95 protein-coding genes and 2 pseudogenes (1 of these 97 cut by a window edge) are annotated in these 103,429 nt (G+C 34.2%); 78 read left to right on the forward strand and 19 right to left on the reverse strand.

The genetic code is table 11. From position 1 onward, the window contains the following. The 15 genes from BR72_RS21475 to BR72_RS21540 form a co-directional block, all read left to right on the forward strand. Positions 1–1,052 carry the 3' portion of a phage major capsid protein gene (locus BR72_RS21475; RefSeq protein ID WP_035436798.1) on the forward strand. 106 nt of this gene lie to the left of the window's left edge, so the window shows 1,052 of its 1,158 coding nt (coding positions 107–1,158); its start codon lies beyond the left edge, outside the window; it ends in the stop codon at positions 1,050–1,052. Between the two features lie 11 nt (positions 1,053–1,063). Then, on the forward strand, positions 1,064–1,357 hold the full coding sequence (locus BR72_RS21480; protein ID WP_035436800.1) for a hypothetical protein: 294 nt from the start codon (positions 1,064–1,066) through the stop codon (positions 1,355–1,357). A gap of 1 nt (position 1,358) precedes the next feature. After that, entirely contained in the window at positions 1,359–1,712 is a 354-nt protein-coding gene (locus BR72_RS21485; RefSeq protein ID WP_035436802.1) for a phage head closure protein, read from the forward strand. Between the two features lie 6 nt (positions 1,713–1,718). Further along, entirely contained in the window at positions 1,719–2,081 is a 363-nt protein-coding gene (locus BR72_RS21490; protein WP_035436804.1) for a hypothetical protein, read from the forward strand. Continuing rightward, positions 2,078–2,395 (forward strand): hypothetical protein, encoded by a 318-nt coding sequence (locus tag BR72_RS21495; RefSeq protein ID WP_035436806.1) that lies wholly within the window; start codon positions 2,078–2,080, stop codon positions 2,393–2,395. Before BR72_RS21490 ends, BR72_RS21495 begins: the two co-directional genes overlap by 4 nt. Then, the gene (locus tag BR72_RS21500; protein ID WP_035436810.1) at positions 2,396–2,974 is read left to right on the forward strand and encodes a major tail protein; all 579 of its coding nucleotides are present in this window, start codon (positions 2,396–2,398) and stop codon (positions 2,972–2,974) included. A 4-nt stretch (positions 2,975–2,978) separates the two neighbouring features. Then, a complete protein-coding gene (locus BR72_RS21505) occupies positions 2,979–3,323 on the forward strand; it encodes a hypothetical protein (protein WP_035436812.1) in 345 nt (114 codons plus the stop codon). Positions 3,324–3,589: 266 nt separating this feature from the next. Further along, complete coding sequence (locus tag BR72_RS21510) at positions 3,590–6,961, forward strand: membrane protein (RefSeq protein ID WP_035436815.1); 3,372 nt, start codon at positions 3,590–3,592, stop codon at positions 6,959–6,961. A gap of 3 nt (positions 6,962–6,964) precedes the next feature. Continuing rightward, entirely contained in the window at positions 6,965–7,792 is an 828-nt protein-coding gene (locus tag BR72_RS21515; RefSeq protein ID WP_035436818.1) for a phage tail domain-containing protein, read from the forward strand. A gap of 15 nt (positions 7,793–7,807) precedes the next feature. Further along, on the forward strand, positions 7,808–9,757 hold the full coding sequence (locus BR72_RS21520) for a hypothetical protein (protein WP_035436821.1): 1,950 nt from the start codon (positions 7,808–7,810) through the stop codon (positions 9,755–9,757). 1 nt (position 9,758) lies between these two features. Continuing rightward, positions 9,759–13,409, forward strand: a complete 3,651-nt coding sequence (locus tag BR72_RS25085; protein ID WP_051957382.1) for a phage tail protein — start codon at positions 9,759–9,761, stop codon at positions 13,407–13,409. Beyond that, complete coding sequence (locus tag BR72_RS26545; protein ID WP_156107970.1) at positions 13,393–13,563, forward strand: hypothetical protein; 171 nt, start codon at positions 13,393–13,395, stop codon at positions 13,561–13,563. Before BR72_RS25085 ends, BR72_RS26545 begins: the two co-directional genes overlap by 17 nt. A 37-nt stretch (positions 13,564–13,600) precedes the next feature. Continuing rightward, complete coding sequence (locus BR72_RS21530) at positions 13,601–14,089, forward strand: phage holin family protein (RefSeq protein ID WP_035436824.1); 489 nt, start codon at positions 13,601–13,603, stop codon at positions 14,087–14,089. 78 nt (positions 14,090–14,167) lie between these two features. Continuing rightward, positions 14,168–14,569 carry a hypothetical protein gene (locus BR72_RS21535; protein WP_035436827.1) on the forward strand — a complete coding sequence of 134 codons (402 nt, stop codon included), beginning with the start codon at positions 14,168–14,170 and terminating at the stop codon, positions 14,567–14,569. A gap of 86 nt (positions 14,570–14,655) precedes the next feature. Beyond that, the gene (locus BR72_RS21540; RefSeq protein ID WP_035436830.1) at positions 14,656–15,675 is read left to right on the forward strand and encodes a GH25 family lysozyme; all 1,020 of its coding nucleotides are present in this window, start codon (positions 14,656–14,658) and stop codon (positions 15,673–15,675) included. 93 nt (positions 15,676–15,768) lie between these two features. On the opposite strand, the gene BR72_RS21545 is transcribed toward BR72_RS21540, so the two are convergent. From BR72_RS21545 to BR72_RS21570, 5 genes are all read right to left on the reverse strand, one after another. Continuing rightward, entirely contained in the window at positions 15,769–16,017 is a 249-nt protein-coding gene (locus tag BR72_RS21545) for a DUF4176 domain-containing protein (protein ID WP_035436833.1), read from the reverse strand. Then, entirely contained in the window at positions 16,018–16,209 is a 192-nt protein-coding gene (locus BR72_RS21550; protein ID WP_035436836.1) for a hypothetical protein, read from the reverse strand. It abuts the gene before it with no gap. Between the two features lie 222 nt (positions 16,210–16,431). Further along, positions 16,432–17,715, reverse strand: a complete 1,284-nt coding sequence (locus tag BR72_RS21560; protein WP_035436844.1) for a T7SS effector LXG polymorphic toxin — start codon at positions 17,713–17,715, stop codon at positions 16,432–16,434. Then, entirely contained in the window at positions 17,712–18,074 is a 363-nt protein-coding gene (locus tag BR72_RS21565; protein WP_035436847.1) for a DUF3958 family protein, read from the reverse strand. The genes BR72_RS21560 and BR72_RS21565 overlap by 4 nt, the downstream gene beginning before the upstream one ends. A gap of 41 nt (positions 18,075–18,115) precedes the next feature. Beyond that, positions 18,116–18,391 carry a TIGR04197 family type VII secretion effector gene (locus BR72_RS21570; RefSeq protein ID WP_035436849.1) on the reverse strand — a complete coding sequence of 92 codons (276 nt, stop codon included), beginning with the start codon at positions 18,389–18,391 and terminating at the stop codon, positions 18,116–18,118. Between the two features lie 559 nt (positions 18,392–18,950). Here BR72_RS21570 and BR72_RS21575 point away from each other — a divergent pair. Further along, positions 18,951–19,325 carry a hypothetical protein gene (locus BR72_RS21575; RefSeq protein ID WP_035436851.1) on the forward strand — a complete coding sequence of 125 codons (375 nt, stop codon included), beginning with the start codon at positions 18,951–18,953 and terminating at the stop codon, positions 19,323–19,325. A gap of 372 nt (positions 19,326–19,697) precedes the next feature. Here BR72_RS21575 and BR72_RS21580 read toward each other — a convergent pair whose 3' ends face one another. The 3 genes from BR72_RS21580 to BR72_RS21590 all read right to left on the reverse strand — a co-directional run bounded on the left by BR72_RS21580 (position 19,698) and on the right by BR72_RS21590 (position 21,779). Further along, positions 19,698–20,099: a hypothetical protein gene (locus tag BR72_RS21580; RefSeq protein ID WP_051957383.1), complete on the reverse strand. Its 402-nt coding sequence runs from the start codon at positions 20,097–20,099 to the stop codon at positions 19,698–19,700. Positions 20,100–20,721: 622 nt separating this feature from the next. Next, entirely contained in the window at positions 20,722–21,168 is a 447-nt protein-coding gene (locus BR72_RS21585) for a hypothetical protein (protein ID WP_035436853.1), read from the reverse strand. 56 nt (positions 21,169–21,224) lie between these two features. Continuing rightward, complete coding sequence (locus BR72_RS21590) at positions 21,225–21,779, reverse strand: hypothetical protein (protein ID WP_035436857.1); 555 nt, start codon at positions 21,777–21,779, stop codon at positions 21,225–21,227. A gap of 608 nt (positions 21,780–22,387) precedes the next feature. On the opposite strand from BR72_RS21590, the gene BR72_RS21600 reads away from it, so the two are divergent. Beyond that, positions 22,388–24,358, forward strand: a complete 1,971-nt coding sequence (locus BR72_RS21600) for a M6 family metalloprotease domain-containing protein (RefSeq protein ID WP_035436863.1) — start codon at positions 22,388–22,390, stop codon at positions 24,356–24,358. A gap of 266 nt (positions 24,359–24,624) precedes the next feature. Here the strand turns inward: BR72_RS21600 and BR72_RS21605 are convergent. Then, a pseudogene (locus BR72_RS21605) lies at positions 24,625–25,438 on the reverse strand (helix-turn-helix domain-containing protein). A 789-nt stretch (positions 25,439–26,227) separates the two neighbouring features. Then, positions 26,228–26,578, reverse strand: a pseudogene (locus tag BR72_RS26005) (DUF4352 domain-containing protein); the annotation flags it as partial. A 712-nt stretch (positions 26,579–27,290) separates the two neighbouring features. On the opposite strand from BR72_RS26005, the gene BR72_RS21610 reads away from it, so the two are divergent. From BR72_RS21610 to BR72_RS21775, 36 genes are all read left to right on the forward strand, one after another. Further along, positions 27,291–27,707, forward strand: coding sequence for a transposase (locus tag BR72_RS21610; RefSeq protein WP_231559742.1), 417 nt, complete (start codon positions 27,291–27,293; stop codon positions 27,705–27,707). Between the two features lie 17 nt (positions 27,708–27,724). After that, positions 27,725–28,099, forward strand: a complete 375-nt coding sequence (locus BR72_RS21615; protein WP_156107971.1) for a 2OG-Fe(II) oxygenase family protein — start codon at positions 27,725–27,727, stop codon at positions 28,097–28,099. A gap of 703 nt (positions 28,100–28,802) precedes the next feature. Further along, positions 28,803–29,543, forward strand: a complete 741-nt coding sequence (locus BR72_RS21620) for a YveK family protein (RefSeq protein WP_035436866.1) — start codon at positions 28,803–28,805, stop codon at positions 29,541–29,543. After that, on the forward strand, positions 29,492–30,154 hold the full coding sequence (locus BR72_RS21625; RefSeq protein WP_035436870.1) for a CpsD/CapB family tyrosine-protein kinase: 663 nt from the start codon (positions 29,492–29,494) through the stop codon (positions 30,152–30,154). Before BR72_RS21620 ends, BR72_RS21625 begins: the two co-directional genes overlap by 52 nt. A gap of 622 nt (positions 30,155–30,776) precedes the next feature. Further along, entirely contained in the window at positions 30,777–32,603 is a 1,827-nt protein-coding gene (locus BR72_RS21630; RefSeq protein WP_035436873.1) for a polysaccharide biosynthesis protein, read from the forward strand. A 57-nt stretch (positions 32,604–32,660) separates the two neighbouring features. Then, entirely contained in the window at positions 32,661–33,806 is a 1,146-nt protein-coding gene (locus BR72_RS21635) for a glycosyltransferase family 4 protein (RefSeq protein WP_035436875.1), read from the forward strand. Then, on the forward strand, positions 33,790–34,857 hold the full coding sequence (locus BR72_RS21640; protein WP_035436877.1) for a glycosyltransferase family 2 protein: 1,068 nt from the start codon (positions 33,790–33,792) through the stop codon (positions 34,855–34,857). The genes BR72_RS21635 and BR72_RS21640 overlap by 17 nt, the downstream gene beginning before the upstream one ends. A 10-nt stretch (positions 34,858–34,867) precedes the next feature. Beyond that, positions 34,868–35,977: a glycosyltransferase family 1 protein gene (locus BR72_RS21645; protein WP_035436880.1), complete on the forward strand. Its 1,110-nt coding sequence runs from the start codon at positions 34,868–34,870 to the stop codon at positions 35,975–35,977. Positions 35,978–36,006: 29 nt separating this feature from the next. Further along, positions 36,007–36,909, forward strand: a complete 903-nt coding sequence (locus BR72_RS21650) for a glycosyltransferase family 2 protein (RefSeq protein ID WP_035436882.1) — start codon at positions 36,007–36,009, stop codon at positions 36,907–36,909. Positions 36,910–36,980: 71 nt separating this feature from the next. Next, positions 36,981–38,051, forward strand: a complete 1,071-nt coding sequence (locus BR72_RS21655) for an EpsG family protein (protein WP_035436885.1) — start codon at positions 36,981–36,983, stop codon at positions 38,049–38,051. A 72-nt stretch (positions 38,052–38,123) separates the two neighbouring features. Beyond that, positions 38,124–38,891: a glycosyltransferase family 32 protein gene (locus BR72_RS21660; RefSeq protein ID WP_035436888.1), complete on the forward strand. Its 768-nt coding sequence runs from the start codon at positions 38,124–38,126 to the stop codon at positions 38,889–38,891. Beyond that, entirely contained in the window at positions 38,884–39,492 is a 609-nt protein-coding gene (locus tag BR72_RS21665; RefSeq protein ID WP_035436891.1) for an acyltransferase, read from the forward strand. Before BR72_RS21660 ends, BR72_RS21665 begins: the two co-directional genes overlap by 8 nt. 91 nt (positions 39,493–39,583) lie before the next feature. Next, positions 39,584–40,786, forward strand: a complete 1,203-nt coding sequence (locus BR72_RS21670) for a glycosyltransferase (protein WP_035436893.1) — start codon at positions 39,584–39,586, stop codon at positions 40,784–40,786. A 70-nt stretch (positions 40,787–40,856) separates the two neighbouring features. Then, positions 40,857–41,888 (forward strand): glycosyltransferase, encoded by a 1,032-nt coding sequence (locus BR72_RS21675; RefSeq protein ID WP_035436896.1) that lies wholly within the window; start codon positions 40,857–40,859, stop codon positions 41,886–41,888. Positions 41,889–41,905: 17 nt separating this feature from the next. Then, entirely contained in the window at positions 41,906–43,063 is a 1,158-nt protein-coding gene (locus tag BR72_RS21680) for a polysaccharide pyruvyl transferase family protein (RefSeq protein WP_035436898.1), read from the forward strand. A 12-nt stretch (positions 43,064–43,075) separates the two neighbouring features. Beyond that, positions 43,076–44,266 carry a glycosyltransferase gene (locus BR72_RS21685; RefSeq protein WP_035436901.1) on the forward strand — a complete coding sequence of 397 codons (1,191 nt, stop codon included), beginning with the start codon at positions 43,076–43,078 and terminating at the stop codon, positions 44,264–44,266. Positions 44,267–44,278: 12 nt separating this feature from the next. Next, the gene (locus tag BR72_RS21690) at positions 44,279–45,478 is read left to right on the forward strand and encodes a glycosyltransferase (protein WP_035436903.1); all 1,200 of its coding nucleotides are present in this window, start codon (positions 44,279–44,281) and stop codon (positions 45,476–45,478) included. Positions 45,479–45,492: 14 nt separating this feature from the next. Next, positions 45,493–46,053 carry an acyltransferase gene (locus BR72_RS21695; RefSeq protein WP_035436904.1) on the forward strand — a complete coding sequence of 187 codons (561 nt, stop codon included), beginning with the start codon at positions 45,493–45,495 and terminating at the stop codon, positions 46,051–46,053. A gap of 36 nt (positions 46,054–46,089) precedes the next feature. Continuing rightward, the gene (locus tag BR72_RS21700; RefSeq protein WP_035436905.1) at positions 46,090–47,271 is read left to right on the forward strand and encodes a glycoside hydrolase family 88 protein; all 1,182 of its coding nucleotides are present in this window, start codon (positions 46,090–46,092) and stop codon (positions 47,269–47,271) included. A 105-nt stretch (positions 47,272–47,376) separates the two neighbouring features. After that, positions 47,377–48,453, forward strand: a complete 1,077-nt coding sequence (locus BR72_RS21705; protein ID WP_035436907.1) for an acyltransferase family protein — start codon at positions 47,377–47,379, stop codon at positions 48,451–48,453. Between the two features lie 85 nt (positions 48,454–48,538). Then, on the forward strand, positions 48,539–49,420 hold the full coding sequence (locus BR72_RS21710; RefSeq protein WP_035436910.1) for a glycosyltransferase family A protein: 882 nt from the start codon (positions 48,539–48,541) through the stop codon (positions 49,418–49,420). A gap of 3 nt (positions 49,421–49,423) precedes the next feature. Further along, complete coding sequence (locus BR72_RS21715) at positions 49,424–50,971, forward strand: lipopolysaccharide biosynthesis protein (protein WP_035436913.1); 1,548 nt, start codon at positions 49,424–49,426, stop codon at positions 50,969–50,971. 179 nt (positions 50,972–51,150) lie between these two features. Beyond that, positions 51,151–53,574, forward strand: a complete 2,424-nt coding sequence (locus BR72_RS21720) for a right-handed parallel beta-helix repeat-containing protein (RefSeq protein ID WP_035436916.1) — start codon at positions 51,151–51,153, stop codon at positions 53,572–53,574. A 185-nt stretch (positions 53,575–53,759) separates the two neighbouring features. Beyond that, positions 53,760–54,773 carry a UDP-glucose 4-epimerase GalE gene (gene galE, locus BR72_RS21725; RefSeq protein WP_035436918.1) on the forward strand — a complete coding sequence of 338 codons (1,014 nt, stop codon included), beginning with the start codon at positions 53,760–53,762 and terminating at the stop codon, positions 54,771–54,773. Between the two features lie 128 nt (positions 54,774–54,901). After that, a complete protein-coding gene (locus BR72_RS26550) occupies positions 54,902–55,054 on the forward strand; it encodes a YwzD family small protein (RefSeq protein ID WP_156107972.1) in 153 nt (50 codons plus the stop codon). 327 nt (positions 55,055–55,381) lie between these two features. Then, positions 55,382–55,972 (forward strand): sugar transferase, encoded by a 591-nt coding sequence (locus BR72_RS21730; protein ID WP_035436921.1) that lies wholly within the window; start codon positions 55,382–55,384, stop codon positions 55,970–55,972. A gap of 20 nt (positions 55,973–55,992) precedes the next feature. After that, positions 55,993–56,616: an acetyltransferase gene (locus BR72_RS21735; RefSeq protein ID WP_035436924.1), complete on the forward strand. Its 624-nt coding sequence runs from the start codon at positions 55,993–55,995 to the stop codon at positions 56,614–56,616. A 23-nt stretch (positions 56,617–56,639) separates the two neighbouring features. Continuing rightward, entirely contained in the window at positions 56,640–57,791 is a 1,152-nt protein-coding gene (locus BR72_RS21740; RefSeq protein WP_035436926.1) for a DegT/DnrJ/EryC1/StrS family aminotransferase, read from the forward strand. Positions 57,792–58,660: 869 nt separating this feature from the next. Beyond that, the gene (locus BR72_RS21745; protein WP_035436928.1) at positions 58,661–59,002 is read left to right on the forward strand and encodes a helix-turn-helix domain-containing protein; all 342 of its coding nucleotides are present in this window, start codon (positions 58,661–58,663) and stop codon (positions 59,000–59,002) included. Positions 59,003–60,019: 1,017 nt separating this feature from the next. Continuing rightward, a complete protein-coding gene (locus tag BR72_RS21750) occupies positions 60,020–61,960 on the forward strand; it encodes a lasso peptide isopeptide bond-forming cyclase (RefSeq protein ID WP_035436929.1) in 1,941 nt (646 codons plus the stop codon). Positions 61,961–61,974: 14 nt separating this feature from the next. Then, complete coding sequence (locus BR72_RS26555) at positions 61,975–62,130, forward strand: paeninodin family lasso peptide (protein ID WP_141771646.1); 156 nt, start codon at positions 61,975–61,977, stop codon at positions 62,128–62,130. A 158-nt stretch (positions 62,131–62,288) separates the two neighbouring features. Further along, positions 62,289–63,215 (forward strand): phosphoenolpyruvate carboxykinase (ATP), encoded by a 927-nt coding sequence (locus tag BR72_RS21755; protein ID WP_035436932.1) that lies wholly within the window; start codon positions 62,289–62,291, stop codon positions 63,213–63,215. A 3-nt stretch (positions 63,216–63,218) separates the two neighbouring features. Beyond that, a complete protein-coding gene (locus tag BR72_RS21760; protein WP_051957385.1) occupies positions 63,219–63,524 on the forward strand; it encodes a lasso peptide biosynthesis PqqD family chaperone in 306 nt (101 codons plus the stop codon). 39 nt (positions 63,525–63,563) lie between these two features. Then, on the forward strand, positions 63,564–64,016 hold the full coding sequence (locus BR72_RS21765) for a lasso peptide biosynthesis B2 protein (RefSeq protein WP_035436935.1): 453 nt from the start codon (positions 63,564–63,566) through the stop codon (positions 64,014–64,016). Between the two features lie 21 nt (positions 64,017–64,037). Then, positions 64,038–65,225, forward strand: coding sequence for a nucleotidyltransferase domain-containing protein (locus BR72_RS21770; protein WP_035436937.1), 1,188 nt, complete (start codon positions 64,038–64,040; stop codon positions 65,223–65,225). Positions 65,226–65,238: 13 nt separating this feature from the next. Further along, positions 65,239–67,041 (forward strand): ABC transporter ATP-binding protein, encoded by a 1,803-nt coding sequence (locus BR72_RS21775; protein WP_035436939.1) that lies wholly within the window; start codon positions 65,239–65,241, stop codon positions 67,039–67,041. 208 nt (positions 67,042–67,249) lie between these two features. Here BR72_RS21775 and BR72_RS21780 read toward each other — a convergent pair whose 3' ends face one another. After that, the gene (locus tag BR72_RS21780) at positions 67,250–68,074 is read right to left on the reverse strand and encodes a peptidoglycan-N-acetylglucosamine deacetylase (protein ID WP_231559749.1); all 825 of its coding nucleotides are present in this window, start codon (positions 68,072–68,074) and stop codon (positions 67,250–67,252) included. 218 nt (positions 68,075–68,292) lie between these two features. Between BR72_RS21780 and BR72_RS21785 the strand changes: the two genes are divergently transcribed. From BR72_RS21785 to BR72_RS21795, 3 genes are read left to right on the forward strand one after another with little or no spacing between them, the layout of a single operon-like run. Beyond that, positions 68,293–68,604 (forward strand): PadR family transcriptional regulator, encoded by a 312-nt coding sequence (locus BR72_RS21785; protein ID WP_035436942.1) that lies wholly within the window; start codon positions 68,293–68,295, stop codon positions 68,602–68,604. A 3-nt stretch (positions 68,605–68,607) separates the two neighbouring features. Then, a complete protein-coding gene (locus BR72_RS21790) occupies positions 68,608–69,153 on the forward strand; it encodes an HAAS signaling domain-containing protein (protein WP_035436946.1) in 546 nt (181 codons plus the stop codon). Positions 69,154–69,158: 5 nt separating this feature from the next. Further along, the gene (locus tag BR72_RS21795; RefSeq protein WP_035436947.1) at positions 69,159–69,977 is read left to right on the forward strand and encodes a DUF4097 family beta strand repeat-containing protein; all 819 of its coding nucleotides are present in this window, start codon (positions 69,159–69,161) and stop codon (positions 69,975–69,977) included. 26 nt (positions 69,978–70,003) lie between these two features. Here the strand turns inward: BR72_RS21795 and lexA are convergent, their stop codons facing one another. Next, positions 70,004–70,624 (reverse strand): transcriptional repressor LexA, encoded by a 621-nt coding sequence (lexA, locus tag BR72_RS21800; protein ID WP_035436950.1) that lies wholly within the window; start codon positions 70,622–70,624, stop codon positions 70,004–70,006. Positions 70,625–70,764: 140 nt separating this feature from the next. On the opposite strand from lexA, the gene BR72_RS21805 reads away from it, so the two are divergent. Together BR72_RS21805 and BR72_RS21810 are read left to right on the forward strand one after the other, a co-directional pair. Next, on the forward strand, positions 70,765–71,421 hold the full coding sequence (locus tag BR72_RS21805) for a YneB family resolvase-like protein (protein ID WP_035436952.1): 657 nt from the start codon (positions 70,765–70,767) through the stop codon (positions 71,419–71,421). Positions 71,422–71,466: 45 nt separating this feature from the next. Continuing rightward, on the forward strand, positions 71,467–71,706 hold the full coding sequence (locus BR72_RS21810; RefSeq protein WP_035436955.1) for a DUF896 domain-containing protein: 240 nt from the start codon (positions 71,467–71,469) through the stop codon (positions 71,704–71,706). Between the two features lie 45 nt (positions 71,707–71,751). Here BR72_RS21810 and BR72_RS21815 read toward each other — a convergent pair whose 3' ends face one another. Further along, a complete protein-coding gene (locus BR72_RS21815; RefSeq protein WP_035436959.1) occupies positions 71,752–73,335 on the reverse strand; it encodes a bifunctional metallophosphatase/5'-nucleotidase in 1,584 nt (527 codons plus the stop codon). A gap of 331 nt (positions 73,336–73,666) precedes the next feature. Between BR72_RS21815 and BR72_RS21820 the strand changes: the two genes are divergently transcribed. Beyond that, complete coding sequence (locus BR72_RS21820; protein WP_035436961.1) at positions 73,667–74,401, forward strand: MerR family transcriptional regulator; 735 nt, start codon at positions 73,667–73,669, stop codon at positions 74,399–74,401. Between the two features lie 305 nt (positions 74,402–74,706). Further along, positions 74,707–75,030, forward strand: a complete 324-nt coding sequence (locus BR72_RS21825; protein ID WP_051957387.1) for an SH3 domain-containing protein — start codon at positions 74,707–74,709, stop codon at positions 75,028–75,030. A 98-nt stretch (positions 75,031–75,128) separates the two neighbouring features. Here the strand turns inward: BR72_RS21825 and BR72_RS21830 are convergent, their stop codons facing one another. Both BR72_RS21830 and BR72_RS27230 read right to left on the reverse strand, forming a co-directional pair. Continuing rightward, on the reverse strand, positions 75,129–75,596 hold the full coding sequence (locus tag BR72_RS21830; RefSeq protein ID WP_035436963.1) for a hypothetical protein: 468 nt from the start codon (positions 75,594–75,596) through the stop codon (positions 75,129–75,131). A gap of 16 nt (positions 75,597–75,612) precedes the next feature. After that, positions 75,613–76,905, reverse strand: a complete 1,293-nt coding sequence (locus tag BR72_RS27230; RefSeq protein ID WP_231559743.1) for a WXG100 family type VII secretion target — start codon at positions 76,903–76,905, stop codon at positions 75,613–75,615. Between the two features lie 1,019 nt (positions 76,906–77,924). Between BR72_RS27230 and tkt the strand changes: the two genes are divergently transcribed. From tkt to BR72_RS21860, 5 genes are all read left to right on the forward strand, one after another. Continuing rightward, on the forward strand, positions 77,925–79,925 hold the full coding sequence (gene tkt, locus BR72_RS21840) for a transketolase (protein WP_035436965.1): 2,001 nt from the start codon (positions 77,925–77,927) through the stop codon (positions 79,923–79,925). Positions 79,926–80,131: 206 nt separating this feature from the next. Further along, positions 80,132–80,572, forward strand: coding sequence for a sporulation inhibitor of replication protein SirA (sirA, locus tag BR72_RS21845; protein ID WP_035436967.1), 441 nt, complete (start codon positions 80,132–80,134; stop codon positions 80,570–80,572). 78 nt (positions 80,573–80,650) lie between these two features. Beyond that, positions 80,651–80,875 carry a YneF family protein gene (locus BR72_RS21850; RefSeq protein WP_035436970.1) on the forward strand — a complete coding sequence of 75 codons (225 nt, stop codon included), beginning with the start codon at positions 80,651–80,653 and terminating at the stop codon, positions 80,873–80,875. Positions 80,876–81,002: 127 nt separating this feature from the next. Continuing rightward, positions 81,003–82,754 (forward strand): ABC transporter transmembrane domain-containing protein, encoded by a 1,752-nt coding sequence (locus BR72_RS21855; RefSeq protein WP_035436972.1) that lies wholly within the window; start codon positions 81,003–81,005, stop codon positions 82,752–82,754. Further along, positions 82,754–84,517 carry an ABC transporter ATP-binding protein gene (locus tag BR72_RS21860; RefSeq protein WP_035436975.1) on the forward strand — a complete coding sequence of 588 codons (1,764 nt, stop codon included), beginning with the start codon at positions 82,754–82,756 and terminating at the stop codon, positions 84,515–84,517. Before BR72_RS21855 ends, BR72_RS21860 begins: the two co-directional genes overlap by 1 nt. A 596-nt stretch (positions 84,518–85,113) precedes the next feature. On the opposite strand, the gene BR72_RS21865 is transcribed toward BR72_RS21860, so the two are convergent. Next, positions 85,114–85,320: a DUF3903 domain-containing protein gene (locus BR72_RS21865; RefSeq protein ID WP_035436977.1), complete on the reverse strand. Its 207-nt coding sequence runs from the start codon at positions 85,318–85,320 to the stop codon at positions 85,114–85,116. A 139-nt stretch (positions 85,321–85,459) separates the two neighbouring features. Here BR72_RS21865 and BR72_RS21870 point away from each other — a divergent pair, with 139 nt between their 5' ends. The 3 genes from BR72_RS21870 to BR72_RS21880 all read left to right on the forward strand — a co-directional run bounded on the left by BR72_RS21870 (position 85,460) and on the right by BR72_RS21880 (position 89,287). Continuing rightward, entirely contained in the window at positions 85,460–85,882 is a 423-nt protein-coding gene (locus BR72_RS21870) for an NUDIX hydrolase (RefSeq protein WP_035436978.1), read from the forward strand. Between the two features lie 441 nt (positions 85,883–86,323). Then, positions 86,324–87,253 carry an acetoin biosynthesis transcriptional regulator AlsR gene (gene alsR / locus BR72_RS21875; protein WP_035436980.1) on the forward strand — a complete coding sequence of 310 codons (930 nt, stop codon included), beginning with the start codon at positions 86,324–86,326 and terminating at the stop codon, positions 87,251–87,253. A gap of 135 nt (positions 87,254–87,388) precedes the next feature. Continuing rightward, the gene (locus BR72_RS21880) at positions 87,389–89,287 is read left to right on the forward strand and encodes an FtsX-like permease family protein (protein WP_035436982.1); all 1,899 of its coding nucleotides are present in this window, start codon (positions 87,389–87,391) and stop codon (positions 89,285–89,287) included. Between the two features lie 118 nt (positions 89,288–89,405). Here the strand turns inward: BR72_RS21880 and BR72_RS21885 are convergent, their stop codons facing one another. Next, positions 89,406–90,314 (reverse strand): EamA family transporter, encoded by a 909-nt coding sequence (locus tag BR72_RS21885; RefSeq protein ID WP_035436984.1) that lies wholly within the window; start codon positions 90,312–90,314, stop codon positions 89,406–89,408. A gap of 566 nt (positions 90,315–90,880) precedes the next feature. On the opposite strand from BR72_RS21885, the gene BR72_RS21890 reads away from it, so the two are divergent. The 3 genes from BR72_RS21890 to BR72_RS21900 all read left to right on the forward strand — a co-directional run bounded on the left by BR72_RS21890 (position 90,881) and on the right by BR72_RS21900 (position 93,453). Continuing rightward, entirely contained in the window at positions 90,881–91,588 is a 708-nt protein-coding gene (locus BR72_RS21890; RefSeq protein WP_035436985.1) for a cytochrome c biogenesis CcdA family protein, read from the forward strand. A 92-nt stretch (positions 91,589–91,680) separates the two neighbouring features. Further along, positions 91,681–92,187 (forward strand): CcdC family protein, encoded by a 507-nt coding sequence (locus tag BR72_RS21895; protein WP_035436986.1) that lies wholly within the window; start codon positions 91,681–91,683, stop codon positions 92,185–92,187. 351 nt (positions 92,188–92,538) lie between these two features. After that, complete coding sequence (locus tag BR72_RS21900; protein WP_035436988.1) at positions 92,539–93,453, forward strand: GNAT family N-acetyltransferase; 915 nt, start codon at positions 92,539–92,541, stop codon at positions 93,451–93,453. 220 nt (positions 93,454–93,673) lie between these two features. On the opposite strand, the gene BR72_RS21905 is transcribed toward BR72_RS21900, so the two are convergent. Together BR72_RS21905 and BR72_RS21910 are read right to left on the reverse strand one after the other, a co-directional pair. After that, positions 93,674–94,105, reverse strand: coding sequence for a DUF2621 domain-containing protein (locus tag BR72_RS21905; protein WP_035436990.1), 432 nt, complete (start codon positions 94,103–94,105; stop codon positions 93,674–93,676). Positions 94,106–94,406: 301 nt separating this feature from the next. After that, the gene (locus BR72_RS21910; RefSeq protein ID WP_035436993.1) at positions 94,407–94,706 is read right to left on the reverse strand and encodes a hypothetical protein; all 300 of its coding nucleotides are present in this window, start codon (positions 94,704–94,706) and stop codon (positions 94,407–94,409) included. A gap of 256 nt (positions 94,707–94,962) precedes the next feature. Here BR72_RS21910 and BR72_RS21915 point away from each other — a divergent pair, with 256 nt between their 5' ends. The 7 genes from BR72_RS21915 to BR72_RS21950 all read left to right on the forward strand — a co-directional run. Continuing rightward, positions 94,963–95,655 carry an aspartate/glutamate racemase family protein gene (locus tag BR72_RS21915; RefSeq protein WP_035436996.1) on the forward strand — a complete coding sequence of 231 codons (693 nt, stop codon included), beginning with the start codon at positions 94,963–94,965 and terminating at the stop codon, positions 95,653–95,655. Between the two features lie 927 nt (positions 95,656–96,582). After that, the gene (gene hutP / locus BR72_RS21925) at positions 96,583–97,023 is read left to right on the forward strand and encodes a hut operon transcriptional regulator HutP (protein WP_035437001.1); all 441 of its coding nucleotides are present in this window, start codon (positions 96,583–96,585) and stop codon (positions 97,021–97,023) included. Between the two features lie 108 nt (positions 97,024–97,131). Further along, positions 97,132–98,649: a histidine ammonia-lyase gene (gene hutH, locus BR72_RS21930; protein ID WP_035437005.1), complete on the forward strand. Its 1,518-nt coding sequence runs from the start codon at positions 97,132–97,134 to the stop codon at positions 98,647–98,649. A 16-nt stretch (positions 98,650–98,665) separates the two neighbouring features. Further along, the gene (hutU, locus tag BR72_RS21935) at positions 98,666–100,324 is read left to right on the forward strand and encodes a urocanate hydratase (protein ID WP_035437008.1); all 1,659 of its coding nucleotides are present in this window, start codon (positions 98,666–98,668) and stop codon (positions 100,322–100,324) included. A 12-nt stretch (positions 100,325–100,336) separates the two neighbouring features. Then, positions 100,337–101,608 (forward strand): imidazolonepropionase, encoded by a 1,272-nt coding sequence (gene hutI, locus BR72_RS21940; RefSeq protein ID WP_035437010.1) that lies wholly within the window; start codon positions 100,337–100,339, stop codon positions 101,606–101,608. Continuing rightward, positions 101,587–102,558, forward strand: coding sequence for a formimidoylglutamase (gene hutG, locus BR72_RS21945; RefSeq protein WP_035437012.1), 972 nt, complete (start codon positions 101,587–101,589; stop codon positions 102,556–102,558). The genes hutI and hutG overlap by 22 nt, the downstream gene beginning before the upstream one ends. 345 nt (positions 102,559–102,903) lie before the next feature. Then, positions 102,904–103,429 (forward strand): WD40/YVTN/BNR-like repeat-containing protein (locus BR72_RS21950; RefSeq protein WP_035437090.1); only part of this gene is annotated, 526 nt, incomplete at its 3' end.

A 103,429-nucleotide genomic window follows, 5' to 3' on the forward strand; every position in this document is an offset into this window, starting at 1 on the left:
TTGAAAATTTCTTTGATGCAATGCAAACAGATGTGATTAATACAGTTCGTAATCAAGTAAATGATGAAATGTTAGATCGTTCTATTCTTCAACAACGAGGTCAAAACGTATTAACGGCAGCAGAAACAAAATTCTTTAATGCTGTTGTACAAGAAGGAGGATTTAAAGACGGTTCAATTCTTCCAGTAACTACGCAAGAACATGTATTTGAAGACTTAGTTAAAGAACATCCATTGCTTGATGCTTTAGGACTACAAGATTTAGGGGCAGTTACAAAGTTCATTTATTCTGATGCAACAAAAGCGTATGCATGGGGCGAATTGTTCGGTGAAATTAGAGGACAAGTTAACGCAGCGTTTAGAGAAGAGAAAATTGGTCAACTTAAATTAACTGCATTCGCAGCTATTCCAAACGATATGTTAGAACTTGGGCCAGAGTGGGTTGAACGTTATGTTCGAACATTATTAGTTGAGTCTTATTCTGTTGGTTTAGAGTTTGGTTTTGTAAATGGTGGCGGATCAGTAGCGCATCAACCTGTAGGTTTAATGAAGGATGTAAATCCGTCAACGGGCGCAGTTACTGATAAAAAACCATCCGGTACATTAACATTTGCTCCTTCTGAACATGGTGAAGTAATTGCTGGGGAGCTTTATGAAGTGGTAAAAGCTTTATCTGTTGATGGAAAAGGAAAATCTCGCAAAGTATTAAATAAAATTGTGATGGTTGTCAATCCTGTGGATGCTATTGGAGTACAAGCACGAAATACAATTCAAACTGCAAATGGTCAATGGGTGATGGCATTACCTTATAACATTCAAACCGTAGAATCAGAAGAGGTTCCAGTAGGAAAGGCGCTATTTTTTGTACAAGGTCAATACCTTGCAGCAATTGCAGGTGGATACAAGCTTAAAAAGTTCGATCAGACATTAGCGATTGAAGATGCTACACTTTATACAATCAAACAGTTTGCTAATGGTAAACCAAAAGATAATAAAGCAGCTCTTGTTTATGATTTAAAGATTTCTTTCGTTCCTAAAACTCCAGCAAGCTAAGGGTGATGTGAATGAATACAGTAATTTCAACTGAATTATTACAGCAATTCAAAGATAGGATGCGACTAGGTGATGATGAAGACGATAACCTAAGACGTATCCTTTCTACATCTAATAAAGCTTTAATCAAAGTCTGTGGAGATTATGACATTAATGATGACGAGGTGTTCAAGGAGTTAGTCTTTGAACGCTCTCGTTATGTTTATAATGATGCACTAGAGTATTTTGACAAGAATTTTTTAAGTCAGATTAATAGTCTTAGCATTGAAAAAGCGTTAGAAGAAATTAAAGTGGACGGTGAATAATATGCGTCCTTTTCAATATAAACAGCCATTAAACACAGGAGATTTTAGAAATAAAATCATTATTGAACAGCCTGTAACAATAAAAGATGATCTTGACCAAGTTGTTGAAATAGATTGGAAAGAATTTAAAAAAGCTTGGACTATGATAAAAACATTAAAAGGATCAGAATATATTGCCGCTTCGGCTTCACAAGTAACACTAATTTATAGGTTCATTATCCCCTATACTTTGGGAATTACAGAAGAGATGCGGATTAATTTAAAGGGGCGTATCTTTGACATTATTGAACCACCGATAAATGATAATGAGGAGAATAAAACATTAACCATCATAGCTATGGAAAAGATGGGGTGAAGTATTATGGTTAGTGTTGATGACTTAGCTAATGAAATCGCTAGACAAGTAGAGCTATATACAAGAGAAGTAGAAGAAAAAGTAGAACAGGCAGCTGATGATGTAACGAAAGAATCTGTAAATAATTTAAAAACAGCAGGTGGCTTTGATGATAAATCTGGTGATTACCGTAAGGGGTGGACACGTAAGAAAGTAAATGGTGTATGGGTTGTTTATAACAAAAAACATCAACTTACACATTTACTCGAGCGTGGACATGTAATTGCTGGTGGTACTGGCCGATCGCGGACATTTCCGCATATTGGACCAGAAGAACAGAAAGCCATCTCTGAATTTACAGATCGCGTTGAAAGGGCGATACGGGAATGACATTAGCAGAACTATTAAACATTTTGAAAGCTACAGGTTATCCTGTGGCTTATTCGCATTTCACAACAGCACAAATGCCACCGTATATTTGTATCCTTGTGGACGGCTCATCCAACATGATGGCTGACAATAAGGTCTATCACGAAATAAATGATATCAATATTGAGCTTTACACAATTAAAAAAGATTTGGTTGCAGAAGCCAATCTTAAAAACGTCTTAGATGAACATGAGATTCCTTATGAATCCCCATTTGAGACGTTTATTGAATCTGAGAAATTATTTCAAAAATTTTATGAAGTGAGGTTGATTTAAGTGAATGAAAATAAAGTAACATTTGGTTTGAAAAACGTTCATTATGCACTATACGATGTGAAAGATAATGTAGTTACGTTTGGAACGCCAATTGTAATGCCAGGTGCGGTTGAATTAACGTTTGATCCACGAGGCGACTTAATTGAATTTTATGCAGATGACATGCTTTATTATTCTGCAAGTAATAACCAGGGCTATGATGGAACATTATCAATTGCCAGAATGCCAGATCAATTTGCAATTGATGCATTAGGGGAGCAATTAGATGAAGAAGATGGTGTATTAAACGAATTGGCAGATGCAAAAAGTAAGCCTTTCGCATTATTATTTGAATTTGATGGTGATGTGAACGCAACACGTCATGTTATGTATAACTGTTCAGCAAGTCGTCCAACTCTTGCATCTAAATCAAAAACGAATTCTGCAGAGCCTAATACAAATGAGTTGAAATTTGTATCTAGTCCTATTGATCTCAATGGAAAACGCATGGTTAAAACAAAAACAACTTCTAAAACAACGCAAGCGATTTATGAAAATTGGTACAAAAAAGTATATGTAAAAGCACCAAAAGGAGCGTAATTAGATGGAAAAAACGATTGTAGTAGATGGTAAACAAGTTCGATTAAAAAGCACAGGTGGAACTCCTAAGCGATATAAAGCGCAATTTGGAAAGGATTACTTTTCAGAACTAATGAAACTATATCCGCTAATGAATGTAGATATGAATGATTTAGATAATATGGATTTTAGTTTATTAGATATGGATGTTTTCTATAACTTTACTTATGTATTAGCCAAAACAGCAGATCCAACAATTCCTGATCCAATTACTTGGCTCGATACATTTGATGAGTTCCCAATTTATGAAATCATTCCGGAAATTCAAGATATGTTAATGGCTTCTATGCAATCTAAAAAAAAGATGTAAGTGATGAGCAGGGGACTGATGATGGTGAGGGATTTACCACTGAGATGTTCCTTGCTTTGTGTTATAAATGCAAGCTTACAAGTTCAGATTTAGACGAAATGACTATTGGCATGTGCCTTGATTACATTAGTGAATATATTGAATTGCAGAATCCGCAAAAAGAAAAAGTGAGAAAAGCTAATCAAAAAGATTACGATTCATTCTAAAGATGACTACCTATACAAAATGGTGGTCATTTTTATTTTTTATAAAAAGGTGGTGAATATATGGACAAATCCATCCGTGGTATTACGATTTCTCTAGGAGCGGATACAACGAAATTAGGGAATGCCCTTAAAGATGTTACTAAACAATCTGTTGCTTTAACACAGGAACTTAAACAAGTTGAGCGTGGATTAAAATTTAATCCTGGAAATACGGAATTACTAGCACAGAAGCAACAATTGTTAGCGGAACAAGTAACAGTAACAACAGAAAAGTTAAATAAGCTGAAAGAAGCACAAACACAGATCAATCAGAAGTTTGCAGAAGGCAAGATATCACCAGAACAATATAGGGCATTCAATCGTGAAGTAATCGCAACCGAAAACCATCTAAAAAGCTTACAAAACTCCATGAAAGAGATGGAAGCCGAAGAAGGTCGTATAGCTACTTCCACAAGACAACTAGAAACACTATTTCAAGCCACAGGAACAAGCGTAGACAATTTTGCTAGTGTTTTAGGCGGTAGGCTTGTCAATGCTATTAAAAGTGGAACAGCATCATCTAAACAGCTTGATGATGCAATTAATAAAATCGGTGTGGAAGCATTAGGGACAAGAACTGACTTGGAAAAAATGAAGCAGATTCTTGCAACAATTGATGATGGAAATTCTGTAGAAAATGTTAAGAAAGATCTAGCTAAACTTTCTCAAGAAGCTGAACATGCAGGGAAGAAGTTCAAGGAGCTTGATATTGATTTAGAAAATATGCTAGGGGCAGCGGTTGCTGGTGGCGGTTTAGGAAAGGCTATTGAAACAGCACTAGATACATCTAAATTGAAAACAAAAATTGATATATCTTTTGATGTACCTGAGTCATCTAAAAAGTCAGTAGAAGAAGCTGTGAGAGGTATCGAAGCATATGGACTTGATGGGGAAGAAGCGCTTGAAGGTGTTCGTAGACAATGGGCGTTAAATAAAGATGCTTCTGACGAAACGAATGCAGCTGTGGTTAAAGGTGCAGCAACTATTGCTTCAAGTTATGCTGGTATTGATTTTAATGAGTTGATACAGGAAACAAATGAAATTGGTGCAACGTTAGGGATAACTAATGAAGAAGCGCTAGGTCTAGTTAATCACCTTTTAAAAGTTGGATTCCCTCCCGAACAATTAGATATCATTTCTGAATATGGAGACCAGATGATTCAAGCGGGTTTTTCAGCTAAAGAGGTCCAAGCTATTATGGAAGCTGGCATTGATACGAAAAGCTGGAATATCGATAACCTTTTGGACGGAGTTAAAGAAGGTCGTATTCAGATGGCCGATTTTGGTAATGGTCTTGATAAATCCATGCAAGAAATCATATCAAAGACGAATATTTCTGCTGAACAATTTGAAGGTTGGGGTCAAGCAATTGCTGGCGGTGGAGAAAAAGGTCAACAAGCCATGCTTGCTGCAACTAAAGCTTTAGCTGATGTAGAGGATGCAACTGTAAGAAATCAGCTTGGGACAAAAATGTTCGGTACAATGTGGGAAGATCAAGGGAAGAAAGTTATTGATACTATTCTTAAAGCTGAAGGGAAACAAGTTGATTTAAAAAAAGGTGTAGATGATCTACACAATGCAACTTCTAAATTAGATGCTTCTCCAACTGTTAAATTACAACAAGCATTCGCTGATTTAAAGATGGCACTCGAACCAGTTTTAGAAATTATTACGAATGTAATTAGTAAATTAGCTGAATGGATTTCGAAAAATCCTAAATTAGCAGCAACATTAGCAGCTATTGCTACAGTAATTGGCATTATATCTGGGGCCATATTAGCATTAGCACCAATATTTATAACGTTATCTAGCGTAGTCGGTGTGCTTGCTGGTGCATTTGGTGTTGCCACTGGCGTAATGTGGGGGATAGTTGCAATTGTTCCAATTATTATTGCAGCAGTTGTAGCATTGGTCGTTGCAATCGTTAAAAATTGGGATTCTATTAAACAAAAGACAATTGATATATGGAATTCAATTATCGAATTTCTTGCTAACTTGTGGAAAGGAATTGTGGATACAGCTTCGGATATTTGGGGTAAAGTCGTAGAAGTCACGATGAATGTTTGGAATGGAATTAAGGATTTCTTTACTGAACTTTGGAATGGCATTGTAGAAATATTTACATCTGCTGTAAATGGAATTCGCGATTTCTTTATTCAAGCATGGACAACCATATCAGAATTCTTTATGAGCATATGGAATGGTATTGTTGAGTTCTTAACACCAATTCTTCAAGGTATAGCTGATTTCTTTTCAATGATTTGGAACGGAATTTCAACTGTTATACAAACTGTTTGGAATTTCATTGCACAGTATCTACAGGCGATTTGGACAGCGATTTTGTATTTTGCTACTCCTATTTTTGAAAGTGTAAAACAATTTATTGTGGATACTTGGAATACAATCAGTTCTACTACAAGTGCAGTATGGCAAGCCATTACAGATTTCTTATCATCAGTTTGGAATGGACTTGTTGGTTTTGTTACACCAATTTTTGAATCTATAAAGAATTTCATCATATCAGCATGGAACACAATTAGTTCAACAACAAGTGCAGTGTGGAATGAAATCATTGGTTTCTTAACCGGATTATGGAATGGCATTGTTTCTACGGCAACAAGTATTTTCGATGGAATCAAAAATGTTATTTCAACTGTGTGGAATTGGATTAGTAGTACAAGCGATAATATATGGAATGGAATTAAATCAACACTTTCTAGTATTTGGGAAGGTATTAAATCCACAGCATCATCAATTTGGGAAGGCCTAAAAGAAGCAATTATGGGTCCTGTCCGTTGGGTTACTGGTGCGGTCGAAAGTGCATTTAAGGGAATGAAGTCAGTCGTACTTGGCGTATGGGACGGTGTTAAAAGTGGAATTAAGTCTGCAATAAATGGAATTATTAACATGATTAATGTATTTATTGATGGCTTTAATACACCAGCTGATCTATTAAATAAAATACCTGGTGTTGATGCACCGAAAATTCCACATGTTCCAATGTTGGCTACAGGTGGTCATGTTCTTGGAGATGGTCAATTCATAGCTGGTGAAGCTGGCCCAGAGTTATTCACTAAGAAGGGGAACAAGGTATCTGTTACGCCGCTGTCATCAAGAGAGAAATCGCTTGGTATCACGGGCACAATTAAAGAATTAGTTGCTAATATGAATCGGACGATGGCTAGTAATATACAATCACTTAATGAAGGTGCAATGCGTGGAATGAATGTTTCATATGCAGGAATGCCAGGTATGGATTCAACTCCAAAAGAAATAGTTGTACAAGTTACTGTAGATCAGCCTATCGTTGTTGATGGTCGTACAGTACAGCGAGTTGTACGAAAAGAAACTATTCGTGAGGATAATATAAACTTTCTAAAAAGGGGGCAATAGTAAATGCCAGATACAATAATTTTATTTAAGAATGGACAAACTTGCTCCCTTAAAAAAGATTACAATGTAGAAACTTTAGAATTAACAGTAGATCCACCTCAAAAAGAATCAGACAAGATGAAAATAAAAGGACAGTTTGGTGTTCGTCATTACAATAAAAGCTATACAGAGCGAGGGTGTCAATTAAGGGTTCTTGTGGATACAGGAGATATTGAGGGAGTATATGAAAAAAGAAATGAACTATATGCTTTATTTGGTAGATTAGAAGATTTTTATATTATTTATTCAAGGGAACCAGGCATACGACGACGTGTTGAGTATGAAAATATGAAAATTAACCGTCCACCTGGTTCTTTATTATTTGAAATTATTGTTGAGTTTTCTATACCTGATGGTTTCGGAGAAAGTATCTTTACATCACTAGATGCGAAGGAATGGGATACTAATAAATTTGCTTGGGGCATGGGTTTAGAATGGGATGATAAGTACGATTACACATTCAAAGATAAAATATTTTATCTTAAAAACATTGGTTCCATGGAAATTAACCCATCACAGCATGATATAACATGGCGCATTAAATGTGATCCACGCTATTTAAAGATTACTAACTTCACTACAAATGATTCATTGACTATTTACAATCCTGGTGCAGTATCACAGGGAATCATTGTTATAAAAGGGCTCCATATAGAAGATGAATATGGTCGTAATTTGGTACGACATGCTGATGCAGGAGAGATACACCTTGTTCCCGGTATAAACCAAATAAAAATTGAATCATCTACGTTCCATTGGTGTGAAGTAAATACGAGATTCTATTATTTATAGAAAGGAGCGAATGTAATGAGTTTATCAAGAAAGTATTATATAAATACCCTTATATCTGCTGATGAACGGAAAGAATTGAATTTAGAAATAGATAACGTATATTTAGAGCTTTTGAACAACAACAAATTTATTAATACGGTTCAACAAGCTCTTTTAAATTTAACAGAAAAAGAAGCTACTGATGTTACAAACTTACAATCACTAATAGCAAATGGTGATACAAATACTTTAAACGCAGTTAAAAAACTGATCTCTGATTTTTTAGCCGCAAATCCATCAAATTTTGATGAGGTAGTGGCAGCGCGATTAGGCGAAAAAACTTTATATGATTTTAATCAGAAGATAAAAACTAAACTTGATAATACAGATATCTTTCAACAAGTTAAAGTAACTGACAATACAGGTCTTGCTTTATCAGTGACAGATACTAATGAATTAATAGGTAAATCAGGATTTTTCAGATATACAGTAGGAGCAAAAGGAATGCCACCAGGAAGCACTGATGGAGTTGGTTTTTTTGTTTCTAACAGTAAAACGGATGTTTCAGCCCTTGCAATAGACAAGACAATGAAACGTTTATTTTTACGTTTAGGAACAGAGTGGAAGTCATTAGCTTTTGAAGGTGCTTATGATGACATCAAACAAGAAGTATTGAACGTGAAAAGTACTCATTCTTCATTGGATGCCGCAATTAGAGCGATGATTCCATATAACAGTGTCAATTATTACGGAAACGATAATGCAGCATTCCAAAAAGCCTTAAATGAATCAGCTGGAAAAACGTTAGATGTGCCAGCAGGAATATATACAATTGGCGATTTAGAAATCCCAAGTAACATTAGCATTCGTGCAGATCCGAATGCTGTTTTTAATTTAAAGACAGGAAGCACAACGTTCTTTACAAATAAAGATACAGTTAACATAGGCGGATATGATAAAACGAGAAGTATCGTATTCAAAGGTGGAGTATTCGATTTTAAAAAGACAAAAGATGCAAAAGCATTTGTGTTATCTCATTGCCAAGATGTAAAAGTAGATACAAAAATTATGAATGGCGGTGAATCACAATCATACATCGCTCTTAATGCTGTGAAAGATTCAGAAATAGACATAGAAGCCGTGGATTGTACAGCCACAACATCGACAGGTGCAACGGTAGGTATTTATGTATTCAATGATAAAAACACGCTTACGAACCAAAATACAAAGCCTTATGATAATACACCATGCGACAATGTAACTGTGAGTCTTAAATTAAAAAATGTAAAAAAAGGTTTAGTAGAAATTGGTCCCGTTTACAAAGTAATTCATAAAAATATCACTTATAACGCACAAGGTGAAAACGTATTGGAAGAACTTGGATTGTTGAATAATATGTCTTATTTCAAAACAGAAAAGGTAATTGGTAATGATATTGGTCACGGGTTAGTATTCCAAATTCTTAATGATACTTGTGGTGATTTCACAATTGAAGGCGTAAATATTCGCAATGGTAAAAGTAAAGAAACATCGCGTGGCATTTGGTTCAAATCAAAAGAAGGAGATAATGCGCCACAATATCAGAATGTCAGAATTTCCAATCCTGTTATTAGATCATTTTCGAAAGGAATTGCAACAGATTATGGTTTTGGGGTTAAAATTAACAATCCAGATATCCAGGAATGTTGGGAAGATGGAGTGTGGAATTACTTCACCCTTGATTGGGCCCTAAATGGTGGAATGGTCAAATACAACAATAAAAATGGTTGGGATTCCCGTGCTGATATCCACATAGGTGAATTAGCTATTGATAATGGTAATAAAAAAGTATTTAGATCCATTCTTTCAAATGTCCAAGTTAGAACATTACGAGTAGAAAATTTACAAGATAGCATTATTAATAATGTGATTATTAAAGGGGGCGCTTTCTCGCAAGTTGGCTCTAATCACAATAATCAAATCAATGTATTAGAAGTGGGTTGGTAGTATGAGGCGAGTGGAAAGGCCTAAGATTGAACAGTTATCAACGGGTGAACAATTTCATTTAGTTGATATGAAACTTTTTGAGGTAATAGAGGGCAAGAACGAACCGTCCTCTATTCGTTTCGAAGTTCCAGATACAGAGATGAACAAGCGTGTTTATCCATATGTGGAAGATAGAAACCTACTTATCTTTGAAGGGCAGTACTATATTATTTTAGTCAACCAACAAGATGAACTTGGATTTAAAGATTGTGACGCGATACAAGTTGGTGCCGAACTATCTTTACAAACACAAGAAAAAAAGGTTTCCGGTTACTTTTCTATAGAGGAAGCATTATCACATACATTTGAGGGGAGTAACTTCAAATACATCAATCGTTGCTCAAAACAAATTCAATTACAGTTCGATAACTTCGGTGGCGAAGCTAGGATGAAAATGATTCGTAAAGTGCTAGAACGCTTTGATATTGAATGTATATTCGATAATATGATTGTTATCTTCGCGGATAGAATCGGTAAAACGACAGACAAGTTATATAAGTTTGGCTATAACGTTAATGCCATTAAGAAAACAACAGATGATAGAAATTGTTGCTTCTCTGTTTTATTACTTGGACATACACCTTCAGAAGAAGAGGGGGGAGGTCAGCAATTTACGTATTATTATGAATCACCATTGAAATACAAAATGCCGGAACTAATTCGATATAGGCAAGCTGAAAATATTGAAGATGACAAAATTAAAGATAAAGAAACAGCAAAGAAACGTTGTGAAGAGGCTATAAATGATATTCCGGTTGTTTCTATTACTGTGGACCATAAAGAAGCAAACTTTGATGATTCGAATGAGCCAAAGGTTGGAGATAAAGCAATCCTTCAACATCATAAGTACAATATGGATTTTGATGTACGTGTAGTAAAGCGTACCCGCTACCCATATGAGCAGACACCAAATAATTATGAGTTTAGTAATAAACGAGATGAACTTGTGGATAGAACGGAAGAACAAAAGAAATGGACGGCTGATATTCTTTCTGTAGTAAAAGAATTAGATCAAAGGCTATTAGAGGAATCCAATAAGTATACTGACCGAATAAACGCCATAACAGATAAAAAAGCAGAAGAAGCAAAAGAAGAAAGTGAAGCAGCAAAGAAACTTGCTGAGTTAGTAAAAGAGAACCAAAAGAACTTTCAAACTACAATCATCGAAAGCAATACGGAACCAACAGCTAACCTTGAGCCTGGTAAATCGCTGTGGTTAGACACTTCGAAAGGTAAGCCTGGTGTTCTAAAGAAGTGGAACGGAACAACATGGGATGTAATTGTTCCAGATGTAGAAGAAGCAAAAGCAGAGCTTAATGAAAAAGTAGAAGCTGTTCAGAAAGAAGTAAATGGAAAATACAATGAAGTAAAAGAAACTGTTGATCTTGTTAATCGAACGATGACAGACGTACAAAACGAACAAGGTAATGTTAGCAAACGAATGACAACAGTAGAACAAACAACAGAAGGATTTAATCGTTCTATTGAATCGTTAAATAAAACCAATGAAACTATTACAAACAAAATAAACACAGTAGAAGAAACTGTTGATGGCATAAAAGAAAATATAACAAAGATTGAAAGTGATCAAAACACATTTAGCGAGCGTATTACAACTGTAGAAAAAAGTGCTGAGGGAATTTCGCAAAATATTAGTGAAATTAAAGAAGTACAAACATCACAAAGAAAAGCAATAGAACAAGCAAATTCAACAATCGAACAACATTCAAATGCACTAAATCTAACTGTTAAGATAAAAGATGTTGAAAATTATGTAAGTGGAGTTGGAAATGTAAATTTAATTAGAAACTCCAGATTTATACAAGGGACAAAATATTGGGGGCTTGGAGCTAAATTTCCAGCGGTTGTAGATACAAGTACAACATATTTAGGTGATTTCAGTATGAAATTGACTGTTAGCGGTGAAACAAGTCCAGCTTATAACAGTTTTACTTCTAATAGGATTCCTATTCAAGCAGGAGAAGAAGTCGTTGTTTCAGCATATTTTATGACTAAAAATATAGAAGAACACTACAATAAGAAAATCAGAATGGTTGCTGTGTTTTGGAAAAGCGATGGTACTCAATTTTCAGCTGGTACCTATGATTTCACTATAAGTAATGACACTTGGACAAGACAAGAATTTACAAAAGTAGCTCCACCTGAAGCAGCTTCTGTAGGGTTAAGAGCATATGTCCTTCAAAACGGTACATTTTGGTTAGCACATCCAATGCTACAAAAAGGAAATAAAGCAAGTACTTATGTCGAAAATCCAAATGATATTGTTGATAAAGATAAAATCATTTCTGACTTAGCTGAAAAAGTAGCAACCGCTGATTACAACAAGAAAATTACTGAGATAGATAATAGATTTACAGTTAATGAAGAAGGTATCAACCTTTCAGCCAAGAAAACAGAAGTCTATACCCGTACTGAAAGTGATGGTAAGTATGCGACTGATGCATATGTTAAAACAATGGAATCTCGTATCAGTGTAACTGAAAAAGACATTCTGAGCACAGTTAGAGTTGGTAATATCATTTCAAGTATTAACCAAACTGCTGAACAGATTACAATTGAAGCAAAGCGCATTAATTTAAAAGGTGCTGTTACAACAGAAAGTATTGCTGGTAAATTGCTAGAAGGTATCACTATTAGAGCAAAAGATCCAAAAGATAATAATAACTTTACTGAGATGTCGAATGGACGACTATTTACGCAAGGTTTTGTAACTCCAAGTGAGTCTAACACATGGGCGAAAAAAATTGTTACAGGTTTAGAAAAGGGACTTTTTTATAGTAAAGGATACAAGGAAGACGGCAGTGAAGCAAATTCTGTAAGTGTCGCGTCTTGGGGAATGGTTTTTAACAATGGTAATGATGCTGGGTCATATAATGGTAGAATGTTTGTTTTAAATGACAGGGGTCAAAATAAAAACATTACTGCTCAAACATATGACTCAAGTATGGGATGGAGACCAACGATTGTACTCGATAATCCTGAAAAAAATGAATCTTCAATGTTGTCAACTCATGCAATTTATTTTCGTAACTATAATAAAAACTATAAGAACGAATGGATTGCTGAGGATGGCGGTTCACATTTAACCATGTATAAGTCAATGTTATGTAGTGATGATGGGTGGGACGGAGATTTTCAAGTTAAAAATGCAAGTGGTTCTGGCCCAAAAGGTATAGCAGCTGCTGCATTCCGAAACTCTTCACAAAGAAAACTAAAAACAGGAATTAAAGATTTACAATTTAGTGCCTTAGACGTTGTTATGCAAGCTGAAATAAAAGAATACTATTATAAATCTGATATGGAAGAACTTTATAAAAGACGTGCCGAACGTAAAGAAGATGATGAATTACTAACGACAAACGATATCAATATTCACTATGGCGTTATAGCTGATGATGCTCCATCACAATTGACAGATAAAAATCGAACTGGTGTTGATGTATATGGAATGGGCTCCATTAATATGGCTGCATTAAAAGAACACGTTACTGAATATAAAGAATACAGAACAAAAACGGAAGATAGATTAACTAAAATTGAAGAAATATTAAACAAAATAGAAAAGGGGATTAACAGTGAAAATAACAGCTAGTGCAGAAATGTACGCAAAAGTTGTGGAAGAACAACTAAGCATAGCCAACAAAGACAAAAACATTTATCTGGCCCGCGTAATCGAGTTAGAAGCGGAAAACCAAAAGTTAATAGAAGAAAATAATAAGTTGAAACCAAAGTCTACTAATAAGTAAGGCTTTTTTATTTTCACTTGAAAGGAGGTGAGGACCTTTGGAACGACTCAATAGTCTAGCAAGAACATTAAATATTACTGATGTCATTGGTGATCCGCATTTCAAAGTAGCTGCTGCTCTTTCTGGAGGATTAGGAACATTTATTAGCTTTTTATATGGACAAGCTAATTTAATTTGGATTACAGCAATGGTCTGGATTGTTGTGTTAGATTGGATTACTGGCATTAAAGCTGCAAAGAAAGATGGAACATATGCATCAGAATATGGAATTGAGGGCATTACACGAGCTGTAGTGCTTTTTCTTTTGCCTTCATTTGCTCATGTTCTTGATATATGTTTTAAACTACCAGACATATTTTTCTTTGCTGTTACAGGCGGTTTAGTCTATCACATCTTTAATAGTTTTACAGCTAACTGTGCGCGAATCGGCTGGGAAAAATGGATTCCATCGCGTTTATTAAGAAGTGTTTCTTCTGAAATTGAAGCGAAAATTAGACGTTCAGAATCTAGAAAAAACAGAAATTAATATTTTTGGTTACAGTGCTGTTAAATTGACAGTGCTTCTTTTGTAAGTTGGAAAAATAAAAAATTGGAGGAATTTGATATGTCATTAGTAACTTTAGAAACTCAAGTAGTACAAGCTTTAGGCGGTATTTTATGCGCTGCAATCACAACTGGAATCGGTGTGTTAACACCACGAATTAAGTCTTATATCGAAGCTCATACAGACGCTAAAACAGCAATTGTAGTAGTAGATGCGCTGAATACTCTTAATAAAATAACAGAGTCCGTTGTGGCGGATTTTACGCAACGTATGGTTTCAGATGTGAAAACGAAAGGCGGATGGACACCAGAACTAGCTAATCAAGTAAAAGCAAATGCTGTATCAGCGATTAAAGAGCAAGGTGCACAACTTATTCCACTGTTGGAAAAAGAAGTCGGTAATGTAGAAAAATTGATTGAATCTACAATTGAGCAAGCAGTTCTAAAATCAAAAACAAAGTAGATCGATTACTCAACTCATTATGTATGTAGGGCATTCCGATTAGGAGTGCTCTTTTATTTTTAAAATAAAAAAGGAGAGAATGAATAATGACTAAAAAAATTGTAGATATTTCAAAATATAACGATGGTATTGATTGGGACGTAGCTGCTCAAAATCTTGATTTAGCAATCTGCCGTGTACAATATGGTTCAAATAAAGCTGATTATTTATACAAACAACACGTTGAAAATTTAGAAGAACGAGGCATTCCACACGCTGCTTATGCTTATGGCTGCTATGTATCTGTGGAAGATGCAATTGTAGAGGCGAAGGACTTTATGAATCGTGTTAGCCCTAACGCTAAATTTTTAGTATTAGACGTTGAAGATGATACCCTATCAAGCTGTGGAGGCACTAATCTAGCAAAAGCTTCACAAGCGTTTATAGACACGTTAAAAGCAAAAGGATGGAAAGTAGGTTTCTATGTATCTCATCATATGTACGGCTCTTATGGATTACAAAATGTACAAGCTGATTTCTTATGGATTCCTCGTTACGGTAAGAAACCTGCATATGCATGTGATATGTGGCAATATGCAGATAATGCAACTGGTGGGTATGTGGAAGGTATCGGCAACTGTGATGTAAATAAACTTATTGGCGATAAATCACTAGAATGGTTTATAGGAAATGATTCTCAACTTGCTCCTCCACAAGAAGATGTTTTAGGATACCTTACAACGACTGCTGATATAGCTAATATTCGTAAAGAACCTAATGTAAATTCATCTATTATGCGTCAAGCTACAAAAGGTCAAGGGCATACGTATTATGAATGGTCTTATGATGGTTCTCATTTCTGGTATCGAGTAAATCCAGAAAACTGGATGCGTGATGATACAGCAAGTATCAATAAAGACGGTAAAAATCAAGGTGTCGTTTGGGTAAATGGTACTGACATCAATCTACGCAGAGGTGCATCCACTGGTGACCCTGTTATGAATAAAATTACAAAGCGTTCCGCTTATGAAGTGTATTATCGATATGAGAACTGGATTTATGTAACAGGTGAAGGTGTTGAAGGTTGGATGTATTTTGATGAATCTTATGTAAGTTGGTTGAGATAAACAAAGCGTATTTTATTTTTATTGCTCGTATATTTAATAAAGCCTCTGCTAATAATCTAGCGGAGGCTTTAAATACCGTGAACACAATCAAAACTACATTTCTAATAACTTCTCACGTAGAATTAATTCACTTTCAGTCATATAACCTCTATGTAATTCCTCTTCAATCTTATCATGATTAAAGCATAATACTTTTTCATCACCTAGATAACCAACAGGATAAGGAACGCCTGCATAGTCAAAGTCACGTTTGTCTTCTGAAATAACCATTCTTCCAATAATCATAATGATTGGTTCTACTTCTTCTAATTTTACAACGGAGCCTATAGGTAATAGTTTCATTTACTTACTCTCCTTCTTCTTTTTAATGTATTTAAAGATATAATCTAGTGTTATTATTGAAGTAACTCCTACGGATAGTTGAATAACTGTAAAGATAGCCTTTTCTTTTTGAGAAGCAGTATTTATGCTCCATATTAACATAAGAGGAAAGAGTACTCCGATAATAGTAATGACTCTTAATGTTTTATTCATAATTTAATTTCTCCAGTCTTATGTTAAACCTATTTATTTATAAATTTATCATATATCGACCCAAGTAGCTTGTTAGCACCAAGTGAAAACGCTCCTAAAAGAAGTATACAAACAATAAATAAAATCTTTTTAGTTAATCCATAGGGAGAAAAGATAGCAAATACAAGAAATATAGAAATTGCAATACATATAATAATTTTACCTGATTTAAATGGACTCATATTATTTTTTATCCTCCGGTTTTTCAAATTTAAGGAATCCACCCAGACCAAATCCTTCTCCTGGTGCGATATACCCACCTGTTTGTGCTCCAAGACTCAATTTGTATCCAAATGTACCTATACCTAGCTCACCTTTAGCTATCATATCTTTATCTCCTATAATTGGAATGAATTTCGGGAAATGAAAGATATTTAACTCTACTTCGTACTTATTTGTAGTAAGCTCTGCTCCCAGTTTCATCGTATATTGATCTACGCCAGACGCGAAGTTCCCTTCGAAAAATTTTTGTGTGATTGTAATGTCCTTCATAAATACACCGATAGGAGTAGTAATTGGGATTTTTGCCTTATAGGAATTCTCTAATGCGGAAGCTTCTATCTTTCCACCAATAATTTTACCAGCAAGTAAATCATCTTTTATAGCGCCCAAAGAAAATGGCATGTTTATATCCATCTTTCCGGACAGAGCTTTCATCGAAAATTCATCATTTCCCCCAATACGATTCTTTGTTTCTAACACAAAGCCTTCCGCTTCTCCTCCGAGTCGAGTTCCTTCTTTCCATTTTACTGTTCCTTTAAAAGTTTCATAGCTACCTTTAGCCTGCTTCTGATTTGAATCACTCGATTTTGCATTTGCTACCGTAGAATCTAACTTATCAGCTTTCCGAGCTTTATCTTCTGCAATTTTTTGGATAGGGGCTACCCAATCCATATTTAGTTCTTGTGTACTAAATGTCCCTGATGCGGAACTGAAACCTTTCCCGCTTTGAACTTCAGCAAGTCCTCGGGCAATGCTGGCAGCAAGTTGGATCGCTGTATCATAGTTACTACTAGAAGTATAATTAAATCGATGTAGATGGTCTAGTTTTTCCTGTAGTTTTCGCTTCATAGCATCAAACATGTCTACCATAACTTTCATGCTTGGAAGGGTACTACTGATTCCTTCAATACCTGCTTTTGTTCGGTCAATTTGTCGCATTTGCTCTTTTATTTCTTCTTCGATGACATCTGTTGTAGCTACTTGTGATTGAAAATCGTTTGGAAAGGCATTATTTTGACGGATTAATTCTTCACACAAGTAAATGATTCCTTGTGCTAAAGGCCGGAATGTTTGTGCAAAGAATGTTTTTGCACTGTCATAAGTTTGTCCTTGCAAAACTGCATCGAACATAAAAGCATCAATCGAATTGATGGCTTGTTCCATTCCTTGAATCGTTGCATTACACATAGCATTCATACTTTGTGTTTGAGCCTGTACCTCTCCTAGATACATGTTTAAACTCATGATTTAACCTCCAATGTTAATTTTTGACGTTGATGGTGAAGGTCATTTTCTAGGTTGCTAAGGTTTTGTTTTTCTTTTAGTAACGTTTCTTTTTGGTCTTCCAATTCGTATGTAAGTTTTCGTTCAATTTGCTCTGTATCTTGACGCAGATTATGAAAAAATTGTCCTAGTTCTTTATCGTTATGCCAAGTTTCTAATAAACGATCAAACAGTCGATAACTTTGACCTTTCCACTCATAAAAATCTGCTTCCGCCTGTTCTTGCTTTTGAATAGCACGTTGATTTTGATATTGGTCTTCAGATATAATTCTAAATTTATCATTTAGTTGATTGATTTGTTTTTGAATATCTAGACTCATTTTTTCACTCCTACTTTTCTATGTTCGTGTAGGTTGCTATATCACTTGAAAATTTTTTGAAGTTCGTTATCCATACGCTCAAAATCTTGAGCTACAGAATGAATATTGTGAACTGCTTGTTGAAAGGCGCTATACAATTGTGTGGTTACATCTAAAGCTTGTTGATTTGCTTCTTGTACTTTGGAGTTGATAGATAACGTTGTACGTGATGATCTTGTTATGGATCTATTTGTGGCACTTTGAATGGCATCAGCAGCGGTACCCATTTGCGTTGCGATTTGCCTTGCCGTTTGAAAATTACTTTGAAATTTTCCCATCGCTTGCATCCTTTCTCTATATAGTTAACTATGAAAATTATACCATATTAGTAAATCATATATACATACAAATTAAAAAACCGGCATAAAAACCTCTTTCTTTTAGATGGTTGAGAGCATCTGGCCATGCATAGAAGCTGTCATGTTTCATTCGGCATAACAGCAAAGCGGAAGCGGCTCGCTCAGAACAAGAAGGGGATGGAGCATCTGACATAGAGACGCTTTTTGACTCGGCGGAAGACGCGAAGCCACCGACTGTTCTAGCCGCTGGAACTAGACAAAGATGACGGAAAATTAAAATGGATATATATAGATGGATTATATTAAGTAAGAAATTTATACTATTTTTATATTTTATTAGTATCTACTAACTGGAATTTTACATATAGATTTAAAAGAGTAATAAAAGTAAATACAATAAAAAAAGAAGAGAATAATCTCTTCTTTCACATGCTCTTTTTTGAGAAGATTTTATAGATAAATTAACCATAATTTTACACATCCTTAATATTTAATTGTTAAAATTTTACATGGAATAACAATTAAGGGGATGATTTTAGTGGAATTGACAGTAATTGATGAACAAAAGATAACAGCGTACTTAGTGCAAGTATCGCAGCAAGATAAAAATTTCTTGTTTCATATTCGGGAAATCGATGCCAACATAGATATTAATTTTATTGATGAAAATAATAATTTTTTAACACCTGTTTCTGTTGAACTATTTCTTAGTAAACTTCTGAGCGAGGAAGATAAAGTGAACTTTAGAAGAGTATATAGAAATATGTCGGGATTAGTATTAATAGAACCATTGACACGTGAGGAATCAATTTATGTAAGGGAAATGACAAAAGAAGAGGTTGTTGCATTTAGATACTTAGAAGATACTTTTTCACGAGACTTAATGAATAAAGAAAAAAGCCCTCTCATGTGAGAAGGGCTTATTTCATCACACTGTTTTATATATAATAGAAGGAAGTAAAAAAATATATATTGTTATTACCAAGTAGGTGTAAATTTGATGGGTCTTATGTAAATTGGCTTAGATAATGAAGAAAGCCGCTCATTTTTAGGTGGGCGGCTTGTTCTTTAACTCTATTCAAATGTTACGCTTGTGGTGTAGGAAGATCCACTTCACCTTCATTACTTACAATACCGCCAGTGTGTCTATATTTAATACTAATTATTTATAACAGTAGGTACTGCACTTAGGGCTACACCAACAGGTCCTAATTTTTCAATTAATTTTTTTGCCTTACCTATCAAAGTATTTATAAGCATCAACTAATACCTTTCTTGCAATTTTTTAATCAACCCCTGCCTCAATCATTTCCCTATAGCTTACATTAAATTCATAGCGTATATCAGTATCATACCCCTCAATTCTTCTTCGTTTTCGTTGCATAGCAGAAATTTTCGCATGTGGCAAACCAGAACTTGATGGTAAAAGTATTGCTTGAGCCTTCTTTTCGTTATAATCGAAGTCACCATTTTTAGCCCACTCATTTTGTATAGGGTGATGAGACTGTATTCGATTATCAGCAGCTATATTTTTATTTCCTGGAGCCCGATTAACCGCTGGACTTAAATAGCCATGTTCATCTATATCTCCTTTCTGATATCTCCAATAGTCTTTTATCAGTATGAATATAATTTCATGTAGAATTGAAAGGAAAAACAGCCACAAAGTTCCCTTAAAAACAGCCACAAAACAGCCACGGAATTAGAAATTAGTATAAAATAACGTGAAAATCAATTTTATGAAAACACTTATATATTAATGTTTTATAGTATGGTGTGAAAGCATATAAAAGGATAGGATATGTTCAGAACGCAAGTCCATCAATGGGAACGCGATCAATATATGACTCTTTACTAAGAGTGAGAGGCCTTGATACTATTGGTATCGGGGCTTTTTTCTTTTTGTAGGTAAAACATTTTTTGTGAGTTAGAACATAATTCACAAAAAATGAAAAGATAAATATTACCCCAAAACGTCATTCATGTATGCTTCAAATTCAGCCATAGATCTTTTGTCAATTTTATCGCTAATATGGGAATAGCCATTTGATGTGATTTCGATACTTTTATGCCATAAACGTTCTTGGATGTATTTTGATGAGTCATATGTACATTGGATTAGATAAAATAAATGCCGGCTCTTAATTGAGTCGGCTTTTTTACTATGTATTAAGCTTTAGCATTCATAAGTAACTCTTTTAATTCTTCTGTAGATAATTTGCTTTCTAACTCTTTACTTAAGTCAAGTATAGAAGTTTTATAATCTACTGCTAATAATTTGCGTTTCATTGTTATATACCCCTTTCTACTTAATTTGCTTCACCCATTTCCTTTAATTTCTTATGTGCTTCAACTATACGTTTAGATGAGTTAGACATAGTCTGTAACCCTTGATTGAGAAGAACTCGGTCTTGTTTATCTAAACCGTCTTGAGTTTGACTTACAGACTCTTTTACTAAATCCATAGATTCATTTAGAAGAGATTGTACGTCTTTATACTTTTCACCTGGTTCTAACTTCTTAACTTTCTCTGCAGTTTCTAAAAGAGGTTTCGATTTCTCTTTAAACTCTTTTGCTTTTTCTTCTACTGGTTTCTGACTTGTTAAGATGTCATTAATAACTTTTGACTCTTCTGAAATATTTTTCATCTGATAAGCCATTTGCATTTTGTAGTCTTTCTTCTCTGCTTTGTCTGTTGCACAACCACCTAATAACATGATTGGAAGTGCTAACGTTACAAGTTTCTTTGCTTTCATATTTCTATTACCCCTTATTAGTTGAATGATTGTATGTATAATTACAAGTTACTCTATTACTTCGTATGTTCTTCCATTTTCTTATCAAGTGCTTTGGCGTAGGCATCTTTGGTTTCTTGATTTAACTTATAAATTGCTTCTCTCCACTGTTCTCCATCTACACCTGACATATGAGGAGAACTTTTTAATACAGCTTCTTGAATCTTCAGTCCATCGTCTTTATCAGCGTCTTTTATTAACTTTGTTCCTTTTCTTGCATCTGTTATCCCTTCTTGTACGAGTTTATGAATGTCTTTGTATTTATCAGGTACTATTATATTCTCCATACGGTCTAAGGCTTCATCCATATCGTTTGCTGTTTTAAATACATCTTTATATTTCTTATTATCTTTTGAAGCTTCTCCTAGTTTTAACAATATTTCATCCTTCTTGAATTGAAACTCTACCAGTTGCTCACAAATATAATACGGATACTGTTTTTCAGATATTACTGTTTTCGACATTGCTTTACTAGTTTCCTCAGTCTTAGGGATAGAATCTTTATCTCCTACCCCACAACCTACTAATAATAGAATAGGTATTGCTAATGATACGAGTTTCGTTGCTCTCATTATGTATACTCCTTCTTAACAGTGTTGTAATTGACTAACATATGGAACTGTAACATAAAATAAATAAATATAAGAACATTTTTTGTAATTAAAGGAAATCTTAGGAATTTTAATAATATGATAACATGTATTACGGTTGTAGGGAATCCCCTCTCTGCATGCTTTTCTTCCCAATTTACCCTTATTCGACCTCTAACGTTTAGCGTTTGGGGGCTTTTTTTATGCACTTTTTTCATTTTATAGGGGTCACCATATTAAAAAAAAAATTTGTACGTTTAGAAACAATTTAACCGATTCCCTGTATGTTAAGGAATCAGTTATATATTTTACTCCTTTTTAAAGAATTTTTATCTTGTAATTAAGGTTTCTATAGAAGACATATGAAGTGTTCAGCCAATTGCAATTACAAAACAAATTCCTTTATTCATTTATAATTCCAATAATCATATTTCTCAACTTATTTTATAAGATTTAAACCATTTATTTTTTCCACAAAATGGTATTTAAATTATACTATTGAATATTTTTTAAAGGGGGGAGGCGCTTTTCATGAATCTATAGAGGAAACCATTCCCACATGATAACAACTTCTAAAAGGAGGAAGGTTTATGCAAAGAAGTTTTAAATTCCTGTTCACGTCCATTTTTTCTTTGATTTGTGTTTTGTGCTTTCAAACGAACGCCTTTGCCGCACCAGCATACGATGGAGTTGTCAAAATGGAGCAACCGTCAGGCGAATCGTTTCAAGCTACGGTGCATGGAGATGAATGGTTCCATTGGGCAAGCACAAAGGATGGTGACGTACTTTTACAAGATCAGAAGGGGTACTGGAATTACGCTGAACTTACATCAGACGAACTGAAATCGACGGGGAAAAAATATAAAATTGACAAGAAGCCTGCAAAAGCGGTAAATGAGAACAATTTGAACAAATGGATAAAGAAATACAACCCTCAAGCAAAGAAAAAACAGGAGTTCAAGAATGAGCTACCAAAAGAATTTACGGGATCACCAGAAAATGTTGACGGAACTGTCACTCCAATTTCAGGACCCCAAAAATTACTTGTTGTGTTAATTGGGTTTACAGATGTTGATATCGCGTATAACGACAACGATTGGAGCAACAGATTCTTTTCTGCAAATCAAAAGTCAGTAAAGAATTACTATAATGAAGTGAGTAATGGAAAAGCGCAGATCACCCCGGCATCCGAAACATATGGTACGCAAAATGATGGGGTGGTTAAAGTAAAATTAGATTATGCTCATCCGGATACATCGGGAAAAGACATTAGAACGGTTATAACAGATGCACTGGCTAAAGCTGATCCTACGGTGAATTTTGCTAGTTTTGATACCAATAATGATCAAGTCATCAATTCTAAAGATAGCTTCTACATTGTAACTGTTCTTGCTGGCAATGAAGAGGCTAGTGGTGGTGCAGTGCCAAATGTTTGGGCGCATCAGTGGTATGCTCCTAACACAAATCACGATGGTGTTACAGTATCAGGTATGTATACGACGCAGGGTGAAAAACAATATGGTCATATGGCAACGATTGGTATTCCTGCTCATGAATTGGGTCATTCCTTGGGCCTTCCAGATTTATATGGCGTTAATAATCATGTGGGTGGTCTAAGTATAATGGCTAATGGAGCTTGGAATAGTCTTCAAGGAGAAGATTATGGAGCTACACCCGATCATATGGATGCCTGGTCAAAAGTAAAATTAGGATTTGTAACACCAACTGTAGTAAATACCACCAACAATTTTACTCTAAATGCGATCCCAAATAACTATAATGTTTTAAAGGTTCCTTTAAAGGATAATACGTATTTTTTAGTTGAGAATCGCGAAAAAGTTGGGTATGATGCAAGCTTGCCAACAAATTCTGGTGGCGTTGCGGTTTGGCATATTGATGAATCCATGAATAATATTGATAATGACCCTCATCCTTTCATTGATATAGAGCAATCCATCAGTGAATACCAAGACCCATTCTATTACACGAATCAAAATCATGCTGCTTCTTTTGGTCCAGACACCAATCCGAACAGTAATACCTACACTGGAGAAAAATCGGGAGTATCGATTACGACGACAAGCACAAGTGGTTCTGCCATGAATGTAGCGGTCACAACAAAAGAAGCTAATTGGATTCCGCAAACAAATTGGACACTAAAATATGTAGACAGCTATAATTCGTACAATCTGGGTACGTATGCCTTTGATGGAAACAAAAACACGTTTTGGCATACGAACTGGAGCCCCGTAGCTCCAATGCCGCACGAGATTCAAATTGATTTAGGTGCAACCTATAGCCTCTCCAAATTCAACTACCTGCCAAGACAAGACGGCCAAGTGAACGGAACGATTAAGGGCTATGAGTTCTACGTCAGTAGTGATGGAGTGAATTGGGGAACAGCTGTAGCCACAGGTACCTTTACAAATGATACCACTTTGAAAGAAGTCAGCTTTGCAACCAAGACAGGTCGTTATATTAAATTGCGTGCCTTAAGCGAGATAAACAATAATCCATGGACAAGTGCGGCTGAAATCAATGTATTTGGAGTGGCGCAATAATGTATTTGTGAGGGTAGCTATTGAAATCATTGATACACTACCCAAAAAGGTTATCATCTGCTGAGAGTTTCGTTCTGGGGGGCATTATAAAATTTTAAGTTGATGGTGATGTGTATGGTGCCCCCTTCTACAAATATAATTTTACTCATAGAGAAATGAGTTTTCATCTATTTGCGCCGATCTATCCCACACATATACTCAAATTGCATATTTTTCGACTTGATGTAGGAGCTGGCAGATGGCAATAAAAAGCCACTCCTCTTTTTTTACGCACACATGAAATCATCATCAAAGAAATATTTGTCCATTAAGTTATTTACAATCCCGTTGAAATATGCAAACTTACCATTCTTCATCTTCACTCCAGCTTTCACTTTCATAACAAACTCTTTGATTGCACGTACACCGATTTCAAGCTCCTGGTCTTTGCTTAAACGCTTTATCCCCTGCTGTATGGTTAATAACCCTGTTGCACTGTCTTACAACCTTCCACAGTTCTTGAATTGTTTTTGATTTGGTATAAAAACAGCTTACTAAAGAAACAAAACGTTCTGGTACCCAAAGAGCAACAAAATCAGCTTGTTGAATATTATCTTCAGGAGTATTGCTATTATCATTACTATTACGTTTGTTTATATCTTTTATATTTTGTTTTAAGGAAGGAGTAGTTGTTTTATTGGTCGGACACTTTGCAGGACTTTTTACAGGTTCCTTGTCGGACATTTCTTCCACAATAGGTTGAATGATAATAGCATTAGCAGTTTGCAGCATATCAGATTTACGTTTCATGCCCAGGTCAACGAGTTTCTTCATTAAACGTTGTATAGTTTTATAAGAAACTTCCATTATATGTGCAATTGAATTTTTACACAGGAAACTAACACCTACATATTTGCAGCTGTGGCGCTTTAAAATTTCAAGTAGTGCAATAAGTTTAGATTGTACATCGGAACGCTTAATAGACGATTTATTAATGTCTCTGTATTCACGTGCAGTTTTGTTAAGTTCTGCAATTTCTTTAAATGTAAAAAGATTGTGGCAGGAGTCCTCGGTTGCTAAAATATCGATGCGTTTCTTCATTTATATATGTCTCCCCTCAGAAACAAAAAAACGTCACCAATTTGGTAAACGCTCCCTAAAGAATCCCACATAATGTAAAATGGCTCATGAGGGTACGGCAAGTGTTTATCTGGCGTACGATATATACATACTGTGCTCTTTTATTTTTATTTGAAGAAACGCCCGATTTCTCTAAGTGTATTTTGAATTATTTTGAGGTATCTAATTTTCGAAACGGTGATAAATCAATACTTTAAATGTATATTGATTTACATTTATGGTTTAGAGTCTGTTCCGTACGCAAGACTAGCAATAGGAACGCATGACTCTTTACTAAGATTGGGAAGCCTTGATACTACTGGTATCGGAGTTTTTTGTGGATAAAACATTTTTAATTTCGATAAATCATATGAAAGTTAGTTTTGATAACTAACAAAAAGCCCTAGTATACTATATTTAAAAGTATACTAGGGCTTTTTGTTGCTGTTTGAAAAGATAACGGCTTTCTTATCAAACATTTGTTATGACATTACAAATACAAAAGTAGATAAAAGATATTACTATATAAAGATAACATATTATAATGGTTGTGTGTTATGCAATTTTGCATAGCAATAATTTGGTATTGATTTATCGTTATAATTGAATGGATATATCTATATTGAAACTTAGGAGAAAAGGTGAGGGGAAGGGGAAAATCGGTTATTCTAGGAAATTGCATGGCGCTTATGGGTATTAAAGTTTTTGTGGAAGTGCATTTGATGGTCTAGATAATGAAGAGGTGCTGTCCTATAAGTCAGTTACACTGAGTTATAATTTGATTTCCTTACCAGTCATACCTCCGCGCGCTTTTAAAACAAGTTCTTGCGCATCTTTAGGAATATCAAATACGACTTTACCTGTTTGTGATAGATCAGGATTAAATGTTTTTAAAAAGGGGTCTAGCTTTCCACCTTGAGATAGATCGTAGGCTGTCTGTCCTTGGGTAGAGTAAGAGAACTCTCTTCCTTTGTTATTAACTAATTTAAAACTATTTGAATCTACTGTAATAGTATCTTTTTAATTGTTCTCAACAGTAAGTTCTACAATTTTGAAAACACCTTGGGCTGTTTCTTTGGAATATTCATTTCCTACAGAAATTTTAACATTGGAGGATTCGCCTTATTTTTTTAGTTCTTTTTTACTATATAAATACAACTTGATTTTTTAACACATAGATTGCTGCTATGCAGAATACAACATGCCCGCTACTGGTCTGCTCCTTTTGTTTAAAACCTGGCATGTGGCAGGAAAAGGCTCCGACCGCTTTAAAGTGACCCTATAAAGTTAGACGGGTTATTTGGTTATGCAACGGTAGGTGGGGGTAGTTCAATAAGAATGGAAGACCTTGATTCTGCTGGTATCCGGGCATTTTGTAGATCGGGTCAAAAAAAGAAGCCCCGGGGTATACGGGGCTTCTTAGGGCAATTTGTCAAGTAATGGCACACTTGACTAAGTAAATTTAACATAAATTTTCGGAAAATAATATTGGTAAATGTGTCCAAATATAAGTAAATAAAGGGAGTTTATGTTTAATGCAATTTGAATTATATTCAAATTGTTAGCTACAAAGTAATTGAGGGTGGTCTTAGTGAGGAAATAATAGATTCTATATTTCGAATTTTAATTTCTAGATTAAATATTTTCATAATTGGACATGAAACATAATCTTATTCACTTTTATTATTTCTGGCGAGAAGACCCCCACCTCAAGCACGAAACAACGATAGGTGAGGGATGAATCGCTTTTTTTGTTTTTTTAAGTATACGAATAGAAGCATACGTTCTTATTTGGTATACTTTGTGTATACCAAATAAGAACGGAGTGTATCCAATGAAAAAAGCAAATATGATGATGAGCATGTTTGCTTACAAAAAGCTGATTTCAGCTATGAAAAGCCGTGCTGAGAAGATGGGTGTAGCAGTATTTGAGGTAAATTCAGCGTACACTTCTCAAATTGGTAAAATCAAATATATGAAACGTTTTGGTATCAGCATTCATCAAACAGCTTCTTATGTCATTGCTAGAAGAGCAATGGGATTTAAGGAAAAACTTCCACCAATTTTGTATTCCCTATTACCGGAGAAGGTGGTAGGTCTGCATCATTGGGCGCATTGGAAGTGGTTGTCTAGGATCCTGTCTGATAACAAGATTCGTTCTGTGAACAAACTTTTTCATCCAGGGGCTCTTACAGACTTGGAAATAAAAGGTTTGTCTAAGTTTGAAAGCAGAAAACCCATACCTTGTTGAATGGGTATGGGCTGCATATGAAGAATCCTGAAAATCTGTTATATAATGAACCTTTTATAGTTTGTTATGAAAAAGTTGCGACACAAACAGAATGTCGGCAATTAATTGATATAGCCCAAAATAATCTTCAACCATCGAAAATTATAGGACAATCAGGATTAGGAATCTCAACTGTAAGGAAATCAGACACCACTTGGCTTCAACGTCATTTAAACGAACTTATTCTTCAAATATGCGAGCGCATTACGTCTGTCGTTGGATATCTACTAAATTATGCTGAACAATTACAGATAGCAAGGTATCAAGTTGGTGGGAAATTCGATGCTCATTTTGATGCTTTTAATCCTTTGACTTCACTAGGGAAAAGGCAACTTTCAAAAAGTGGATTGTAACATTATGGTTTCGTGAAAAAATCAATATTAGGTATTATATAACAGTGTAAAAGATAGATTTCCTACTAATATGAGAGTATTGATTAGGTGGAATTTATATTTCATTTTATGGAGAGAAGACTGATCTATACTAAAAGCTTTAATCTCTTGATGCGTTCAGTGTTAAGGGGTTTTAATATTTACTTGATATGTAAAATCATTTTAATAAGGGGAATTATGTAAATATAATTGAAGAGATGACATGAAACTATTCATTTTAGGTGGGTAAGAGCAGATAATCATGCATAGAAGCAGTCAGGGATTTTTTCTACCATATGCGTATTGGAAATTGGAGAGAGAAAGCGAGTACGGATTCTTTTTTTGCATAGAAGTAATTTATATGCCTAAAAATCAAAATGGATTTATATAGATAGTTATCTGGAGATTCTGTAAAAGAATTATTAGTATGAAAAGAGGTTTTATTAAATACAGAATATCAATATTGAATAGTGTTGGGATAGAAAAAAATCTGTAAAAGAGGGAATGTCTTGATAGAATATTTATGTTGACTTGTTCTGTATAAAGAACTAAAATTTATTTTAAATAGAACAATTGTGTTTTATTAAGTAGTACTTTTATGCATGATAAACTGTGCATAACAATGATTTATGAGTGAGTTTGGTTTCAAAGATCAGACTCATTTTTAAAAATGTAGGGGGAAACTATGGAAAAGGAAATAAATCTTAAAAATTTATTTGCTGTGATAGGAAGAAGAAAATGGGTAATTATTGCAGTTACACTAACGATTATGTTAGTGGGAGCGATTAATAGTCTCTTCTTAAAAACTCCATTATACACATCTTCTGCTAGAATACTTATTCAAGCAAATAGTGAATCTATGAATACACTTAAAGTATTGGTAAATGAACCTGTTGTAATGGAGAAAGTTGCTGCGGAATTGAAAATTAATAGGCCAGCAAGTGCGTTAAGCGGACAAATAAGTACTGAAAATGTACAAGGTTCGCAAGTTTTGAAGATAAATGTGGTTGATATGGACCCAAAAATGGCTGCTAAAATTGCAAATGTTACAGCTGCTGTTTATAAGAAAGAGGCTGCAAGAATATTAAATTTTAATAGTGTTAGCATTTTAACAGAAGCAACAGCAAATAAATACGCTGTACCAATAAACATAAATCATATCAATGCGATAATGACTGCTTTCATTGTTGGTTTAGTATTAAGTGTTGGTCTTGTTTTTCTACTTGATTCTTTGGATGATAAGATTAAGTCAGAACGAACTATTGAAAAGTTATTAGATATCCCGACTTTAGGAAGTATTTCTAAAGTGAATGAGAGTAGTATGCTAGATATATATAGTGAAAAGAAATTTACATCATTAAGGAGGATAGGCAAGTGGTTTTCAAAATCAGAAGAAAAAGAGACGAAAGTAAAAATGAAAGCCTAGTTACTCATACTGTGCCAAATTCCAAAATTGCTGAAGAATATCGTACAATTCGTACAAATCTCCAATTTTCATCTATCAATGGTAAAGATAAAACCATCGTTATTACATCTCCAAGATTTGGGGAAGGAAAATCGACTATTGCCGCAAATTTGGCTGTTTCCATAGCTCAACAAGGTGAAAAAGTATTAGTAATTGATGCTGATTTACGAAAGCCGGCACTTCATGAAATATTCCAGCTTGAAAATACAATTGGATTATCAAATATTTTGAGTGAGCAAAAAGTAATGGAATCGGCTGTAAAGAAAACGGAAATTGGAGGACTACATGTATTAACAAGTGGTCCAGTCCCACATAATCCCGCTGAGTTGCTTGGTTCGATCGCAATGGAGAATTTAATTCAAAAAGTAATGGATCAGTATGACATCATATTAATTGACTCTCCACCAATTTTAGGGGTAGCAGATACAAGTATTTTAGCTGATCAATGTGATGGTGTATTGCTAGTAGTAAACTATAACCATACTAAGAATGAGGATGCAATTGAAGCTAAAAAAATACTAAATTTTACAAAAGGGAAACTACGGGGAGCTATATTAAACAACAAGGCATAGTGAATTAAAAAAGATATAAAACCATTTTTTAGGTAGGGAAGAGCATCTGGCTATGCATTGAATTGGTTGGGGAGCTTTTTTCTACCAAAACTTAGTGAAAACAAGAGAGAAGATAAGTGCAAGTCACTTTTTTGCATAGAAGAGATTTGTATATTGAAAAATCAAAATGAATTTATATAAGTTGAATAAAATGTCTTTTACAAGTCACTCATCGTCAAAATCAATAAAATTCAGTATCCAATAAAGGGAATTCGAATGATAATTGGCTGCTTAATTGAGAAGTGTAAAAATGAATTTCAACTAATATATAGGAGTATCCTATAAATATAAAGTATATTTATTTAATGAGATAAAAAGATTTTAAACCGACATGTTCTTTATAAAGTACAAAATGGTTCTTTTGAAAGATTAAATATGGTGATGTCTCCTTACCAATATCAATGGAGGTACTCGGCTATACTGTGGGTTGAAATATACCTTAGATGCTAGTCGTCAAGAGTGTGGTGTGAGGGTGGGTTTGATGCCCAAATTTTATTAAAGATTTTAACTATGGGTTTTTGGAAAGATCTCATAGTTAAAAACTTTAATTTTTTTAAGTAATGATTAAAAAGGTGGGAATTATATGACGTACCGGCAAAGGTTGTCGTTATTGCTTTTAACGGATTCACTTATAGTATTAAGTGCGATTTATTTTAGTTATTTTTTTGTAAATGGTAGTTTTCGAGTTATTACATTAACATCTGTAGTTAGTTCTATCACTTTATTATGTAGCCATCATTTTTTTGCTTTTATTTATAAGTTGTATAAAAAAGCATGGGAATATGCAAGTATTGGGGAATTATTAATTATTTTTAAAGCTATTACATTTTCTATTGCAACTACAGCTTTGGTACAACAATTAGTAATACATGAAGTCTATTTTCGGTTACTTGCTATAACTTGGATGATACATGTTTTGTTAATTGGAGGATCCCGTTTTATTTGGCGGATGCTTCGGGATGCATATTTTAAAAGGGATGATACGAAAAAGAGAACTTTAATTATTGGCGCTGGTTCAGCTGGAACAATGGTGACAAGACAATTGTTACAAAATAATGAAACAGAATTATTACCCGTTGCATTTATTGATGATAATGTGAAGAAACATAATCTTGATATTCTTGGAATTCCAGTTATTGGGGGAGTAAACCAAATTGAGTCTGTTGTTCAAGAACTTAATATTGATAGTATCGTAATTGCTATTCCTTCGCTTAGTAAAAAAGGATTGAACGCTATTTTCAAAGAGTGTTCAAAGACAAAAGCTAAGACGCAAATTCTTCCTATGCTAGAAGATTTAGTAACAGGGAAAGTTTCAGTTAATGAATTCCGCGATGTTCAAGTAGAGGACTTGCTAGGACGTAGTCCAATTGAGTTGGATATGAATAGTATTTCTGAATACATAACCGATAAAGTCATTTTAGTGACTGGTGCTGGTGGTTCAATCGGTTCAGAGATTTGTAGACAAGTGGCAAAATTTAATCCAAAGCAGTTAATTTTATTAGGTCATGGTGAAAATAGTATTTACTCCATTGAAATGGAGCTAAGAGAGCTATATGGTAATATGGAGATTACATTTATTCCGGAAATTGCCGATATACAAGATAGTAAGAAAATGATGTTAGTAATGAATAAATACCGTCCAAATGTTGTCTATCATGCTGCTGCACATAAACATGTCCCATTAATGGAATATAACCCTGAAGAAGCTGTAAAAAATAATTTGATGGGAACGATGAATGTTGCACAAGCAGCAAGTTGGCACGATGTCGAGACGTTTGTTATGATTTCCTCTGATAAAGCAGTAAATCCAACGAATGTTATGGGAGCAACGAAAAGATTGGCTGAAATGATTGTTCAACATACAAATAAAATTAGTCAAACAAAGTTTGTTGCCGTTCGTTTTGGAAATGTATTAGGAAGTAGAGGTAGTGTAATTCCGTTATTCAAGAAGCAAATTCAAAAAGGCGGACCAGTTACAGTTACGCATCCTGATATGGTTCGTTACTTTATGACTATTCCAGAAGCATCGAGACTAGTTATACAGGCGGGAGCTTTAGCTGAGGGCGGAGAAATTTTCGTATTAGATATGGGAGAACCAGTAAAAATTGTTGATTTGGCCAAAAATTTAATAAAGTTATCAGGAAATTCTGTTGAAGAGATTGGAATAGAATTTACCGGAATGAGACCAGGAGAAAAGCTTTTTGAAGAGTTATTAAAAGATGATGAAATGATTGAACAACAAATTTATCCGAGAATTTATGTAGGAAAAGAAACTAATATTTATATAGAAGAAATCGAAAAAATTATTTCTACACACTCTGATTTGGATAAAGAAGAATTACGAAACATATTATTAGATTTGGCTAATAGACATAACACTTCGAAAGTGTTAACACCAGCATTGGGTTGACGATTTGTTGAGGCTTTACTTGAATCAAGAATATAGTTAAATGGGTGTGTGATTTAATTGTCTAAGAAAGTGTTGTTTTGTGCAACAGTAGATTACCATTTTAAAGCCTTTCATTTACCATATATGAAATGGTTTACAGAACAAGGGTGGGAGGTACATGTTGCTGCAAGTGGTAATATGGACCTTCCATACGTACATAAAAAATATGATATTCCTATTCAGAGATCACCTTTTAGACTGCAAAATTTTGAGGCCTATAAGAAGCTTTCATCAATTATCAATAACAATAAGTACAGCATTATTCATTGTCATACACCTATGGGAGGAGTTCTTGCTCGCTTAGCTGCAAAAAAAGCAAGAAAACAAGGAACAAAGGTGATTTATACAGCTCATGGATTTCATTTTTGTAAGGGTGCTCCCCTTATAAATTGGCTTGCATATTATCCAATTGAAAGAGGATTAGCTTCTTATACTGATTGTCTCATAACAATCAATTCAGAAGATTATAATCTTGCGGTGAAACATCGCTTTAAAGCAAAGTGCATTGAACATGTTCATGGAATAGGCGTAGATATAGAACAATTTAAATTGGTAGAAGATGAATATAAAAAAGATTTAAAAATAAAGTTTGGTTATAAACCAGATGATTTCCTAATGTTTTATGCTGCTGAGTTTAACAAAAATAAAAATCAGCAATTCTTGATTCAATCATTAGCTTTATTAAAGAATGAAGTTCCGAATGCAAAGCTTTTACTTGCAGGAAACGGTCCATTAATGGACGAGTGTAAGCAGCTGGCTGTTCATCTAGGAGTTGCAGAAATGGTTCATTTTATCGGCTATCGAACTGATATTGCTTCCTTATTATCAATGTGTGATCTCGCTGTTGCATCTAGTCTTCGAGAAGGATTGCCTGTAAATATTATGGAGGCTATGGCTTGTGGTCTTCCAGTTGTAGCTACTGATAATAGAGGGCATAGGGAGCTAATCATAGATACAACAAACGGTTATCTTGTATCACCTGGAGAGGTAGAGCTTTTTGCATCACGAATACTAGAGTGTATTCATTCAAGAACACTACGAGAAAAGATTAAGATTGAAAATGTAAATAGAGTAAAAAAATACTCGGTTGACGAAGTAGGTACTGAATTGAATAATATTTATACACAATATATGTTGAGGGATGTAAATGAAACCAAAAATTAGTGTGATAGTTCCTATATATAATGTTGAACAATACTTAAGTAGATGTTTGGATAGTTTATTATCACAAAATTTTAATGATGTAGAAATTATAGCTGTAAATGATGGTTCAACAGATGGAAGTGCAAAATTACTTTCCGATTATGCAAAAAAAGATAGTCGTATTGTGGTGATAGAAAAGGAAAATGGTGGGGTTTCTTCAGCTAGGAATGAGGGGATACGTGCAGCTAAAGGAGAATATATTGGTTTTGTTGACCCAGATGATTGGGTAGATAAAGATATGTATGAATCAATGTATAAAAGCGCAGTTGAGGAAAAAGCTGATATTGTTATGTGTACGTATATTCGAGAGTTTGGTACTCATTCAAAGATAAAAGAATTCAACCTTCCTGAAAAGGTCTGTTATCGCAATGAAGAAGTCCAATTAAAAGTTATGAGACGTTTGATTGGTCCTTTAAATGAAGAAATAGCAAATCCAGAACTTCTCGATGCATGGGGGACAGTATGGTCAAAGTTATATCGCTTAGATATTCTTAAAGAAAATAATCTTGAATTTGTAGATTTAAGCAAAATAGGGACTAATGAGGATTCCCTGTTTAATATATACGCTTTTTATTATGCAAAAACTTTTGTTTTTATAAATAAACCTTATTATCATTATTGGAGAGTAAACACTACATCAGTTACAACGTCTTATAAGCCTAATTTAATGAATCAATGGTTCAATCTTTACGGTATAATTGAAAACTTCTTAGATAATAAGAAAATGGAAAAAGACTTTTATATAGCCTTAAATAATCGGATATGTCTTGGTACATTAGGGCTCGGCTTAAACACAATAAGCAAAGAAAATAAGGGATCTACTTTGATGAAAATCAGTAGGTTGCATTCCATATTAAAGGATAAACGCATCAAAGAATCCTTTAGGCAATTTGAAATTAAATATTTTTCAATTGCTTGGAGGGTATTTTATTTTTGTGCAAAATTCCGATTCACACTAGGATATTATTTTATTTTGGTAGTAATTGATAAACTTAGAAAAATAGTTAGATAGGGGGAGAATCTTGGAACCTAATCGTATATTGCAAGTAGTGACAATCATGAATCGTGGCGGGCTTGAAACGATGTTAATGAATTATTATCGAAAGCTTGATCGCAATAAGATACAGTTTGACTTCATGGTACATAGAGAAGAAAAAGGGCATTATGATGATGAAATATTAAGTCTTGGCGGAAGAATTTATCGAATGCCGCAAATAAGACCTGGCAATTATCGTTCATATTTCAAATTACTCGATACATTCTTTCTTGATCATCCTGAATATAAAGTAGTACATTCTCATATTAACGAAAATAGCAGTTTTGTACTTGGAGCAGCCAAACGTGCGGGTGTTCCTTGCCGTATTGCGCATAGTCATTTAAGTGATTTGGGTATAGATATAAAGCTACCATTTCGTTTGTATGCGAGATTTTCTATGAAGGATAATCCTAACAAGTATTTTGCATGTTCAAAAAATGCAGGCCAATGGTTATTTGGACGGAAAGTATGTGAATCTAAGGAAGTAACTGTTCTGAACAATGCAGTTAATGTAGAGGAATTTAAATATGATGAAGAAATTAGGAAGCAAATAAGGAAAGAAATAGGTGCAGAAGATAAATTAGTATTAGGACATATCGGAAGATTTAATAAGCAAAAAAATCACGATTTCCTAATTGATGTGTTTAAAGCTGTGCACGATAAGAATCCTAATTCCCTGCTTGTTATGGTAGGAGATGGTCAATTACGACCATTGGTAGAAAAGAAGGTAGCTGCCTTAGGGTTATCGTCTCATGTAAGGTTTTTAGGAGTTAGAGGAGATATATCATTCCTTATGCAAGGGTTCGATTTATTTCTGTTTCCTTCGCTATTTGAAGGATTGCCTGTTGTACTGGTTGAAGCGCAGGCTGCTGGCTTAAAATGTGTTGTATCCGATACGATAACTGATGAAACGGATGTGTCAGGTCGAATAGAATTTGTGGGCTTAAAGGAAACGCCAGAGGTATGGGCAGAAAAAATTCTTACTTCATCATATGACCATGAAGATACGTCCGGTTTATTACGTAAAAACGGATATGACACTGCTACGATGGCGAAATGGCTAACGGATTATTATTTAAATCATAGTTACATGTAAAACAAACTTAGATTTCTGGAGGTTTTGTGATGGGTCATACTTTAACTGTCTTTACACCTACATTTAATCGTGCGTATACACTACATCTATGCTACGACAGTTTGAAAAGACAAACTTCTAAAGACTTTATTTGGTTAATTATTGATGACGGATCTACGGATAACACAAAAGAACTTGTGGAAAAGTGGATTTCAGAGGAATTAGTTCCAATTCGTTATCACTATCAAGAAAATCAGGGAATGCACGGGGCTCACAATGCAGCTTATGAATTAATTGACACAGAACTCAATGTTTGTATAGACTCCGATGATTATATGGCTGATGATGCTGTGGAGAGAATCCTTTCCTTTTGGGAACAAAATGGAAGTGATCGTTATGCTGGTATAGTAGGATTGGATGCTAATCAAAATGGAGAAATTATCGGAACAAAAATGCCGCCAGGTTTAACGGCATCTAAACTTTCAGATTTATATGTGAAACATAAAGTAAAAGGCGATAAAAAACTTGTATACAGATCCGAACTGACACGAAACTCCCCGCCGTATCCAGTTTTTCCAGGGGAAAAGTATTGCCCACTTAGTTATAAGTATATTGTTATTGATCAAGAATGTCCTTTACTTATAATGAATGAAGTGTTGTGCTTTGTAGAATATTTAGATGATGGGTCAAGTATGAACATTATTAAGCAATATAAGAGAAATCCACGTGGGTTTTCTTTTTTTAGAAAAATCGCTATGCAATATGCACCTTCATTTAAAGATAAATTTCGAGAATGTATGCATTATGTGTCTAGTAATTTGATAATAAAAAACTATGGGTTTTTAAAAGAGTCACCATGTAAATGGACTACTTTCCTAGCAACACCATTTGGTTTTTTACTTTATTGCTATATTTTGAACACACATAAAGCTACTGTTTTGAAAAGTAAATAAAACAAAGAGAGGTATAGGTAGAAAGAATAGGTATATAGTTATATACGCTTAAGATGTGGAAGTGATTGGTAATGACTGAATTATGGTTGAATCTTGCTTTAGTTTATTTCTTTTCTTTTTTTGCAAGGTATTTTTCTAAACCGGTTATTATGAGAGGATCTTTTATCAAACCAAATAAATTTTTAACATTTTGTGCCATGACAACTTTAATATTAGTATCTGGCCTCCGTAATAATATTGGAGATACTTTTGCCTATATGCATTCATATGCCACCCTCAATTTTAGCTGGGAAACTATTAAGTCGGAAAAGGATCTTGGATTTAATATTTATCAAATGTTTTTACAAAATTTTTCCCATGATCCGCAACTTCTGATTTTTGTAACAGCATTAATTACAAACTTATTAATCGTGCTTGTTTTATATAAACATGCAAGAATGCTTGAGTTAAGTTTATATGTCTATATAACAGGTGGTATGTTTTTAACTTCAATGAATGGAATAAGGCAATTTTTAGCAGCTGCAATTGTATTTGCTGCAACAAAATATATATTTGAAGGTAATTGGAAAAAGTATATTTTAATTATCCTACTTGCATCAACTGTACATCAGACTGCGCTTATCCTCATTCCTATTTATTTTATAGTTAGGAAAGAAGCCTGGTCAAAGCAAACGTATATTCTTCTCGTTTGTGCGGTACTTATCGTAATAGGATTTAATCAATTTATGGATGCTTTATTTGCGGTTATAGAAAATAGTCAATATAGTGAGTACAAAAACTTTTCTGAGGGCGGTGCAAATATACTTAGGGTTATTGTTTATGCCGTACCAATTATTCTCGCTTACTTAGGAAAAGATAGATTAAGAGAGTTGTTTCCTCAAAGTGATGCTGTTGTAAATATGTCTATATTAGGGCTTGTCTTTATGATTATTTCAACACAAAACTGGATATTTGCTAGATTTTCTATTTATTTTGGATTGTATCAACTTATATTAATTTCTTGGGTTGTAAAATTATTTAGGGAAAAAGATCAAAAGCTTATTTATTATGGTATTTTATTATTCTATATTATGTATTACTACTATGAATGTGTAGTAAGCCTTGCAGGCGTTGGATATGGAAGTGACTTTATAAAACTTTAGAACTATATTCGAATAAGTATAACGAATATAGCATAAAAAGGGGACTTCCTACTTTAAAGAGGAGGCTTTAAAGTGAAAAAACTTGAAAAAATACCCAGGACTATACATTATTGCTGGTTTGGAGGAAATGAAAAACCTGATATTGTCAAAAGATGTATAGAGAGTTGGAAAAAGAATCTCCCAGACTATGAAATAATAGAATGGAATGAAGATAATTTTGATATAAGCTGTAATTCATATGTAACAGAGGCATACAAATCTGGTAAGTTTGCATTTGTAAGTGATTATGTTAGAGTACATGCTTTATATTATTATGGCGGTATTTATTTGGATACTGATGTGGAAGTATTTAAATCTTTTAATAATCTATTGCATCATGATTCATTTTGGGGATTTGAACAAGAAAATTACATAGCTACAAGCACAATAGGAGCGGCTAAAGGAAATAAGCTTATAAAAACATTCCTAGATTCATACGAAGAAAAGGGTTTCATTAAAGAGGATGGTACTTACGATGATTTGACGAATGTGGCTATTGTGACAGAGATATTAAAAAATTTAGGTTTAAAAACAGATGGAGAGTATCAGGAAATAGAAGGGATAGGAACCTTCTATCCACAAACATATTTTTCACCATATGACTATATTAATTGTAGAAAATTTATAACGGAAAATACATATGCCATGCATCATTTTCATAAGAGTTGGTTACCAGCTAAAGCGCGGGTGAAGGGTAAAATAAAATTAATTTTAGCAAAAATTATAGGTGGAGATAATATTGCTAAGTTAAGGCAACGTGCGGGGCGAAAAGAAGTTTTTAAGGAGAAAATGCATGATTAATATATTTAAAAAAATATTCCAGACGCTAGTTACAGAAAGTCGTAACAGAGGGTTATATTTTGCAGTGTTGATGAATATTTCACATTTAATCGGTGTATTAAGAGGCGCTTTCTATAAGTTAATATACTTCCGTAATATAAATTGCTCAATCTTTGCACTTCAAACAAAAAGTAGGATAGAGATTTTTAATAAGCATTCAAAAATCAATATTGGAAAATTTGTGTTTGTCAGAAGAAATACGAGTATTCGTATTGATTTTAATGGGGTACTAAATATAGGCGAGAAAGTATTTATTAATGATAACTGTAACATTAATTGTATCAATAAAATATCAATTGGAAAAAACACAAAGATAGCTCCTAATGTAAGTATTAATGACCATGATCATAATTATAAGAACATTGAAGATAGTCATTTAATAAAGGGTGAAGTAAAGATAGGAGAGAATGTTTGGATTGGTTCTAATGTAGTTATATTGAGAGATACGTTTATTGGCGATAATACTGTGATAGCCGCTGGCAGTGTTGTAAAAGGAGATATTCCTTCAAATACGCTGTTTGTAAATAAACGAGAAAACGTATGTATCAATCGCACTAGTTGAAGCGGTTCATGTGAAAGTGTCGTCTATATACTTTCATAATGTATAATGATTTCACTTAAATCAAGAACAAAATATGAACGCGGGGAATTACATGAAAAAGAATATTTTAATTTCTATTTATGATATGGAAATCGGCGGTGCGGAAAGAAGCCTAATTAATATGTTAGAGACCTTTGACTATGACAAATATAACGTAGATTTACTTATATTAAATCACACAGGAGATTTCATACATTTAATTCCTAATAAGGTTAATGTGTTACCGCAAATAGGTAAATACACTGTATTTAGAAAATCTATTAGACAATGCATACAAGAAGGCTATTTTTTAGCACCATTTATAAGAATAGTAAGCAAGTATATCGCAGGCAGGAAATCAAAACAAAAGCAATTTAAAGAAGGATCAGGATACATTCAGATGCAGCTTGTTTCAAAATATGTATCACATTTCTTGCCTAAACAGAAAAAAAAGTATGACTTTGCAATTAGTTATGCATGGCCACACGATATTTTAGCTGATAATGTAAATGCTGATAAAAAAGTAGCTTGGATCCATACAGATTACAGTACGCTAGAAATTGATAATGAAATAGATCTTGCTATGTGGAATAAGTATGACTATATTGCATCTATATCGGATGAATGTACAAAAACGTTCTTGACTGTATACCCATCACTGAAAGAGAAAATCTTGCTTATAGAAAATATTACTTCACCAGAGTTTATTCGGAAAATGGCTGATAATGTTGTAGATTTTAATAAGGAAGATAATTGCACTTTTAATATCGTATCGGTTGGAAGATTGTCCTACGCAAAAGGGTTTGATCGTGCTATAAAAGCACTTAAAATTTTGCATGACAAAGGATTTAATAATATAAAGTGGTATGTGATAGGATATGGCTCAGATGAAACTACTCTTAAAGAACTTATAGAAAAGAATAATTTAGAAGATAGTTTTATACTATTAGGCAAGCAAGCCAATCCATATCCATATATGAAAGCATGCGATTTATACGTGCAGCCGTCTAGATACGAGGGAAAAGCAGTTACGGTTACAGAGGCTAAAATACTTGAGAAACCTATATTGATTACGAATTATCCTACTGCAGGTAGTCAGTTGGAAGATGGAGTAGAAGGTATAACATGTGATTCAAGTATTGAGGGATTAGTTAAAGGAATTGAAACTCTATATAAAGATGATAAGCTCAGAAATACATTGATTCATCATCTAAAAGGTAGAGATTATAGTAATAGCTATGAGTTAAATAAATTATATAAAATTATAGAAACCTAAAACAAATTATTTAGGAGATAATAATTGGTTATTATAATGCAGGGTTTCCTGGTAGAGGCGGGATTTAGGCATGAGCATAAAAGTAAGTGTAATAATACCGGTTTATAATGCAGGAAAATATATTACACAGTGTGTGGAATCACTTTTAAATCAAACACTAGAGCAATGTGAATTTATATTTATTAATGATGGTTCGACGGACAATAGTAGCGAAGTTATTGAGAGTTATAAAGAACTAGATCGTAGAATAATACTTATAAATCAAGAAAATCAGGGTGTAAGTATTGCAAGGAATAAAGGATTGAGTGTAGCGACTGGGGAATATGTTGGATTTGTTGATGCTGATGATTACATAGAGAGAGATATGTATGAAATATTATATAACTCTGCAAAGCAAGTTGATTGTGACGTAGTTATATCAAATATTAACGGCGAAATGGACGGACATAAGGTAGCAATAAAATATCCATTTCCAGTAGATACTGTTCTTAAAAAAGAATATATAGATCAAGAGCTATTGCCTTATTTTCTTAAGACAGATCATTTAAATACTGCTGTGAATAAAATTTATAAAACCAAAATAATAAATGAAAATGATGTGAAATTTCCAGAGAAAGTTGCGTTAGGAGAAGACGGTATGTTTAATATCGAATTCTTTAGTAATGCAACTAGTATGAAATATATAAATTATGCTGGATACCATTATAGAGAGGTAACTGGTAGTGCTACTAGAAATATAGTAGAAAAAGATTATTTTAAGAGGGCTATGGAAGTGTATAACATGGACTTGCCACAAACATATACTGATAAGGTCGACAAAGTAAGGGCCCATCAGCTAAAATCAATAAAATTTATAAACAGTGTAATGTCTTATATATATATTTATTTTACTCCATCTAAAAAGGTAAGTTTTAGTACGAGGTATAGATATGTAAAAAATATGATTCGAAATAAACATGTACAAGAGGCATTACCTGTTTATTGTAGCGAAAATTACAGTGAATTAGGAAGATATGAAAAAGCTGTAATAAACATGATGAGAAAAAAGTTAACAATCGGACTATATTGTGCAGTTGCTTACAGTAGATTTCGAAGTAAATAATATTGGGAGAGTTTAAAATGAAAATTATGATGTTTGCCCATGGAGGCAGTTTAAATAGAGGATGCGAAGCAATCGTTCGTTCTTCTACGAATATTATAAAAGAAAAAATAGATGATACAAAAGTGTACTTAGTATCAAGTAAACCAGAAACGGACAAGATAATTCCCCAATTGGATGAAATATATGAAGGTTCTAGCAGTAGTATAAAGAAGTATTCTTATGATTGGTGGATGGCTTTACTTAAAGTAAAGTTTTTGAATGATGAATCTTATGCATTAGCTAAAATGGAAAATAACATTATTAAACGTATAAAAGATGTAGATGTATGCTTATCTATAGGTGGGGACAACTATTGTTATGGAGAGCAGCCCGCATTGTATGAGATAGATAGAAGAGTAAAGGCACAAGGGAAAAAATTAGTTTTATGGGGATGTTCTATCGGTGAAGAGGACATGTCTGAGAAAAAATTAGAAGACTTAAAGTTGTTTGATGCAATACTAGCTCGTGAAAGCCTTACTTATAATATGTTAAAAAGTAAGGGGCTCAATAATGTTAAATTATGTGCTGATCCGGCATTTACTATGGCCAAAGAGGAACTAGACCTTCCTAAGGGATGGCAAGAAGGAAATACAGTTGGATTAAACTTTAGCCCACTTGTATGGGAGAGAAATAAAGATTCCCAAGCTGCAGTGAGAGAATTAATAAATCATATATTAAATACTACAGATTCAACAATTGCTCTTACACCTCATGTAATAATGGATGGAAATAACGATTATGAAGTTTTATATAAATATTATGAGGAATTCAAAAATACTGGGCGAGTAATCATACTTCCAAATGATTTAAATGCAATACAATATAAGGGATATATTGCTAGAATGAGATTCTTCATAGGAGCTAGAACACATGCGACTATAGCAGCTTATTCAAATTGTGTTCCGACTATGGTGTTAGGGTATAGCATAAAGTCAAAAGGAATATCGAAAGATATATTTGGAGAAGAAAAATTAGTTTTAGGGTTAGAAGAGATATCAAGCAGTGAGAAATTAAAGGCTAAATTTGATGAAATGGTAAGCGAAGAAATACAATTGAGACAAACATTACAGAAATCTATCCCTAATATAAAGAAGATGTCGTATAAAGCAGTAGAATATTTAACTGAACTAGTTTAGTGAGGTGTATCAATGAAAAAGAATTTGTTATTTGTTATACCTAGCTTAACAGCTGCTGGTGGAGAAAAGAGTTTAGTGAATTTATTATCTCAAATAGATTACAATTTATATAATGTTGATTTGTTTTTATTAAAACATGATGGAATGTTTATGGAATTTGTACCAAAAGAGGTACAAATTCTATCACTTCCAGAAACTTATCACTTATTTACTTTACCATTATTTAAATCTGTTAAGCAGCTTATTGTAAAAGGTAAAATGACACTAGCATATAACCGAGTTATGTTCTCTATAAGAAATAGAAATGCTAGAAATATATCAATAAGAGAACAATATAACTGGAAATATTTTTCTAAATCCTTGGATAATATCCCTAAAACATATGATGTTGCAATCGGATTTTTAGAAAAAACTTCTACATATTTTTGTGTAGATAAAGTATATGCTTTTAAAAAAATAGGATGGGTTCATATTGATTATGACAAATTAGGTATGGATCCAAATTTTGATATTGATTATTTTAAAAAATTAGACCATATCGTTACTGTTTCGGAAGAATGCGCAAATACATTGAAGAATAGGTTCCCAAGCCAAAAGAATAAAGTAGGGGTTATATATAATATCGTTTCACCGACAATGATAAATAAAATGGCAAATCAAAGTAACACTGATGTGTATGATAGGAAGGAAAATGAAATTGTACTTCTTTCTATAGGAAGATTACATTATCAGAAAGGTTTTGAGTTGGCTATAGAATCTTGTAAAAAACTAATAGACAGAGGATATAACATAAAATGGAATATTATCGGTGAAGGAGAAGAGAGGGAGAAACTAACTAATTTAATTAAAGAAAATAAATTAGAAGGAACTTTTCGTTTATTAGGCTTAAAGTCCAATCCATATCCATATATAAAGCAAGCCGATATATATATACAAACATCTAGATTTGAAGGAAAGTCTATCGCAATAGATGAAGCAAAAATATTAAACAAACCTATAATTGTAACTAATTTTAGTACAGCAAAAGATCAGATAAATGATGGCATAGACGGCCTAATTGTAGATATGGATGCAGATGCTGTTGCAAATGGGGTTGAAAAGCTTGTAAAAGATAGAGGCTTAAGAGAACAATTAGAATATAACTTATCCCAATTGAAATTAGGAACAGAAGGAGAAATAAATAAGCTGTATGAGACTTTTTAGTGGGTGGCATTCATGAAAAAAAAATTATTATTTGTAATGAATAATTTAACATGTGGTGGGGCTGAGAAATCGCTAATATCCTTGTTAGAAACGATAGATTATTCTTTATACAATGTCGATTTGTTTTTATTTAAACATGAAGGAATATTTATAAATAAGCTACCAAAAGAAGTTCGTTTACTACAGGGGCCTATGAACTATAAATATTTTGATATGCCTATAAAAAAATCATTAATGGAGTTAATTAAAAAAAGAGATTTTAAAACATCTTTTTATAGAATGGTATTAGGATATTTAGCTAAAACAGAAAATAATGGAGCTATCATCGAACAAAAAGTATGGAAATACATGTCGAGATCGATAGACGAAATTAATAAAGAGTACGATGCAGTTATAGGGTTTCAAGAAAAAAACCCTATATATTTTTGTGTTGATAAGGTAAAAGCAAACAGAAAAATTGGATGGATACATACAGATTATAATAAGTTAGGCATTGATTTTAGAAAAGAGAAAGTTTATTTCGGTCAATTAGATTACATCGTTACTGTATCGGAAGAATTAGTGAATATTCTAAAAAGTAACTTTCCTGAATATGAAGAAAAATTTGTATGTATACACAATATAGTTTCTTCAAAAATGATAAGGAAAATGTCATTAGAGCAGGTAGAGTTTAAAACAGAAGGTGACAAAAGTATATCATTAATTTCTGTAGGCAGATTGGCGAAAGAAAAGGGATTAGATATTTCCTTAGAGGCAGTCGATAGGCTTGTTAAAAAAGGGTACGATATTAAGTGGTATTTAATTGGAGAAGGTAATGTAAGAAAAGAATTGGAAAGAAGTATAAAAGAAAGAAAGTTAGAAGAAAGAATAATACTATTAGGTTTAAAAGAAAATCCATATCCTTATATAAGACAATCAGATATATATATACAAACCTCGAGATATGAAGGCAAATCAATTTCTATAGATGAAGCGAAAATATTGGCAAAACCAATAGTAATTACTAATTTCGAAACAGCTGATAATCATATAAAAAATCATATTGATGGATTGATTGCAGAAATGGATTCTATCTCAGTAGCTGATCATCTTGAAAAATTAATAAATGATGAAATGTTGAGAAGGAAGTTTATTAATAGTCTTACAGAAGAGGAATTAGGAACAGAAGATGAAATTGGTAATTTGTACAAATTAATAAATAGTAAAATATAATTATGGGGGTAACAATGTTTAATCGAATAAAAAAGTCGTTAATGATAAGATTAGGAATGCTATCCCGTGAAGAGCTAACAGTAGAAGCATGTTTGCAACGAGGTATGAAGGTAGGGAAAAATTGTTCCGGGTTAGCTGGGAGCACAATCGATTATGCACATTGCTGGTTAATAGAAATTGGTGATAACGTTACGTTTGCACCACAAGTATATCTTCTTGCACATGACGCTAGTACGAAACGGTATTTAGATTATACAAAAATAGCAAAAATAAAAATAGAAAACAATGCATTTATAGGAGCAAGGGCCTTAATTATGCCCGGAGTGACAATAGGGAAGAATGCTATTGTAGCTGCAGGTAGTATCGTAACTAAATCGGTACCTGAAGGGTCTATAGTTGGCGGTAATCCAGCAAGAATAATCGGGAAAACTGAAGATTATATAAACAAGCACAGATTAAATATGGAAACTGCTCATGTATATGATAATGATTGGACAATAGGTGGTAATATAACGCTAGACATGGGTAATAAGATGGCTGAAGAGTTGAAGAATACTATAGGATATGTTAAGTAAACTAAACTATTTCTATATTGAAAGGGCTTTATAGAGATGATATTTCAAATTTTGTGTTACACGATAATTATTATTCTTTTAATAACGATGGCTATAGACTTAGTACCTTTATTAAAAGACTGGGTACTAAGAATTCATATGGGAAGATACGATGATAAGTCTTTATGGAATAAAGCTATCACGAATAAAGGGTCTAAATTTTTATTACATGTACCAAAAATAAAAGTAACAGATAATACAAGATTAGTCGTAATAGATATGCTAAAGAAAAACTATACAAAAAGTACGATACAACATTGGCAAGAAGCATCATTAGTTTTAGGACTATCTGAGTACTTAAAAAATCATGATGATCAGGAAGTAAAAAAAGCAGTTGTGAAATTTTTGAATGCAAAATTTGATAGTAATGGTCAATGGATAGAAGAACCAAAGTATGTAGATGGGGCTATACTAGCATATTCTATTATGAAGGTAGATTTTATAGAGACCGATAAGTATAAGAAAGCATTGGACTCTGTTTGGGAAATGATAAAAGAGCATATAGGTGAAGATGGATCAGTAGAGTATAGAAAGTATATGAAAAGTTATAGGTATGTAGATACTATCGGCTTTATATGTCCATTTTTAGTGGCTTACGGCATTAAATATAATAAAAAAGAGTGCGTGGATTTAGCAGTAAAGCAAATTAAAGAGTATGAGCAGTATGGAATGTTAGACAAGCATTATATCCCGAGTCATGTATATAAAATAGAGAATAAAGTTCCTCTTGGATTATATGGATGGGGAAGAGGTCTTGGGTGGTTTGCTATAGGCCTTATAGATGCATGGAGTGAATTACCGCAAGATAATCAATATAAAATTGTTTTAGAGGAAAGTGTAAAGAAATTTGCAAAAGCTGCTTTGAACTTTCAACAAGAGAATGGAAGCTGGAATTGGACTGTAACAAGGAATGAATGTAGGCCGGATTCGTCTGCTACAGCTACATTAGGCTGGTTTCTGCTAAACGCTTCAAAAATAGATGAGATTTCGAAAGAATGTTTAAATGGTACAGATAAAGCTATAAATCATTTGATGAAAGTTACAAGGAGAAACGGAGCAGTTGACTTTTCACAAGGAGACACAAAAGACATAGGAGTATATTCGATGTTGTTTAATATACTGCCGTTTACGCAAGGGTTTTGTATGAGATTAATCAATTTATATGTAGGTAAGAGATAAGCTTTTACTTATATTTGTATAAGAAATATCCAATTAACAAAGGTAATGGCTCGTTAGAGAATTCAAATAAATTGTTTTTGGAGAATGAAAAAAGGAGGAATTTATTTGTTAAATTCTTTAACCTCATTTAGATTTATTGCTGCATTAATGGTGTTCTTATTCCATATGCAGGTGTTCAGCCAGTACCAATTAGGTTCAGCGGGTGTTCAGTTTTTCTTTGTTTTATCTGGCTTTATATTAGCCTATAACTACCATTCTAAGTTTATAGAAATCAATAAAAACAATATCAAAAAGTTTTATAAAGCAAGATTTTCAAGAGTATATCCGGTTCATATATTGACGTTTTTGCTCTCTGTGCCGTTGGTTATTTTATACTTTCACCCCAATGGTTTATATTTTGTAAAACTTACTTTTATGTCAATTATCAATTTGCTATTGTTACAAAGTTTTTTTCCAAGTCAAGGTACTTATTTTAATTTTAATGGTGTTTCATGGACGCTATCAGTTGAAGCGTTCTTTTATGTTATGTTTCCTTTTCTGCTATGGATATTTACAAAACTTAAAGTTAACAAAAATATAGTTAAATCTGTATTGATATTTTGGATAGTGTGGGGCGTGTTATTTCTATTAAATAATTATTTAGATGTAGATAATTCATTTTACATTTGGTTACTACATATCTTTCCGGTAGTTAGGTTTTTCGAATTTTCAACAGGGGTGCTTTTAGGATTAATTTATATTGAAAAAGCCAACAAAGTACATTTAAACAAGACTATATTCACCGTTTTAGAACTACTATGTTTATTGTTATTCATAGTCTTATTATTGTATTCGGTAAACTTAGGTGTAGGAATCGTTCGCGGTGTGTATTTTGTTCCATTATGGTGTTTGTTAATTTTCATCTTTGCATTTCAAGGTGGTATGATTTCAAAAATATTATCACAAAGGTTTTTTGTTTATTTGGGTGAAATTAGTTTCTCATTCTATATGATCCATCAATTAGTGATTCGATATTTAAATTTTCTTCATTTAGCAAATACGTATAACTTTTTGATTTGTTTAATAATTTCTTTATTATTCAGTTCAATCATTTATCAATTTTACGAAGAGCCATTACGTAAGAAAATTCGTTTTGGTTTCCGAAAACAAACGCATAAAATACAAGTACCTTTATCAAAATAAGTCCTTAACTAAGGGCTTATTTTTCAATCATTATTGTAAATAGATGAAAAGAAAAAATTATGATCAGTAAAAATGGGAGGGTTAAATGAGAATAACAGTATTCACTCCAGCATACAACAGAGGCTATATTATAGAAAAATTGTACAGATCATTACAAGAACAAACATATACGGAGTTTGAATGGTTAGTTATTGATGATGGCTCAAGTGACAACACGGAAGAGTTATTTAGACTGTGGACAGTAGAGAAAAATCCATTCCCCATAAGGTATTATAAAATTGAAAATGGTGGAAAACATAGAGCGATTAATAAAGCTACTGACTTAGCAGAAGGAGAATTGTTTTTCATTGTAGATTCTGATGATTATCTTACAAAAGATGCATTAGAAAGTATAGACAATTGGGAACGAAACTTGGAAAATAAAGAACTATTTTGTGGTGTATCTGGTAATCGAGGAAAGCAAGCGAATGAGTTTTTAGGAACAACATTTGAAGGTGATTATTTGGATGCAACTTCACTTGAACGTACAAAATATAATATAACCGGTGATAAAGCAGAAGTCTTTTATACGAACATACTTAGAAAATATAAGTTTCATGAATTTGAAGGAGAGAAATTTATATCAGAGGCTACAGTGTGGGAGAAAATGGCCCATGATGGATATAAAATAAGGTGGTTTAATAAAACTATTTATATATGCGATTATCTCGAGGATGGCTTAACGAATAATATGAAAGAGATATTTGCTAAAAGTCCTAAAGGTACAGCGTATTATATAAAACAACAAATTAAGTTTTATGAATGTAACTTAAAAGGCAGATTATCTTATTATAATTTATACTATGATTTTGTAAAATCTAATTTTAAATTGAGGCAGGCTGCAGAATACTTAGAGATTCAACCTGTTACTTTAATCTTTTCTATATTCTTAGTTAAATGTAAGAAAATCATAATGAGTAGGTTTTAAAATATGAGAGTAAAAAGTTCGATAATTAATATATCTGCTGGTCTTGGTAATCAGATCATTATTACGGCATTAAGCTTTATTTCAAGAACTGTGTTCATTAATAGTTTAGGAGTCGAGTACCTAGGAATAAATGGATTACTTACTAATATACTTTCTATGCTGTCTTTAGCAGAGGCAGGAATAGGTTCTAGTATAATGTACAGTCTTTACAAACCAGTAGCCGAGAATGATCAGAAGAAAATAAATATGCTTATGCGCTTGTATCGAAATGCATACTTGGTAATTGCCTTAATAGTATTGTTGCTAGGGCTCGCATTAATGCCTTTTCTAGGTTATTTCGTTAAAAATTCGAATGTTGAAAATATTCATCTCATTTATGCAATATTTTTACTGAATACAGTTGCACCGTATTTGTACTCACATAGAAGTTCGTTTTTAAGTGTTTGTCAGAAAGGGTATGTTGTAACAGGGGTATATTCTGTATCCTCCATTATATCCACTAGTCTTAAGATAGGAGTATTGCATTTTACAAAAAATTACATTCTTTATCTAATTATAGATAGTATTATTACCATAACTACAAGTATCCTTCTAGCAGTTATAGTAAGTAAATTGTATCCATTTCTAAAAGAAAAAGTGACTAGTAAACTAGATAGCGAAACGAAAAATAGTATTGTAAAAAATGTAAAAGCGATTGTTCTACAAAATATAGGGAATTACCTAGTATTAGGAACAGATAATATTATCATTTCATCGTTTGTGAGTGTAGCAGCGGTTGGACTATATTCCAACTACAATATGTTAATTGAGATTTGTAGAACCTTTACCTATCAGGTGTTTAATAATATTTATCATAGTGTAGGAAATTTAGTCGCAAAAGAGAGTGTAGAAAAAATTTATAGTATTTATAAAGTCTATACATTCCTCAATTTTTGGTTATATTCGTTTTTCAGCATACTGTTGTGTATTACTATAGAGCCCTTTATTACTTTATGGATAGGTCCAAAATTCTTAATGAGTGAAGGGATATTATATGTATTAATAGCGATCTTCTATGAAAGAGGAATGAGAAATGCGATAACCACAGTGAAGACTACAGCAGGAATTTTTCAAGAGGATAGATACGCTCCCTTGTTTCAAGCTGCTGTGAACCTTATTATATCTATTATTTTAGTTCAGTATATAGGTATAGTAGGGGTTTTTATAGGAACACTTATTAGTGTATTAACTGTTCCATTCTGGGTTACTCCTTATTTAGTGTATAAAAAAGTGTTTGACAAACCTATTATTAATTATTATAAAACGTACTCGTATTATGTAGTTTTATGTATAGTGACCTATCTAATAACGAAATTTATAAGTAACTTTATAGCGTTAGATGGTTGGTTAGGTTTAGTTTTAAAAGGCATTGTTTGTCTAATAGTGCCCAATATAATGTATGTGCTTATTTTTCGTAAGACAGATGAGTTTAAGTATTTGTCAGGTGTTTTTAAAAGTATTGTGGGCAAGTTATTGAAGCGTTTTAAATTAGGAAAAGGAATCTCATATTAACTATAGTGACAATTACAGGTTAAAATGATGAACATATTCAGAGAGGATTTTTTAGTTTAATAAATTTGTTGAAAAGGGAAAATTCATAAAATGGTTTTTTCCTTTTTTATTATAACTCATACACCCAATCTATTTAGTCTCTAGAAGCATAATATATAAAAGAGAAAGGGTGTAAATATATGACAAGTTATTTAAACGCTAATCTTGGGGATATGAGTGATGTTGATTTAACAAATATGTCTCCTGCCCATGGTGATGTATTAACTTATGATGATGTTAAATCAAAGTGGATTCCTAAAAAGCTTTCAATTTCAAGCGCAGATAATGCCACAAGTGTTGTATATGTAATAGAACTAGATAGATGGAGTATTAAAAATGATGGGACGAATTCTGTTTCTACTACACTAGGTATAAATCAAGCAGTAATTTGGGCAAAGTCTCAAGGGTATAATCATGTTATATTACCATCTGGCACATATAAGTTAAAGATTGATAGTACATCATTTTCGTGTATTGTTATGCAAAGTAATATGCATTTTGAAATGGCTGATGGATGCGTATTACAGCTAGAAGCGAACTCATCCCCCTGGTATAGAATATTTGACGTTAAAGGCAATAAAAATGTTAGGATTTCTGGTGGGAAAATAGTCGGAGACAAAAAGGAGCATATATATCAAATAGGTGTAAAGTTTGTTAGGGGAGGTGTAAACTCTGACGGGTCATTAAATAATAATCCGAACTTTATCCGTAGTGAGATAGTAGATCGGTATGAAAATCCAGGACTACTAAAATCTTTTAGATTATGGTCTATTCCTGAAGTAATTGCAACGGGATATAGTTTTTATCAATATAAAGATACCATTTCAACTAGTACGTTAGTCGGAGTCAGAACAAACGGACAATTTGCTCCAACTTCTCCAACAGGAAGAGGTTGGTTTGCTCCGATAGAAGATGCCAATAAGATGATATTTGTTATTGATATCACATCATCACCTATGAGTGATGCTCAAATTGCAAAAATTAGTGCAAAAGTTGATAGTCAGAACTATACACATGAGTGGGGACAAGGGATAGAAATAAAAGGTTCAAGTCAAGTTGAAATCGATCATGTAGAAATAAGTGATTGTACTGGCGATGCCGTTTCCACAGGCTGGTTAGAATATAAATCGAATCCAGCTGACTATACGCAAGAACAAATGGGATCGCATATTTACATTCATAACTGCGATATCCACAACTGCAGAAGACAAGGTATTACTCTTGGTAGTTCAAATGATACCTACATTTTTGATAACAAAATCTACCTTATTGGTAAGGCTGATGATGGCGTTACAGTGGATGGAACTGCCCCAATGTTTGGCATAGATATTGAGTCTTTGTGGTCTGAAAGTAATATACCAACATGGCGACCTGAACTAAATCAATCAGGACTTGAATTGAACACTAGAATTTATATTTATAATAATTACATTTATAACAATGCGCGTGGGCATTTTGTAAACGTTGATGGTATTCATGTAGTTATAGAAAATAACATATTTGAAGGTTCTAATGTTGGTGGGGTGAGTTCATATCAGAATAACTGGTATATTAAATATCTCAATAACACTTTTATTGGATGTGAACTCACTGTTAAAGGAGATAACTTTGTCGATGGAATAGTTTGTAATAACGGAAATATAAAGTTACAAGATATTAGGGGAGCGGTCGTTACAAATTGTCAAATAAAGAATGGCTCATTTTCCGCTTCGAGTATTTATGGCTACTTTGGAACTCCTGCTATAAATGTCACTACTAGGACATTTACTTATAGTTCACCGCATGGAATGGGAAATGGTGCAAAGATATGTTTCGAACAATGGGTTGGAAAAGTTCCCACTGGGATTAGTGTAGATAAGCTGTATTATACGGTAAATGTAACACCGACGAGTTTTCAAGTGTCTGAAACATTAAATGGACCATCAGTAGCGATAACAGATGCAGGAAAAGTGGGATTCAATATAAGTAGATATGATTATGGCAGATGCTATATCTCAGATATTACTATTGAAAGAGAGTGGCGAAGCGATAATACTGTAGCACAAAACTTCTCAGTACTTTTGACAGGAGGGGTTCTTAAGAACATTATCGTCAAGAACTATGACATTAACATCAAGCCACCTGCTAATTATGCCGGACGACCTATCACAGTAGAAGGATTAACTTTGATAGAAGGTGCTGCAGATATAGAATGTTGTAATTTAAGTAACGGCAAGTTCTTAAGAGCAAAAACTAGTCGAATGGGTGGAGATATATCACTTGGTTCTAATAATGTCCAATATACGAGGAAAATAAATGCCGACAACTGCTTATTTCAAAACGTGGGCATAAATTTTGAAGGAAACGTTGTAAATAATCGCAGTACATTTTTAAACTCAATTATCAAGAAATCAGATAGTTCTACAGTTACCGTTATTGCACATAGTTATTTAGAAGACACAGTAGTTAGCTTGCGGTGGTTAACGAAGGACAAAGCGGTAACGATAGCACGGTGTGTATTTAACAATGTATCTACTGATATAAATACAAGTACTAGGTTGGTAGATAATACGGTTATTAATTAATTGTAGATTTTATGTATTGTTTTAGATCGCTTGTTTAGTCAGTAAGAAACAAAACTAAAAAATCATCTCAATTCGTTATTATACAACAACGAACTGGGATGTTTTTTTATACCTAATGTAAAAGTTAAACACTTTTCAATAAAAAATGTATGGAGAAGGATATTGATAACAAGGAGGAAAAATATATGAAAATTTTAGTAACAGGCGGAGCAGGGTATATCGGAACTCATACGTGTGTAGAATTATTAAATGCGGGGTATGAGATAATTGTAGTTGACAATTTTTCAAATAGTAAACCAGAAGCTTTAAAACGTGTTCGTGAAATTACAGGAAAAGATTTCACATTTTATCAAGCAGATATATTAGATAAAGAGAGGTTAGATCGCATTTTTGGTGAAAATCAGATTGATGCGGTTATTCATTTTGCAGGATTAAAGGCGGTAGGAGAGTCAGTTACGTTACCACTTTGGTATTATCATAATAATATTACAGGCACTCTTGTACTATGTGAAGTCATGAAAAAGCATGGTGTAAAGAATATGGTCTTTAGTTCTTCAGCAACAGTATATGGAATGGTAGAACAAGTACCGATTTCCGAGGATTTTTCACTTAAGGCAACGAATCCTTATGGGCGCACAAAACAAATAATTGAAGAAATATTACATGATCTGTATGTGTCTGATCATGAATGGAGCATTGCTCTTTTACGTTATTTCAATCCAATTGGAGCACATAAAAGCGGGCGAATTGGAGAGGATCCAAAAGGCATTCCAAATAATCTTATTCCGTATATTACGCAAGTGGCCGTTGGAAAGCTAAGTCAATTAAGTGTTTTCGGGAATGACTATTCAACACAAGATGGTACAGCTGTGAGGGATTATATACATGTTGCAGATCTTGCGATGGGACATTTAAAAGCACTTGAAAAGATATCGAAATCTCAAGGGGTAGAAGCATATAATTTGGGAACAGGATGTGGTTATAGTGTATTGGAGATGGCCACTGCGTTTGAAAAAGCATCCGGTAGGAAAATTCCTTATAAAATTGCAGATCGTCGTCCGGGTGATGTAGCTATTTGTTATGCGAATGCAGCAAAAGCTAAATTAGAGTTAGGATGGTGTGCTAATAGAGGGATTGAAGAAATGTGTGAAGATTCATGGAGATGGCAATTTAATAATCCAAATGGTTATGAGGAATAAAATTATATATTAAAAGGGATGTAAGTGAGTAAAAATTTTTTGGTAATAGAGTAGAAAATAATACAAATTTCAATTAAAATAGCAAGAATTTGTATATGGAAACAGATTTATCGAAAGAGGGTTTAAACATGAACATTTCTGAAAGAATAACTGAGCAGCAATTTAAAGAGATACTCATGTATATATACATGAAAGGTGAAGAGTCAAACAATGTGGAAGTAAAACGTTTAATAGAAGAAATTAAACAATACCTTATTTCGATTATGAATACATCAAAATAATTTATAAATCTAAAAAATAAATAGAGATAAAAAATTGATTCTAAGATTTATTGTGAAATGAAATTTATATAAATACGAATTGAAAATTGACATAAAACCGTTCTTTTAAATGAAATAGAATCTGGTCATGTGTAGATGTGATCAGCACTTTTTCTGATACATTCAAATTGAAACAAAAGAGAGAAAATGAGTATAGGTTCTATTTTTCTGCATAGCGGCAATTTATATGTTGAAAAATCAAAAAGGTTTATATATAACGAAAGCCTTTCATACTATTGATCTGTGAAAAGGTGCTCGCAAAAATCTTGGATAGGAGTATGATTATTAATGAAGCGAACTTTTGATTTATTGATTTCTTTGTTTTTGTTATTATGCTTATCCTTTGTCGTTCTTGTAGTAGCCGTTTTGGTTAGATTGAAGTTAGGATCACCTATCATATTTAAACAACAACGTCCAGGACTATATGGCAAACCGTTTCATGTTTACAAATTTCGCACAATGACTGATGAAAGAGATGATAAGGGGAAGCTCTTGTCTGATCAAGTGAGATTAACTACTTTTGGGAAGTTTCTTAGGAAATATAGTTTAGATGAATTGCCACAATTAATAAATGTTGTGAAAGGTGATATAAGTTTAGTAGGACCGAGACCATTGTTAATGGAATACTTACCTTTATATACTAGTGAACAAGCTAAAAGACATGATGTAAAACCTGGAATTACTGGCTGGGCACAAGTGAATGGGAGGAACGCAATTACCTGGGAAGAAAAATTTAAATTAGATGTATGGTATGTAAATAATCAATCTTTTTTATTTGATATGAAAATATTATTTCTTACAATAATAAAAGTGTTTAAATCAGAAGGAATAAATCAGGATGGTCATGTAACAATAGAACGTTTTAGAGGGATGAATTAGACTGTGAGAGAAGATAACAAATGAAAATTATAATGATTGGACAAGGTGGTCACAGTAAAGTTATAAAGGATATTATTTTGTCAAACAAGGGATTTGAAATCGTTGGATATTTAGATGATCAATATAAAGATTTAACTATAGTAGATCATATTTTTTGCGGCCCGATTTCAAGTGCATATGAAATGATTAACAAAATTAATCAAGCAAAATTTGTTATTGCAATAGGAAATAATAAAGTTAGAAAAAAAATTTCCGAAAAATTGGACCTTCCTGACAATTATTATGTCACGTTAATACATAAAACAGCCGTTATAAGTCCGAATGCTAAGATAGGAAACGGTACAGTTGTTATGCCTCAGGCAGTGATTAATGCTGATACCCAAATTGGTAATCATGCTATTATCAATACGGGTTCTGTTGTTGAACATGACAATGTACTAGGTGATTTTGTCCATATTTCTCCACATGCCACACTTACAGGCTCTGTCACTATCGGAGAAGGGACACATATAGGGGCAGCGGCTACTTTAATTCCAAGTGTTAAAATTGGGGAATGGTCGGTTATTGGAGCGGGAGCGGTTGTTATAGAGGACATTCCCTCTAATTGTACAGCCGTTGGAATTCCTGCCAAAGTAATAAAGTAATTGAACTAATAGGAGTGAAAAAAATGGTAATAACACAGCAGAAAAAACGAATCTATCTCTCTACTCCACACATGAGTGGTAACGAACAAAAATATATTCAAGATGCATTTGATACAAACTGGATTGCTCCTCTTGGTCCAAACGTAGACGCTTTTGAAAAAGAACTCGCATCATTTGTTGGAGTGAAAGATGCAGCGGCAGTTAGTTCTGGTACTGCAGCTATTCATTTAGCTCTTCGGTTATTAGGGGTTCAAAAAGGAGATAAAGTATTTTGCTCAAGTCTTACTTTCATAGCAAGTGCTAATCCAATTGTTTACGTAGGGGCAGAACCAATCTTTATCGATTCAGAGCCAGAAACATGGAATATGTCGCCACAGGCCTTAGAACGTGCGTTAATTGATGCTCAAAAAGAAGACAAAATGCCAAAAGCTATTATCACAGTTAACTTATATGGACAGAGTGCAAAAATGGATGAAATCTGTTCTCTAGCAAATCGATATAATGTTCCTATTATTGAGGATGCAGCAGAATCTTTAGGTTCTACATATAAAGGAAAAGCTAGTGGTACATTTGGAAAATTTGGTATTTATTCATTTAATGGAAACAAAATTATTACAACCTCTGGTGGAGGAATGCTTATTTCTGATGACGCCCAGGCGCTAGAGAAAGCGCGATTTTTTGCAACTCAAGCAAGGGATGTAGCACCTCATTATCAGCATAGCGAGATGGGATATAATTATCGAATGAGTAATATATTAGCTGGCATTGGAAGAGCTCAATTAGAGGTGTTAGAAGATAGAGTGAAGGCTAGAAGATTAATATTTGAACGATATTACCAAGAATTATTTAATATACAAGGATTTTCTTTTATGCCTGAATTAGAAAATACTCATTCAAATCGTTGGCTCACAACTTTAACGATTGATGAAAAAGAAACAGGGATATCTATTCAAACGTTATTGGAGGCACTAGCCGAAGAGAATATCGAATCTCGTCCTGTGTGGAAGCCCCTTCATATGCAACCGGTTTTTGAAGGAGTGAAATATTATTCTCATAGTGAAAATCACAATGTGTCTGAACAATTATTTAAAACAGGTATATGCCTTCCTTCTAGTTCAAACATGACAGAGACGGATCAACAAAAGGTTATTCAATGCATTAAAAATATTTTATAAAATGAAAGAGTCTTCTGAATGAAATGTGTAAATTCAGAAGGCTTTTTTTACTTGATAGAAGCTTAAATATGATAAGAAGTAGATGGATTTATCCCGCTATTCGTGGGCAGTAATACTCCCGCCTCAAAATTCAGTAAAAGCGTTGCCCAGCTCTAGCGACTAGAATCTCCGGTCGTTTCGCCCCCTCGGACGAGGCAAAAAGCGCCTCCCTGTCGGGTGCTCCAACGTCCTGCGATTCTGAGCGAGCCGCTTCCGTTTTTCTGAAGAAGTTAGGCGGGAGATAAACTGCTGGCATGCGCCCGATTGGTTCAACTAATAATCAGTGGGGGATGAAGAAAGCCCCCACTGATTAAAGTTTCACTTTATTTTTTATGGTATGTACATTTTTTATAGAACTTTTCTTTTAATTGAATATCAAGGCAATCCCTATAGAGAATATAGTTATAAGTATACATAACTATATGGAAAATTCTCTTTCACTTTTTATATGAACGTATTAAAAGTGAAAACATAGTGCTGAATCGCACCTCCTCATTAAATGGTATAGGTGCAAAGAAATGAATAATATGTAAATTTTTTGTATTACTAACCTTTAAACATTTCGATTATTATGATTTAATGATATTGTAAGGAATATATAAATACTAATTGATAAATGAACATGAAAGTTTCTTTTAAGGGAGAGGTAGCATCTGACCATGTATAAAATCGGAGGGCCTGTTTCTGTCACATACTTAGTTAAAACTAGGAAGAACAACATGATCTGCATGTTATAAAGTCACAATGAATTTCTATCGTTTCCTGTATAGAGAATTATATGATGCAGAAAATAGGGCTAAGAAACATTTATAAAGGGGGACTGTAAACGGATGATTGGGAGAAATATTTATCAAATTCGAAAGAAAAGGGGACTTACTTTATCCGAATTAGCAGAGAAGGCTGGAATTTCAAAATCTTATTTAAGCAATATTGAAAGAAGTATAAATCAGAATCCGTCTATCCAGGTGCTAGAAAAGATAGGATTAGTATTAGAAGCAGATCTTAATACATTACTCGAAATGAATGCAAATACAGAAACAATACAGCAGATTGAAAAAGAGTGGGTTGATTTTGTTTATGAATTAAAAAAGGCAGGGATTAATAAAGAAAAGCTCGGGGATTATAAAATATTAATCGATTTTATTAAATGGCAGAATTCAGGGGTAAATTAGGCAGAGAAAGTATGCAATATGTTAAGTAATGTAGCTTCATTTAGAAATTGTACATACAAAGATTAATGTCTCTTCATTTTCTAATGTGCTGACTTTATAGAGAAATGAAGAATACCCCCATGATTACACAAACTTGTTGTTGGTGTACATATGTTTTGCACAACGTATGTAACGATGTTAACAGTGGCATTCTAATTATCTTTTCACCTCCATCATTCAGATAACTATATATAATATGTTTTATTTCATCTAAAAATGAAAGCGTTTTTATAAAACGTGACAGTAATACCTCACATCTTGAAGATCGACTAAAAATTATGTAAGAGATAAACAACTAAATATTCTGAATAACCAAAAAAATCATAATCGTTTAAATTACAAAGAAAAAGGCGGAAAGAAGGTCGCTTTAACTAAATTTATTTCAAATTTTATAAAAAGATATTTACAAACTGAATATCATTATATAAAATAAAAACAAGTTCGTTATACAGAACAGAAATTAACTTAAATGTTTTCTTTAAAGAAATATAATTATTTAAATAGTAAAATGTATAATCTTAATTCAGCTTGTATATAAACGGTTGAAAAATGGATAAAATATACTTTTTAAATAAATATTCTCTATAAAATAACTTTAAGAAAAAAAACTTTTTAAACTGAAAAATTCTTGTTATTATAATGATATTGTATAATGGGATAATAATTCACATCACCATTTTGTTCTTTTTATAGAACAAAATGGTGATGTAAAAAAATTATATGTATAGAATCAATTCGCAGATCTTATCTGTCATTTTTGTAAAATAATATAGGATTGTTCTTTAAAGAGAATGAATGGAATTAATGATATAAAGATTCATTATAAACTGGCGGAAATTTATCCTGTATTAACGGTCGGAAACCTTTACCTTCAGATTCTGAGAAATTCAGAGAAAATAGGTGAAGAAAACCTCTTTGATAACCGTGTCACTTTATCCGATTGGATTTTACTTATTTGTTGCATAACGGGAGGAAAAAATGAGTGCTATAACTGGAATTTTACATTTTAACAATGAGTCTATACCAATTGAATATGGTATTAGATTAATGAAGGATTTGCAAAAATATCCTGCTAATGATATTCAAATATGGCACAAAGAAAACGTTTTCCTCGGCTGTCATGCACAATGGATCACACCAGAGTCCGTTGGTGAACAATTGCCCTTTTATGATAATGAAAGAAAATTGGCAATTACAGCAGATGCTATTATCGACAATCGTGAGGAGTTATTTGAGAGGTTGCAAGTTGATTATGTTGATAGGAAAAGGATAACAGATAGTCAGTTGATTTTGCTCTCCTATCAAAAATGGGGGGAAGAAAGCCCTAAATATTTGGTAGGCGATTTTGCTTTTATGATTTGGGATGAAAAAAATCATAAATTATTTGGAGCAAGGGACTTTTCTGGGGGCCGAACGCTATATTATTGTTGTAATCAACAGCAATTCGCTTTTTGTACGACGATACAACCATTGCTATCATTACCTTATGTACAAAAGCAATTAAATGAACAGTGGCTTGCTGAATACTTGGCGATATGTGGAATTGTCGATGTAGCCGATACTACTATAACGCCTTATAAAAATATAGAACAAGTACCACCATCACATAGCATTACAGTAGTTGGGAATAAAGTAACGCTTTCTAGATATTGTACGTTAGTTTCAGAAAGAAAGCTACGCTTAAAGTCAAATGAAGAATATGTAGAAGCATTTCAAGATGTTTTTCAAAAGGCTGTTACATCCCGATTACGAACTTACCGACAAGTTGGAGCACAGTTAAGTGGAGGATTGGATTCGGGTTCTATTGTGAGCTTTGCTGCCAAAGCTTTACGTGAAGAAAACAAACCATTACATACATTTAGCTACATACCACCAAATGATTTCGAGGATTTTACACCTAAACATTTAATGCCGGATGAGCGACCGCTTATTAAAGAAACGGTACGACATGTAGGAGGTATAAAAGATAATTATTTAGATTTTAAGGGAAGAGATCCTTTTTCTGAAATAACGGATTTTCTCGAAATAATGGAGATGCCATATAAATTCTTTGAGAATTCTTTTTGGCTGAAAGGTATGTTTGAGGAAGGATACAAGGAAGAAGTTGGAGTCCTTTTAAATGGTGGAAGAGGAAATCTATCTATATCATGGGGATCAGCTCTGGATTATTATGCTCTTCTTTTAAAAAGGCTAAAGTGGATTCGCCTAGGTCAAGAACTGCATCAATATAGTAAAAATGTAGGTGGAGCTAGATTACGGAGGTTACCATACATTGCGAGATTGGCATTTCCGTCTATTGATAAAGCGCTTTCATCAGGTGCGCCGTATACATTTCCGATGATAATAAATCCAGATTTTGCGAAAAAGATGGATGTGTTTAATAAACTTAGAGAAAATGGCATTGATGAAGCGGAATGGGCTTCTACAACGAACTTATTTGAACAAAGAAAAAGCCATTTTGAAGAGTTGTTTTATTGGAATGCAAGTAATACAGTGGCAACGAAATTATCATTGAATTACTCATTATGGAAACGCGATCCAAGTAATGACATACGTGTGATTCGTTATTGTTTATCTGTACCAGAAGAGCAATATGTACAAAACGGTGTGGATCGTGCGTTGATTCGTAGATCTACCGAAAAGTATTTGCCTGATAAAGTACGATTAAATCAAAATATTCAGGGTGTACAAGGAGCGGATTGGGTTCATCGAATGAGCCCGCACTGGAATATGTTTATAGAAGAGTTAGAGCGAATGAGTACAGACCAAAAAGCTTTAGAATTTTTAGATGGTGAAGTAATAAATCGAGCTCTTCTAAAAGCTAAAGAGGGGCCACTTTCAGAACGTGCAATCGATCCTGATTATAAGATTTTAATGCGTAGCTTAATTGTTTATCGATTTATTCAACAATTTACTTGAAAGGAGGTGAGAATATGAAAAAGGAATGGCAACAACCTGTATTAGAAGTACTTGATGTTAACATGACAATGGCTTCAACAGTTTATGGTCCATATACTGATGAAGCATACAACCCTGGTCACCCTGTTGATCCAAAAAATCCTGATACTTGGAACCGTTTTACTAGCTGAGTAAGGATTAGCATATACAATTTATCTTGCTGAATGTATATCTATGAAAATATGTAAAATGTTCTTATTTTTAAGTTCGTATATGCTAAAAAGACCTTTATACTTTTATATTGTATAAAGGTCTTTAATTTAACCATGGATATATTGGGGTGAAAATAATGCTAGAAACTGAAAAAAAGGTAATGTATAAAGCCTTTGATTTCAAAATTTCAAGTGAGATTCCTTTGCCGGAATTACATCGAATAAATGAACAAGAGGTTTCAATAGACATTGAAATTCAAATTGATAATATGTTAAGTTTTTCCTCTGAATTAGTAGATACACCATTTAAACATGTTGTTAAAGATAATCAAGTGATGTTTTATGTTCCTGATGTGGGCTTTTTTTCCGCTCAAGCGGGAAAAAGGATAGCAGTTTGCCCGCTCGATGGTGCAGATGATAGTTTGGTGAGGCTCTATATTCTTGGAACATGTATGGGTGTAATATTGATGCAAAAAAAAATACTTCCACTGCATGGCAGTGCTGTAGTAATTGATGGGAAAGCATATGCTTTTGTAGGTGAGTCAGGTGCTGGAAAGTCGACGTTAGCTTCAGCGTTCATGAAGAAAGGATATAAACTTCTAAGTGATGATGTAATACCTGTATCTCTTTCTAATGATAATGTTCCTATCGTAACACCATCATATCCGCAGCAAAAGTTATGGCAAGAAAGTCTTGATAATTTTGGTATGGATAAAAGTCAATATAAATCAATATATGGTAGAGAAAATAAATACAGTGTTCCAGTTTCTTCTCATTATTTTTCTAAGCCAGTACCACTTGCAGGTGTATTTGAATTAGTAAAGACAGAGAATGAAATGGTTGAATTACAACCAATAGAAAAACTTGAGCGTTTACATACCATTTTCCGTCAAACTTATCGTAATTTTCTTATTCCACGCTTAGGATTAATGGACTGGCACTTTCATATTTCTACAAATATGATAAACAACCTTGCTGTTTATCGATTATGTCGACCGTTGTCTGGATTTAGTGCTCCGCAACTAGTAGACCTAGTAATAAACACTGTAAAAAAAGGAGAATAAGTGATGTCGAAAAAACAGGATATTTTATTAAATCAATTTATTGCACAAGTCCCAGGGAATATAGTAAGTGATATGGATGGAGAAAAAGTAATGTTAAGTATTTCTAATGGGAAATACTACAATCTAGGTGCAGTAGGTGGAACTATTTGGGCGCTTATAGAGAAACCCATATCGGTTACGAAAGTGGTTACTGAATTAATGCAAGAATATGAGATTGATCAGTCTACATGTGAAAAGCAAGTTATTTCTTTTTTGGAACTCTTGTTAGATGAAGCTTTGGTTGAAATCGTAGACGGGACAGCCGAGTAATCTAGTATTTTATCCTAGATAAGAAGTAGGGAAGTGTGTATGAATAGTATAAAAAAGATGCGAACGTTTCTTTCACTAGATATGAAAACAATGTCTTTATTTATAGAGGCTTATATTTATTTGGGGTGGGCTCGTATTCTTAAAGGTAGGCCATTCTCTAAGATTGCTCCTACATTAGGTGTTCCTATGAATGAAACATCTTTAAGTTATAATGAGTCTAATAAATTTGTATTGAGAGATATTTCCGAAGCAATACATATTATGAGCCGTCATACCTTTTGGGAAAGTAAGTGTCTTGTAAGGGCAATTGCTGGAATGAAAATGCTAGAGAGACGACAAATGGAGAGTACATTATATTTAGGAACTGCGAAGGATGAGAACGGAAATATGATTGCTCATGCATGGTTGCGTAGTGGTCCTTTTTATATTACTGGAGCAGAAGAAATGAAGAGATTCACTGTAGTAAATAAATTTGCTAGAAAAATTGGTTAAAAAATCTTGAAGGAGAATATCATGCATAATAGTTGTGGGCTTGATTTAAATTGTGTGACTAAGGAGCTCAAATTGCAGCTGGAAATTATGAAAAGAGAAACTGCTGCGGAGCTACAAGAAATCGATAAGGCTTGGTTTGCAAACATCGATTGGGATAAATTTCTCGAATTAACAATTCATCACCGTGTGTACTCGTTCATTTATCCAAAGATGAAAGAATTGGATGGGAATTTGGTTCCTGTACATGTCATACAAACTTTACATCAATATTTTAAGATGAATACATTTCAAATGCTTCATTTAAGTGCAGAAATGGAACATATGAGTAAATTGTTTGCACAAAACGAAATTCGTCTCCTTGTATTAAAAGGTCCTGTACTTGCTGATGATCTTTATGGTGATATTTCTCTACGTACTTCGAGTGATTTGGATGTTCTCATTCCTTTACATCATCTCGATAGAGCGGAAGAACTTTTATTGAACCTTGGCTATGTGAAAGATGATTATATTGAGAGCGTTTTAAACGACTGGAAATGGAGACATCATCATGTAACATATATTCATCCTCAGAAGAACATTAAGATTGAAATTCATTGGAGATTAAATCCTGGTCCAGGAAAGGAACCACATTTTGAGGAACTATGGAATCGAAAGAGAATAAGTTCTCTTACTAGTGCCCCTGTTTACATTTTAGGTAGAGAGGATTTATTTTTATTTCTAGTTTCTCATGGTGCACGTCATGGTTGGTCAAGGCTACGTTGGTTAGTAGACATTAATCAAATTGTAAAGCAAAAACTTGATTGGGAAAAAACTATTAAGTTATTGAAGAAAAATTATTACTTTCATATAGGTGGTCAAGCATTGTTTTTAACTTCGCAGTTACTAAAGACTCCATTAATTGAAGAAGTGGAACCATTGTTATCTGGTAACCGTCCGAAGATGTTAGCGCAGGAAGCGGTATTTTATTTGGAAAGAATGGTAAACTTACATACAGATCCTGTTCCGGAAGATATAGCAATGTACCATAGTCGGCATTTATTTTCATTAATGTCTTATCAGCAAAAGTTTTTATATATTATGAGTTGCCTTTATCCTTATCCAATTGATGCTGAAACATTGCCGTTACCTAAGCAACTTCATATGTTGTACTTTCCTTTACGTCCTATTTTATGCATCTGGAGAAAAATAAGAAAGCGCGAATTAACATGAGGAGGACAAAATAGTGGAGCATCTCTTATATTTTGCAAAGAAGTTACATTCTTTTTCTGGGAAAATATTGTATATAAATTTATTAGGAATGGCCTTGGTCAGTCTTTTAGAGGGGGTAGGAATTCTTTTATTAATTCCTATGATAAGTATCAGTGGAGTTGTAAAGGTAAATAGTGGTTCAACCCCAGTCCCAGAGATGTTTAAATTTTTGCATAATATCCCTGAAACAATAAGTTTGTTGCTTATTTTAGGCATTTATATCTTTTTGGTAATAGCTCAGTCCCTCTTGCAACAAAATCTTGCTCTTCGCAATACAAAAATTCTTATGAATTTTACAAACTATATAAGATTGGAAATTTATCGTTCTTTATTACAGGCAAATTGGTCTTTTTTTATAAAAAAGAGGAAGTCTGATCTTATCAATGCGATGACTGAAGAATTAGGACGCGTTATAAATGGAACAAACTTATTTTTTCAGATGTTAACTGCACTTGTTTTTACAATAATACAGTTCGGAATCGCCTTATGGCTATCTGTAAAAATAACAATTTTTGTACTATTCGCTGGTTTAGTACTTGCTTATTTTTCTAGACATTTTATAAAAAAGTCAAGGACGTTAGGGAATCAAACATCGGAGATAGCCAAAAGTTATCTTGGTGGTATAACAGACTATTTTAATGGAGTTAAAGATATTAAAAGTAATATGTTGGAAGAATCCAGATATACATGGTTGCATACTTGGTGCAAAAGGATAGAGCAAGAGCAATTGGCATTTATAAAATTGAAAAATAGCTCACAACTTTTTTATAAAGTTACATCGTCTATTCTAATCGCATTTCTTATTTTTACATCTGTAAAACTATTTCAAGCTCAGCCTGGACAATTAATATTAATTATCCTTATTTTTTCTAGATTATGGCCGCGATTTACAACTATTCAGTCTAACCTGGAACAACTTGCTGCAAGTGTTCCTGCGTTTAAGTCTTTAATCGAATTACAAGAAGACTGTCACAGAGCCGCAGAACTGCATGATTTAGAACGACAATATAAAGATGCAAAACCAATGTCTATAGATAAGGGGATTGAATGTCGGGATATTTATTTCTGTTACAATTCGAAGGAATCTTTATATGCTCTTCAAAATATTAATTTCCAAATAAACTCCAATTGTATGACTGCTATTGTCGGACAATCGGGTGCTGGAAAAAGTACACTAATTGATATTTTAATGGGACTTATGCAGCCAGAAAAAGGACAAGTGTTAATAGATGGAATCCCTCTCACAAATGATAATTTATTATCATTCAGAAAATGTATTAGCTATGTTTCACAGGATCCATTTTTATTCAATGCAAGCATAAGAGAAAATTTGTTGATGGTTGAACCAAATGCAAGTGAAGAACAAATATGGGAGTCGCTGGAATTTTCAGCTGCTGCTGAATTTGTACGAAGACTACCACACGGGCTTGATACTCTTATTGGAGATCGCGGAGTGAGGCTTTCTGGAGGAGAAAGACAGCGACTTGTACTTGCAAGAGCTATTTTAAGAAAACCTTCAATTCTAGTATTAGATGAAGCGACAAGTGCGTTAGATACGGAAAACGAAGCAAAAATTCAATCTGCTCTAGAAAGATTAAAAGGAAAAATGACCATTATCGTGATTGCTCATCGTTTATCAACGATACGTAATGCTGATCAAGTAATTGTATTAGATAAGGGAAAAATCGTTCAAAAAGGAGCCTTTATCCAATTGGCGAAAGAAGAAAGTGGTATGTTTAGTAAGTTGTTAGGAAATCAAGTTGAAGTTAGTGTTTAGGGATAGTAGCACCCAAATAAACACAAATCTTAAGAGGAATTAAATTATTTTTCATAAGAGACTATAAAAAAGCGAAAATCCCGTATCGTAATTGTTGACTAGACAAAACACGAGAGGAGTTTTCGCTTTTTTCTCCAAGTTTATCAAATCTATCTTGCCTTTACCATCTTTTTAACTATTTTGCTCCCTATTGATGAAGGTTTCTATTTTATTTTCTTTGCTTTGAGGTATTAAACATTTGTGTGAGAGTCACGAATCGCGCTCCGTTCGATGTAAGGTTAGGAATAAATTGATCGAGGGCGTCTACAGACCCCTGTAAATTCCCCCCAGGTGCAGTATGTTGTAAGAGAATACTTCCAGGAAATGCATTTCCTAATACTTTGTTTGTAATTTCCCGGGCATTTAAGCCTTTCCAATCTAATGTATCTACACTCCATTGAATAGTCATAAAGTTCTGTTCAGTAGCCCACTGCATCTGATTTTCATTTATAATCCCATAAGGAGGACGGAAGAATTTAGGGGAGTATCCAGTTAGCTTTTGTAATATTTTTTCCGTTTTTAACAGCTGTTCATGATATTGCTTATCATCTATTTTTATTAAATTAGGATGATTATAAGTATGGTTTCCTACAATATGCCCCTCGTTAACAATGCGTTTTACAACTTCAGGATATCTCTCAGCATTTTCACCCAATAGAAAAAATGTCGCTTTTACACCATATTTTTTCAATTTATTTAATACTTGAGGAGTGTAAACGAGATCTGGACCATCATCGAATGTGAGAGCAACTTCGGCCTTGTTATAAGGTCCTGCAAATGCATATGCGTATTTTTCTACCCATGAAAAAGGAGTCCATGACCCCCTAACTGGCGGATTCCTTTGAAGGATAGGAATGGTTTCCGCATAATGTGAATGAGAAAGTGTATTTGGAACAAGTGGATAGGAATATGTTAAAGATGGAGTCTCACGTGCCATATAATAAGGAACATATTGATAAGGAACTATTGTTGGGGTTGGATAACAATTGTATATCATTAAAATACCACCTTATAAAAAACAGTCTCTTTAAAACTTTTATATGTCAATAATTGTGGTTTGGTTAGAGGTTGGAGAAGACATCGGTGAACCAAAACTTCGCTTTGATTTGTAAAAATTGGAACAGTACCTTGTATTATTCAATACTGAGTGGTAGATTATAATTAATAAGGTACCTTGCATTGAATAGTACTAGATGGAGAGGAGGATTACTTTTGAATGTTCAATTTAAAAAAGGGGTATTGGAGCTTTGTGTTCTTGCGCTTGTAAAGAAACGAGATTGCTATGGCTATGAATTAGTTCAGCAAATTTCAAATAAATTTTTCATATCAGAAGGATCAGTGTATCCTTTGTTACGTCGTCTAACGAAAGAGGGGTACTTTCAGACGTATTTAAAAGAATCCTCGGAAGGGCCACCGCGTAAGTATTATCAGTTAACTAATGAAGGTGTAACTCAGCTTCATGCACTTGTGACAGAGTGGCGCGATTTTGCAAGGGGAGTACAAGAAATTATTGAAGAGGTGTAGGGGATGACTAAAGAGAAATTTCTTCAAGAATTATCGGAACATCTTAGAAAACTACGAGAAGAAGAACGAAACGATATTTTATATGATTATAGAGAACATTTCCAATTTGGAATAGAAGAAGGGAAAACAGAGGAAGAAATTATAAAAGCGCTTGGTTCTCCTAAGGTAATTGCTAAGGAAACGTTAGCGTCTCATCGTATAGAGCAAGTGAAGCATAATCCAACCATTTTTAACGTATCAAGAGCAATTGTAGCAATTATTGGACTTAGTTTTTTAAATTTGGTTATTATGTTAGGTCCGTTAGTAGCAATTGGTAGTCTTATTTTATCACTTTGGACAGTGAGTGTTGCATGTATATTATCACCATTACTTTTGTTAATCAAAATAGTTTTCGCCCAAATTTTTATTGTATCTGATGTATTTGTCGCTATTATACTCTTCGGCATTGGTTTACTTTTAGGGGTTGGTGCGTATTATTGTACGATTTGGTTTAAAGTACTATTTGTTAAATACGCTAATTGGAATTTAAAAGTAATTAAAGGAGAGTAGATAAGATGAGGAAAGTTGTATTGGTTGCGTTTGTTTGTATTGCGATTGGGGGAATCGGTTTATTTATTACAAGCTCAGCCTTTTTTATTAAAGTTGCGAATGGAGCGGTAGAAACAAAGAAATTGGAACAGAAACAATTTAAAAATGAGCAAATTAAAAATATTCATGTTGACACAGATGTTGGAGATGTTGTCATTGAAAAAGGTGAGACTGATTTGTTTGAGGTTCGATATAGCAGTGATCAGGAAAAGCGAAAATTAGATGTAAATGAGAACGGTGAAATGCTGCAAGTGGAAGTGAAAATGAAAAAGAAACATATATTTGATTTTTCGTTTTTCTCATTTGATTTGAAAGACGATACCCTTACAATTATTGTGCCTGAACGTGTATATAATAAAATTGAAGCAGAGACAGCAGCGGGAACGATTCGTGTAGAAAATATTCAAAGTGGAAATATATCTGCGCATTCAGCAGCTGGTGATGTGAAAATGAAGGAAATAAAAGCGCAAAATGTAAAAGTGTCATCTAGTGCGGGAGATATTGTTCTTCATAAAGTAGAAGGAAAAGTGCGTGCAGATTCGGCAGCAGGAAGTGTAGAGATAGTGCAGCATAATCCAGAGTATAGTGTTGAGGCGGATTCGGCAGCGGGAGATGTCAATATTAAGCTGAAGGAAATGCCGAAAGATGCTGTTGTGAAAGGCTCCGCTAATGTCGGAGAGGTACAGATTTTTGGAAAAGAAAATAAAGAAATAACTTTAGGTAACGGAAAGGTGCAGATTAAAGGGAAAACATCAGCGGGCTCTATAAAAATCGAGGTGGATTAAAAAACAGACCAAATTTGGTCTGTTTTTTAATGTAAATGACGATATACACCAATTACTTTTCCGATAACAGAAACGTTATCTAAAATAATAGGTTCTAAAGAAGAGTTTTCTGGCTGTAAGCGGAAATAATCTTTTTCTTTGTAAAAACGTTTTACCGTAGCTTCATTATCGTCTGTTAAAGCTACAACGATTTCACCATTGTATGCAGATTGCTGCTGGCGAACAACAACTAAGTCTCCATCGAAAATTCCTGCTTCAATCATACTGTCTCCAGAAATGCGTAACATAAATACTTGATCTGAACCCGAAACGAGATTCGCTGGAAGTGGAAAATGTTCTTCTACACTTTCAACTGCTGTAATTGGTAAACCAGCTGTAACTTTTCCGACAATCGGTACGTGAACGACTGGTTGCGTATCTGTTTGAGTAGTGTCGTCTCCTAAAATTTCAATTGCTCTCGGTTTTGTTGGATCGCGTCGAATGTATCCTTTTTCCTCTAAGCGAGATAAATGTCCGTGCACAGTAGAGCTAGAAGCAAGGCCGACTGCTTGACCGATTTCGCGTACGGAAGGTGGATAACCTTTTTCTTGTACTTTTTGTTTAATAAAGTCAAGAATATCTTGTTGCCGTTTCGTTAACTTCTCCATATTTTTCACACCTCGTTTTCTATAAATTTTCTTATTTTTATTATAACATGCAAGAAACCATTCTACAAACGTAAGTTCGAACGAAAGCTGGATTTGTGATACACTAAGATGTAAAAAATGAGATAGAGAAGAGGGTTGAAATGAATGCGATTATTTATGCACGTGTGAGCACGACGAAAGAAGCACAGGAAACATCATTAGTACGCCAAAAAGATGAATTATTGCATTTAGCTAAGCAGTATCAAATGAATGTCGTAAGAGTAGTAGAAGAGAAAGCGAGCGGATATAGCATAGAACGGGATGGGATTTTGGAAGTGTTAGATACCATTCGTGATGAACATGTTGATGTGCTCCTTATTCAAGATGAAACGCGTCTCGGAAGAGGGAACGCGAAAATTGCCTTAATGCATTGTTTGAATAAAGAAGAGGTAAAAGTATATACACATGCACATAATGGCGAATTACAGCTTTCTGATTCAGATTCAATGGTTCTTGATATTATTGGTATAGTAGAGGAATATCAGAGAAAGATTCATAATTTAAAGATTAAACGAGGAATGAAGAGAGCTGTAGAAAATGGATTTCGTCCCGAAAAAAACTTAAAGAATCGACATTTAAGCACAGGGCGTGAGAAAAAAGAAGTACCTATTGAAGAGATTGTTCGTCTGCGCCGCAATGAGTTAACATTTGAAGAAATTGCAGCAACGCTCCGTGGTTTTGGTCATGATGTATCAAAAGCAACGGTCCATCGCCGTTATGTGGAGTATACGAAGCAATCGCTTGATAAACAAGGGTAACTATTGTATGATAATAATCAGTTTGTAGTAGAAAGGGGATTCGAGATGCTAAGTCACGAACTCATTGAACGCATTAATTTCTTAGCGAAAAAAGCTAAAGCAGAAGGTTTAACAGAAGAAGAGCAACGTGAGCGTCAATCGCTCCGTGAACAATATTTAAAAGGTTTTCGTCAAAATATGTTAAACGAATTGAAATCAATTAAAGTTGTTAACGAAGAAGGTAAAGACATTACGCCGAAGAAGTTAAAAGAATTAAAAATACAAAATAATGCAAAATTAAATTAAAAGATGGGCGCAGCCCATCTTTTTTTAGTTTGATAGGAAAATTTGTTAGGTGACAACTTTCCAATTATGATTCGTTGTCGCTTCGATTGTTTTTCGTTCTAATATGTAATTTGCAATGAGCTCAGACATATCAATTGGTATATCTTTTATAATGGGCTTATTTTGATACATAGCATAATTTCCGCCACCGCTTGCCCGATAATTGTTCATGACAACTTCATACTCTTGATGCAAGTGAATAGAAGACCCCTCATATTGGAGGGAAACGACTCTTTCCCCTACTGGTTTTGAAATGTTTAATATGTATGAAATGCCTTCCCACATATCGTAATTATAATGCTGCGGTTTTGGTTCTATATATGCAGGGTTTACAATGATATTTCCATCTGTATCTAACGAGAAATATTCAGCAGTTAACTCAAGTGCCTCTTTTATATCTTTTCCTGTAACACGAACAACTTTTAATGTATTTGGATAAATATAATTCGAAACAATATCTCTCATTGTAATCTGGTTTGGAAAGCCGGAAGATTCGTTATGAAACAGACTTGTACATGAAATATCTACTCCGGATACATCCATCTGTACTTTATTTATAAATTCGATAAAGGCGCAATCTTGTAAGCGAGTTTGCATCGCATCGTGAATCAACATATCACCAACAATGGAGCCAATAGGTTGATCTAACCATTCTTGCGTTCGCTCTTCATATGTCGACACAAGTGAAAGCACCTTCTCATCTGCTGGAATACTTTCAATAGGTAATAATTCAGAATGACATTCTTCAATCATCCACTGATTTTGATTCTTTGTTAAAGTGACATGGATTTTCCCTAATGAACGGCCATTGGATCCAGTTTGTAGAACAGTTACACCATTTACTTTTGTATGAGCAATATAGCGATGTTGATGCCCTGTTAATAAAATATCAATTCCTTCAATTTCTTGACACATTGCATATCCTTGATTTTCCCCTGTTAAAATCTCTGTTGGTTCTCCGGTTTGTAAGTCACGTTCAAAACCGCCGTGGTAGGCTACAATGAGTAAATGTGGTTGCTCATGCTCTTTAATATAGGAAACCCACTGCTTTGTTGTTTCGAGTGCATTTTCGAATATTACATCTTCAATATGATGAGGCTGTTCCCAATTTGGAATGTAATGCGTTGTTACTCCTAAAACAGTAATTTTTATATCTGGATGTATATGTTTAATTATATATGGCTTTCCAAAGTAAGGTTTCCTTGTTTGTATATTTATAATATTAGCGGCTAAATAAGGCATATTTGCATGAGCAACAGCTTTGTTTAATACGTCCATTCCGTAGTTAAATTCATGATTTCCAATAATCGCTGCATCATAACCGATATGATTGGCGAGAATCGACATTGGATTTTCTTCATTCTGCATATATTTGGCGTAGTAATAAGTAAACGGAGTTCCTTGTATAAAATCACCGTTATCAATTACGAGAACATGATCATTCTGGATGCGTTCCTGTGCAATGCGCGTTGCGACCTTTGCTAGTCCTAGTTCTGCATTTTCATTATTTTGATAGTGTATCGGGTAAACCGTACCATGAATATCACTCGTTAATAAAATATTTACATTTACAATGTTGTTTTGATTCAATGTTATCAACCTTCTTTTATCCCGCATTAACGGGCAGTAATACTCCCACCTCAAAATTCAGCGAAAGCAAAGAAGTTAGGCGAGAGATAAACTGCCCGTAAAAGCCCGATTGGTTCAACTAATAATCAGTGGGGGATGAAGAAAACCCCCACTGATTAAAGTTTCACTTTATATAATCCTTCTACAAGGAATATCACAGTTTGTTTTCATGTGTATTATCTACATTTGAAGTAAATATATATGCAACTGCGACTTTAGAAATTTTTATCTTTCCATGTTGACTCTCACGTTACGTTATACTTTATTGTATGAATTAAGGGAGGAAAAAACAATGACAATGAAAGTAAAAGAAGTTGCAGATTTAGTTGGTATTAGTGTGCGCACACTGCATCATTATGATGAAATTGGGTTATTAACCCCAGAGGAGACGACCGAATCTGGTTATCGCCTTTATTCCGATGATAATCTGGAGACGTTGCAACAAATTCTATTTTTTAAAGAACTTGGCTTCCCTTTAAAGAAAATTAAAGAAATTATCAATAATCCTTCATTTGATCGACAAGAGGCACTTGTTTTGCATCGTAAAATGTTGATTGAGAAGCGCTCTAGATTAGACAAAGTGATTGCGACAATTGATAAGACGATTCAACACTCGAAAGGGGAAATTCAAATGACAAACAAAGAAAAATTTGAGGGGTTTGATTTTAGTCAAAATCCGTATGAGCAAGAAGCGCGTGAAAGGTGGGGAAATGAAGCGGTTGATAAGGCTAATAAAGCAGCGAGCAGTATGACGAAAGAGAAACAAGAAGAATATAATGCGATTTATAGAAAGCTTGCAACGCTTCGTTCTGATTCACCTGAATCAGAACAGGCTCAAGAAGCAATTCAAGAATGGTATAACTATTTGCAGAATTTTGGTCATTACTCATTGGATGCGTTTAAAGGTTTAGGACAAATGTATGTCGATGATGAACGATTTACAAAGAATATTGATCAATTCGGTGAAGGGTTAGCGAAGTTTATGTGTGATGCGATGGCAGTGTATGCAGATCGTAATAAGAAGTAACATGTACGCTTGTAATTGAAAAGGCTCTACTCTCCAAATGGAGAATAGAGCTTTTTCTGTGAAATACGTAAAAGTCGGACTGTGTAGTTGTGAGTTGTTTAAGCATTTTATCTATTAAAAAGCGTTTTAGATTAGAGGGAATTGGTAACTGTGATGTAAATAAACTTATTGGCGATAAGTCACTAGAATGGTTTATAGGGAATGATTCTCAATTTGTTCCTCCATAAGAAGAAGTTTTAGGATACCTTACAACGACTGTTGATGTAGCGAATATTCGTAAAGAGCCTAATGTAAATTCTCCTGTTATGCGTACAGCTACAAAAGGAGAAGGTCATACATATGATGGCGCTCATTTTTGGTATAAGGTAGCTACTGACAATTGGATGAGAGATGATGTTATATTAATTAACAAGGATGATAAAACGAAAGGTGTTGTATGGGTAAATGCTACTGGTGTAAACCTTCGAAAAGGTACAAGTACTGGTGATGCTGTTGTTGAACAGATTAATAATGCTGGGGCATATGACGTACACTATCGCTATGAAAATTGGTTTTTTGTAAATGGTGGCGGATTAAAAGAAGGCGGTTGGATGTATTTTGATGAGTCTTATGTGAAGTGGATTAGATAATGAAGGGAACCGGCTCTTATGCACTGACATCTGTCAAATAGACAAGGGTCAGTGCATAGGGACGGTTTATTTTAATGCTTTGGACAAATTTATTTTTATCAACCTTTTAAATCTTGCTCTAATATAGCACCAATATATTCCTGTTCTTTAGTCCACTTTAGTGTGTTTTCTCTTTTCTCAGCATCTATTCTTCCTTGTTCGTATGTATATTCAACCACTTCTCGATACCAAATTAGCATTAATTTTCTTAATTCAATTGTTTCAACTGTACATTGTACTGGGTTATCTTCATCATCAGGAAATAGTTCTTCGATTATTACTTGGTATTTATCCGCTTCAATATAACTCCCATTATAACTACACTCGAATTTTTCTTTTTTACCACTAAGCACAGAATCTAATTCTTCAATCGTATCTTTAACAGATCCGATTGATGGTTGAACATCACTTCCTAAAAATAAAGAAATCAATTCATTATTTGGGGGCTCCTGTTCATTTTCGAATTCTAATCGAACATCATCAAACTTTTTATAAATTTCAATTTTATAAGGATATTTTAATTTCATTATTAATCCTTCCTTTCTATGGTTTATATAGAGGGTACGCTGATGTAATTTTCCCGTTTTTAATTTGCATTTCTATCTTTATACCATTAGAGTCAGTTCCAATATAACGGTTTCCTTTGTATAGCTCTTTATTATTAAAGGCTTCATTAATAGAATCGATTACTTGTTGTTCTGTCCAGTCTTTTGGAAAAAACGTGGATTTAGCATTTTTTAGTTTCCCATCAATATTAACATTAGCCTGATAAATTCCCTGTTCGTTAGGCCCTTCTACTTCTCCAATTATTTTCCCCTTACTTTCTTCAGCTCCTTCATAATGGAATCCTACTGCTTTACCTTTCTTAGTTACCTCTCCTTGAAAAACATGGTTCAAGCCGTTTTCTTTTGTTCCTACTTTAAAATTCTCTAAATTTTTCAAGTGACTAAATTCTTTACCTATTCCCACCATTGAGTATTGAAAAGTATCTTTGGCTAAAGAATCCATATCAGGTCGACGTAGATACGAATTCCCTATATATGCTGGCTCTAATCGACTTCCTAACTGAAACTCGGACATAGATGACAAATTTTTTCCCCATCTCGCACCATTACCTACAGCACCGGCACCTTTTGTAAGAACTGCAGCAATTGCAAGAGTTGTTGCCCCATATGCTATCGCTTCTGTGTAGCTTTCTGCATCTCCGTATTCTACGTTCTTTACATACCAATCCGACAAAACGTTTCGCATATCATAAATTTTTTGGATTTCCTCGTCCCACTCATATTTTAGTGTTCCAATAGGGTCATTCCATAGATCGCCAATAAATTCGTATGTATCTTTAAATTCCTCTTTCTTTTCATCAATAGAACTCTCCACAAAGTCCCTAAGTCCATATTTTGCGTCTTCGAATGTGCCCTTTGGGTCATCTACTAAGTGTCCGAAAAAGTCTGATGTTTGGTTCCATGCTTTTTTTAGTGGATCAAAAATAGTGTCTTCTGCTGCTCTCCCGCTTCCTCGCTGAAAAGCGTCCCATAGCTTGTCCATCTGATTAAAATCATCAAACGCTTTCTCATCCGCTTCACGGAATGTTTTCGCAGATTTCTTTAATTCGAGTTCAGTGTGCTTTAAATGTTTGACTAGATCGTCCATACTTTTCTTTTTTGAGAAAAATTCATCAAAAAATTGTTTGCGTGCCATACCTTCCCAAGATATCTGTAATTCGAACGTGACTTGTAAAAGTTCTTGAATTACTTTTTCCATAGATTCTCTATTTCGCGATATAGAATCTGCAGCTTCTTCCAGTTTATCCGGATCAACTCGTACTTGTCCCAATTGCTATTTCCCCGCCTTTCCGTTTTGTGTATAAAATTGTCAATAAAAGTATAACAGATTTGTAAGGTGGAAAAATATTGGGGAATACAAATTAAGGTAAAAAATATCCTGTAAATATGATAAATAAAATAAATTATATCAAACTTTTGGAAATTCAATGTCTGTTTATCGAGATTTGACTTGTAGAAAATGAGTTTTTATCTATTTGCGCCAATTTATCTCATATCATATATTTAAATAGTGTACTTTTCACTTTAGTGTAGGAGATGACGATAAAAAGCTACTCCTATTTTTTTATACACATATATACTTATCAATAGAAGAAAATAAAATAACATAGGATAAATTATAGTAGGGAATGAGATTTTATCTACAATTTGTAAGTTACAGTTTGCGATGCGAAGGCACATAATGGCTGTATATGATATAAGCATTAGAAAGGTAAATCGAATACTAAAAGAATTTGAATGATACGTACGTGTAACAACACATAATAAAGAAAAAATTTACTATTTAAATAAGTGTGGAAGAGTAGCCAGTTCGAACATTATTTAATGCGAAATGAAGCATGGTTGTATTCTAATTGTCCAGATATTTGATATATTGAAAAGCCTATAAAATTTCGTTGTGATGGAGAAAATACTTGTATTATTCCGGCTGTATATAAAAAGCAGTATAAGAAAATGTTAATTATTAACCTCTTTGTAATATCCATTTTTTGTGAAGTGAAGTTAGGATTATCTGCAGCAAAATATGATTTGTTTGTTAGGGTTTTTGTTATGCAGGACATATTATAATTTGACCACATTTTTGACCACATTCTTTTTGAAAAAGTGTGAAAATCTAAAAAAAGTATAGCAGATTGAAACCCTATACATTGTGGAAATTAGTACGTTTTTTGAACAAAATTCGAAAAAACATCAACATATTTGTCGATACATGTTGTATAATCTTGCAAGGAAAGATATCATATAGAGGTGTAAAACGTTAACTTTAATATAAGCGAAGGGAAGAATAGCATGACACATTCAATCGAACAACTTTCTATCAACACGATTCGCACATTATCCATTGATGCGATTGAAAAATCAAACTCTGGTCATCCAGGAATGCCAATGGGTGCAGCACCAATGGCGTATACATTATGGACGAAATTTATGAAACATAATCCAAAGAACCCAACGTGGTTTAACCGTGATCGTTTCGTATTATCTGCAGGTCATGGTTCAATGTTACTATATAGCTTACTGCATCTAGCTGGTTATGACGTAACAATCGATGATTTAAAGAGTTTCCGTCAATGGGGAAGTAAAACACCAGGTCACCCTGAGTTCGGTCACACACCAGGTGTAGACGCAACAACAGGCCCACTTGGACAAGGTATTTCAACAGCTGTTGGTATGGCGATGGCTGAAAGACATTTAGCGGCGAAATACAACCGTGATGAGTATAATGTTGTTGATCACTATACATACGCAATTTGCGGTGATGGAGACTTAATGGAAGGCGTTTCTGCTGAAGCATCTTCATTAGCAGCTCATTTAGGATTAGGTCGTCTAGTTGTGCTATATGATTCTAATGATATTTCATTAGATGGCGATTTAAATCGTTCTTTCTCTGAAAGTGTAGAAGATCGTTATAAAGCATACGGCTGGCAAGTAATCCGTGTTGAAGATGGAAACGATATCGAGGCAATTGCAAAAGCGCTTGAAGAAGCAAAAGCTGACGAAAAACGTCCAACATTAATCGAAGTAAGAACAACAATCGGATTTGGTTCACCAAACAAATCTGGAAAATCAGCTTCACATGGTTCTCCGCTTGGCGTAGAAGAAACGAAGTTAACAAAAGAAGCATATACTTGGGGATATGAGCAAGACTTCCATGTACCAGAAGAAGTGTATGAAAACTTCCGTAAAACAGTACAAGATGCTGGTGAATCAGCGCAAGCTGAGTGGAATGAAATGCATGATGCGTATGCAAAAGCATACCCAGAATTAGCATCTGAACTGCAAGCAGCAGTGAAAGGTCTTCTTCCAGAAGGTTGGGATAAGAACTTACCAAAATACGAAATCGGTTCAAAAACAGCAACTCGTTCATCTTCAGGACAAATTATTAATGCAATTGCTGAATCTGTACCATCATTCTTTGGTGGATCTGCTGACCTTGCTGGTTCTAACAAAACATATATGAACAAAGAAAAAGACTTCACAAGAGAAGACTATAGCGGTAAAAATATTTGGTACGGTGTACGTGAGTTCGCAATGGGTGCAGCAATGAACGGTATCGCACTTCACGGCGGTTTAAAAACTTACGGTGGTACGTTCTTCGTATTCTCTGACTACTTACGTCCAGCAATTCGTCTTGCTGCGTTAATGCAACTGCCGGTAACATATGTGTTCACGCATGATAGTATCGCGGTTGGAGAAGATGGACCAACGCATGAGCCAGTTGAACAGCTTGCAGCGCTTCGTGCAATGCCAAATGTAGATGTTCTTCGTCCTGCTGATGGTAACGAGTCTGTTGCAGCTTGGAAACTAGCGTTAGAATCTACAAAAACACCGACTGCATTAATCTTAACTCGTCAAGACCTTCCAACATTAGAAGGTGCAATTGAAAATACGTATGAAAAAGTTGCTAAAGGTGCATATGTAATTTCTTCAAGTAAAAAAGAAACTGCCGATGTAATCTTACTTGCAGCTGGATCTGAAGTAAGCTTAGCAATTGAAGCACAAGCAGCATTAGCTAAAGATGGTGTTGATGCATCTGTTGTTAGCGTGCCGTCTATGGATCGCTTTGAAGCACAATCAGCTGAATATAAAGAATCTGTATTACCAAAAGCAGTAACGAAACGTTTCGCAATTGAAATGGGTGCTTCTTTCGGATGGCATCGTTACGTTGGTCTTGAAGGAGATGTATTAGGTATCGATACATTCGGTGCTTCTGCTCCTGGTGAAAAGATTATGGAAGAATACGGATTCACTGTAGAAAACGTTGTTCGCAAAGTAAAAGAAATGCTATAATGATTTTAGGAAAATCTCTCCGGCATGGAGGGATTTTTCTATGTAAAAGAAAATATCCGTTATTTTTTGAGGTAGTAAAACTTTATTGATGGAAGTTTGCTATATTCGACAGAAAAAGTTTTTTCTTTCTCCGCAGTCAGACAATCATTGCGTTTTTATTTCTATATAATGAAGGAAATAAAGTTGTCCAATGCGGGAGGGAAAGTATGAGAACGTATGAACTATACTTAATTCGAGAAGATATTACGAAGGCGTATTTCGGTCGTGAGTTTTTATTATTTGATTTGTTTGCTCGTTTTGCACAGTCTCGTTCCCTTTCAGAAAAGAAAGTGTTGTATAAACAAATGAAGTATATAACGTTGCCTTTACAAGTAATGAAATTACATTATAAAATGGAACAAGCTCTGCGAACATATGGGACATACGAAAGAAATGGATATATGCACACGGTGTCTAATGAAAATGTGTACGGGGAAGTGCGTATTAAATCACAGCATATCCAGATGCATGCTTCTGAAAATGTCGAGCTAGAAACGGTTATTTTTGAAGTGCTTAGAAAATGTGAAATGACATTTCTTGCGATGGATTATGAGAGTAAGCAGTATGGATGGTTAAATCCTCTCAAACAAGTGCGTACTTATATATAAAAAATGTCGAATACAATCTTGTCTTATTGAAAAGGTTTTAGTACACTGTAAGGTAGACAACATGAAGGAGGAAAAAATATGTCAACTTGGGTAATTGTTCTATTGAGCGTATTAGCAGGACTAGCTGCAGGCGTAGCGTTAGGATTTTTTATCGCACGCAAATATATGATGAACTATTTACAAAAAAATCCACCAATTAATGAACAAATGTTAAAAATGATGATGATGCAAATGGGACAAAAACCATCCCAAAAGAAAATCAATCAAATGATGAGCGCAATGAACAAACAACAACTGAAATAAGCGCTAGAAAGGGCACTCCAATTGGAGTGCCCTTTCATATTGTCTTTCGGAAGTGTTTTAAACTTTAAAAAATTCAGTATTTTTGATAAACTGAAAACACCGCTCATTTGGGATAGGAGGTATATCAATGAAGGTTTTTTTAGACTTAGCATGGTTTTTTAAACAAGAGAAGCGAGCGTACATAATGGGTAGTTTTTTATTGCTTGGCGTTGCTCTTCTTGAACTCGTACCGCCAAAAATAATTGGGATCATTGTTGATGAAATTAGCAATCAATCTTTAACGACTCAAAAGTTATTACAATGGGTATCAATTTTAGTTGGTGCTGGGGTATTGGTTTATATTTTGCGTTATGCATGGAGAATAATGATTTTTGGCTCTTCCTTAAAATTAGCTCGTCAATTACGGCGAAAACTGTATGAGCACTTTACGAATATGAGTCCATCCTTTTATCAAAAACACCGAACTGGTGATTTAATGGCCCACGCAACGAACGATATTCAAGCGGTACAGCAAACAGCAGGTTCTGGGGTGTTAACGCTCGTAGATTCGTTAACAGGTGGCGGATGTGTTCTTTTGGCGATGGGGTTTACAATTAGTTGGAAGTTGACGTTACTCAGTTTAATTCCAATGCCAATTGTAGCTATCTCGACAAATTATTACGGAACTTTGTTACATCGTCGCTTTCATAAAGCGCAGCAGGCATTTTCAGAAATCAATGATAAAGTTCAGGAAAGTATGAGTGGAATGAAGGTAATTCGTTCACTTGGTCAAGAAAAAGAGGACTTGCAATCATTTCGAAAAAAATCGGAAGAAGTGGTACATAAAAATATTCTCGTTGCTCGCATTGATTCATTATTTGATCCAACAATTGCTTTAATTGTAGGTTTTTCTTTTTTAATTGCAGTATGTTACGGCTCTGTATTGGTTGTTCGCGGAGAGCTTACGATAGGAGAACTTATAACATTTACTACTTATTTAGGTACGCTTGTATGGCCGATGTTAGCGTTTGGTTGGCTGTTTAATATTATGGAGCGTGGCCGTGCGTCGTATGATCGTATTCAAAATTTATTTATGCAAGTTTCTGATGTGGTAAATAGAGAAGGGGCAAGTGAAGAAGTAGCAAGTGGTGACATTGAGTTTGATATTGACACATTCTCGTATAAGAAAAATGAAGTAATAAATCTACAAGACATTCATTTTTCCTTACGAAAAGGAGAAACGTTAGGAATTGTAGGACGTACGGGATCAGGGAAAACGACATTATTAAAATGTTTAATTCGAGAATATGATCATTTTGACGGGAACATACGAGTTGGGGGAAATGATATTCGAGATTTGACACTACACGCTATTCGTTCTTCCATTTCATATGTACCACAGGATCATTTCTTATTTTCTGCAAGTATTGGTGAAAATATCGCATTTGGAAAACCTAGTGCTACATATAAAAATATTGCACATGCAGCTGCTATTGCATGTATCCATGAAGATATTACGAAATTTCCAGAAGGATATGAAACTGTTGTTGGTGAACGGGGCGTTTCTTTGTCTGGCGGCCAAAAGCAGCGTATCTCGATTGCCCGTGCATTATTAACAAATGCTGAAATTTTAATTTTAGATGACTGCTTATCAGCAGTAGATGCAAAGACAGAAGAAACGATTTTGACATCATTAAAACGTGAACGTCAAAATAAAACGACTATTATTACAGCCCATCGCTTAAGTGCGATTCAACATGCAAATTTAATACTTGTTATTGATGATGGAAAGATAGTGCAGCGTGGTACGCACGAAAGTTTAATGCAACAAGATGGGTGGTATAAGGACATGTATGAAAGTCAGCAATTAGAAGCGCTAGTTGAGAAAGGAGGAGTATGATGCAGGAAAAAAAACAAAGTGATTTATGGCGCCTATTATCATATTTGAAGCCTTATAAAAAACTGCTCACTTTTGCATTTTTATATTTAGTTGGTGCAACTATTGCGGAAATGATGGGGCCCTTTTTAATTAAGGTATTTATCGATGACCACTTAGTCCCAAAAAAATTTGAACAAAATGTGTTAATAACGCTATTTATTGTTTATGTAGTGTTTCATTTATTAAAGGTGTTGTTTACGTATTTAAATTTATTGTATTTCCAAAATATCGCCTTTAAAATTGTGCAAGATCTGCGCATAGAAGTATACGAGCATGTACAAAGTTTATCGCTTAGCTTCTTCGATCGTACACCAATTGGAACGCTAGTTTCGCGAATAACAAACGATACAGAAGCAATTAAAGATTTCTATGTAAGTGTATTATCTACCTTTGTAAAGAATATTGTTTTTTTAATTGGTATTTTAATAGCTATGTTTTTATTAGATGTGAAACTTGCACTGTTTTCATTACTACTCATTCCGATTATGATTACAATCATGGCTTTTTATCGTCGGAAAAGTTCAGTTTTTTATTTAGAACTTCGCCATCAATTAAGTATTTTAAATGCAAAATTGAATGAATCGATTCAAGGTATGAATATTATTCAAGTATTCCGACAAGAGAAACGGATGCGTAAAGAATTTGAAGAAGTGAATGAAAAACATTATGGAGCGGGGCGCCGCAATTTGAAATTAGATGCTTTGTTATTACGCCCAGCAACTGATCTTGTTCATACGTTAGCAATTGTATTGGTGATCACGTTGTTTGGAATTGATGCAATGCATAGCCCTGTTGAAGTGGGTGTATTATATGCCTTTGTAAACTACATTCATCGTTTCTTTGATCCAGTAAATGAAGTGATGATGAAATTATCTTTCTTTCAGCAAGCACTAGTATCTTCATCACGTGTGTTTCAGTTAATAGATGAAAAGGATTTAGCGCCAGTACAACAAGGTGATGCAGCCCCTATAATGATGGAAGGGGAAATTGAGTTTAAAGATGTTACCTTTTCTTATGATGGAAAACGTGATGTGCTTAAAAATGTGTCTTTCCATGTGAAGCCTGGGCAAAATGTTGCTTTTGTTGGGCATACAGGTAGTGGGAAAAGTACAATTATGAACTTATTGATGCGGTTTTACCACATTAATAAAGGTGAAATTGTAATTGATGGAGCGCGGTTAGAGAACTTTCAAGAGATGGAGATAAGAAAACGTATTGGTCTTGTATTACAAGATGCATTTCTTTTTGCTGGAACAGTGAAGCAAAACATTCGTATGTATGATGAAGGTATTACAGATGAAGAAGTGGAAGATGCTGCGAAATTTGTACAGGCAAATACATTTATTGAGCAGTTGCCAAATCAATATGATACAGAGGTGGTTGAGAGAGGAGCAGCGTTTTCAAGTGGTCAAAGACAACTTGTAGCGTTTGCAAGAACGATTGCAACAAATCCAAAAGTATTAGTGTTAGATGAGGCAACAGCAAATATTGATACAGAAACAGAAGAAGCGATTCAAACCGCATTGCAGCATATGCGAAAAGGGAGAACAACTATCGCGATTGCACATCGCTTATCTACAATTCAAGATGCGGATCAAATCTTTGTGATGCACGATGGTCAAATTGTTGAAAGAGGAACACATCAAGAATTGCTGGCGAAACAAGGGTTATACTACAATATGTATTTGCTGCAGAATAATGGGAGCCTTCAGAAAGCCTTGTGAGAATAAGGCTTAGAAGGCTTTTTCTAAAAAATAGTAGAAATAACTTGTTTATAGAAGGGGGAGTACTGCGATTCATTGCTCATAAACCCTATTCTCTATGATATAAATTCATTTTAACTTTACGAGATAGTAATCGCTGCTATGCAAAATACAACATGATCTGCACGCCGCTGCTTTTTTGTTTTAAACTTTGTATGTTGCAGATAAAGTTCCTGACCGCTTCTATGCACGACCAGATGCTCTCGCCCTCTCATAAAGAGAGGGTTTTATTAATCTATTAATATGTATTACATATTAATTATATATGTAATACATATTTCCGATATGAAGAAGATTACTATATTATATTAAATGTAACATTCGAATGTTTGATGTATTACCGGTAATATCCCTATCCCTTTTCTAAAAATGCGAACGAAACTTCCCTTTTTCTGGATGATTTGTTGTAGATTATACAGAAAATATTGTTCGATATTCATTATGGAACGTACATAATGGAAAGATCCCGATCTCATAGAGGATACCCCTAATCTTCATGTGATAATATGTACGGAAAGAAAACATATGATCGGAGAACAAAAAGCTGACCATTTCGGTCAGTTTTTTGTTGTTTCTGTTATGAATTCTTCTTTTTTAACTTCTGTCTTTAATAATAATGTTTTCCCAAAACGTCGCTGGCATTCTTCAATTATTTTTTGAATTGCCAATGTGTTAGAAGAAGCAGCGATGGTCACGGTTGCTTGTCTTGTTCCTCGATTTTTTTCACAAAATACACAATCCACAACATACTTAGAAAATTTCACAAAATCCTTCCTTTCTGTTTTTAGGAATGCGCTATCAATGAAGTTGTTGGAAATATTCGATAGATTATAAGTTTTTTCCTCTTTTTTCGAGGGGAAAATAAGTGAGATACAGAATAATATGTATGGGAGGGGGAAAGTAGTGAAACGTTGGATTGGAACAGCTGCAATTTGTATAAATGATAATAATGAAGTATTAATGGTACTACAAGGAAAGCCTGAAGAAGAAAAACTTTGGTCTGTACCTTCAGGTGGATTGGAAAACGGAGAAACGCTAGAAGAGTGCTGCATACGTGAAGTATGGGAAGAAACAGGCTATCACGTTGAAGTTATTGAAAAGGTGCATGAAAAAATAGGTGTTACGTTTAACGTCCCTGTACAAGTACATTATTATGTTGTGAAAATAGTACGGGGAGAAAGAAAAATTCAAGATCCAGATGGATTGATTTATAAAATTGAGTGGAAACGGCTGGATGAACTTATAGATCTTCCACTTTCATTTCCGGAAGATTATGAGTTGTTGCATCGATGTGTGAATATTGAATGTCCACTAGGAAATGATTGAGGCGAGAAATGCGAAAATGTACATGAACGAATTGAATAGCGAAAGAAATAAAAGAAAACGCTCTCTTATATGCGTTTTCTTTTATTTTTATAAACTCTGAAATACGATAAGTGAGCTACATATATTAATTTTTCTACATATAAGTCGCTCCTATGTAGAAAACAAAATGACCTATACTTGGCGTTCTCCTTTTGTTTTCAATCTGGCATGTGTTAGGAAAAGCTCTGACCGTTTCTATGCGTGACCAGATGCTCTCGTTCTTCTCAAAAGAAAGGGGGTTATGTCAGTTTTTTAACTTATATTTAGACTTGCTGTAATTGTTAATACCATCAATAAAATATTTAGGGATATTACCGTATGAATTCTTTAAAAATATTTGTCTTATATATCATTCTTATGTTATTAATTTATTATATATATTAATAAAAAAGGGTGTACGATATGGAATTACGGCATTTACAATATTTTATTGTTGTAGCAGAAGAGCTTCACTTTGGTAGGGCAGCTGCTCGCTTACAGATGACGCAGCCTCCGCTAAGTCAACAAATTCAACAATTAGAGAAAGAGATGGGAGTAACGTTATTTTCAAGAACGAAACGAAGAGTAGAATTAACAGAAGCAGGGGAATTATTTTTAAAAGAAGTAAAAAAAGCTTTTATACAGATTGATAAGGCAGTTGAAATTGCTCAGAGAGCGCAAAGGGGAGAAATTGGAGAGCTGTCTATTGGGTTTGTTGGATCGGCGATGTATGATATTTTGCCGCCAATTGTTCGGGAATATCGAAAAAAATTTCCAGATGTATCTGTTGTATTGCATGAATTGTCTACACCAGAACAAGTAGATGCACTTCATGACAATCGAATTGATGTTGGGATGTTGCGTCCACCTATTACAAGTCAATTATTACAGTTAGAAACAGTGCAACACCTTCCTTGTACACTTTGTTTACCGAAAGCACACCCACTTGCGAATAAACAAGCAATTTATATTGAAGATTTGCAAAACGAATCTTTTGTTTTTATTACTCGAAATGTTTGGCCGACTTTATATGATAATATTCTTTCTTTATGCCGTGATGCAGGGTTTAGTCCGCAAATTGTACAAGAGGCGACAGAATATCAAACGGTTATCGGGCTTGTTGCTGCTGGGATTGGGATAACGGTAATACCAGTGTCTGCAAATAAATTATATCAATCAGAAGTTGTCTACAAAGAAATCCGTGATTCTAAAATTGTTGCCGAATTAGCTGTTGCATACCGAAAGGCGAATATAAATCTAGAATTACAAGAGTTTTTAAGAATAGCGAGAGGCAATGTGATGACACATTTACAAAATGACGAGAAAAATGACAAAATTGTAAGAATGCAATAATGTATGTAAGAAAGTTCGATGTTTTCCTTTTTCTTTTTTTCTTATAGTGAAAAGAGAAGAAAGAATAAGGAGATGACATACTCATGGTGATACCTATTTTGATGAAAGTACAAAAAACGTGGGAGGGAAAAGAAGATGACGTTTTCTCAACTCGCGTTTAAAAATGTTAGTCGCAATATACGCGCGTATGCCGCTTATTTTTTGAGTAGTGCATTTTCAGTTATGGTTTTCTTTTTGTATGCTTTATTTATTTATCATCCTGATGTTGATGGAAGTAAAGAGTTTCCAGGAATTATTCGTCAAGGAATGCTTGTTGCGGAATATATTATTTATTTCTTTTCTTTTTTCTTTATTTTTTACTCTGTTAGTTCATTTTTAAAGCTGAGGAATAAAGAGTTTGGGATTTTTGTGATTCATGGTATTACAAGTTGGCAATTAATCCGAGTAATTTTCTTTGAAAATATGATCGTTGGTATAAGTGCTCTCATCAGTGGTATTGGTTTTGGAATTTTATTTGGAAAGTTATTTTTTCTGTTAGCTAGTACAGTAATGGGGTTGAAAAGCTTGCCATTTTATATGCCATGGCAAGCAATGAAATTAACAGTTGCTGTGTTTTTAGCATTGTTTTTCATTGTTGCTTTTACGACAAGTTTATTTGTGAAAAGTAAAAAAGTAATTTCGTTATTAAAAGGAAATAAAAAGCCAAAACCTGAACCGAAAGCATCCATTCTTTTATCAATAGTAGCGGCTATTTTAATAGCGATTGGATATTTTTTATCAATAACAGCGAATCCTGGCATTATTGCGTTTTTATTGATTCCGGTTCCAACCATTGTAATCATTGGCACGTATTTTTTATACTCGCAGCTTAGTGTGTTTATCATAACGTTTTTAAAGAAATCGAAGCCTATCTATTGGAAGAAAACGAATTTATTATCATTTTCTATGTTAGCATATCGCATGAAAGATAATGCACGTATGTTTTTTATGGTAACGATTGTGTCGACAGTTGCTTTTTGTGCCATTGGAACGTTTGCTGCTTTTATAGAAACGCAAAAGAGCGAGTCGATGAACAATATTCCATTTGCATTTAGTTTGATTACATACAATGAACATCAAGGACAGAAAGCGCAATATGAAAAGGAGATTGAAGGCACTTTTCAAAAGGAAAAGGTTACGTATAAAAAAATAAGCGTACAGTTGCAATTTCAATCTATTTCTAACGATTCGCAACCAGCTGTAATCATGAGTCAGAATGATTATAATAAGTTTGCCAAGCAGCTTGGTTACGAAACGGTGGCATTAACAGGAAATAAAGCCGTTCGCGTTCCTTCTTTTGGAATGGAAAATAGTGTTGTAGATTCTTCTAAAGAATCAGATGTAACTTTGAAAGAAAGTGGAAAACAAATTCATGTTTCTTCAATGTTGAAACAGAATATTTTTTCAGGTGGTGTATTTCCTGGGAAGATTTTTGTTGTTTCCAACGAAATGAACCAGCGGATTACGGGTGGGCAGAAAACAGCGAGTTATACAGGATATATAGTTAAGAGTTGGGAAGGAACGACGCAAGTAGCTGAGCGGTTAGAAAAGCAACTGAATCAAAAAGGGCAGTATGAATTTTCGTCACGTGTGATCATTTATAATAAGATTAAAGAATTGACAAGTATGATTCTATTTATCGGATTGTTTGTCGGAGTTATTTTTTATTTATCTGCCGTAAGCTTTTTATATTTCCGCTTATTTACCGACTTAGAAACGGATAAACAATATTATCAATCGCTTTTGAAACTCGGTATGGATGAAGGAGAAATGAAACAAATAATGACAGTGCAAATGGGTGCGTTATTTTTCATTCCGATTGTTATCGCTATTTTGCATACGAGTGTTGCCTTTACAACATTGCAAACATTATTTATAACACCAATTTTTCGGTCTTCACTGATCGTCATTGGACTATTTTTACTCGTCCATATAGGTTACTTTTTATTATTAAGAAGATGCTATTTTATACAATTGAAAAAGAAAATTATGTGATGATATCGCTGCATTTGATTTCAATACAATGAGATTCAACTGAAGTGAATGGCAAAGTATAAGTACTTTGAAAGGTAACAGAAAATGAAAACCGGACTTCTTAGTGAAGTCCGGTTTGTTATGCAGCAACTTTTTTATGTGTATGCTGCCTTGTGTATTGTCCGCGCATTTTATAAGCAATTTGTGGAATAGTAATACCGATAAGAATAAGGGCAACTCCAAGCCATTGTGAAGTCAGTACGGCTTCTTTTAAAAGAAGTACTGACATGATTGTTGTAACTGGAAGTTCAGCAGCACCTAAAATAGTTGCTAAACCAGAACCGATCTTAGGAATACCAATTGTAAAAGTAATAGTTGGAATGACAATACTAAATGTCCCTAATGCTAATCCATATTTCCAAAGTCCACTTGCAAGTGTGCCGTTATATATAAATGTTGGTGGGAAAATAATCATTACTAATGTTAACGCGCCGGCCATAAGTGTTAAACCGCGAGGCAATGATGGAACTTCTACCGCTACTCTTCCGCTCACAAAAATATAAAAGGCAAATGCTATTGCTGATAATAATCCGAAGAAAATTCCTCTCATGTCAATTGCTCCTGCTGATTGTTCAAGTAATCCACTTGAAAGAAATGTTCCGACGAGTAAGAATAGTACAGAAATCAATTTTTCTCTAGAAGGTAATGTTTTCGTTGCAACTGCTTCAATGATAATGCCGATCCATACGAATTGAAACAGCAGAACAATACCTATTGAAGCGGGTACAGTTTGTAATGCACCGTAATAAAAAATACCTGTTAAACTAGCTGATGTTCCTGCAATAAATAAAATAATCATTTGCTTGAATGGTACGCGATGTCTAGAGAATAATAATGTAATCGTAAGTAAAATGAACCATCCGAACAAATATTGACTTCCGATTACTTCTCCAAGCGAAAATCCTTCGCTGTATGCAAATTTAACAAAGATTGCTAAAATACCGTAACTACATGCTCCTAATAAAACGAGTAATGAATAACGAAGCATCTATATCCCTCCGATCTTTTCTATATGGTAATGTGTCCAAAAACGAACAATCATAGCTAGATGGAAGTATACAAAATTAAAAATAGAGGGTCAACTGAAAGAAAAGTGTGACATTTTATAGAATAATAATAAAAGTATGGTATTAATGCATAATGATGAAAAAAGGAGGCAGATTCATTGAGAATATAATATAAATATGAATATAACTTTCATAGTAAAAAATATTTTCTAATAGTAAATGAAGTGAAATATAAATAAAGTAACTATGTGCATACGAGGTGAAAAAATTTATAAAAAACCTCTTTTTTTCGGTTGGCGAGAGCATCTGGCTATGTATAGGAGCGGTCAGGGCCTTTTTTTGCCACGTGCAAGAGTTAAAACAAATCACTGTCATGTTTTGTTATACATGACAGTGATTTGTATGTTGGGAAGTCAAAAAGGATTTATATGTAAATATGAAGAATAATATTTTAATATATTCATAGTGATAATAGTATGTTCACGAATTTTTCATGGAATTCGTTGTGAATTTTGTTACAATTAATTGAGAGGAAAGGAGGCATCATATGCAAGATATTAATATATTTTTAGCATTTGGAGCAGGTTTTTTATCGTTTATTTCGCCTTGTTGTTTACCACTTTATCCAGCGTTTTTATCATACATAACAGGAATGTCTATTTCTGATTTGAAGGAAGAGAATGCAATGCTTCGGAAGCGGAGTATGTTGCATACTACATTTTTCTTAATTGGATTTTCGATCATTTTTATTGCAATCGGTTTTGGAACAAGTTATGTAGGGAAGTTTTTTGTAGATTATCAAAATTTAATTCGTCAATTAGGAGCAATTTTTATCGTTGCTTTTGGTCTCGTTATAACAGGGGTGTTTAAACCAACATTTTTAATGCAAGATCGTAAATTTACATTTAAAAGTAGGCCGAGTGGTTATTTTGGCTCTACTTTAATCGGAATTGCATTTGCTGCTGGGTGGACGCCTTGTACAGGGCCGATTTTAGTATCGGTTATTGCGCTTGCGGCAACAAACCCGCAATCGGCGATGTTATATATGATTGCTTACATACTTGGTTTTGCAATTCCATTCTTTATTTTATCATTCTTTATTACGAAGATGACGTGGATTAAAAAACATAGTGCAACGTTCGTTACAATCGGTGGCTATATTATGATTGCAATGGGTGTATTACTATATTTTAATGGCCTTACAAAAATTACAATCTTCTTTTCGGATTTATTTGGTGGATTTAAAGGGTTTTAGTTTTTTTTGTTGAAGAGTTGGAAATACTAACAAAAATACATATAATAGTAAAACTATATTTTTGATATTTCCAAAACAAAGGGTGAGTGCGAATGAATTTAGCTCTCTTATCAAGTATTATTGCAATTTGTATGGCAGTTGGAGCCATGTTTATTCGTTTGAAGGCAGCAAAGAAACCAGCAACTTTGAAAAAAATTGTTCTTCCACCAATCTTTATGAGTACAGGAGCTTGTATGTATCTGCTTCCTGAATTTCGCTTAACAACATCAGAAATATTAGAAGCAATTGCTGTAGGATTAATTTTTTCAATCTTTCTTATTAAAACGTCAAAATTTGAAATGCGTGGACAAGAGATTTATTTAATACGTTCTAAAGCGTTTATCTTTATTTTAATTGGTTTACTTGTTGTTCGTATTGCATTTAAATCATATTTAAGTCAGTCGCTTGATGTAGGGCAACTAAGTGGAATGTTTTTCTTACTTGCGTTTGCAATGATTGTATCTTGGCGCATTGCAATGTATCGTTCCTTTACGAAATTGCAAAAGGAAATGAAAAAACAGGCAGAGTTTTATGATGAAAAAGATATGAAGTTAACGTGAAGAGTGAAAGTTCGATAAAAAACAACGTCTAATAGGTAACGGGTTCGGTTTTTGAGTACAAAATAGCAATTAGAATATATTTTAGAGACACAATTTACATATGAATTGGTGTCTCTTTTTTTATTGTTAAATCAATCTTTTAATGAAATTAACACACTAATTAGCAATACTTTTAGCAAAACAATTAACGAGATCACATAAATTTATGCGGTGCTGTTAAAATTAGTGCTAAAACTGGTGCTAATTTTTTTGAAGGTAAATGGAAATTTAATGTTAAAATATTTAGAGGGATTGTGAAATAATGTTCTTCAACTAACGGACAGTTTAGTTGAAGAAAAGGGGGAGAAAAATATGAGTGAGCAAGTTCAATCTTTAAATGAACTTATTGATTTAGAAGATGGATTGAGATTAGTTTATCAAGAACCCAAAGAATACATTCGATATTATTCCATTTATTATGGACAAAAATATGCAGACTACTTTTTTAGAAGGTCCTCGGAGACGTTATTGGAAATTTCATCCATTTTTGACTGTGGATATTTAATTATGAATGACGAAAACATCATTGGTGGTGTTTCCCTAAAGCCAAATTTTATGTCAGATTTATTTGTTGTTCCTCCTTATGAGGATTATGAAGGATTAGCCCACAAGCTTTTAAACCATTTAAAAAAGGTATCGAAGACTGAAGAGAAAATCATTCTGAGAGACATTGTAGAAGAACACGTACCAACTTATGAACAAAAAGGATGCCAGGTTCATGAAGTTAATTATTGGATGATTCGTCCAACACAATCATTAAAGGCAATGCTTCCTGAAGGGTATATCTCTAAATCTGTTTTAGGTGAAGATATAGATGATATAGCATGTTTAATTATGAAATCCTATAAAGCAAATCCAGCTTTTAAACAAATCGGACCCAAAGAGGATTATACTAATCACGTAAAGGACTTCATAGGAAAATATCAAAATAATAAAATCATGGATGAGTGTTCAAGAGTTATTATAGAACAGGGCACGAACAACATTGTTGGTGTATGTCTGCACATGGAATTTGAAGACTATCCTCTAATCATGAGTTTAGCCGTAGACCCTGAACATCAACATAAAGGTCTTGGCCGATTTTTGTTAACCCATTCTATAAACATATCGAGTAAAGAGTACCCAGCTACCCGTTTAGCTGTAATCAAAGATAATCCAGCGATTAAGCTTTATGAAGATCTTGGATTTATTAGAAGTAAAGCTTTAACTGATATGTATGTAGTATGATTGAATAAAAAAAGATGGGGTTATAGAATCTCAAGGTATTTTAGATGAAGTATTACACACTTCTAGTGAATTAAAATATATTATTGATTAAGCAGTTTAGTAAAAAAGATTGCCTGTAGAACTGGCAATCTTTTTTCATTAATAAAGTAAATAATAGATTTACCCCGCTATTCGTACGTTAGGATTGAGAAAAAAGCAGGAAAGATAGGTGGGGAACAACTTATTTTGCAAGCAAAGACTTGTAATTAGAGTAATCAATTTGCTTTTCATTTAATTTTTTTATTAAAAATTTATGATCTCGTTTTGGAGTTGCTACAATATATCCTTTAATAATTAAATCTTCAGTTATTTTTGATGCTTTTTCTTCTAAAGCTAACTCTCCAATTTTACCGGCAATTTTCGATTTTGCAACATCGCGGAAAAGTTCAGGGACTGGACTGACGAGTTCTTCTAATAATTGTTTTTGCTCTTCATCCCATAAGTGCCGCGTTTCATTAATGTAATGCTCTTCCCAATCCAAAATAGACATGCCATCTTCTTTTGGTAATCGTTTTAAGAATTTTCGGAACATGAAATATCCACCAATGGACATAAGTCCTAGTAAAATTACTGTCCATATGACAATAAACCAACTGAACCATCCTTCGAGCAAGTAGAACCCTCCTTTATGATATGTATAAGTTAAAAATCTGACATAAAAACCCCTTAATTTTTTGGGGAGGACGAGAGCATCTGGCCGTGCATAGAAGCGGTCAGGGCCTTCTCCTGCCACATACGAAGTTTCAAACAAAGGGAGCAAACAAGTAGCGGTCATGTTGAATTGCTGTATAGCAACGACTTATGTTTTTGGAAATCAAAATGAATATATAGAGTAGTTTTCCTTTACTAGTATTATAAGCATTGAGATTGATAGAAATCAAGAACGCTTGGCCAATATGACCAAGCGTTGAAAGTTAAACGAAGTATAATTGTTCAACATATAAAATTTCATTATCATCTTCTAAATATTCAATGATAAGCGTGCCAACTTTGCGATCTTTGTCATCGGTAGTGAAGATAGAGTAAGAAGTAAAGCGTGCTGCTGATAAGCCGCTAATATGTGTAGGAAGGGCAATATATTCGTTGTCTTGAAAGAAAGTCATTAGTTCCATGTCTTCAAACTGCTTGCGATTTTCAACTGTTGCTCCAGTATAATGCTTTTGTAATTGCTTCAATGTGTAGTTCCATGATTGTATTTTTGTGTCGTATACCATTGTTCAAACTCCTTACTGTATGTAATAAAAAGAACATATGTTCCTTTTTATTATACTCCTTTTAAAAGAAAAGGAAAAGCAAAAAATAATGTAAGCTTGGACTTCCAAGCTTACATAGCGGAAAAATACGTTCAATTTAGTCTCTGTTTTTTATTATAAGACAGATAGAAAAAGGAAACAAGGTGATAAGTATATTGCCTATAATTTCGAAAATTATATATAATTAACAAGGAAGATTTTGGTGAGGAGGGAAATTATGAAAAATATTGGACTTATTGGTGGGATGAGCTGGGAATCAACTGTAGAGTATTATCGGGTTATTAACGAAGAAGTAAAAAGAAAATTAGGAGGATTGCATTCAGCAAAATGCCTTTTATATAGCGTTGACTTTGAAGAAATTGAGCGTTATCAATCAAAGGGTAACTGGAAACAAGCTGGTGAAGTATTAGGTGAAGCTGCATTTTCATTAGAAAAAGCTGGGGCGGATTTCATTGTCATATGCACAAATACGATGCACAAGATTGTAGATGACATAAAAGAAAAAATTAATATCCCTATTTTACATATTGCCGATGCTACAGCTAATGAAGTCAAAAAGGAAGGAATTAACACAGTAGGTTTACTTGGAACAAAATATACAATGGAGCAAGAATTTTATAAATCTAGATTAGAATCGAACGGCATAAAGGTGATAGTTCCAAATGAAAATGATAGAGAAATTGTAAATAAAGTAATATTTGAAGAATTGTGTTTAGGAAAAGTGTGTCAAAAATCAAGGGATTATTACAAAGAAGTGATTGAACGTTTAGTTGGTAACGGAGCTGAGGGAATTATATTAGGTTGTACAGAAATCGGATTACTAGTTAATCAAGAGGATGCTAGTGTTCCATTATTTGATACGACTTTCATACATGCTGTTGAAGCTGTTAATAAATCTTTAGACGATTGAGTGAATTCAGCGAGAACTATGGAAATATCGTTTGCAGGTTATTTTTTATTTAATTGTTTCAAAAGAAGTGCTACAAAAAAATTTGATATAAGACAACAAAGCGCATTTGAAGAACAAATGAAATTAATAGAGATAGAGAAAAGATAGTATGAACAATTTCTAGTTACATATTTGAATGTAGATGCAAAGTCAGTAGAGGAAGTAGAATATTGTTTTATAAAATGGTTAGAGGAGACCGGGATATGAAGAAAAAAATATTAGTTTTAATTTATCCCGCATTAACGGGCAGTAATACTCCCACCTCAAAATTCAGCGAAAGCAAAGAAGTTAGGTGAGAGATAAACTGCCCGTAAAAGCCCGATTGGTTCAACTAATAATCAGTGGGGGATGAAGAAAACCCCCACTGATTAAAGTTTCACTTTATAAAAGAAAGCTGTCTTTAGAATAAGTAGTTCTATTTTTGAGGAGAAACATTGTAAATAGCATATGAATCAGCATATCAATTAACTTAGAAATTGATATGCTTTTTTGTTGATATAACAACACTTTTAATAAAACATGTTTAAAATAACATAGCAAATAGCATTACAAATAACAGAGTGACAATAGCTATTGTCATCGTGCGAAATAAGGTGTTAATTATAATGTAAATTGCTATGTTAATTTTTAAGTTCGTTATAAAAAACAGAAAGGAACTTGCACTTGCTTGCTCCTTTTGTTTTAAACGCCGCACGTGGCAAAAAAAGGCCCTAACCGCTTCCATACACGGTCAGATGCTCTCGACCCCTCCTAAAAAAGAGGTTTTTATGTCGGTTTTTAATTTTGATTTATTTAAAACAATATAATTAACCATTGACGATTTAAGCGTTTTCATATATTCTTAAATTAAGAAATATTTAAACTATTCAAAAGAAAAGAGAGAGTCACATGCTTCTTCATGGAACACAACGAATTGGTCGCATGGCGATGCTGCTTGCACTTGCGGAGGAACACGAGAGTCCCATTTTATCTCTACCTAAAGGATGGAAGTATTGTACGGGAAAAGTCGGTTCAATGAATTCGCAAAAAGTTGTTGCCGCAATGGAAACAGCTGCACGTAGTAACCATGTTATTGAAACAGACGTTTACAGAGAAACACATGCGCTTTACCATGCAATTATGGAAGCGTTGTACGGAGTAACGAGAGGACAAATTCAGTTAGCAGACGTTCTTCGTACAGTAGGGCTTCGATTTGCAATCGTGCGCGGCACACCATACGACGGTGAGAAAGAAGGCGAATGGGTTGCTGTTGCATTATATGGTACGATAGGTGCGCCTGTGAAAGGATCAGAGCATGAGGCGATTGGATTAGGTATTAATCACATATAAAAAAACTGCCCATAGTTTATTAGTTAATAGGGGGCCTTACAACTTTTTAGGACATTCGTCTGTCTTAAAAAAGTAAGGCCCCCTTGTGCTGTTTAAGGGAGGAAAATCATGATTACATTAACTGGACATTCATTAACACTGCAAGAAATGAAACGAATAATGTTTGAAGGAGAGCAGGTAACTGCTTGTTCAAATAGTATGCAAAAAGTTACAGAATGCAGGCAAGCAGTAGAACAGATTGTTGAAGAAGGGAAAGTCGTTTACGGCATTACAACAGGTTTTGGGAAATTTAGCGATGTCTTTATTCAAAAAGAAGATGTGAAAGCACTTCAACATAACTTAATTCAATCTCATGCATGTGGTGTTGGTGAACCTTTCTCTGAAGAAGTGTCACGCGCTATGCTTGTGTTGCGTGCGAACACAATGCTAAAAGGGATTTCTGGTGTTAGACCACTTGTTGTAAATATGCTTCTTGAACTTGTAAATCGTCAAATTCATCCCGTTGTTCCGCAGCAAGGTTCACTTGGAGCGAGCGGTGATTTAGCACCTCTTTCGCATCTTGCGCTTGCTTTATTAGGAGAAGGGGAAGTGTTTTATAAAGGTGAGCGTGTCCATACGATGATCGCTCTAACAAAAGAAGGATTAGAACCAATTACATTAGAAGCAAAAGAAGGATTGGCTCTAATTAACGGGACACAAGCAATGACAGCGCAAGGTATTGTTGCTTATTTAGAAGCTGAAGCAATTGCTTATCAAGCTGAATTAATTGCTTCGATGACAATTGAAGGGTTACAAGGCATTATTGATGCATTTGATGAAGATGTTCATCTTGCACGTGGATATAAAGAGCAGGTAGAAGTTGCGAATCGAATTCGTAATGTGCTTCATGATAGCAAACTTGTTACGAAACAAGGAGAACTTCGTGTACAAGATGCGTATTCACTTCGCTGCATCCCGCAAGTACACGGAGCATCTTGGCAAGTATTGAATTACGTGAAAGAAAAATTAGAAATTGAAATGAATGCTGCAACAGATAATCCACTTATTTTTGACGGCGGTCAAAAAGTGATTTCAGGCGGTAATTTCCATGGGCAGCCGATTGCATTTGCGATGGACTTTTTAAAGGTTGGAATGGCAGAACTTGCGAATATTTCTGAACGTCGCATTGAGAGACTTGTTAATCCGCAGTTAAACGATTTACCACCATTTTTAAGTCCAGAACCAGGTCTTCAATCTGGTGCAATGATTATGCAGTATGCAGCGGCAGCACTTGTTTCAGAAAATAAAACGTTAGCTCATCCAGCGAGCGTAGATTCCATTCCATCATCAGCAAATCAAGAAGATCATGTAAGTATGGGAACAATTGCGTCGCGTCATGCACATCAAATTATTCAAAATGTACGCCGTGTATTAGCAATTGAAACGATTTGTGCGATGCAAGCAGCTGAGTACCGCGGTGTTGAACAAATGAGTTCGCAAACGAAAGCATTTTATCATCAAGTTCGTCAAATTGTACCATCGATTACAAACGATCGTATCTTTTCAACCGATATTGAAAACACGGCTCATTGGTTAAAAACAACGAATTGGACAATGGACCGTTTAAATGCAAATACAACACTATAATAAGGGAGAGATGACAATGGAAAACGTAAAACAAACTATTCGTGCGCCAAGAGGTACTGAATTAAATGCAAAAGGTTGGGTACAAGAAGCAGCACTTCGTATGCTTATGAATAATCTTGATCCTGAAGTAGCAGAAAAGCCAGAAGAGCTTGTTGTATACGGTGGTATCGGCCGTGCTGCTCGTAATTGGGATAGCTATCATGCAATTGTAGAATCTCTTAAAAATTTAGAGAGCGATGAAACGTTATTAGTTCAATCTGGGAAACCAGTAGCAATTTTTAAATCTCATGAAGATGCACCGCGCGTTCTTCTAGCAAACTCAAACTTAGTGCCAAAATGGGCAAATTGGGAGCATTTCCGTGAGCTTGATCAAAAAGGCTTAATGATGTATGGCCAAATGACAGCTGGTAGCTGGATTTATATTGGTACACAAGGAATTTTACAAGGAACTTACGAAACATTTGGTGAGGCAGCACGCAACCATTTTGGCGGTTCATTAAAAGGAACGTTAACAATTACTGCTGGTCTTGGCGGAATGGGCGGAGCGCAGCCGCTTGCTGTTACAATGAACGGCGGAGTTGTCATTGCAATCGACGTTGATAAGCGCAGCATCGATCGCCGCATTGAAAAAAGATACTGTGATATGTATACAGAATCTCTTGAATACGCATTAGCGGTTGCGAAGGAGTATAAAGAAAAGAAAGAGCCGATCTCGATTGGATTATTAGGGAATGCAGCTGAAATTTTGCCAGAGCTTGTAAAACGCGGCATTACACCAGACTTAGTAACAGACCAAACATCTGCTCATGACCCATTAAATGGTTATGTTCCAGTTGGTTATTCATTAGAAGAAGCAGCAGTACTTCGTCAAGAGGATCCAGATCGTTATGTTCAATTATCAAAAGAAAGTATGAAAAAGCATGTGGAAGCAATGCTTGCTATGCAAAAGAACGGTGCAATTGCATTTGATTATGGAAACAATATTCGCCAAGTTGCATATGACGAAGGCTTAAAAAATGCATTCGATTTCCCAGGATTCGTTCCGGCATTTATTCGTCCATTATTCTGTGAAGGAAAAGGACCATTCCGCTGGGTAGCACTTTCTGGTGATCCAGAAGATATTTATAAAACAGATGAAGTGATTTTACGTGAATTTGCTGATAATGAGCATTTATGTAATTGGATTCGTATGGCACGTGACCAAGTTGAGTTCCAAGGACTTCCATCCCGTATTTGTTGGTTAGGATACGGAGAGCGTGCGAAGTTTGGCCGCATTATTAACGAAATGGTAGCAAAAGGTGAATTATCTGCACCGATTGTTATCGGTCGTGACCATTTAGACTGCGGATCTGTTGCTTCGCCAAATCGTGAAACAGAAGCAATGAAAGATGGCAGTGATGCGGTAGCTGACTGGCCAATTTTAAATGCGTTAATTAACAGTGTAAACGGTGCAAGCTGGGTGTCTGTTCACCACGGCGGCGGTGTTGGTATGGGATATTCTCTTCATGCGGGAATGGTAATTGTTGCAGATGGAACAGAAGCGGCGGCAAAACGAATTGAGCGCGTGTTAACTTCTGACCCTGGAATGGGTGTTGTTCGTCACGTTGATGCTGGCTATGATCTTGCAGTGCAAACAGCAAAAGAAAAAGGCGTTAACATTCCGATGATGAAGTAAGGAGGGAAAACTATGTTAGACATTCTATTAACGAATATTGGTCAATTATTAACAATGGATCAAGAAGATGGACTACTAAGACGGGAAGGGATGAATACGCTTCCTGTCATTGAAAACGGTGCGGTAGGTATTGAAAATGGTGTGATCACTTTTGTAGGAACAATGGAATACGCAAAAGAGTTACATGCAAAAGAAGTTGTGGATTGTAAAGGGAAAATGGTTTCACCAGGTCTTGTTGATCCGCATACACACCTTGTATTTGGCGGTTCTCGCGAAAATGAAATTGCTCTGAAATTACAAGGTGTTCCGTATTTAGAAATTTTAGAACAAGGCGGCGGCATTCTTTCCACTGTAAATGCGACAAAACAAGCGACGAAGGAAGAGCTTGTTGAAAAGGCAAAATTCCACTTAGACCGTATGTTATCTTTTGGTGTAACAACAATGGAAGCGAAGAGCGGCTACGGATTAGATGATGTAACAGAGTGGAAACAATTAGAGGCGGCAGCAGAGGTTCAGAAACAGCATCCAATTGATGTTGTGTCAACATTTTTAGGAGCTCATGCAGTGCCAAAAGAGTATAAGGGAAAATCGAAAGAATTTTTACAGTGGATGCTCGATTTATTACCGGAAATTAAAGAAAAACAATTGGCAGAGTTTGTTGATATTTTCTGTGAAACAGGAGTATTCTCTGTTGAAGAGTCAAAAGAATTTTTACGAAAAGCAAAAGAACTTGGTTTTGATGTAAAAATTCATGCAGACGAAATTGATCCGCTTGGCGGTGCAGAAGCGGCAGCTGAAATTGGTGCAGCATCGGCTGATCATTTAGTCGGGGCATCTGATAAAGGAATTGAAATGTTAGCAAATTCGGATACAGTTGCTGTATTACTTCCAGGGACAACATTCTATTTAAATAAAGAAAGTTTTGCTAGAGGACGTAAAATGATTGATGATGGTGTAGCGGTGGCTTTAGCGACTGATTTTAATCCTGGTAGTTGTCCGACTGAAAATATTCAACTAATTATGAGCATTGCGATGTTGAAACTAAAAATGACACCAGAAGAAGTGTGGAACGCTGTAACAGTAAACTCAGCATATGCGATTAATCGCGGTGATGTTGCTGGGAAAATCCGTGTTGGGCGTAAGGCAGATATCGTATTGTGGGATGCATACAATTATGCGTATGTACCGTACCACTATGGTGTTAGCCATGTAAATACAGTATGGAAACAAGGGAATATGGCATATACACGAGGTGAAAAAGCTTGGAGCAAGACCACTATTTAAAGAAAAATGCAAAGTTTATAGACCGTGAAGTAACGAAATGGAGCGATATCATTAAGAACTGGGATGAAAGTGAAGAAATCTTCGGCGGGGCATTAATTGGTGCTCCGCTTTCAAAACCATCCATTAGTCATTCAGGTGCATGCTTTGCACCAAAAACAATTCGAGCAATGTTAGATGCGTATAGTACGTATGCAATTACAGAAGAGCATGATATGAAAGAAAGTGTCCTCTATGATTGCGGTGATATTACAATGCACGTTACGGATATAAAAGAAAGTCATGTTCGCATTGCGAAAACGCTAGAAAGTCTTACAAAATCGAATCCACAGATGGTGCCGATTGTTCTTGGCGGAGATCACTCGATTAGCTTTCCGAGTATAAGTGGGTTTGCAAGCAGCAAAGGAAAAGTTGGAATTATTCAATTTGACGCTCATCATGATTTACGTAACTTAGAAGACGGAGGACCATCAAACGGGACACCGTTTCGCAGTTTACTAGAAAATGATGTTATTACAGGAAAGCAATTAGTACAAATTGGAATCCGAAACTTTTCTAATGCTCATACGTATCATAAATATGCAAAAGAGCATGGTGTAACGGTATATACGATGCAACATGTGAGAGAGCGTCATATAAAAGATATAATTAGAGAAAGTGTTGAATTATTGCGTCGTCAAGGGGTAACATCTATTTATGTATCTGTTGATATGGACGTATTAGATCAAGCATTTGCGCCGGGATGCCCAGCGATCGGTCCAGGTGGTATGGATAGTACGACATTATTGGATGCAATGACAGTGCTTGGACAAGAACCACTTGTAGCAGGTATGGATATTGTGGAAATCGATCCAACTCTTGATTTCCGTGATATGACGAGCCGCGTTGCAGCACAGGTCATTATGAGTTTTTTACTGGCACGTGAAACGGTACGTAAGCAAGTAAATATATGAGATAAAGGAGCCAATTCGAAATTTCGTTTTAACGGAATAACGAGTTAGCTCTTTTTCGTTCTATATATACAAGTTACAAAAACGACATAAAAACTCCTTTCTTTGATTAAAGTTTCACTTTATAAAAATGTTGTTTTAAAATAAAATCGTACTTATTTCTCAACTAATCAAATAGATACATATGGTAAAATTACATTTGGATGTAAGTCCAATATAAAAGTAAAATGGTTATCAAGTCGAAGAAAGGCACTCAAAAGAGTGCTTTTTCTTTACAAAAAAATAGACTACTCCTTTTTCTCTTTCATATTGTTTAATAATAAACAAAAATTCAAGGAGGTTATAGTTTTGAAACGGTTATTCCTCTGTATGGAACGAGAACTTGTTGTCTTAGAAGAAAAAAACGAAGCGTATCAAATTCAATACCATTTACAAGGTATGCAGCCTACCTGTATTGCGGTAGACCCATTTCAATCCAACCGTATATATTGCGGTACGTTTGGCCGGGGGTTATGGTTAAGTGACGATAGGGGGGATTCTTGGAGACCGATTGGCGATTCTTACCGTTACTTTGATTTCCCTAAAGAAGATGGTATTTTACATTCTTCTATTACTGCGATAACTGTAAGCTCCAATAAGAAAGTTAATGGCTATGGCGTCGTTTATGTCGGTACAGAACCTAGTGCCTTATTTTCCTCAGAAAATGGTGGTGAAACGTGGAACGAATGTAAAAACATGAAATCATTACTTTCTTCATATACGTGGGCATTCCCCCCTCGTCCTTTCACGCATCATGTACGATGGATTACAGTTGATCCAAATAAACAAGATACGCTACATGTATCAATTGAAGCCGGGGCCGTTATTCAAAGTA

It is taken from the genome of Bacillus sp. UNC322MFChir4.1, assembly GCF_000746135.1.
In the GTDB taxonomy this organism is placed as follows: domain Bacteria; phylum Bacillota; class Bacilli; order Bacillales; family Bacillaceae_G; genus Bacillus_A.

Coding starts and splice junctions, on each gene's coding strand:
- BR72_RS21805 (WP_035436952.1), top strand. CDS start 70,765: ATGAATGCGATTATTTATGCACGTGTGAGCACGACGAAAGAAGCACAG.
- BR72_RS21710 (WP_035436910.1), top strand. CDS start 48,539: ATGAGAATAACAGTATTCACTCCAGCATACAACAGAGGCTATATTATA.
- BR72_RS21825 (WP_051957387.1), top strand. CDS start 74,707: ATGCGTACAGCTACAAAAGGAGAAGGTCATACATATGATGGCGCTCAT.
- BR72_RS21545 (WP_035436833.1), bottom strand. CDS start 16,017: ATGAAACTATTACCTATAGGCTCCGTTGTAAAATTAGAAGAAGTAGAA.
- BR72_RS21540 (WP_035436830.1), top strand. CDS start 14,656: ATGACTAAAAAAATTGTAGATATTTCAAAATATAACGATGGTATTGAT.
- tkt (WP_035436965.1), top strand. CDS start 77,925: ATGACACATTCAATCGAACAACTTTCTATCAACACGATTCGCACATTA.
- BR72_RS21810 (WP_035436955.1), top strand. CDS start 71,467: ATGCTAAGTCACGAACTCATTGAACGCATTAATTTCTTAGCGAAAAAA.
- BR72_RS21670 (WP_035436893.1), top strand. CDS start 39,584: ATGAAAAAGAATATTTTAATTTCTATTTATGATATGGAAATCGGCGGT.
- hutU (WP_035437008.1), top strand. CDS start 98,666: ATGGAAAACGTAAAACAAACTATTCGTGCGCCAAGAGGTACTGAATTA.
- BR72_RS26555 (WP_141771646.1), top strand. CDS start 61,975: ATGAAAAAGGAATGGCAACAACCTGTATTAGAAGTACTTGATGTTAAC.
- BR72_RS25085 (WP_051957382.1), top strand. CDS start 9,759: ATGAGGCGAGTGGAAAGGCCTAAGATTGAACAGTTATCAACGGGTGAA.
- BR72_RS21560 (WP_035436844.1), bottom strand. CDS start 17,715: ATGAGTTTAAACATGTATCTAGGAGAGGTACAGGCTCAAACACAAAGT.
- lexA (WP_035436950.1), bottom strand. CDS start 70,624: ATGGAGAAGTTAACGAAACGGCAACAAGATATTCTTGACTTTATTAAA.
- BR72_RS21640 (WP_035436877.1), top strand. CDS start 33,790: ATGAAACCAAAAATTAGTGTGATAGTTCCTATATATAATGTTGAACAA.
- hutP (WP_035437001.1), top strand. CDS start 96,583: ATGCTTCTTCATGGAACACAACGAATTGGTCGCATGGCGATGCTGCTT.
- BR72_RS26550 (WP_156107972.1), top strand. CDS start 54,902: ATGAACATTTCTGAAAGAATAACTGAGCAGCAATTTAAAGAGATACTC.
- BR72_RS21860 (WP_035436975.1), top strand. CDS start 82,754: ATGCAGGAAAAAAAACAAAGTGATTTATGGCGCCTATTATCATATTTG.
- BR72_RS21715 (WP_035436913.1), top strand. CDS start 49,424: ATGAGAGTAAAAAGTTCGATAATTAATATATCTGCTGGTCTTGGTAAT.
- BR72_RS21490 (WP_035436804.1), top strand. CDS start 1,719: ATGGTTAGTGTTGATGACTTAGCTAATGAAATCGCTAGACAAGTAGAG.
- BR72_RS21740 (WP_035436926.1), top strand. CDS start 56,640: ATGGTAATAACACAGCAGAAAAAACGAATCTATCTCTCTACTCCACAC.
- BR72_RS21515 (WP_035436818.1), top strand. CDS start 6,965: ATGCCAGATACAATAATTTTATTTAAGAATGGACAAACTTGCTCCCTT.
- BR72_RS21765 (WP_035436935.1), top strand. CDS start 63,564: ATGAATAGTATAAAAAAGATGCGAACGTTTCTTTCACTAGATATGAAA.
- BR72_RS21600 (WP_035436863.1), top strand. CDS start 22,388: ATGCAAAGAAGTTTTAAATTCCTGTTCACGTCCATTTTTTCTTTGATT.
- BR72_RS21510 (WP_035436815.1), top strand. CDS start 3,590: ATGGACAAATCCATCCGTGGTATTACGATTTCTCTAGGAGCGGATACA.
- BR72_RS21615 (WP_156107971.1), top strand. CDS start 27,725: ATGAAGAATCCTGAAAATCTGTTATATAATGAACCTTTTATAGTTTGT.
- BR72_RS21730 (WP_035436921.1), top strand. CDS start 55,382: ATGAAGCGAACTTTTGATTTATTGATTTCTTTGTTTTTGTTATTATGC.
- BR72_RS21620 (WP_035436866.1), top strand. CDS start 28,803: ATGGAAAAGGAAATAAATCTTAAAAATTTATTTGCTGTGATAGGAAGA.
- BR72_RS21630 (WP_035436873.1), top strand. CDS start 30,777: ATGACGTACCGGCAAAGGTTGTCGTTATTGCTTTTAACGGATTCACTT.
- alsR (WP_035436980.1), top strand. CDS start 86,324: ATGGAATTACGGCATTTACAATATTTTATTGTTGTAGCAGAAGAGCTT.
- BR72_RS21610 (WP_231559742.1), top strand. CDS start 27,291: ATGAAAAAAGCAAATATGATGATGAGCATGTTTGCTTACAAAAAGCTG.
- galE (WP_035436918.1), top strand. CDS start 53,760: ATGAAAATTTTAGTAACAGGCGGAGCAGGGTATATCGGAACTCATACG.
- BR72_RS21690 (WP_035436903.1), top strand. CDS start 44,279: ATGAAAAAAAAATTATTATTTGTAATGAATAATTTAACATGTGGTGGG.
- BR72_RS21495 (WP_035436806.1), top strand. CDS start 2,078: ATGACATTAGCAGAACTATTAAACATTTTGAAAGCTACAGGTTATCCT.
- BR72_RS21850 (WP_035436970.1), top strand. CDS start 80,651: ATGTCAACTTGGGTAATTGTTCTATTGAGCGTATTAGCAGGACTAGCT.
- BR72_RS21910 (WP_035436993.1), bottom strand. CDS start 94,706: ATGGTATACGACACAAAAATACAATCATGGAACTACACATTGAAGCAA.
- BR72_RS21895 (WP_035436986.1), top strand. CDS start 91,681: ATGAATTTAGCTCTCTTATCAAGTATTATTGCAATTTGTATGGCAGTT.
- sirA (WP_035436967.1), top strand. CDS start 80,132: ATGAGAACGTATGAACTATACTTAATTCGAGAAGATATTACGAAGGCG.
- BR72_RS21855 (WP_035436972.1), top strand. CDS start 81,003: ATGAAGGTTTTTTTAGACTTAGCATGGTTTTTTAAACAAGAGAAGCGA.
- BR72_RS21550 (WP_035436836.1), bottom strand. CDS start 16,209: ATGAATAAAACATTAAGAGTCATTACTATTATCGGAGTACTCTTTCCT.
- BR72_RS21900 (WP_035436988.1), top strand. CDS start 92,539: ATGAGTGAGCAAGTTCAATCTTTAAATGAACTTATTGATTTAGAAGAT.
- BR72_RS21650 (WP_035436882.1), top strand. CDS start 36,007: ATGGGTCATACTTTAACTGTCTTTACACCTACATTTAATCGTGCGTAT.
- hutH (WP_035437005.1), top strand. CDS start 97,132: ATGATTACATTAACTGGACATTCATTAACACTGCAAGAAATGAAACGA.
- BR72_RS21720 (WP_035436916.1), top strand. CDS start 51,151: ATGACAAGTTATTTAAACGCTAATCTTGGGGATATGAGTGATGTTGAT.
- BR72_RS21760 (WP_051957385.1), top strand. CDS start 63,219: ATGTCGAAAAAACAGGATATTTTATTAAATCAATTTATTGCACAAGTC.
- BR72_RS21755 (WP_035436932.1), top strand. CDS start 62,289: ATGCTAGAAACTGAAAAAAAGGTAATGTATAAAGCCTTTGATTTCAAA.
- BR72_RS21695 (WP_035436904.1), top strand. CDS start 45,493: ATGTTTAATCGAATAAAAAAGTCGTTAATGATAAGATTAGGAATGCTA.
- BR72_RS21505 (WP_035436812.1), top strand. CDS start 2,979: ATGGAAAAAACGATTGTAGTAGATGGTAAACAAGTTCGATTAAAAAGC.
- BR72_RS21915 (WP_035436996.1), top strand. CDS start 94,963: ATGAAAAATATTGGACTTATTGGTGGGATGAGCTGGGAATCAACTGTA.
- BR72_RS21675 (WP_035436896.1), top strand. CDS start 40,857: ATGAGCATAAAAGTAAGTGTAATAATACCGGTTTATAATGCAGGAAAA.
- BR72_RS21830 (WP_035436963.1), bottom strand. CDS start 75,596: ATGAAATTAAAATATCCTTATAAAATTGAAATTTATAAAAAGTTTGAT.
- BR72_RS21570 (WP_035436849.1), bottom strand. CDS start 18,391: ATGGGAAAATTTCAAAGTAATTTTCAAACGGCAAGGCAAATCGCAACG.
- BR72_RS21520 (WP_035436821.1), top strand. CDS start 7,808: ATGAGTTTATCAAGAAAGTATTATATAAATACCCTTATATCTGCTGAT.
- BR72_RS21685 (WP_035436901.1), top strand. CDS start 43,076: ATGAAAAAGAATTTGTTATTTGTTATACCTAGCTTAACAGCTGCTGGT.
- BR72_RS21590 (WP_035436857.1), bottom strand. CDS start 21,779: ATGAGAGCAACGAAACTCGTATCATTAGCAATACCTATTCTATTATTA.
- BR72_RS21820 (WP_035436961.1), top strand. CDS start 73,667: ATGACAATGAAAGTAAAAGAAGTTGCAGATTTAGTTGGTATTAGTGTG.
- BR72_RS21890 (WP_035436985.1), top strand. CDS start 90,881: ATGCAAGATATTAATATATTTTTAGCATTTGGAGCAGGTTTTTTATCG.
- BR72_RS21665 (WP_035436891.1), top strand. CDS start 38,884: ATGATTAATATATTTAAAAAAATATTCCAGACGCTAGTTACAGAAAGT.
- BR72_RS21885 (WP_035436984.1), bottom strand. CDS start 90,314: ATGCTTCGTTATTCATTACTCGTTTTATTAGGAGCATGTAGTTACGGT.
- BR72_RS21480 (WP_035436800.1), top strand. CDS start 1,064: ATGAATACAGTAATTTCAACTGAATTATTACAGCAATTCAAAGATAGG.
- BR72_RS21535 (WP_035436827.1), top strand. CDS start 14,168: ATGTCATTAGTAACTTTAGAAACTCAAGTAGTACAAGCTTTAGGCGGT.
- BR72_RS21770 (WP_035436937.1), top strand. CDS start 64,038: ATGCATAATAGTTGTGGGCTTGATTTAAATTGTGTGACTAAGGAGCTC.
- BR72_RS21680 (WP_035436898.1), top strand. CDS start 41,906: ATGAAAATTATGATGTTTGCCCATGGAGGCAGTTTAAATAGAGGATGC.
- BR72_RS21735 (WP_035436924.1), top strand. CDS start 55,993: ATGAAAATTATAATGATTGGACAAGGTGGTCACAGTAAAGTTATAAAG.
- BR72_RS21585 (WP_035436853.1), bottom strand. CDS start 21,168: ATGAAAGCAAAGAAACTTGTAACGTTAGCACTTCCAATCATGTTATTA.
- BR72_RS21485 (WP_035436802.1), top strand. CDS start 1,359: ATGCGTCCTTTTCAATATAAACAGCCATTAAACACAGGAGATTTTAGA.
- BR72_RS21745 (WP_035436928.1), top strand. CDS start 58,661: ATGATTGGGAGAAATATTTATCAAATTCGAAAGAAAAGGGGACTTACT.
- BR72_RS21795 (WP_035436947.1), top strand. CDS start 69,159: ATGAGGAAAGTTGTATTGGTTGCGTTTGTTTGTATTGCGATTGGGGGA.
- BR72_RS21880 (WP_035436982.1), top strand. CDS start 87,389: ATGACGTTTTCTCAACTCGCGTTTAAAAATGTTAGTCGCAATATACGC.
- BR72_RS21750 (WP_035436929.1), top strand. CDS start 60,020: ATGAGTGCTATAACTGGAATTTTACATTTTAACAATGAGTCTATACCA.
- BR72_RS21655 (WP_035436885.1), top strand. CDS start 36,981: ATGACTGAATTATGGTTGAATCTTGCTTTAGTTTATTTCTTTTCTTTT.
- BR72_RS21565 (WP_035436847.1), bottom strand. CDS start 18,074: ATGAGTCTAGATATTCAAAAACAAATCAATCAACTAAATGATAAATTT.
- hutI (WP_035437010.1), top strand. CDS start 100,337: ATGTTAGACATTCTATTAACGAATATTGGTCAATTATTAACAATGGAT.
- BR72_RS21700 (WP_035436905.1), top strand. CDS start 46,090: ATGATATTTCAAATTTTGTGTTACACGATAATTATTATTCTTTTAATA.
- BR72_RS21790 (WP_035436946.1), top strand. CDS start 68,608: ATGACTAAAGAGAAATTTCTTCAAGAATTATCGGAACATCTTAGAAAA.